At 60.8% G+C, this 115,343-nt stretch carries 98 protein-coding genes (1 of these 98 running past the window's edge); 57 read left to right on the top strand and 41 right to left on the bottom strand.

Annotated elements, in window-relative coordinates; all coding sequences use genetic code 11:
* From ACED88_RS04770 to ACED88_RS04750, 5 genes are all read left to right on the top strand, one after another.
* Positions 1-122, top strand: partial view of a DUF2304 domain-containing protein gene (locus tag ACED88_RS04770; RefSeq protein ID WP_449108890.1) — the end only. Its footprint begins 277 nt before the window's first position; 122 of the gene's 399 nt are visible here — the last part of the coding sequence; the start codon falls outside the window, past its left edge; its stop codon occupies positions 120-122.
* Between the two features lie 55 nt (positions 123-177).
* Positions 178-1,053 (top strand): glycosyltransferase family 2 protein, encoded by an 876-nt coding sequence (locus ACED88_RS04765; RefSeq protein WP_449108889.1) that lies wholly within the window; start codon positions 178-180, stop codon positions 1,051-1,053.
* Between the two features lie 2 nt (positions 1,054-1,055).
* Complete coding sequence (locus tag ACED88_RS04760) at positions 1,056-2,360, top strand: hypothetical protein (RefSeq protein WP_449108888.1); 1,305 nt, start codon at positions 1,056-1,058, stop codon at positions 2,358-2,360.
* 107 nt (positions 2,361-2,467) lie between these two features.
* Entirely contained in the window at positions 2,468-4,600 is a 2,133-nt protein-coding gene (locus ACED88_RS04755) for an acyltransferase family protein (RefSeq protein ID WP_449108887.1), read from the top strand.
* 132 nt (positions 4,601-4,732) lie between these two features.
* On the top strand, positions 4,733-6,055 hold the full coding sequence (locus ACED88_RS04750; protein ID WP_449108886.1) for an MFS transporter: 1,323 nt from the start codon (positions 4,733-4,735) through the stop codon (positions 6,053-6,055).
* Positions 6,056-6,138: 83 nt separating this feature from the next.
* On the opposite strand, the gene ACED88_RS04745 is transcribed toward ACED88_RS04750, so the two are convergent.
* Complete coding sequence (locus ACED88_RS04745) at positions 6,139-8,415, bottom strand: NAD-glutamate dehydrogenase domain-containing protein (protein ID WP_449108885.1); 2,277 nt, start codon at positions 8,413-8,415, stop codon at positions 6,139-6,141.
* A 254-nt stretch (positions 8,416-8,669) separates the two neighbouring features.
* Here ACED88_RS04745 and ACED88_RS04740 point away from each other — a divergent pair, with 254 nt between their 5' ends.
* The gene (locus ACED88_RS04740) at positions 8,670-13,571 is read left to right on the top strand and encodes an NAD-glutamate dehydrogenase (protein ID WP_449108884.1); all 4,902 of its coding nucleotides are present in this window, start codon (positions 8,670-8,672) and stop codon (positions 13,569-13,571) included.
* Between the two features lie 170 nt (positions 13,572-13,741).
* On the opposite strand, the gene ACED88_RS04735 is transcribed toward ACED88_RS04740, so the two are convergent.
* A complete protein-coding gene (locus ACED88_RS04735) occupies positions 13,742-14,212 on the bottom strand; it encodes a MarR family winged helix-turn-helix transcriptional regulator (RefSeq protein WP_237198268.1) in 471 nt (156 codons plus the stop codon).
* A 52-nt stretch (positions 14,213-14,264) separates the two neighbouring features.
* Here ACED88_RS04735 and ACED88_RS04730 point away from each other — a divergent pair, with 52 nt between their 5' ends.
* Complete coding sequence (locus ACED88_RS04730) at positions 14,265-15,323, top strand: hypothetical protein (RefSeq protein ID WP_449108883.1); 1,059 nt, start codon at positions 14,265-14,267, stop codon at positions 15,321-15,323.
* Positions 15,324-15,415: 92 nt separating this feature from the next.
* Here the strand turns inward: ACED88_RS04730 and ACED88_RS04725 are convergent, their stop codons facing one another.
* From ACED88_RS04725 to ACED88_RS04715, 3 genes are all read right to left on the bottom strand, one after another.
* The gene (locus ACED88_RS04725; protein WP_135013458.1) at positions 15,416-15,877 is read right to left on the bottom strand and encodes a GyrI-like domain-containing protein; all 462 of its coding nucleotides are present in this window, start codon (positions 15,875-15,877) and stop codon (positions 15,416-15,418) included.
* Between the two features lie 36 nt (positions 15,878-15,913).
* Positions 15,914-16,510: an arsenic metallochaperone ArsD family protein gene (locus ACED88_RS04720; RefSeq protein ID WP_449108882.1), complete on the bottom strand. Its 597-nt coding sequence runs from the start codon at positions 16,508-16,510 to the stop codon at positions 15,914-15,916.
* Between the two features lie 128 nt (positions 16,511-16,638).
* Entirely contained in the window at positions 16,639-18,315 is a 1,677-nt protein-coding gene (locus tag ACED88_RS04715) for a hypothetical protein (RefSeq protein ID WP_449108881.1), read from the bottom strand.
* Positions 18,316-18,622: 307 nt separating this feature from the next.
* On the opposite strand from ACED88_RS04715, the gene ACED88_RS04710 reads away from it, so the two are divergent.
* The 7 genes from ACED88_RS04710 (at position 18,623) to ACED88_RS04680 (ending at position 26,683) form a co-directional block, all read left to right on the top strand.
* Positions 18,623-19,075: a hypothetical protein gene (locus tag ACED88_RS04710; RefSeq protein WP_449108880.1), complete on the top strand. Its 453-nt coding sequence runs from the start codon at positions 18,623-18,625 to the stop codon at positions 19,073-19,075.
* 553 nt (positions 19,076-19,628) lie between these two features.
* Positions 19,629-20,135 (top strand): hypothetical protein, encoded by a 507-nt coding sequence (locus tag ACED88_RS04705; RefSeq protein WP_449108879.1) that lies wholly within the window; start codon positions 19,629-19,631, stop codon positions 20,133-20,135.
* 271 nt (positions 20,136-20,406) lie between these two features.
* Positions 20,407-21,894 (top strand): NAD-dependent succinate-semialdehyde dehydrogenase, encoded by a 1,488-nt coding sequence (locus ACED88_RS04700; RefSeq protein ID WP_449108878.1) that lies wholly within the window; start codon positions 20,407-20,409, stop codon positions 21,892-21,894.
* 121 nt (positions 21,895-22,015) lie between these two features.
* Positions 22,016-23,362, top strand: coding sequence for a 4-aminobutyrate--2-oxoglutarate transaminase (gene gabT / locus ACED88_RS04695; protein ID WP_449108877.1), 1,347 nt, complete (start codon positions 22,016-22,018; stop codon positions 23,360-23,362).
* 348 nt (positions 23,363-23,710) lie between these two features.
* The gene (locus tag ACED88_RS04690) at positions 23,711-25,087 is read left to right on the top strand and encodes an NAD-dependent succinate-semialdehyde dehydrogenase (RefSeq protein ID WP_449108876.1); all 1,377 of its coding nucleotides are present in this window, start codon (positions 23,711-23,713) and stop codon (positions 25,085-25,087) included.
* A gap of 203 nt (positions 25,088-25,290) precedes the next feature.
* Complete coding sequence (locus tag ACED88_RS04685) at positions 25,291-26,067, top strand: sulfite exporter TauE/SafE family protein (protein ID WP_237225425.1); 777 nt, start codon at positions 25,291-25,293, stop codon at positions 26,065-26,067.
* Between the two features lie 13 nt (positions 26,068-26,080).
* The gene (locus ACED88_RS04680) at positions 26,081-26,683 is read left to right on the top strand and encodes a rhodanese-like domain-containing protein (RefSeq protein ID WP_449108875.1); all 603 of its coding nucleotides are present in this window, start codon (positions 26,081-26,083) and stop codon (positions 26,681-26,683) included.
* 102 nt (positions 26,684-26,785) lie between these two features.
* Here the strand turns inward: ACED88_RS04680 and ACED88_RS04675 are convergent, their stop codons facing one another.
* A complete protein-coding gene (locus ACED88_RS04675) occupies positions 26,786-27,043 on the bottom strand; it encodes a metal-sensitive transcriptional regulator (RefSeq protein ID WP_449107224.1) in 258 nt (85 codons plus the stop codon).
* Positions 27,044-27,171: 128 nt separating this feature from the next.
* Between ACED88_RS04675 and ACED88_RS04670 the strand changes: the two genes are divergently transcribed.
* On the top strand, positions 27,172-28,560 hold the full coding sequence (locus tag ACED88_RS04670; protein WP_449108874.1) for an MBL fold metallo-hydrolase: 1,389 nt from the start codon (positions 27,172-27,174) through the stop codon (positions 28,558-28,560).
* 27 nt (positions 28,561-28,587) lie between these two features.
* Here the strand turns inward: ACED88_RS04670 and ACED88_RS04665 are convergent, their stop codons facing one another.
* Together ACED88_RS04665 and ACED88_RS04660 are read right to left on the bottom strand one after the other, a co-directional pair.
* On the bottom strand, positions 28,588-30,243 hold the full coding sequence (locus ACED88_RS04665) for an alpha-keto acid decarboxylase family protein (protein ID WP_449108873.1): 1,656 nt from the start codon (positions 30,241-30,243) through the stop codon (positions 28,588-28,590).
* A 154-nt stretch (positions 30,244-30,397) separates the two neighbouring features.
* Positions 30,398-30,649: a ribbon-helix-helix protein, CopG family gene (locus ACED88_RS04660; protein WP_237196077.1), complete on the bottom strand. Its 252-nt coding sequence runs from the start codon at positions 30,647-30,649 to the stop codon at positions 30,398-30,400.
* Positions 30,650-30,695: 46 nt separating this feature from the next.
* Between ACED88_RS04660 and ACED88_RS04655 the strand changes: the two genes are divergently transcribed.
* Together ACED88_RS04655 and ACED88_RS04650 are read left to right on the top strand one after the other, a co-directional pair.
* On the top strand, positions 30,696-31,685 hold the full coding sequence (locus ACED88_RS04655) for an alpha/beta hydrolase (protein WP_449108872.1): 990 nt from the start codon (positions 30,696-30,698) through the stop codon (positions 31,683-31,685).
* A 101-nt stretch (positions 31,686-31,786) separates the two neighbouring features.
* Entirely contained in the window at positions 31,787-32,548 is a 762-nt protein-coding gene (locus tag ACED88_RS04650; protein WP_449108871.1) for a VIT1/CCC1 transporter family protein, read from the top strand.
* On the opposite strand, the gene ACED88_RS04645 is transcribed toward ACED88_RS04650, so the two are convergent.
* Positions 32,489-33,484: a sucrase ferredoxin gene (locus ACED88_RS04645; protein ID WP_449108870.1), complete on the bottom strand. Its 996-nt coding sequence runs from the start codon at positions 33,482-33,484 to the stop codon at positions 32,489-32,491. The genes ACED88_RS04650 and ACED88_RS04645 overlap by 60 nt on opposite strands.
* A gap of 148 nt (positions 33,485-33,632) precedes the next feature.
* Here ACED88_RS04645 and ACED88_RS04640 point away from each other — a divergent pair, with 148 nt between their 5' ends.
* From ACED88_RS04640 to ACED88_RS04620, 5 genes are all read left to right on the top strand, one after another.
* Positions 33,633-34,040 (top strand): RNA-binding S4 domain-containing protein, encoded by a 408-nt coding sequence (locus ACED88_RS04640; protein WP_449107233.1) that lies wholly within the window; start codon positions 33,633-33,635, stop codon positions 34,038-34,040.
* A gap of 2 nt (positions 34,041-34,042) precedes the next feature.
* A complete protein-coding gene (locus tag ACED88_RS04635) occupies positions 34,043-34,564 on the top strand; it encodes an N-acetyltransferase family protein (protein ID WP_449108869.1) in 522 nt (173 codons plus the stop codon).
* A 90-nt stretch (positions 34,565-34,654) separates the two neighbouring features.
* Positions 34,655-35,167: a GNAT family N-acetyltransferase gene (locus tag ACED88_RS04630; RefSeq protein ID WP_449108868.1), complete on the top strand. Its 513-nt coding sequence runs from the start codon at positions 34,655-34,657 to the stop codon at positions 35,165-35,167.
* A gap of 186 nt (positions 35,168-35,353) precedes the next feature.
* Positions 35,354-36,193, top strand: coding sequence for a shikimate 5-dehydrogenase (locus tag ACED88_RS04625; protein ID WP_449107236.1), 840 nt, complete (start codon positions 35,354-35,356; stop codon positions 36,191-36,193).
* Between the two features lie 94 nt (positions 36,194-36,287).
* The gene (locus ACED88_RS04620; protein WP_449107237.1) at positions 36,288-37,748 is read left to right on the top strand and encodes an MATE family efflux transporter; all 1,461 of its coding nucleotides are present in this window, start codon (positions 36,288-36,290) and stop codon (positions 37,746-37,748) included.
* Here the strand turns inward: ACED88_RS04620 and ACED88_RS04615 are convergent.
* The 5 genes from ACED88_RS04615 to ACED88_RS04595 all read right to left on the bottom strand — a co-directional run bounded on the left by ACED88_RS04615 (position 37,745) and on the right by ACED88_RS04595 (position 45,659).
* A complete protein-coding gene (locus ACED88_RS04615) occupies positions 37,745-39,589 on the bottom strand; it encodes a hypothetical protein (protein ID WP_449107238.1) in 1,845 nt (614 codons plus the stop codon). The genes ACED88_RS04620 and ACED88_RS04615 overlap by 4 nt on opposite strands.
* 26 nt (positions 39,590-39,615) lie before the next feature.
* Entirely contained in the window at positions 39,616-41,448 is a 1,833-nt protein-coding gene (locus ACED88_RS04610) for an HSP90 family protein (RefSeq protein WP_449107239.1), read from the bottom strand.
* 2 nt (positions 41,449-41,450) lie between these two features.
* Positions 41,451-41,918 (bottom strand): type III secretion system chaperone family protein, encoded by a 468-nt coding sequence (locus ACED88_RS04605; RefSeq protein ID WP_237222039.1) that lies wholly within the window; start codon positions 41,916-41,918, stop codon positions 41,451-41,453.
* Positions 41,919-42,114: 196 nt separating this feature from the next.
* Complete coding sequence (locus ACED88_RS04600) at positions 42,115-44,997, bottom strand: YhgE/Pip family protein (RefSeq protein ID WP_449108867.1); 2,883 nt, start codon at positions 44,995-44,997, stop codon at positions 42,115-42,117.
* 53 nt (positions 44,998-45,050) lie between these two features.
* Positions 45,051-45,659, bottom strand: coding sequence for a TetR/AcrR family transcriptional regulator (locus tag ACED88_RS04595; protein ID WP_449108866.1), 609 nt, complete (start codon positions 45,657-45,659; stop codon positions 45,051-45,053).
* Positions 45,660-45,775: 116 nt separating this feature from the next.
* Between ACED88_RS04595 and ACED88_RS04590 the strand changes: the two genes are divergently transcribed.
* From ACED88_RS04590 to ACED88_RS04575, 4 genes are all read left to right on the top strand, one after another.
* A complete protein-coding gene (locus tag ACED88_RS04590) occupies positions 45,776-47,260 on the top strand; it encodes a phospholipase D-like domain-containing protein (RefSeq protein ID WP_449108865.1) in 1,485 nt (494 codons plus the stop codon).
* Positions 47,261-47,378: 118 nt separating this feature from the next.
* On the top strand, positions 47,379-47,840 hold the full coding sequence (locus ACED88_RS04585) for a helix-turn-helix domain-containing protein (RefSeq protein ID WP_431464239.1): 462 nt from the start codon (positions 47,379-47,381) through the stop codon (positions 47,838-47,840).
* Between the two features lie 54 nt (positions 47,841-47,894).
* Positions 47,895-48,488, top strand: coding sequence for a PIN domain-containing protein (locus ACED88_RS04580; RefSeq protein WP_449108864.1), 594 nt, complete (start codon positions 47,895-47,897; stop codon positions 48,486-48,488).
* A 196-nt stretch (positions 48,489-48,684) separates the two neighbouring features.
* Positions 48,685-49,692 (top strand): TPM domain-containing protein, encoded by a 1,008-nt coding sequence (locus ACED88_RS04575; RefSeq protein WP_449108863.1) that lies wholly within the window; start codon positions 48,685-48,687, stop codon positions 49,690-49,692.
* Here the strand turns inward: ACED88_RS04575 and pdxT are convergent.
* On the bottom strand, positions 49,689-50,321 hold the full coding sequence (pdxT, locus tag ACED88_RS04570) for a pyridoxal 5'-phosphate synthase glutaminase subunit PdxT (RefSeq protein WP_449108862.1): 633 nt from the start codon (positions 50,319-50,321) through the stop codon (positions 49,689-49,691). The two genes, ACED88_RS04575 and pdxT, sit on opposite strands and share 4 nt — an antisense overlap.
* Positions 50,321-51,238: a pyridoxal 5'-phosphate synthase lyase subunit PdxS gene (gene pdxS / locus ACED88_RS04565; RefSeq protein WP_185173864.1), complete on the bottom strand. Its 918-nt coding sequence runs from the start codon at positions 51,236-51,238 to the stop codon at positions 50,321-50,323. Before pdxS ends, pdxT begins: the two co-directional genes overlap by 1 nt.
* A 536-nt stretch (positions 51,239-51,774) precedes the next feature.
* On the opposite strand from pdxS, the gene ACED88_RS04560 reads away from it, so the two are divergent.
* The 7 genes from ACED88_RS04560 to ACED88_RS04530 all read left to right on the top strand — a co-directional run bounded on the left by ACED88_RS04560 (position 51,775) and on the right by ACED88_RS04530 (position 60,869).
* On the top strand, positions 51,775-53,226 hold the full coding sequence (locus tag ACED88_RS04560) for a glycoside hydrolase family 16 protein (protein ID WP_449107248.1): 1,452 nt from the start codon (positions 51,775-51,777) through the stop codon (positions 53,224-53,226).
* Between the two features lie 201 nt (positions 53,227-53,427).
* Complete coding sequence (gene pdxR / locus ACED88_RS04555; RefSeq protein ID WP_449107249.1) at positions 53,428-55,029, top strand: MocR-like pyridoxine biosynthesis transcription factor PdxR; 1,602 nt, start codon at positions 53,428-53,430, stop codon at positions 55,027-55,029.
* Between the two features lie 58 nt (positions 55,030-55,087).
* Positions 55,088-55,753, top strand: coding sequence for a DUF308 domain-containing protein (locus tag ACED88_RS04550; RefSeq protein ID WP_449107250.1), 666 nt, complete (start codon positions 55,088-55,090; stop codon positions 55,751-55,753).
* A gap of 62 nt (positions 55,754-55,815) precedes the next feature.
* Complete coding sequence (locus ACED88_RS04545; RefSeq protein WP_449108861.1) at positions 55,816-56,232, top strand: hypothetical protein; 417 nt, start codon at positions 55,816-55,818, stop codon at positions 56,230-56,232.
* A 186-nt stretch (positions 56,233-56,418) separates the two neighbouring features.
* Positions 56,419-58,110: an alpha-keto acid decarboxylase family protein gene (locus ACED88_RS04540; RefSeq protein ID WP_449107251.1), complete on the top strand. Its 1,692-nt coding sequence runs from the start codon at positions 56,419-56,421 to the stop codon at positions 58,108-58,110.
* A gap of 161 nt (positions 58,111-58,271) precedes the next feature.
* Positions 58,272-59,771: a CoA-acylating methylmalonate-semialdehyde dehydrogenase gene (locus ACED88_RS04535; RefSeq protein WP_237186715.1), complete on the top strand. Its 1,500-nt coding sequence runs from the start codon at positions 58,272-58,274 to the stop codon at positions 59,769-59,771.
* Between the two features lie 12 nt (positions 59,772-59,783).
* On the top strand, positions 59,784-60,869 hold the full coding sequence (locus ACED88_RS04530; RefSeq protein WP_449107252.1) for an enoyl-CoA hydratase/isomerase family protein: 1,086 nt from the start codon (positions 59,784-59,786) through the stop codon (positions 60,867-60,869).
* Between the two features lie 110 nt (positions 60,870-60,979).
* On the opposite strand, the gene ACED88_RS04525 is transcribed toward ACED88_RS04530, so the two are convergent.
* Positions 60,980-62,749 (bottom strand): AMP-binding protein, encoded by a 1,770-nt coding sequence (locus tag ACED88_RS04525; RefSeq protein ID WP_449108860.1) that lies wholly within the window; start codon positions 62,747-62,749, stop codon positions 60,980-60,982.
* Positions 62,750-63,037: 288 nt separating this feature from the next.
* On the opposite strand from ACED88_RS04525, the gene ACED88_RS04520 reads away from it, so the two are divergent.
* The 6 genes from ACED88_RS04520 to ACED88_RS04495 all read left to right on the top strand — a co-directional run bounded on the left by ACED88_RS04520 (position 63,038) and on the right by ACED88_RS04495 (position 68,811).
* Positions 63,038-64,243: an acyl-CoA dehydrogenase family protein gene (locus tag ACED88_RS04520; RefSeq protein WP_449107254.1), complete on the top strand. Its 1,206-nt coding sequence runs from the start codon at positions 63,038-63,040 to the stop codon at positions 64,241-64,243.
* Positions 64,244-64,274: 31 nt separating this feature from the next.
* A complete protein-coding gene (locus ACED88_RS04515) occupies positions 64,275-65,036 on the top strand; it encodes an SDR family oxidoreductase (protein ID WP_449107255.1) in 762 nt (253 codons plus the stop codon).
* 54 nt (positions 65,037-65,090) lie between these two features.
* Positions 65,091-66,020, top strand: coding sequence for a 3-hydroxyisobutyrate dehydrogenase (mmsB, locus tag ACED88_RS04510; protein ID WP_449108859.1), 930 nt, complete (start codon positions 65,091-65,093; stop codon positions 66,018-66,020).
* A gap of 26 nt (positions 66,021-66,046) precedes the next feature.
* Complete coding sequence (locus tag ACED88_RS04505; RefSeq protein ID WP_237196140.1) at positions 66,047-66,826, top strand: enoyl-CoA hydratase; 780 nt, start codon at positions 66,047-66,049, stop codon at positions 66,824-66,826.
* A gap of 80 nt (positions 66,827-66,906) precedes the next feature.
* Positions 66,907-67,599 carry an MOSC domain-containing protein gene (locus ACED88_RS04500; protein ID WP_449108858.1) on the top strand — a complete coding sequence of 231 codons (693 nt, stop codon included), beginning with the start codon at positions 66,907-66,909 and terminating at the stop codon, positions 67,597-67,599.
* 204 nt (positions 67,600-67,803) lie between these two features.
* Positions 67,804-68,811, top strand: coding sequence for an LLM class flavin-dependent oxidoreductase (locus tag ACED88_RS04495; protein ID WP_449108857.1), 1,008 nt, complete (start codon positions 67,804-67,806; stop codon positions 68,809-68,811).
* A gap of 97 nt (positions 68,812-68,908) precedes the next feature.
* On the opposite strand, the gene ACED88_RS04490 is transcribed toward ACED88_RS04495, so the two are convergent.
* The 4 genes from ACED88_RS04490 to ACED88_RS04475 all read right to left on the bottom strand — a co-directional run bounded on the left by ACED88_RS04490 (position 68,909) and on the right by ACED88_RS04475 (position 72,762).
* Positions 68,909-69,484 (bottom strand): YdhK family protein, encoded by a 576-nt coding sequence (locus tag ACED88_RS04490; RefSeq protein ID WP_449108856.1) that lies wholly within the window; start codon positions 69,482-69,484, stop codon positions 68,909-68,911.
* A 29-nt stretch (positions 69,485-69,513) separates the two neighbouring features.
* Complete coding sequence (locus tag ACED88_RS04485; protein ID WP_449108855.1) at positions 69,514-71,796, bottom strand: heavy metal translocating P-type ATPase; 2,283 nt, start codon at positions 71,794-71,796, stop codon at positions 69,514-69,516.
* A gap of 331 nt (positions 71,797-72,127) precedes the next feature.
* Positions 72,128-72,343, bottom strand: a complete 216-nt coding sequence (locus tag ACED88_RS04480) for a heavy-metal-associated domain-containing protein (RefSeq protein ID WP_237235933.1) — start codon at positions 72,341-72,343, stop codon at positions 72,128-72,130.
* Between the two features lie 83 nt (positions 72,344-72,426).
* A complete protein-coding gene (locus tag ACED88_RS04475) occupies positions 72,427-72,762 on the bottom strand; it encodes a metal-sensitive transcriptional regulator (RefSeq protein ID WP_449108854.1) in 336 nt (111 codons plus the stop codon).
* A gap of 157 nt (positions 72,763-72,919) precedes the next feature.
* On the opposite strand from ACED88_RS04475, the gene ACED88_RS04470 reads away from it, so the two are divergent.
* Complete coding sequence (locus ACED88_RS04470) at positions 72,920-75,025, top strand: glycoside hydrolase family 15 protein (protein ID WP_449108853.1); 2,106 nt, start codon at positions 72,920-72,922, stop codon at positions 75,023-75,025.
* 126 nt (positions 75,026-75,151) lie between these two features.
* Here ACED88_RS04470 and ACED88_RS04465 read toward each other — a convergent pair whose 3' ends face one another.
* Complete coding sequence (locus ACED88_RS04465; protein WP_449108852.1) at positions 75,152-75,865, bottom strand: LysE family translocator; 714 nt, start codon at positions 75,863-75,865, stop codon at positions 75,152-75,154.
* Between the two features lie 41 nt (positions 75,866-75,906).
* On the opposite strand from ACED88_RS04465, the gene ACED88_RS04460 reads away from it, so the two are divergent.
* The gene (locus tag ACED88_RS04460; protein WP_449108851.1) at positions 75,907-76,191 is read left to right on the top strand and encodes a hypothetical protein; all 285 of its coding nucleotides are present in this window, start codon (positions 75,907-75,909) and stop codon (positions 76,189-76,191) included.
* Positions 76,192-76,241: 50 nt separating this feature from the next.
* Here the strand turns inward: ACED88_RS04460 and ACED88_RS04455 are convergent, their stop codons facing one another.
* From ACED88_RS04455 to ACED88_RS04435, 5 genes are all read right to left on the bottom strand, one after another.
* Positions 76,242-77,213, bottom strand: coding sequence for a bile acid:sodium symporter family protein (locus ACED88_RS04455; RefSeq protein WP_449108850.1), 972 nt, complete (start codon positions 77,211-77,213; stop codon positions 76,242-76,244).
* 466 nt (positions 77,214-77,679) lie between these two features.
* Complete coding sequence (locus ACED88_RS04450; protein ID WP_449108849.1) at positions 77,680-79,113, bottom strand: M48 family metallopeptidase; 1,434 nt, start codon at positions 79,111-79,113, stop codon at positions 77,680-77,682.
* A 627-nt stretch (positions 79,114-79,740) separates the two neighbouring features.
* Positions 79,741-80,154 carry a hypothetical protein gene (locus tag ACED88_RS04445; protein WP_237196163.1) on the bottom strand — a complete coding sequence of 138 codons (414 nt, stop codon included), beginning with the start codon at positions 80,152-80,154 and terminating at the stop codon, positions 79,741-79,743.
* Positions 80,155-80,695: 541 nt separating this feature from the next.
* A complete protein-coding gene (lnu(C), locus tag ACED88_RS04440) occupies positions 80,696-81,190 on the bottom strand; it encodes a lincosamide nucleotidyltransferase Lnu(C) (RefSeq protein ID WP_002837187.1) in 495 nt (164 codons plus the stop codon).
* 23 nt (positions 81,191-81,213) lie between these two features.
* Positions 81,214-82,251, bottom strand: coding sequence for an IS1595-like element ISSag10 family transposase (locus ACED88_RS04435; protein WP_002837184.1), 1,038 nt, complete (start codon positions 82,249-82,251; stop codon positions 81,214-81,216).
* A gap of 612 nt (positions 82,252-82,863) precedes the next feature.
* Between ACED88_RS04435 and relB the strand changes: the two genes are divergently transcribed.
* Positions 82,864-83,109 carry a type II toxin-antitoxin system RelB family antitoxin gene (gene relB, locus ACED88_RS04430; protein WP_237198326.1) on the top strand — a complete coding sequence of 82 codons (246 nt, stop codon included), beginning with the start codon at positions 82,864-82,866 and terminating at the stop codon, positions 83,107-83,109.
* On the top strand, positions 83,106-83,375 hold the full coding sequence (locus ACED88_RS04425; protein ID WP_237198327.1) for a type II toxin-antitoxin system RelE family toxin: 270 nt from the start codon (positions 83,106-83,108) through the stop codon (positions 83,373-83,375). Before relB ends, ACED88_RS04425 begins: the two co-directional genes overlap by 4 nt.
* Positions 83,376-83,882: 507 nt before the next feature.
* Here ACED88_RS04425 and ACED88_RS04420 read toward each other — a convergent pair.
* The 3 genes from ACED88_RS04420 to pta form a co-directional block, all read right to left on the bottom strand.
* On the bottom strand, positions 83,883-84,143 hold the full coding sequence (locus tag ACED88_RS04420; protein ID WP_449107270.1) for a hypothetical protein: 261 nt from the start codon (positions 84,141-84,143) through the stop codon (positions 83,883-83,885).
* Between the two features lie 253 nt (positions 84,144-84,396).
* Positions 84,397-85,533, bottom strand: coding sequence for an acetate/propionate family kinase (locus tag ACED88_RS04415; RefSeq protein ID WP_449108848.1), 1,137 nt, complete (start codon positions 85,531-85,533; stop codon positions 84,397-84,399).
* Between the two features lie 263 nt (positions 85,534-85,796).
* Entirely contained in the window at positions 85,797-87,908 is a 2,112-nt protein-coding gene (gene pta / locus ACED88_RS04410; protein ID WP_449108847.1) for a phosphate acetyltransferase, read from the bottom strand.
* 222 nt (positions 87,909-88,130) lie between these two features.
* Between pta and ACED88_RS04405 the strand changes: the two genes are divergently transcribed.
* From ACED88_RS04405 to ypfJ, 7 genes are all read left to right on the top strand, one after another.
* Complete coding sequence (locus ACED88_RS04405) at positions 88,131-88,802, top strand: DsbA family protein (RefSeq protein ID WP_449108846.1); 672 nt, start codon at positions 88,131-88,133, stop codon at positions 88,800-88,802.
* A 123-nt stretch (positions 88,803-88,925) separates the two neighbouring features.
* Positions 88,926-89,741: a carbon-nitrogen hydrolase family protein gene (locus ACED88_RS04400; protein WP_449108845.1), complete on the top strand. Its 816-nt coding sequence runs from the start codon at positions 88,926-88,928 to the stop codon at positions 89,739-89,741.
* Positions 89,742-89,757: 16 nt separating this feature from the next.
* Positions 89,758-90,075: an acylphosphatase gene (locus tag ACED88_RS04395; RefSeq protein ID WP_237186760.1), complete on the top strand. Its 318-nt coding sequence runs from the start codon at positions 89,758-89,760 to the stop codon at positions 90,073-90,075.
* Positions 90,076-90,086: 11 nt separating this feature from the next.
* On the top strand, positions 90,087-91,031 hold the full coding sequence (locus ACED88_RS04390; RefSeq protein WP_449108844.1) for a cation diffusion facilitator family transporter: 945 nt from the start codon (positions 90,087-90,089) through the stop codon (positions 91,029-91,031).
* Between the two features lie 24 nt (positions 91,032-91,055).
* Positions 91,056-91,865, top strand: coding sequence for a spermidine synthase (locus tag ACED88_RS04385; RefSeq protein WP_449108843.1), 810 nt, complete (start codon positions 91,056-91,058; stop codon positions 91,863-91,865).
* A gap of 990 nt (positions 91,866-92,855) precedes the next feature.
* A complete protein-coding gene (locus ACED88_RS04380) occupies positions 92,856-93,653 on the top strand; it encodes a di- and tripeptidase (RefSeq protein ID WP_449107279.1) in 798 nt (265 codons plus the stop codon).
* 12 nt (positions 93,654-93,665) lie between these two features.
* Positions 93,666-94,601 carry a KPN_02809 family neutral zinc metallopeptidase gene (gene ypfJ / locus ACED88_RS04375; protein ID WP_449108842.1) on the top strand — a complete coding sequence of 312 codons (936 nt, stop codon included), beginning with the start codon at positions 93,666-93,668 and terminating at the stop codon, positions 94,599-94,601.
* Between the two features lie 131 nt (positions 94,602-94,732).
* On the opposite strand, the gene ACED88_RS04370 is transcribed toward ypfJ, so the two are convergent.
* Positions 94,733-95,803 carry a hypothetical protein gene (locus tag ACED88_RS04370; RefSeq protein WP_449108841.1) on the bottom strand — a complete coding sequence of 357 codons (1,071 nt, stop codon included), beginning with the start codon at positions 95,801-95,803 and terminating at the stop codon, positions 94,733-94,735.
* A gap of 93 nt (positions 95,804-95,896) precedes the next feature.
* A complete protein-coding gene (purB, locus tag ACED88_RS04365; protein ID WP_237222072.1) occupies positions 95,897-97,330 on the bottom strand; it encodes an adenylosuccinate lyase in 1,434 nt (477 codons plus the stop codon).
* A 266-nt stretch (positions 97,331-97,596) separates the two neighbouring features.
* Between purB and ACED88_RS04360 the strand changes: the two genes are divergently transcribed.
* Complete coding sequence (locus ACED88_RS04360; RefSeq protein ID WP_449108840.1) at positions 97,597-98,142, top strand: hypothetical protein; 546 nt, start codon at positions 97,597-97,599, stop codon at positions 98,140-98,142.
* 2 nt (positions 98,143-98,144) lie between these two features.
* The gene (locus tag ACED88_RS04355) at positions 98,145-100,031 is read left to right on the top strand and encodes a WXG100 family type VII secretion target (protein ID WP_449108839.1); all 1,887 of its coding nucleotides are present in this window, start codon (positions 98,145-98,147) and stop codon (positions 100,029-100,031) included.
* A 47-nt stretch (positions 100,032-100,078) separates the two neighbouring features.
* On the opposite strand, the gene ACED88_RS04350 is transcribed toward ACED88_RS04355, so the two are convergent.
* Positions 100,079-101,167 carry a glutathione S-transferase family protein gene (locus ACED88_RS04350; RefSeq protein ID WP_449108838.1) on the bottom strand — a complete coding sequence of 363 codons (1,089 nt, stop codon included), beginning with the start codon at positions 101,165-101,167 and terminating at the stop codon, positions 100,079-100,081.
* Positions 101,168-101,480: 313 nt separating this feature from the next.
* Positions 101,481-101,852, bottom strand: a complete 372-nt coding sequence (locus tag ACED88_RS04345; protein ID WP_449108837.1) for a hypothetical protein — start codon at positions 101,850-101,852, stop codon at positions 101,481-101,483.
* A gap of 84 nt (positions 101,853-101,936) precedes the next feature.
* Between ACED88_RS04345 and ACED88_RS04340 the strand changes: the two genes are divergently transcribed.
* Positions 101,937-102,854, top strand: coding sequence for a spermidine synthase (locus ACED88_RS04340; RefSeq protein WP_449108836.1), 918 nt, complete (start codon positions 101,937-101,939; stop codon positions 102,852-102,854).
* Positions 102,855-102,939: 85 nt separating this feature from the next.
* Here ACED88_RS04340 and ACED88_RS04335 read toward each other — a convergent pair whose 3' ends face one another.
* The 4 genes from ACED88_RS04335 to ACED88_RS04320 all read right to left on the bottom strand — a co-directional run bounded on the left by ACED88_RS04335 (position 102,940) and on the right by ACED88_RS04320 (position 107,894).
* On the bottom strand, positions 102,940-103,362 hold the full coding sequence (locus ACED88_RS04335) for a YchJ family protein (protein ID WP_449108835.1): 423 nt from the start codon (positions 103,360-103,362) through the stop codon (positions 102,940-102,942).
* Between the two features lie 223 nt (positions 103,363-103,585).
* Entirely contained in the window at positions 103,586-105,064 is a 1,479-nt protein-coding gene (locus tag ACED88_RS04330) for an NCS2 family permease (protein ID WP_449108834.1), read from the bottom strand.
* 206 nt (positions 105,065-105,270) lie between these two features.
* Positions 105,271-106,455: a polysaccharide pyruvyl transferase family protein gene (locus ACED88_RS04325; RefSeq protein ID WP_449108833.1), complete on the bottom strand. Its 1,185-nt coding sequence runs from the start codon at positions 106,453-106,455 to the stop codon at positions 105,271-105,273.
* 5 nt (positions 106,456-106,460) lie between these two features.
* Positions 106,461-107,894 carry an S-layer homology domain-containing protein gene (locus tag ACED88_RS04320; RefSeq protein ID WP_449108832.1) on the bottom strand — a complete coding sequence of 478 codons (1,434 nt, stop codon included), beginning with the start codon at positions 107,892-107,894 and terminating at the stop codon, positions 106,461-106,463.
* A gap of 188 nt (positions 107,895-108,082) precedes the next feature.
* On the opposite strand from ACED88_RS04320, the gene ACED88_RS04315 reads away from it, so the two are divergent.
* The 4 genes from ACED88_RS04315 to ACED88_RS04300 all read left to right on the top strand — a co-directional run bounded on the left by ACED88_RS04315 (position 108,083) and on the right by ACED88_RS04300 (position 111,995).
* On the top strand, positions 108,083-108,430 hold the full coding sequence (locus tag ACED88_RS04315; protein ID WP_449108831.1) for a DUF2218 domain-containing protein: 348 nt from the start codon (positions 108,083-108,085) through the stop codon (positions 108,428-108,430).
* A gap of 66 nt (positions 108,431-108,496) precedes the next feature.
* Positions 108,497-108,799, top strand: a complete 303-nt coding sequence (locus tag ACED88_RS04310; RefSeq protein WP_449108830.1) for a DUF6457 domain-containing protein — start codon at positions 108,497-108,499, stop codon at positions 108,797-108,799.
* Positions 108,786-109,667 (top strand): formate dehydrogenase accessory sulfurtransferase FdhD, encoded by an 882-nt coding sequence (gene fdhD, locus ACED88_RS04305; RefSeq protein ID WP_449108829.1) that lies wholly within the window; start codon positions 108,786-108,788, stop codon positions 109,665-109,667. The genes ACED88_RS04310 and fdhD overlap by 14 nt, the downstream gene beginning before the upstream one ends.
* A 30-nt stretch (positions 109,668-109,697) precedes the next feature.
* A complete protein-coding gene (locus tag ACED88_RS04300; RefSeq protein ID WP_449108828.1) occupies positions 109,698-111,995 on the top strand; it encodes an FdhF/YdeP family oxidoreductase in 2,298 nt (765 codons plus the stop codon).
* 107 nt (positions 111,996-112,102) lie between these two features.
* Here the strand turns inward: ACED88_RS04300 and ACED88_RS04295 are convergent, their stop codons facing one another.
* The 3 genes from ACED88_RS04295 to ACED88_RS04285 form a co-directional block, all read right to left on the bottom strand.
* Entirely contained in the window at positions 112,103-113,320 is a 1,218-nt protein-coding gene (locus ACED88_RS04295; protein WP_237205222.1) for an ATP-binding protein, read from the bottom strand.
* Positions 113,321-113,399: 79 nt separating this feature from the next.
* Positions 113,400-114,050, bottom strand: a complete 651-nt coding sequence (locus tag ACED88_RS04290) for a response regulator transcription factor (RefSeq protein ID WP_449108827.1) — start codon at positions 114,048-114,050, stop codon at positions 113,400-113,402.
* A gap of 12 nt (positions 114,051-114,062) precedes the next feature.
* Positions 114,063-115,217 carry a sensor histidine kinase gene (locus ACED88_RS04285; protein WP_449108826.1) on the bottom strand — a complete coding sequence of 385 codons (1,155 nt, stop codon included), beginning with the start codon at positions 115,215-115,217 and terminating at the stop codon, positions 114,063-114,065.
* Positions 115,218-115,343: the final 126 nt, after the last annotated feature.

The raw sequence follows: 115,343 nt of genomic DNA, 5'->3' as shown, positions 1-115,343 counted from the left end.
GTGAAGATGTGCGCGTACTAGCTGAAGAAGTCGCTATTATGCGCGCTATCCAAAATCAGCCTGATAATGAGCAGCACCAGCGTGCTGTGGAGCGCGCTAAGAATCTGCCTTCGGATAAGTAACCGACGCGAGGGTGCTATCGCAGAACAGATTTTCTGCTTGAAAGGACGTAACCGCATGACGGTTGACATTATGATCCCCTACTACGGCGACGTTCAGCAAATGAAAGATGCCGTATCGTCTGTGCTTCGACAGACTAGCCAGAATTGGCGGCTCGTAGTCGTTGATGACCGTTACCCTGACCCCACCATTCGCGAATGGCTAGAATCTATGGACGACCCCCGTATCGTCTATCTTCTTAATGAAGAAAACATGGGTTTGAACGCTAACTTCCGTCGCTGCGTTGAACTTGCTGCCAATGAGCTTACGGTCATTATGGGGTGCGACGACGTTCTTTTGCCCAACTACGTTGAGTGGGCGGAGCAAACAGCTCTAGCTCACCCCGAAGCTACTATTTTTCAGCCCGGCGTCGTGGTAATCGACGAACACGATGCCCTATCGAACACGTTGGTTGAGAAAACCAAGGCCTACTATCGGCCCAAGAGCTCAACCCTCATTTCAGGTGAAGATTTCGTCATGACCGTCCTTCGCGGTAACTGGCTATACTTCCCATCTCTAGCATGGCGTACCGATATGCTCAAGAAGCACAGCTTCCGTGAGGGGTACGACATTGTTCTAGACATGGGGTTGCTCCTCGATATCGCCTTTGATGGAGGAGCTCTTTACTATGATCAAACTCTTTCCTTTATGTACCGTCGTCACAGTGCTTCGTTTTCATCGGCGGGCGCTATCGACGGTATGCGGTTCGACGAAGAGCGACGCTTCTTCGCTGAGATGAAACAGCGTGCCAAGGAACGCGGGTGGTCCCGAGCGGCTCGTACTTCTGCTTTGCATCTTTCATCTCGTTTGCATGCTGCCACACTCTTACCGCGAGCTGGGGTAACTCAAAACTGGTCGGCTGCGTCTAAACTCCTTCACCATATGGTGCGTTAGACGTGTCTTCTGAAATTTCTCAGTCTGTTTCTGGCTCCGCCCCCAGCCGAGACAAGCCCCAAGCAACTATTAGCCGTAACGAGTCTTTAGCTTTGCTGATGGGTTCCCTGCTGGCAGCGGGATCATCTCTGCTGGTAACGGTCCTTGCTGCTCGCACACTTGCCCCCTCTCAGGCGAGCGAGTTCGTGGTTTTTTGGGGATTGCTTTTTGGTGTATACGGTGTTTTGACGGGTATTCAACAGGAAGTCACGAGAGCTGTAGGGTCTGCCCACCAGAACAAATCCCTACACGGTGTTCCTGTTCTACCTGTGGCCCTGCTGTTCGGAGCTGCCTGTGCTGTATTAGTAGTTGTGCTGGGTGTCTTGGAGGGGCCTGACCTCTTAGCGACCAATACGTGGAGTGCTTTTGGCATAGTAGCACTGGCGTCTATTCTGTACTCCGGTCAGAGCGCCATGATGGGGGCAGCTTCCGGCTCTCGGCGCTGGTACTTACTAGCGACTATTACAGGTGGGGACGCTTTGGCTCGTCTTCTCCTGTCTGGGTTAGTTGCACTGACCGTAGTTGATCTGGTGCCCTACTATGTAGCGGTTACCTTTCCCGTTATCGTGTGGGTTCTTCTTCTAGGGAGTAAAACTGGCAGAGCTGCCGCCGCCGAGAGAGCAGACATTCCTGCGCATATCCTCGTGCAAAAGCTGGGTTTTGCCGTAATTTCTTCTGCAGCTAACGCTGTTCTGGTCACGGGGTTTCCTGTGGTCTTACAGTTTGCTTCGTCGGAGGAAGAGCTGCGGAATGGGGCAGGGCTACTGGCAGCAGTAGTCTTTGCTATTACTGTAACCCGGTCCCCGATTATGATTCCTCTCCAGTCGTTTCAGGGGGTGGTGATTTCATCCTTCCTTAAACAGCAGCATCGACCGCTTCAAGCGCTGCGTAATCCCATCCTCATCCTCATGGGAGTAGGTATTCTTGGGGGCGTGCTGGCGTACCTGTTGGGGCCCTGGCTCTTTACTCTTATCTTTGGTAGCGCTTACGACGGTCTGCTTACAGGTATCTTCTTGGGAGCACTTACCTTTGCCTCAGCTTTTATGGCGCTGCTGATGATTACGGGAGCGGCAACTTTGGCTACTAACCATCACCGTGGTTACACGCTTGGGTGGGTTACAGCAGCAGCGGTTGCTATTTTGCTTGTTTTCGCGCCTGTGAGCCTGGAGGGAAGAACCCTTTTAGCTCTTTACCTTGGACCAGCAGCGGGAGCGCTGGTGCATTTTATCTCGCTCTACCTGGGGAGAAAACCAGCCGCTGTAGCTTAGACAGAGTGCGCTTCTAGACCTCGTCAGAGAAACCTCTGAGCACTATGGTAGACTGCCCAAGTTGCCCAGCCACCGGGTAACCACCACACCACAGAAAAGCAACATAGATGAATCGAACCAGCCACAGACACAAGCCCTTGGGTAGCTTCATTGAGCAACCCAAATTTAGGCCAGAAGTACAGGGACTCCGTTCCCTAGCGGTTCTTCTTGTGGTCATGTACCACGTCTGGTTTGGTAAAGTATCTGGCGGCGTTGACGTCTTCCTCTTTATTTCCGCCTTCCTGCTCTCCCTATCGTCCTTACGTAAGATTCAGGATGGCAAGCCCCTTAAGGTTGTCAGCTACTGGCTCCATGTCTTTCAGCGCCTACTGCCTGCCGCTGCAACTGTTATTGCGGCAACTTTGGTGGCCGCTTATTTCATCATCGCCCCCTCCCGCTGGGCATCCCTTTTAGCTGACGCCAAAGCAGCGCTCTTCTATTTCCTCAACTGGCGTCTGGCTTTCAACTCGGTGGACTACTACGCCCAAGACGCCACCCTCAAAACCCCCTTCCAGCATTTCTGGTCTCTCTCCATGCAGGGCCAAATCTTTATTCTCTGGCCCCTGCTGTTTGCTTTCGTGGCCTTTCTTGTGGGTTATCTGCGTCTGAAGGTTCTCCCCACCGCCCTATTTGTTTTTGGTACGGTCTTCGTTACCTCTCTTACCTTCTCCATTATCGAGACCTCTACCAACCAGTCCTTTGCCTACTTCGACACCCGCACCCGCCTCTGGGAGTTCGCAGCCGGCACCCTGCTCGCCATGCTCGTACTAGCCTGGCGAGTGCCGTCCTGGTTGAAGGTACCCATGGGTTGGGTGGGCGTTATCGGCCTTGTCACCTGCGGTTGGCTCCTGCCTGTTGAACGTGCCTTCCCCGGTTACCTGGCCCTCTGGCCCCTGCTATCGGGTGCTTTCGTCATCGCAGCGGGTCAAACTGGCTCCCGCCTGGGCGTAGACCGCCTTCTCTCAGCTAAACCTCTACAGAAGATGGGGGCAATTTCCTACTGCCTTTACCTGGTGCACTGGCCCATTCTCATCCTGTACACCACCTCTATTGGGGAGCCTAAAGCTGGCTGGCTTGACGGAACTCTGGTTATTCTCTCCTCTATCGCGGTAGCGTGGCTCCTGCACAACGTTGTTGAGAAGCCTCTGCGTGCCTGGGAGAAGAAGCCCAGCCGCCGCGCCCTGCGCCACGCAAAGCGTAGCGAGGCTCCGTGGAACCGTAAAAAGCAGGACGCCCGTGGTGCCTGGGTGCGCCCGGTAGCCATTATCGCGACCTGCCTGGCCCTTATCGGAGGGAGCGTATCTGCTGGTCAGGCTTGGGTACGTCAGCAGCAAGATCGAGCAGAAGAGCTTGCCCTTCTTGCCGGTACTGACGCCTACCCTGGAGCCCTAGCTGCCGGTAGTAATCAGCGGTACCGCGATATGCCTATCCCCCAGGGCGATAGTGTAAGTCAGTTCGATAACCTCAGTGAGCCCTGCACCGCCTATAACGCGACAGTTAACGTAAGTCTTGCGGAGTACTGCACTACCGACCACTGGGGTGGATCTGATGCCCCCCTCACCATCGTGGTGGGTGACTCGCACGCGGAGCAAGCTATCTCGATGTACCGACCCATCGCTGAGGCTAACGGGCAGAATATGATGGCCTTCCTTATGGGTGGCTGCAAGTTCCCCACTCAACCTGAAGGCTGGGAGGAGTGTGCTGCTTTCAACCGCGATGTTACTCAAGAGATTATTGACTTGCGCCCTGCTAACGTTCTAGTTATTTCCACCGCGGCTAGCGCTACTAGCGCTGATGAGGTTCCTATTAATGAGCTGGCCCCTGTAGTAGATCGTTTTACAGAAGCAGGAATCAACGTAATTGCGCTGCGGGATAACCCACGCTATGACTACAACATGTATGTGTGCGGCCAGGTTAATCTGCGCAATCTTTCTAACTGCTCTATGCAAGTTAGTGAGAAGCTAGCACCGGTTAATCCCTCACTCGGGTTGGCAGAGTTTAATCCTCGTGTTTATACCGTAGACCTAACCGAGCAAATCTGCCCCAACGGTACCTGCCGACCGGTCGAAGGAAATGTCTTTATTTACATCGACGACAACCATATTTCGAAGGCATACGGTTCGACCATGTCGGTAGAGATGGAAAGCCAGCTCCTTACCCAGGGCTGGGACCCCTCTGCTCCTAACCCGACGGACGAATAACCACCATACGAAATACGGGCGCCCCGGCTTTGACCGGCCGGGGCGCCCGCGCATACGCTCAGGGTACTACCGTACGCACATACGCCGGGCAGGGCTAGCCGAGCCGGGCGTCCGCACCCCTGCAGGAAAACTATGACCGCACCCGCAACCCCGCAAAAACGCCCGCGGAAGGCCGCGCTGGCCTCCTGGATCGGTTCTGCCCTTGAGTACTACGATTTCGCGGTTTTTGGCACAGCCGCAGCCCTGGTGCTTAACCGTATTTTCTTCCCCGAAGACTCCGACGCCGCTGGCATCCTCAAATCCATGATGGTGCTGGGCGTCGCCTACGTGGTTCGCCCCTTTGGCGCCATGCTGATGGGCCCGCTGGGCGACAGATTCGGACGCCGTTTTGTGCTGATGCTGACCCTCTTCATGATGGGCGGGGCCACCCTCGCCATTGGCTGCCTGCCCACCTACGACCAGGTGGGGCTGCTTGCCCCCGCCCTGCTGGTGCTCTGCCGGGTCTTCCAGGGGCTATCGGCGTCGGGTGAGCAGGCGTCCGCTATCTCAATGTCGCTGGAACACGCCCACAACCACCAGCGGGCCTTCACCACCTCCTGGACTCTCCACGGCACCCAGTTCGGCTCCCTGCTCGCAACAGCGGTCTTCCTGCCTTTTGCCGCCCTACCCGAAGAAGATCTGCTCAGCTGGGGCTGGCGCGTACCCTTCTGGCTCTCAGCTTTCGTACTGGTGGCTGCCTGGCTGATTCGCCGTCGCCTTGAAGAGGCCCCCTCCTTCGTTGAAACCCAGGCGCAGCAGGTAATTGACCCGGCCCGTCGTAAGGCACCTCTAGCTGTTGTTTTCACCCGCCACAAGCGGGCGGTCGCGGTAGTGGCCCTGTGCGCCATGGTCAATACCGTGAACATGGTCTTCACAACCTTCTCAATCTCTTTTGCCACCAAGGGGCACGGAATTGATTCGGGCATTATGCTCTGGGTGCCTATCGCCTCTAACGGCCTGAGCCTGCTCGCTATCCCGCTCTGGGCTACGGTCGCCGACCGGGTCGGCCGCAAACCCATCTTTGCTACCGGCGCCCTGGTTGCTGGCGGTCTGATGTTCCCCTACCTGCACGCCATCACAAGCGGCAACATTGTTCTCGTATTCGTGTTTGGTGTGCTCATGCACGGGGCTTTCTATTCCATGGCCAACGGTATCTGGCCCTCCTTCTACGCTGAAATGTTCCCCACTCGGGTGCGGGTGACCGGCCTGGCCCTGGGCACCCAGATTGGTTTTGCCCTGTCGGGTGGTATCGCTCCTGCAGCCGCAACGGCTCTTGCCGGGGACGATTTTGGCAACTGGGTAGGCCCCGCCGCCTTTACTCTGGGCATGGCTGCCCTGGCAGCTACGGCCGCTTTAACTGCTCGAGAGACCGGGAAGCTCTCCTTGGCCGAGGTCGATCGGGTGCAGGAGCGCTAGTTTTTCTGAGGGTAAGGACGTGCCCGCCCCGGCTTCTGTGAGCCGGGGCGGGCACGTCCTTGTTAAGGGAGTTTGAGGTAACCCTACTTGCTTGCGAGCTTGGCTTCGATGGCCTTGCGGAGGGCCTGTGCTCCTTCGACCCAGGCGTCGAAGTCGCCGTTACCCTCAATATCGGGCAGGGTGCCAGCTTCGAGACGGGCTGCGCGGAAGGCGCGGGCAATATCGTTCACTGAAGCCCCGTGCTTCTTCTTCATCTCGTACACGAAGGTGATACCCGCGTGGTTGATCATGCGGTTAGCTGCGCGGGTTGCGATGATTTCGCTACGCAGGGGGTGCTCGTCGAAATATGGGCCAAACTTCTCGGTAGCAGGAGCAGGGAAGTAGTCAGCCAGGACGTCGCTGAGGTCGAGGTCGGGCTCATCAGCGTAGCCGCTGTCAACGAGCGCTGCGGTGAGGTCGATCTTTGCGTAGGCGGTGAGTACCGAGAGTTCGGGGCTGGTGAGGGGGACGTGCGCTTCTGCCCGGTCTGCCAGGTCGGCATCTGAGGGGAGCAGTTCAACCTCGCGGTCAAGATGCACGGTCTCGGTGAGGTAGTCCATGAACTCGCCTGCGATGTCGTTGGTGTTGAAGGCTTCGGTGCGTTCTGCCTGCAGGAGCACGTTCTGCTCCAGGTTGGACCGCAGCACGCGACGGCCTACTTCTTCGACCTGTTCAGCGATGAAGTCGGCACGGTCGCCCTCGTTGAGCTGGCCGGCTTCAATGGCGCGACCCATGAGAATCTTGAGGTTGACTTCGCGGTCTGAGGTCTCAACGCCGGCAGAGTTGTCGATGGCATCGGTGTTGACCAGGATGCCGCCCGCTGCTGCCTCGATACGGGCTCGCTGGGTGAGACCCAGGTTGCCGCCTTCGGCGATGACGCGTACTCGCAGCTCGGGTGCGGTGATACGGAGCTTGTCGTTGGTGGAGTCACCAACCTGGCTGTTGCTTTCTTCGGTGGAGCGCACGTAGGTGCCGGTTCCGCCGGTGTAGAGCAGGTCTACGGGGGCCTTAAGCAGGGCGGTAATGAGCTGGTCGCCGCTCATAGTTTCGGCGGTGTCGTCAAGGCCGAGAGCCTCGCGCATCTGAGGGGTGACCTCGATGGCCTTGTCTTTGCGGGAGTAAACGCCGCCGCCCTCTGAAATCAATTCGGGCTTGTAGTCGGTCCAGTAGGCGCGGGGCAGGTTGAAGAGGCGCTGACGCTCAGCAAAAGAAGCAGCTGCATCGGGGTTGGGGTCGATGAAGATGTGGCGGGAGTCGAAGGCGCCAATCAGGCGGATGTGCTCTGAGAGCAGGGCGCCGTTGCCGAACACATCGCCGGCCATGCCGCCGATACCAACCATAGTGAAGTCTTCAGCCTGAGAATCGTGCCCCAGGGCAGCGAAGTGGCGCTTGACAGATTCCCAGGCGCCGCGGGCGGTAATACCCATTTCCTTGTGGTCGAAGCCGACTGAGCCGCCGGAGGCAAAAGCATCGCCCAGCCAGAAGCCGCGGTCTAGAGAGATGCTATTAGCGATGTCTGAGAAGGTGGCAGTGCCCTTATCGGCGGCAACGACCAGGTAGTGGTCGTCCTCATCGAGGGCTACCACCGCGTCGGGGCGCACGATGGTGTGCTGGCCGTTGTTAGTCACCAGGTTATCAGTGACATCGAGCAGGGAAGAGATGAAGAGCTTGTAGGCAGCCACACCCATCTCGTTGTACTTATCCTGCTCAGCATCGCGGTCGGGCAGGTTCTTGGGAACAAAGCCGCCCTTGGAGCCGGTGGGGATAATGACGGCATTCTTGGTGACCTGAGCCTTAACCAGACCGAGCACCTCGGTGCGGAAGTCCTCGGGGCGGTCGCTCCAGCGCAGACCACCGCGAGCAACCTTGCCAAAGCGCAGGTGCACGCCTTCGAGGGCTTCACCTTCGACAAAGATTTCAAAGAGCGGCTTGGGGAGGGGGGCAAAAGAAACGTCGCGGGTTGAAATTTTTAGGGCGATGGTTTCTTTGCCCTGGTAGGCGTTGGTGCGCACGGTTGCGAGGACGACCTCAAGCAGCTTGGTAAAGAAATCCTGGGTTTCGTCGTCCAGCTTTTCGATATCGGTGCGCACCTCTTCAGCCGCTGTGCGCTGGGAGGTGCGGCGGGCGTCCGCGTCCTTGTCGAGGGCGGGGTCGAAGCCGGTGCTGAAAATGTCGGCGATGCTGTCGGCAAGATCGGGATTGTTAGCAAGGGCCTGGGACATGAAGTCTGCGCTGAAGTCGGCTCCGAGCTGTAGGAGATAGCGGGAATAGGCGTGCAGAACCTTGGCTGAGAGAGCTGAAGTAGTAGTGGCTGACATCATCTGCCCTTCTGATTGGGAGGGGGCGCTGGCGCCCGGTGGAAATTCCAGCATAAGATGTGGGGAAGAAACCTGGCGATAGTGTTTTTGCAATGTGAGACTGTATGTCTCGCATGTGAAGAGCTAGCGGGTGCTTGCTCCTTCCAGGGTGTTACGGTTCACTCCCACCGTCTTCCCGACTACTATGTAAATGGAGCGCAGACCTGCGCACACAGATATCACAACGGAGTGACATCCGCCCAGCGAAAGGCAAACCCTTGCTCACGAACGATCGTTCAGCCCACTGGTCCGGCAGCGAAGACTGGATCAACGAATACTACCGTCACAGCTCAGCTGACGAGCTCGAAGGTCTGAGTGACCAGCAGCTTACCAACCTCGCCCAGGCCCATCGTGCCCTGGCAGAGCAGCGGGAAGCCGGTGAAGCCCTGATCTCGGTGAGCAATGACGACGCTGGCAGCACTCTCTACATCGTTGTAGACGACACCAGCTTCTTAGTCTCATCTATTACCGCCCAAATCGCCGCAAACTGGGGCGGTATCTCGGGTCTTATCCACCCCACCTTCGTTGTAGAGCGCGACCAGAGCGGCCGCCTGGTCAATATCACCGGCACCGGCTTTAAGCAGCCCGTAGCAAGCGGTGACACCGTCTCTATGCCCATTCTGCGCGACGCTGCTGGCGGCAATATCGGTGCCGGGGCCACCATCGAGTCGTGGATTGCCGTCCGCCTCACCTCCCGCGTTGAAGGCGAGAGCGTCGCCCGCCTCGAGCAGGAAATCCGCTCCATTCTGATCGACGTGCGCCGAGCTGCCCGTGACAACGACGCCATGGCAGCCCGCACCCTCGACATCGCAGAAAAACTGGGTGAACTGGCAGATGTAACCCTGGGCGGCGCTGCCCACTACACCGGTTCCATCAACTCCGATGCCGACCCCATGACCCGCATCGAATCGGTCCAGGAATTCCTGCGCTGGCTTACCCGCGGCAACTTCCTCTTCATGGGCATTAAGGAACGCGACCTTTCAGGCCGCTCCGGTGACCTGCTGCTGACCGACCGTGACGGCTCTGGCCTGGGTATTCTTGCCGATACCGGAGAAGGTGACCCCATCGTCCTCACCGGCCTGGGCCTCGAAAACGCTCGTGATCCCAAGCCCCTCTACATCACCAAGGCCAACTCCCGCTCCACCGTGCACCGCCACGAGTACCTGGACTACATCGGCGTGCGTGACTTTGACCGCTCTGGCAAGATTGTGGGCGAATACGTCATTCTGGGTCTCTTCTCCCGCCAGGCGTACTCTCTGCCCGCCGTTGAAACCCCCATCGTGCGTGAGCGCGTAGCTATTATGCGCCGCCACCTGGGCTACCAGCCGGGCTCCCACTCCGACAAGACCCTGGCCGGTATCATCGAGGACTACCCCCGTCTCGAACTTCTCCACGCCGACCTGCAGGAACTGACCGACACCTTCCGCGGCATCATGGGTCTGGAAGAGCGCCGTACCACTCGCCTCTTCCTGCGTCCGGATGCCTTCGGCCGCTTTGTATCCGCCACCGTCTTCCTGCCTCGCGACCGCTACAACACTCTTGTGCGTCAGCGCCTTGAGGCTGTCTTCCACGAGTTCATCGACATTGAAAGCCTAGACTTCGAGGTCTACCTTTCCACCTCGTCTCTGGCTCGTATTTTCTTCCGCCTGCGCCTGGCCACCCCCAATATCATTCCTGCCCTGGACTCCAAGGCGATCGAGCGCCGCTTGCAAGAAGCTACCCGCTCCTGGGGCGAGGCAACCGCCGCTGCCGTTGAGACAGCAGCCGCCGGCGAAGGCTTGAGTGCCGAGGACGGCCGTGCAGCCGCCTCAGCCTGGTCTGAGGCTGTGCCCATGACCTACCGCGCCGACTACGAGGTCGAAAACGCCGTTGAAGATATCAACATCTTCGAATCGCTCAGCGATGAGCAGCCGGCCGCTATCCGCATGGGGGAGCGCCAGGGTCGCACCCGCATTAAGACCTACCTGGCTAGCGCCCACACCCTCACCGAACTGCTACCCGTGATGCAGAACATGGGCCTGGTCGTTATCGACCAGAAGCCCTACGACATCACCCCGGCAGACGGCCGCAGCTTCTCCCTCTACGATTTCGGCGTTGAACTGCCCGAAGGCATCGAAGCGGAGAAGGTCGCTGCCCTCTACGAGGACGCCCTCAACGCCTACCTGCTGGGCAAGCGCGAGTCCGACAGCCTCGACCGCCTGATTCTGGCAGAAGGCCTGACCTGGGAACAGGTCCGTGTGCTGCGCGCCTACACCCACTACCTGGTGCAGCTGGGCCAGGTCTACACCGCCGAATTCATGTCTGACACCCTGCTGGCCTACCCGCAGGCAACCGGTCTGCTGGCACGCTACTTCGAGGTCAGCTTCGACCCCGACGCTCAGTTCGAAAGCGATGAGCAGCGCGAGGACGCCCGTGAGCAGGTCTGGCGCGAACTGAGCAGTGTGCTCGACGCCATCCCCACCCTCGACGTGGACCGTTTCATGCGCTCCCTGGCCGCCGTTATGAAGGCGACCCTGCGCACCAACGCATACCTGGACCGTCCGGCCCTGGCTCTCAAGGTGGCACCCGGCCAGATTGACTTTGCGCCCCTGCCCCGCCCCACCTTCGAAATCTTCGTCTACTCACCCCGCGTTGAGGGCGTGCACCTGCGCTTTGGCTCCGTTGCCCGCGGTGGCCTGCGCTGGTCTGACCGCCGCGAAGACTTCCGCACCGAGGTGCTCGGTCTGGTCAAGGCCCAGATGGTCAAGAACGCCGTCATTATCCCCACCGGCGCCAAGGGCGGCTTCTACCCCAAGCAGCTCCCCAACCCGGCCCTCGACCGAGACGCCTGGATCACCGAAGGTCGGGAGTCCTACAAGGTTTTCATCGCCTCCCTGCTCGACGTCACCGACAACCTGGCTATCGAAGCCGACGGTAGCGAAACCGTCGTGCACAACCCCCGCGTTATCGCCCGCGACGGCGACGACTACTACCTGGTTGTAGCTGCCGACAAGGGCACCGCATCCTTCTCAGACACCGCGAACGCCATCAGCGCAGACTACGGCTTCTGGCTGGGTGATGCCTTCGCCTCCGGCGGCTCCGTGGGCTACGACCACAAGGCTATGGGCATCACCGCCCGCGGCGCCTGGGAATCCGTCAAGCGCCACTTTGCTGAGCTAGGCATCGACTGCCAGACCGAAGAATTCACCGCCGTCGGCATCGGCGATATGAGCGGCGACGTCTTCGGTAACGGCCTCATGCGCTCCCGCGCCACCCGACTGGTTGCCGCCTTCGACCACCGCGACATCTTCCTCGACCCCAACCCCAACGCCGAGGTCGCCTTCGACGAGCGCGTACGCCTCTACAACCTGCCCCGCTCGTCCTGGCAGGACTACAACCCCGAGCTCATCTCAGCCGGTGGTGGCGTCTACTCGCGCGGCGCTAAGTCAATCCCGATCTCTGATCAGGTACGCGAAGTGCTAGGCCTAGACGAAGACGTCACCGAGATGGCCCCGCCCGAACTGCTCTCCGCCATCCTCAAGGCCCCCGTCGACCTGCTCTACAACGGTGGTATCGGTACCTACGTCAAGGGCTTCACCGAGACCCACGCTGCCGTAGGTGACAAGGCCAACGACGCCATCCGCGTCAACGGCCGCGACCTGCGCGCTCGCATCGTGGGTGAGGGCGGCAACCTGGGCTTCACCCAGCTGGGTCGTATTGAAGCTGCCCGAGCTGGCATCCTCATCAATACCGATGCCATCGATAACTCCGCCGGTGTTGAGACCTCAGACCGCGAGGTCAACATCAAGATTCTGGTTGATCGCCTGGTCACCGCTGGTGAGCTCTCTGCCGAAGAACGGGCAGGCTTTATCGAAGCCCAGCGCGAGGACGTCGGTGCTCAGGTGCTGCGCACCAACGTTGAGCAGAACGTGCTGCTGCAGGCAGAACGCCACGGTGTAATTCCCGGGGTCGAGGCCTACATCCGCCTGATTCACGACCTCGAAGAGAACGCCGGTCTCAACCGCGAGGTGGAATTCCTGCCGACCGATCAGGAAATCCGCGAACGCTACGAAGCCACCGGTGAAACCCTCAACGGGCCTGAGCTGGCTGTTCTTGCTGCCTACGTGAAGATTCACCTCACCGCAGAGCTTGAGAAGACCGACCTGGCAGACGACCCCTACCTGGCCCGTGTGCTTACCGAGTACTTCCCGCCCGCCCTGGTTGAACGCTTCGGTGAGCACCTAGAATCTCACCCCCTGCGCAAGCAGATTATCTGCACCCGTGTAGCCAATGAGATGGTCAATCTGGGTGGCATCACCCATGTCTTCCGCGCAGTGGAAGAAACCGGTATGAGGGTAGACGCCCTGGCACGAGCCTTCTACGTTTCACGTGAAACATTTGGCATTGGCAACTCAGCACGGTTGCATCGCGAGCTTCCTGCCTCTGTTCCCCTGGAAGGCTGGCAGGCTGTTATCAAGGACTGGCAGCGCGTGCTCGACCGCCTGGCTCGCTGGTTTGCGGCCGAACGTTCGGTGGTTGTGGGCACGCCCATCGCCGAGATGGTTGAGCGCTTCAAGCCCGTTGCAGAGCTCATTCCTTCACTCAAGGATTACTTCTCAGAAGATACTCGTGCCCGAGTTCGAGCCATGCGTGACCAGGCTGAAGAGTGGGGTCTGCCTGAGGAACTCATCGTCAACTGGATTCGTGAGTTCGAAGCCTTCGCCCTCATGGACGTGGTTCGCATTGCCGAAGCTCACGGCCTCTCCACCGAACAGGTTGCCCGTGTCTACTACTCGGTTTACGACCGCTTCCAGGTAGACCTGCTGCTGACCACTATCTCCAAGCTGCCGCGTAATGACCGCTGGGAGACCCTGGCTCGTTCCTCCCTGCGCGATGACCTCTACGAGATCGCAGCCTCCCTGGCGCTCAACGTCGTCCAGGAGGTCGGCGAAGGCGTTGCCGCTGGAACCGAGAGCGGCGACGCTGCCCTGGCTCGCTGGGTAGAGAACCACCCTGTCCGCATGGGCCGTGTGGACTCCATGCTGGCTGAGATTCAGGACGCCGCCCCCGGCGCCGACGGCCGCCCCCGCCTGGCCGTCCTGCAGGTAGCCCTGCGCACCCTGCGCGGCGCCGTGAGCTAGAAGGGCTAGCCCAGGGAATCTGATGCCCCCGCTTCTCTGTCTGAGATATTCCAGACTGATACTAGAGAAGCGGGGGCATGTCTTTGCCCCGCATCAGTGGGTTTTAGATAATTACCTCAGCCTCTCAGCTCCCTTTGTTAGAACTGAGGAAGTAGGGAATCGGCGCTTACCTATTGCGGGGGCTGGCTGGTGGGAGCTGGGTGGCCTGCTAGCTCACCGGTGTTGTATCGAGTCAGTAGTTCTAAGAATAGGTTCTGGTCAGCCGCTGACCAGCCTACCAAGCGTTTTCTGATGAGCTTTGTCCAGAGTTCATCAGAAGTGGCAAGGACCCGCTGCCCCTCATCGGTGAGGGTGATGCGGTGTGCCCTGCGATTAGTGGGGTCGGTTTCGCGTTGCAAATATCCTTTAGCTTCAAGTGCGGCTACCTGGCGGCTAATTGTTGATTTGTCGGAGTGAAGAGCCTCAGCTAAAGCAGCTGAGCTTGCCCCTGCATGCTCTCTTACAAAACCCATGAGCAGGGATTCAACATAGCTAAACCCTGGGTCATGCCTTACCCGGGAGTTTCGATAGTCCTTAATGAGTACGCGCAGCTGGTGTAAGAGTGGGTCAAGCGTCTCATCTGCGGCCATTGATTTTTCCATCGGGTCTCCTTAGTATCAATAGTTGTATAATACAACTATCTTTGGGAATCTTATGTCAGTCATCAAGTCATCTGCCGGGGCTGTGCCGGCAATGCCTGCTTCTGCAACCAAGCATAAACACGCCCACTCGCCCATCCCCGGGATGCCTGCCCTGGCAGGCCATGCTCTGCTGAGTACACTGATGGCCTTTCTTATGCTCTTACTCTACCTAGGTGGCTTCCACCGACCGGCACCTCAAGATCTTAACCTTGCTATTGTGACCGATAATCCCCAGATAGCAGCTGCCTATCAAGCCGGGCTGCAAGAAGCTCTGGGGGAGGGTGCCCATATTTACCCTCTGGCATCTGCCGAAGAGGCAAGGATTCAGCTACAGAACCGGGAGCTCCAGGGGGCTTACATCCCCGAAGAAGGAAGGGCTACAGTCCTTATTGCTTCGGGCGCATCGGGGACTACTGCAGAAATCGTCAACAAGATATTCCAGAGTGCAGCCCAGAAACAGGGAGTAGCCCTCACCGTTGAAGACCTGGTACCCCTTGAGGAAGCTGACCCCATTGGCCAGAACTCCTTTTTCTACCTAGTAGCCCTATCCGTTGGGTCCTATGCTACTTCTCTTGCTATTGCTGCCGTTGGCATGCACAGTTCTCTCAAAGGGCGCCTGTTGATGGCGTTCATCGCTGCCCTAGCAATCCCCACCCTTTTCGTGCTGGCATCAAATTGGGGCTTCGGTGTCTTTGAGGGGCATTTAGGAGCGGCATGGGGCCTTTCCCTGGTTTATTCCGCGGCAGTTCTTATGATTGGCATAGGGCTGCGTCCCATTGTGACCCACTACAGCACCTTGCTGATGGCCACCCTCTTTGTCGGAATGAACTTCACCAGCTCGGGCGGTGTTTTCTCACCTGAGGTGCAACCTGCCTTTTTTGGCTTCCTCCACGAATTCTGGATTGGTGCTGGGTTTGTTGAGACGATGCGCAACCTGACCTATTTTCCTCAGCTTCCAAACACCCACTCCCTCGCAGTTCTCTTCGGCTGGTTGCTTGTAGGGTTCATCTGTTTGATAGCAGGTAAGGCCTGGGAAAACCGTCAGCGGCAGAAACTACATTTTGCACACTAACCTGCCAGCAGGTCGCCCTTCCCTTACCACGTACACACATTGCCCCTCACCATGTGTGAGGGGCAGTTCTAGTCACTAAAAGAAAAGTACGTCTAGGCCGCTTTAACCGGCACCCAGACCTGCATCTGAAAATCATCAGCGGACGGGTCGCCCGGCCCATAGGCCTCAAAGACCGGGCCATTGGGCTTAAAACCTGATGCGGGCAGGAAGGTGCCCATCAGGTGGTCCACCCCGGCCATGGTGCTCATGGGCACCGGGCCCTCAACGGTCGTCACCGCGAACTCACCGCCGTCCACCTTAAGGGCATTGAGGCCCAGAGCCTGCGCGGTTTCCAGGTTCTCCACCAGAATCCCCGCCATGTAGTCGAACTCGCCGGCAGCGTTCATCCCCACAATCACACCCATCGAATGGACCTCAGGCATGGTCACCCCCCGCGCCTCGGCATGGGCGGTGAGCTTCTTCCAGAGCTCGCCAATGCCGGCGCCCTGCTTCACGGTCTCGCGGAAGCCCGCAATAAAGAACTCATCCTTGTGCTCTACACGCGCACCAATCATCGACTACTCCTTAGAAAAATGTGTGTCGGCTCTATTTTAGTCGCCACACCCGCAGCCACAGCCACACGAGGCCTGCTTCGCAGACTGCCCTGATTCGGCAGAGGCCCCCTGCAACGCCGGCGCAGAACTGTGGCCCCCCATCAGATTGACCCGGTTGCCGATGTCGGGCCCCCCGGCAGGCTTAGGGGTCACCCCTGCCAGTACCGCAGCAAAGCCAGCCGGCTCAGCGGCAGGAACCGTTGCGGGGGCGTCCGTACCACCGGTACCGCAAGCCGCCGCAGCGGCGTTGACCCTGGGCTGCTTCACCTCCCCAAAATGGGAAAAGCGGCGAAGCTGCTCAGCGGTAGGGTACATATACGACACCTTGACCAGGCCCTCCACCAGCAAGATGGGCAGAACCTCAGCCCCGGCCATAGCAAGCTGATCGGCTACCGGCTCACAGTCGGTAAAAGCAGAAGGGTAGGAATCGGTGGAGTAGACGGCAATATCTAGGCCCTCATCGAGCAGCTCCTGGGCCGCGGTGAGGAAGACGTCGCGCTGGGTGTCGCCGGGGTCGTCCGGATTTTCACCGGCAGCTGGGATGAAAACTTCAAGGGGGGTGCTACCCAGGGTGTCTTGAGAGGGGCGTGCCACTGCTGCTCCGTTCGTTGGTTGGTGTGCCCTACCAGCCTACGCCCGTAAACGCCTGCAGAAAAGGTCAGGCGGCACACCCCAGTCGGGGTGCACCTCCTGTTATTCCTTGTCAGTTCGATGTAGGTGGGCTAGTCGCCGATAAAGAACTTGCGCAGGGCTGAACGCAGGCTGCGGTCGTCCTGCTTCTGCTCAGTCTCATCCATAGGCTGCTGGGGCTCAGTCGACTCAGCTGCCAGTGATACCTTCTTAGCCCGGGCAGCAATGCTGGGTACAGCGTCGGTATCGGTGGTCTGGTACTCCTTGCGCTCTTCGGGGGTGCCGAAAGCGAGGGTTCCTATCGTGTTGGCGATGTTCTTCTGCTCAGGAGAAGCAGGCACACGGGCCACCCCGGGGTCGATATCGCGGATATCCGGGGTTTTCTCATCGTTAGTTACGGGGAGGTCAGTGGGGAACGCTGCCGCTGCGTAGGCACTTGCTGCCCGGCTCAGAGGGCTGGCGGTGCTTTCGTCCTGCTCCTGAGCGGACGGCGCCGGTAGAGCCTCGGCCTCGGGTGAGGTGCCCGGTTCAGGGGTGGCAGTTGGCTCAGAAGCAGACTCATCTGCATCTGGAGTGGTGAAGAGGCTAGAGGCGTTTTCTGAGGTCGTGGTCGACTTAATAACCACCGGCGCTGCGGGAGCAATCACCGGCTCGGAGCTATTGGTCGGGGTGGGTTCGTCTGCCAGAGCGGGGGCTTCATCGCTCTTGGCGGGCTCTTCGGCTGCGGCAGTCTCAGGCTCAGCCGCTGACTCGGGATCAATTTCGGCTAGAACCGCGCGGTAACGGGCTTCGGTGGGGGCGAGCGTCCACCCCAGGAAGCCGGGGAGGGCGACTGGCTCAACGGTGCCCACCCAGGCGATAGTCTGCGCGAGAGTGGACGCCCCCGGTGCCACCCTGGGGGCAACGGCAGCTGCCGGGGCGGGGGAGTTGCTGCCGGCGTCCTGACCTACCAGCTCGCCGGTCACAAAATCTGCCAACGAGAGCGCAACCTGAACCGGCACGGAAGCCTCACCGCGCCTGCGCGCGATGACTTGACCTGCGGTGCCCTGAGCGCCGCGCGCCAGGTCAATGGCGTAGAGGTGGGTAGGGGAGTTGGCAATTTCGATCCACAGGGTGTGGTTAAGGACGGCCTGGACGGTGCCGTCCGTCTTTTCGGGCGCCTTCCAGGGAGCTGAATCGAGGGTGGACGCCCCAAAGTCAGCCTGCGGGGTGGAGGCGATAACGTTCTGGCCTGCGACTTCGGCAACCACACCGTTGCGTACTAGTGCCCGGTAGAACTTGAGCTCAGGGGTGAAGGTAAAGCCGCGCTGCTTCTCTTCGGCGGCAATTTCGGCAGGTGAGTAGCCGGAGTTGTGCCCGCGGGCAAGCAGGGCAGAGCGCAACCGCAGCCCGTTATTTGAGACGGTGGACGCTGAATCAGGGGCAGGTGCCTCAGTGTGGTCAGTTTCATGTTCAGGCGCGGAAGAGAGCGGCATCTGCTTGACAATGGTTTGACCGCCCGGTGATGAGTTGACACGCACGTTATAGGAACCCTCGAAGTTCCCTGCGCGGGCCATTTCGTAGATAGCGACAGTGGCAGAGCGGGCGTAATCGGCTGGGGGAGGGGTGCCTAGAGAACCGGTGACGGCACAGGTAACGCTGTCTAGTTCGGTGTTGTGTACGGTAAAACGGACCTCCAGAGGCTGCTGATGAGCCTCTGAATGCCACTGGGTAAGGTGTGCGAGAGCTAAAAGGTGCGGGGGGAGCTCGGAGTGCGAATCAAAACTCATAGACTCTATTTTTGCATGCTTAAGCGGATGGGGAAGATAAGGCTTGCGAGGGCGGTGGGTTGGAGTTGGGGATGCGGGTGAATAGTAGAGCGGATGTATTAAATTTTCTTAGCTGCGCAGGGGTGCCTGAGTGTTTTTGTGGTACAAGTTTTGGCCGCCATTAATAGACAAGTTGGAGATGGGCTCTGGTCCCTAACTCTTTAGGTCTGAGGTGGTGTCAATTTTTATCGAAAATTTCCACCGATAAGACCTGCCCTGGGTGTTAGCATGAATAAGATTTTTATTACTTTTAGGGGAAATTAAAAACATGACTCACACACTGTCGCGCCGTAACGTGGTCAAGGGTAGCGCATGGGCTGCTCCTGTTGTTGTAGCCACTGCCGCCGTTCCTGCCTACGCAGCCTCTTTCACCTGCCCTGACGTTGCACCTACTTTTGCTCATGAAACAGCGGAAGGCACCCATCGGGTGACTGCAACCTACAGCTTCCCTGATGCTGGTTCCTACGCCCAGATCGTTCTTGTTTCCAACGCTGAGTTGGCAGATCCCACTGGCATTGCCGGGGCTACCCTTTCTACTGACCGTAAGACCCTCACTATTCCTGCTGGCTCTGGCCCTGTGGAATTCTCTGCAACCGCCCTTGTGCCTCAGGAGCAAACCAATAATGGGGGCTTCACTCTGCGTTTTACCTACACCATTAACAACTCGCAGTGTGGCTTCTCCTCCACCTTCACCGAGTGGGGTACCGTCGGTTCCAACTAGGTGGCATGTATCTTAATAGTCGGGTCGCGTAACCATTCTTTCTTGAAAAGAGGGTAGACGCGACCCAGACTTTTTAAGGCTTAGTCTCTCGAAGATACGACAAGCTACTGGGTATTGGTTCTGACTCTTGGGCGGGGTATCAGCGTTGCACTCAGCCCGGTGAGCAGGGCTGAGAGGTCAAAGGTGAAAGCCTCGTCCTGGGGGTGCTCCCCAGAGCCGTGTAGGCCTCTGTCATGACGGGGTGTGTCGTGTTGGTAGTGAGGCTGTGCTTAACTAAGTAAAAAACGGTATTCAAAGTGCTGAATTTTTACTTTTTAATTAAAAGAACATAGGAAAAATTTTAAATAATGGTGCTCACGCAAGGTTTTTCATGGAAAATACCAAGCTGAAGCTTGGCTTTTTGGAAGAAATGAAACACCTAGTTAGCACGTAGTTGCGGCTAGATTGAGTGCTGTAAATTACTATTTCTAATCACAGTAGGTTACTCCCTTTAAAGTTTTATGTTGAGTGTATGCTAACTCTTGTCCGAATGCTTTTAGATGAAAGTAAAAACATGACTCACACACTGTCGCGCCGTAACGTGGTCAAGGGTGGCGCATGGGCCGCTCCCGTTGTGGTGGCTACTGCCGCTGTTCCTGCCTACGCAGCCTCCTCCCTGGTGTGCCCGACTGACTACCTGCTTGATAATCCAGGGGTATATGAAGAAGTATCAATAGACACCGCAGATGGTTATCATATTGTGCTATTTTCTTACGCTTTTACCTCGACAAGTAGATACACCACTATTACTTTTGTTGCGAGCGATGAAGTGGTAACCTTCGATTCGTTTGATGCTCAGAATTACACCATTAATTCTGATAACCGTACTATCACTGTAGTCAACGATGGTGCTCTTGATGAGCTCGGTTTTGACGTGTATGTTAAGGTTCCCGCCACCAAGGTTAGAGAAGCAGAATCAACCGGTGGCTACACGGTTTCTGTGAATTTCACTATTGATGGTGAATGTGCAACTACCGATGGTTTCTCAGATTTTTCCAGAACAACAGGAATCCGTGAGTAAGCTCCTGAAGCCAGTCGCATGATTATTTAAATAAAAGGTAGGCAGCCCTGCGTGGGCTGCCTACCTTTATGTTTATCTCTATGCCGGGGAACCTGCGACGGATGTAAGTGACATTGACCTGCCCGAATAAGCTCCACCCCCGGGGCGGGCGTCCGCTCAGGACGTGTGAGACAGGCTACCTGCCGACCGGTAGGGGGCGTAAGATAAGCAGAAGAATGGGTCTAATGACGCACCCATCACATATATAGTTCACGAAAGGTGCACACCGGCTATGACCGTAGATGTGAAAGAACTTTTGGCAAAGGTGCCTACCGGCCTACTCATCGATGGCCAGTGGCGCGATGCCTCAAACGGCGAAACCTTCGACGTTGAAAACCCCGCCACCGGCGAAGTCATCGCCACTCTAGCTTCTGCTACTGAAGAAGACGCCTTAGCTGCCCTCGATGCCGCCTGCCGCGCAGAAAAAGAAGCGGGGGACCACGGCTGGGCCGCCATACCTCCGCGTGAACGCGCTGAGATTCTGCGCCGTGCCTTCGAGCTGGTCACCGAACGCGCCGAAGAATTTGCCACCCTCATGACCCTAGAAATGGGCAAGCCCTACGCCGAAGCCCTCGGCGAGGTCAAGTACGGGGCTGAGTTCCTACGCTGGTTCGCCGAAGAAACCCCCCGCCACTACGGCCGCTCCCTCGACATGCCCGAGGGCACCCTGCGCATGATCACCCGCCGCAAGCCCGTAGGCCCCTGCCTGCTCATTACCCCCTGGAACTTCCCCCTGGCCATGGGCACCCGCAAGGTTGCCCCCGCCATAGCAGCAGGCTGCACCATGGTACTCAAGCCCGCCCGCCTAACTCCGCTGACCAGCCAGTACTTCGCCCAGACCATGCTGGACGCTGGCCTGCCCGCGGGCGTCCTCAACGTCGTCTCGTCTAAGTCGGCAGCCGCTGTCTCCGAGCCCATCATGAGCGATTCCCGTCTGCGCAAGGTCTCCTTCACCGGCTCCACCCCCGTCGGCAAGGACCTGCTCAAGAAGGCCGCCGAGAACGTGCTGCGCACCTCCATGGAACTCGGCGGTAACGCCCCCTTCCTGGTCTTCGAGGACGCCGATCTCGATCAGGCCGTCGCCGGAGCCATGGCCGCCAAAATGCGTAACATCGGCGAAGCCTGTACCGCCGCCAACCGCTTCATCGTGCACGAATCCCTAGCCGAAGAATTCTCCCGGAAGTTCGCCGAAAAAATGGGCGAACTCAAGCTCGGCAACGGCCTGGACGAAGGCGTCACCTGCGGCCCCCTCGTCGAAAAGAAAGCCCAGGACTCCATGGTTGCCCTCGTCGAGGACGCCGTCGCCAAGGGCGCCCGCGTACTCACCGGCGGTGAAAAGGGCGAGGGCGCAGGCTACTTCTTCAAGCCCACCGTGCTCGTTGACGTGCCCCTCGACGCCCGCGTCGCCCGCGAAGAAATCTTCGGCCCCATCGCCCCCGTCTTCACCTTCAAGGACGAATACGAGGCCTACGAGCTAGCCAACGACACCGAATACGGCCTGGCCTCATACGTCTACACCGAATCCATCGACCGCCTCTACCGCGCCAGCGACCACCTAGAGTTCGGCATCATGGGCTTCAACGCCGGTGTAGTCTCCAATGCGGCCGCCCCCTTCGGTGGCGTCAAGCAGTCCGGCATGGGCCGCGAAGGAGCAGCCGAAGGCATCGACGAGTACTCCTCCATCCAGTACATCGGCATCCGCGACCCCTACGCCAACTAAGACCCAAACCCCGCGGACGCCCGCCCTGGCACCGTTGCCTCAGCACCGTCGCCCCAGCGCGGGCGTCCGCACCCCAACTTTTTGTAGTTACAAAAATCCATCACCAAAGGAACCCTCAACCATGGCCGACATTGCCTACCGCCTACCCCAGCAGATCAGCCTCAACGGCACCGTCCCCGGCCCCAAATCAGCCGAACTCGCAGCCCGCCGCGCCGCCAACGTCCCCGCCGGCGTAGCCTCCACCCTGCCCGTCTACGCAGCGGACGCCGACGGCGGCGTCATCGTCGACGTCGACGGCAACTCCTTCGCTGACCTCGGCTCCGGCATCGCCGTCACCTCCGTTGGCGCCTCCGCCCCCAAAGTCGTAGACGCCGTACGCGAAGCAGCCACCCACTTCACCCACACCTGCTTCATGGTCACCCCCTACGAAGGCTATGTAGCCGTCGCCGAAAAACTCAACCAGCTCACCCCCGGCGACTTTGACAAGCGCACCGTACTCTTCAACTCCGGCGCCGAAGCTGTAGAAAACGCCGTCAAAATCGCCCGCGCAGCCACCGGCCGCAACGCCGTCGTCGTCTTCGACCACGCCTACCACGGCCGCACCAACCTCACCATGGCCCTCACCGCCAAGGCCGCCCCCTACAAGAAGGGCTTCGGCCCCTTCGCCCCCGAGGTCTACCGCGCCCCCATGAGCTACCCCTACCGTGACGGTGATCTAGGTGGCAAGGAAGCAGCCGCCCGCGTCATCAACATGATCGAAAAGCAGATCGGCTCCGAATACGTCGCCGCAATCCTCATCGAACCCATCCAGGGCGAAGGCGGCTTCATCGTCCCCGCCGAAGGCTTCCTGCCCGAGCTGGTCACCTGGGCCCGCGAAAAGGGCATCGTCTTCATCGCGGACGAAGTCCAGGCAGGCTTCTGCCGCACCGGCAGCTGGTTCGCCTCCGACCACGAAGGCATCGAACCCGACCTCATCACCACCGCCAAGGGCATCGCCGGCGGTATGCCCCTCTCCGCCGTCACCGGCCGCGCCGAACTCTTCGACAAGGTCCAGCCCGGCGGCCTCGGCGGCACCTACGGCGGCAACCCCGTCGCCTGCGCCGCAGCCCTAGCCGCCATCGAAACCATGGAAGAGTGGGACCTCAACGCCCGCGCCGCCCGCATCGAAGACATCGCCCGCGAAAAGCTCGGTCCCCTCGTTGACGAACTCGACATCGTCGGTGAAATCCGCGGCCGCGGCGCCATGTTCGCGGTCGAATTCGTAGCAGACTCCGACTCCAAGGAACCCCACGCCACCGCCGCCAAAGACATCGCAGCAGCCTGCGCCGAACGCGGCGTCCTCATCCTCACCTGCGGCACCTACGGCAACGTCGTGCGCCTGCTACCCCCGCTGACCATCAGCGAAGAACTCCTTGGCCAGGCCCTGGACATCTTCGTGGAAGAAATCCGCAAGGTCGCGGGGAACTAATCACCTGTTTGCAGTTTCGTAAGGGCAGGGTAGGAGCGGGCAGGTGCCCCTGAGCCAGGAAACAGGCAGGAAATACCCTCCGCCAGGCTGACCCTCTCGTAGCTCGCCCTGGGGGCTCGCTACGATTCACGCCAGACCCAGCCAGCCTGGCTTTGAGGGTATTTCCCGCCCGAGAGCTGGCCCCGCATCCAGCTTGTTGAGTTGCATCTAGGTGCGGTACGGACGCCCCGTAAGCCGACTGGCTGGGGCTGGCATGAATCGCATGCGAGCTTGCGAGCCTGCGAGAAGGTTAGTCGGCGCAGGGGCGTCCGTACCGCACATACCCACAAACACAAAGGAACTAAACCCATGAGCTACCGACTTGAAGACCCCACCACCGGCGAGGTGCTCGAAACCTTCGACACCCTCACCGACGAGCAGGCCGTTGCGGCTGTAGAGCGTGCCCACGCCGCCTACCTTTCCTGGCGCAACACCAGCGTCGAAGAGCGCGCCGCTATCGTCAACCGCATCGCCGAGCTCTTCGAAGAGCGCAAGCAGGAACTGGCCGAAATCATCTCCCAGGAGATGGGTAAGCCTATCTCAGAGGGCATCGAAGAAGCCGAATTCTCCTCAGCCATCTTCGCCTACTACGCCGGGATCGCCGCCGACCACCTCAAAGACGAGCCGATTCCCTCAGAGACCGAAAACTCCGAGGCCTACATCCAGCGCAAGCCCCTGGGTGCCCTGCTGGGTATCATGCCCTGGAACTTCCCCTACTACCAGGTTGCCCGCTTCGCTGCCCCCAACCTCATGCTGGGCAACACCATCGTGCTCAAGCACGCCGAAATCTGCCCCAAGTCAGCGCTCGTCATTGCTGAGATCATGAAGGACGCCGGGCTGCCCGAAGGTGCCTACGAGGCAGTTTTTGCTAGCCACGAGCAGATCGAGACCATGATTGGTCACCGCCACATTCAGGGTGTCTCCCTGACCGGCTCCGAACGAGCTGGCGCTATCGTTGCCGGTATTGCCGGGCGCAACCTCAAGAAGGCCGTGCTCGAACTGGGCGGCTCCGACCCCTACATCGTGCTCGACACCGACAATGTCGCTGAAGCTGCCGCCACCGCCTGGGGCTTCCGCATGTACAACACCGGCCAGGCCTGCAACTCCAACAAGCGCATGATCGTCATGGCCGACATTTACGACGAGTTTGTCGCTGAACTCGTCAAGCTGGCCGAGGCCATGAAGCCGGGCAAGCCCGCCGAAGCGGACGAGACCACCTACATGGCCCTCTCCTCCCGCTCGGCTGCCGAAGGTCTCAAGAAGCAGCTGGACGAGGCCGTTGCCGCCGGTGCCACCCTGCGCGTCGGTGGGCAGCTACTGGATGAGAAGAGCGCCTACCTCTCCCCGGCCGTCCTTACCGACGTGCCCGTCGGCTCCGAGGTCTACTACCAGGAGCTCTTCGGCCCCGTCGCCACCGTCTACCGGGTAGAAAGCGACGAAGAAGCCATCGAGCTGGCTAACAACACCCAGTACGGCCTGGGTGGCGCCGTCTTCTCCCGGGACGAGGCTCGCGCCCGCCGCCTGGCCCAGCAGATTGACGCCGGCATGGTCAACGTCAACACCCCCGCCGGTGAAGGCGCCGAAATCCCCTTCGGCGGCGTCAAGAACTCCGGCTACGGCCGCGAACTTGGCCCCTACGGCATGGACGAATTCGTCAATAAGCGCCTCTACTTCGTGCAGAAGTAGGCCTGTTTGACCCGCAGGCTTAGGCGTAGGGTGTGCTGTCGCTAGTGCAGATTGCCCAGCCCCACGGTTTGTCATGAAACCCCGGACGATACATCCGGCTCGTGACGAACCGTGGGACTGGTGTTATGTGGGGGTGGGCAACCTTGTCTTTCACATACCCCTAGGGGTATTATCTCTAGGGTGAAGAAAGAGAAAGAAGAACCGTGCTGTTAGCTCTTGCAGGCGGCCTGGCCGTGGGTCTGCTCATGGGTGCCCTAGGTGGGGGCGGAGCTATTTTGGCGATTCCCCTGCTGGTCTATGGGTTTGGCTTTACACCCACCCAGGCGACCCTGGCCTCCCTGGTTGTTGTGGGAATCGGCGCTAGCACGGGTGTGGTGACTCAGGCCCGCTCTGTTGACTGGCGACGCGGCGCCCTTTTTGGTGCCCTTGGTTTAGCCGGTGCCTACGGCGGTCGAGTGCTGGCTCATGGCATCGATGGGCAGCTGCTCCTGCTGGCCTTCTCTGTTCTGCTGCTGGTGGTTGCCAGTCTGATGGTGCGTGCAGCGCGCAGGGGGTCTATTCGGGCACAAAGTGCGGACGCCGCCTCCCGCCCCTCTGCCTTTCGGCAGGGACTTGCGCTGGTGGGTGCGGCTACAGGGGTTGGCTTCTTGACCGGCTTCTTTGGAGTAGGGGGAGGTTTCGCTATTGTTCCCGCCCTGACCCTGCTTCTGGGGCTTAGTATGGCAACTGCCGTGGGAACGTCCTTACTTGTCATCCTAATCAACAGCCTGGTTGCTTTAGCTCTGGGTGCTGGGGCGCTACCGTCCTTGGATTGGTCGGCGCTTGCCCCCTTGCTGGCTACAACTGTGGTCGGTACCCTGGCCGGTACCTGGGGTGGTAGGCGGGTGCCCCAGCGTTCCCTGCAGCTAGCCTTCGCAATTTTTCTCTACGTCGTCGCAGCCTACATGGCAGCTACCACCCTCATTGAACTGATGGCATAAAGAAAGGAAAAACATGTCAGATACTATAAGCTCCCTCCCCTCAACTCTTGAGGTGCAGCAGCTGGCGCAGAACATTAAAGACTCCCACACGACCCTGCTGCTCGATGTGCGCACCCCAGCTGAATACGAGGGCGCCCACATTCCCGGCAGTGTAAATGTTCCCCTAGCCCTGATTGAACAGCACCCCGAAGAACTGAGCGCCTTCATCGACGATGAAGCTATTATCATCTGCCGTTCTGGTGCTCGCGCTACCCGCGCCCAGAAATTCCTGGCAGGTGCTGGTGTTACTCGCACCAGTGTGCTCACTGGCGGTATGGAGGCATGGAAGAAGGCTGATCAGCCCGTCAATGTGGGCCCAGCCCGCTGGGATCTCGAGCGCCAGGTGCGCCTGGTGGCAGGTTCTCTGGTGCTGGGTGGGGTAGTGGCTAGCACTATCTTCCCCAAGGCTAAGTATCTGGCTGGCGCTATCGGTGGTGGCCTAACCTTTTCAGCGGTCAGCAATACCTGTGCCATGGGTACAGCACTTTCCAAGCTGCCCTACAACAGGGGTGGTGACGTGACCCTGCGCGAAGCTAAGCGCCGCCTGGCTACTGCTGGCACCTCCCAGGCGAGCTAGGCTCCGGCTTTAAAATAAGGACGCCGCACCCCGGCTCCTACTCCGCACCTAGTGGTGCTGGGGTAGGGGTCGGGGTGCGGCTTTGTGGTGATCTGGGCGGGTTTAGGCCAGGGAGAGGAACATTTTCTCTAGCTGGTCGGGGGTCATTTCGGGCTCATCTGCGGTGAGGCACTGCTGGAGGCCGCTGGCAACCACGGCAAAACTGGCGCGATCAACCGCCTTGGAGGCGGCGGCCAACTGGGTGACGATTTTTTGGCAGTCATCACCTTCTTCGAGCATGCGGATAATACCGTTGAGCTGCCCCTGGGCTCGCTTGAGGCGGTTGATCACGGGTTTCATCTCTTCGGGGTTGAGTTGCACGACTCCTGCTTTCTGGTAAAAACTTTTTCTCTAGTATACCCCCGGGGGTTTGTTTTTGGGTGGGGCTCTGTTATCTTTTAAATACCCCCAGGGGTATTTTTAAACGAGTGATACCGAAAGGACCTACCGTGCTCTTTGAACGCATCTACGAAGAAGGCCTCGCCCAGGCCAGCTACTTCATCGGCTGCCAGCGCAAGGGTGAAGCCATTGTGGTGGACGCCCGTCGCGACATCCAGGTCTACCTCGACCTAGCTGCCAAAAACAACATGAAGATTGTGGCAGCTACCGAAACCCACATCCACGCCGACTACCTCTCAGGAACCCGCGAACTGGCGTCCGTAACCGGCGCCACCGTATACCTCTCCGGCGAAGGCGGGGACGACTGGCAGTATGATTTCGACGGCACCCGCCTCTACCACGGCGACACCATCCAGCTCGGAAAGATTACCGTCACCGCCCAGCACACCCCCGGCCACACCCCGGAGCATCTCTCATTCCTTATCACCGATGGTGCTGTGGCCGACGCCCCCGGCTACATGCTCACCGGCGACTTCGTCTTCGTGGGCGACCTGGGCCGCCCCGACCTACTCGACGAGGCAGCAGGCGGCATCGACACCCGCTTTAACGGGGCCCGCGACCTCTTTACCAGCCTCAAACATGTATTCATGCCCCTACCTGGCCACGTGCAGGTGCACCCCGCCCACGGCGCAGGATCCCCCTGCGGCAAGGCTCTCGGCGCGGTTCCCTCAAGCACCGTTGGCTACGAAAAAGCCTACGCCTGGTGGGCTCCCTACGTGCGCAACAACGACGAACAGGGCTTTATTGACGAGCTACTCAACGGCCAGCCCGACGCCCATGCCTACTTTGCCCGCATGAAGAAGGAAAACCGGGTCGGCCCTGCCCTCATCGGTTACCCTGCCCCCGAACCTGCTGAACTCACCGCTGCCCAGGTGGCAGAAAAACTTGAGGCTGACGAGGCTATCTTCATTGATACCCGCGACCAGCACGACGTGCACAGCGGCACTGTGGAAGGCTCGCTGAACGTTCCGGCAGGCCCCCAGGCCTCTAACTTCGCAGCCTGGGTGCTAGACCCCGAACGCGAAAGCCGCCCCCTGGTCGTCCTGGCCGATACTGAAGCCCAAGCGACTCACCTGCGCGATGCCCTCTACCGGGTAGGCATCGATACCGTGCGCTACTACACCACCGACATCGAACCCCTGGTGAACTTCACCCCGCCCCTGGTCACAGTGGACGAGCTGGACGCCACCGACCGCGACGCCCTGGTCGATGTGCGCGCTAAAAATGAGTACGCCGCAGGCACCATTCCCGGTGCCCAGCAGCTCTCAGGTGGTTCAGCCCTCTGGCGCCTTGATGAACTGCCCGCCCCCGGCTCGACCCTGCTGACCTTCTGCCAGTCCGGCGTGCGCAACTCGGTGGTTGCCAGCGGTCTGCGTCGAGCCGGTTACACCGTGCTCGAACTTGAAGGCAGCTACGCCGCCTGGGCGGCGCAGAACTAGCCGGGTGCGGGATGGACCAGGCTACCTTTAGGAGTTGGCGCGGGTGAGCGCGGCGGCGACGTCGGCCAGCAGGGCGGGCACGTCGTCCTTATCCATCATGACCTCCAGGAAAACCAGCTTGTCGCGTGTGGCCTGGGTCAGGGCGGTTGCTTCCAGCAGCTCAGCGGCGGTGGTCACGCGCAGCATGAGCACGTCGTCCTCGGTCGCCCCCAGCGCTGCCGGAATCAGCTGCCAGTTATAGCGGCGAATATCGTTGTAGGGCTGGGTGGGGCCGTGAATGGCACGCTCCACCGTGTAGCCGTCATTGTTGATCAGCACCACCACCGGGTTGGTCTTCTGCTCCAGCATGGTGCCGATTTCCTGGAAGGTTAGCTGGGCTGAGCCGTCGCCAATGAGCAGGACGCCGCGCGCACCCCGGTCTGCGATGGAAGCCCCCAGCATGGCAGGCAGGGTATAGCCGATTGAACCCCACAGGGGCTGGCCGATAAACATGGAATTCTCGGGGAAGCGGCGGGAGGCCATACCGAAGAAGGAAGTGCCCTGGTCGGCCACCACAATGTTGCCCGGGGACAGCTCACGGGAGAGCAGGGACCAGAGGACGTCCTGGGTCAGCGGGGCGTCCATGTCGATGTCTTCGTGGGTTTCTTCTTCCCAGGGCAGTAGCTCCTTGGGGGCTGCACCCACTTCAAGGGCGACCTCGCGCACCAGGTCAAGGGCGGTATCGAGGGTGAGCGGGGCGTAGGTCTTGCGGCCAATCTTGGCGGTCTGGGCCCCCAAAAAGACGGTGTTCTCGGGCAGGTTCTGGGAGAAACCGGCGGTGGTGGTGTCGGTGAAGGTTACGCCCGCGCAGATCAGGGCTTCTGCCTGCTCCACGGCGTCCTTGGTGCGGGCCGACGACACCACCCCGGCGTAAATACCAGCAAAAGCCGGCTTGGACTCGTCCACCAGGGTCTTGCCCCACATCAGGGTGGCGTAGGGCAGGCCGGTTGCCGCCAGCATCTCGGTCAGGTTAGCCTGCGCACCCATGCGGTGAACCAAAAGGTCAGCAAGCACCGTGGTCTGCTTGCCCGCCAGCACTTCAGCCAGGTCAGCGCGGAAGGCTTCAACAGCACCGGGGGACGAGAGGGCCTTGGGCACCTCCAGCGGGCCGCTCGGCGGGGCCACCTCAACCCGGGCAACGTCGGTTGCCAGCAGAATGTAGCCGGGGCGCTTCTGAATCATCATCTCGCGCAGCACGCGGTCAATTTCGGCGGTAGCGGTGGCGTGCTCAAGGTTAGCAACCGCGCAGGACACCTCAGAGGCCATACGAATAAAGTGGGTGAAATCGCCATCACCCAGGGTGTGGTGCATGGTCAGGTGGGCGGCCTGGGCGTCCTTCGACGGAGCACCCACGATATGCAGGACGGGCACGTGCTCGGCGTAGGAACCGGCCGTTGCGTTAATAGCGGAAAGCTCACCCACACCGTAGGTGGTCACCAGAGCGCCAATACCGCCTACGCGGGCGTAGCCGTCCGCAGCATACCCGGCATTGAGCTCATTGGCGTTGCCCACCCAGGTAAGTTCCTTATGGGCAATCACATGGTCAAGGAACTGAAGGTTGAAGTCGCCGGGCACACCGAAAATATCGGTGGCGCCCAGGGAAACAAGGCGGTCAAGCAGGTAGTCGCTGACGGTGTAGGTCATGGGTGGTGTCCTTATAAATCTAAGAAGAGGAGCAAGGGGTCTTTTGCATGAGATACCTGCGGGGTGTTGCGGGTATCACTTCTATAAGAATGTTAGCGGTGAATGGCTCTATGCCTCTACATTCCATGTTTGAGAGCGGAGTGGTGAACTGAAATCATGCATCAACCCAGGCCTGGACAGCGGCGCGGATAGCTTCTGAACGGTTAAGATGCTCAACCTCAGCTTTATGTAAGAGGGCTGCAAGGAGTTCCTCCTCCATGCGGACGGGAATGACCGATGCAGGAGCGCTCCCAAGGCTTGGGCGGCCACGTTTCTTAAATTTTTCTACTGCGTAGCCTGCTTCAGCCTCGTCAGCCCAGGCTTGAATCTGCTCTTCTGTGACCGGGGTGCCGTTGATAGTTTCCATAGAAATATCGTAATACGAAAATGCGCACGAGAGTATAGTGGGTTTTATGACACAGCCAGACATTCTCGGTGCCCCCTACACCGCCGAAACCATCGACCTAGGCCACGACGCAGAAGGCCCCATCGTTGCCACTCTCGTCCACCGACCCGCAGATACTGGCGGGGCGGACGCAGCTCCCCACCTCCCGGCGTCCGCGCAGGGGCAAGACTGGGCGGCACAGCCCGCCGTACTCTACCTGCACGGCTTTGTGGACTACTTCTTCCAGAAGGACCTCGGCGACTGGTGGGCAGCCCGCGGCCACGACTTCTACGCCCTTGACCTGCGCAAATATGGGCGCTCCCTGCTACCGGGGCAGACCCCCTTCTACACCGAAAACCTCGACGACTACTTCGAAGACCTCACCGCCGCCTGGCAGCTCATCACCGGCCGCGACGGGCACCAACAGGTTATTCTCATGGCCCACTCCACCGGCGGACTCATCGCCTCCCTCTGGGCCAGCCGAACCGCCCCGCCCGAGCTGGCTGCTGTCGTCCTCAACTCCCCCTGGCTCGACCACTTCAACAACCCGCTTGAGCGTGCCCTCATGACCGGGTCGGTGGCGGCGCTCGCGCGCTTCAAGCCGCGCGCCATCGTGCAGAAGGAGCAGGAGGACGCCTACGCCCGCTCCCTGCACGCTGAGCACGCGGGCACCTGGCAGTTCAACACCGACTGGAAGACCCTCAACTTCCCACCCGTCTACGCGGGCTGGCTGGCGGCTGTGCGCCGAGCCCACCGGCAGCTACAGCGCGGCCTCGACATCCAAGCTCCCGTTCTGCTGCTAACCTCGGCCCGCTCCGGCAAACTCACAAACCCCACTGATCGCCACGACTTCGACGCGGTGCTCAACGTGCAGGGCATCCGCCGCTGGGGTCTAGGGCTGGGCAAGGACGTCACCAGCCGTGTCATCGACGGCGGAACCCACGACCTCGTCCTCTCACCCGAACCCGCCCGTACCGCCACCTACCGGGCTATCGGCGAGTTCATCGACCGTCTCTAGGTAGCCCAGCCTAGCCTCACCCGGCGGTTAAGCGGGGGAGCAGGCAAGCTCACTCTAGACTTGCTGGAAGAAAGCTGGGGGGACTCTCTACACTTAGACCTATGACGAACCAACCGAACGAAGCAGCCCCCGTAGCTGCCGCCCCTCACTCCCACACCGGAGAAGCCCACAACATGGGCGGAGCCTACCAGGAAAAACTCAACCGCCTCCGCGCCTCCGTCCTCGGTGCTAACGACGGCATTGTCTCTGTCGCCGCCACCGTTGTTGGTGTTGCCGGTGCAAACACCAGCACTTCAGCCATTGGTGTTGCCGCCGCTGCTGCTGTTGTCGGTGGTGCTATCTCCATGGCCCTGGGCGAGTTCGTCTCGGTATCGTCCCAGGTGGATAGCCAGGAAGCGCTTATTTCCAAGGAAAAGGCTGAGCTGCACGACATGCCCGAGTACGAGCTCGATGAGTTGACCGAGATCCTTGAAGAGCGCGGCATCTCGCCCGAAACCGCCCGCAAGGCGGCTATCGAGATGACCGAGAAGAACGCCCTCAAGACCCACCTGCGTTTTGAACTGGGCATCGACGAAGAAGACATCCCTTCCCCCTGGTCTGCTGCCTTCGCGTCGGCCGGCTCCTTCCTGGTGGGTGCCCTGCTACCGACCCTGCTGATTCTGCTCTTCCCCGAGTCCATCCGTATTCCGGTGACCTTTGCGGGCGTGCTGATCGCCCTGGCTATTACCGGCACTCTGGGGGCTAAGTGGGGCGGTTCCCCGCACTACGGCAAGGCCGCCCTGCGCGTCGTCATCGGTGGCGCCCTAGCCCTGGCCGTCACCTTCGGTGTTGGCTCCCTGCTGGGGGCAACCGGCGTGGTCTAGGCCAACGAGGCTGACGACCTCCCAGCTGAAGGCGGGGCCGGCGTCCTTACCGCAGGACGCCGGTCGCGGTGCTAGCTCGGTGCGGCGGGCGGTCACGACCCAGAAACGGCCGTCGCGGTGAGCGATATGGGCGGCGTGTAGGTCGGGTTCGGTGACGGTCATTTCACCGGGGTTTAGGTCGTTGGGGTCTGCCTGCTCACCGGCGTCCGCCAGGAGGGTGCGGACGGCTACCTCGGCTACCTGCTCGATGGGGGAATGGGAGGAGCGCCCGCGCAGCCCGGCGAGTTCTACCCTGCCCTGCTGGGCACTCTGGGCTAAGGTCAGGGCCTGTTCGAAGGTCAGGCGCCCGTAGGTGTAGCCGGTGGGCAGGCTGATAGCGACCGGGGCGAAGCGGTGCCCGCCGGTGTGGGAGCACTCCCAGACGCTGCCGTCTGCGAGTTGTTCGGATACAAAGGACGCAATGGGTCGGCCGCGTACCGCGCAGCAGCGGTCGCGCTTGGAGTGGGTGCAGACAAGGGTCAGTGTTTCACGTGAAACAACCGCACCGGGTATATTTCCGGGGGTTTCGAGGGGGAGGGAGAGTAAATCCTCCGCGCCTGTTACTTCAAAAGAGTAGAGCCGGGCGGGTGAAAAATCCCTACCCCCGGTGACCGCAAGGAAGGCGCGGCGGCGGGCGCCGGCGTCCTTAACCTTCTGTCCCTCACGACCGGGCTGCCGAATCAGCAGCAGGCGGGCACCCACCTGCGCCATCTTTTCTTTAAGGGCGGCTGAGAGTTCTGCCCCAAAGACGGTTCCATCGAGAATATCGCGGCCCCAGCCACCGGGGTGCTCCAGCAGGACCCAGAGCGTCTCGCGGGCAGCGGTACCCGGCAGGTTCTCATCAACCGGCAGGGAGCAGGAATCGGCAGGAATAGCGGGCGCGGTAGGGCTAGTCATGGGCATAAGTGTACGCCAGCGCGGGCTTTACGGGGCATCGAGCGTGCGTCATATCGCCGAGAGTGCGCACGGTTGCTGCACGCTCAGCGATATGACGCACGCTCGCGCGGGGTCAGGGCTTCGCCTACTCATTGGGTAGCCTAGATACATGACTTCACCCGCAGACTCAGCCCCCGCAGAGCCGCAGCCACCTGTGCGCATCGACGCCTGGCTATGGTCAGTGCGCGTGTTCAAAACCCGCTCACTGGCGTCCACCGAGGTCAAAGCCGGGCACGTGCGCATCAACAGCGAGCACGCCAAGCCCTCCCAGAAAATCAAACCCGGCGACACCGTCACCGTGCGCTACCCCGGCTGGGAGCGCGTACTTATCGTACGAAAAACCATCTCCAAGCGCGTCGGTGCTCCCGTAGCCGTCACCTGCTACAACGATATCTCCGCCCCCAAACCCGCGTACCTCACCAGCGGTGCCCTACCCCGTCGCGACCGGGGTGCAGGCCGCCCCACCAAAAATGAACGCCGCGCCCTCAATAAACTCCGCGGCTACGAGAAAGAATAGCCATGCCCCACACCCTGCGCCCGGCCGTCCTTGCCGACGTGCCCGCCCTCTCAGCCTTTGCCAGTGCCCACTTTCCCGACGCCGCCCCGCCTGTGGTTCCCCGCGAGTTCGTTGCGGCCTTTGTGAGCGAAAACCTAGATGAGGCGTCCTTCACCCGCTACATTGAAACCGGCGCCTACAGCTTCACCCTGGCCGTCAACGAAGCGGGCGACATCATCGCCTACTTCGGCATCGACCACGAGGCACCCCAGCCCGCCGAAATTCCCGGCAACGCCGCCTATCTGAGCAAGTTCTACCTCTCCGCAGAAACCCGTGGAACCGGTCTGGCTAGGGAACTCATGGACGCCGCTATCGCCGCCGCCCGCGCAGGCGGTAAAGACGGCCTGCACCTTGGCACCCACCAGCTCAACCACCGCGCCCAGGCCTTCTACGAAAAGATGGGATTCACCCGGGTGGGTGAGCGCACCTTCCAGCTCACTGCCACCGAAGTCGCCCACGACTACATCTACCACCTGTCTATTTAAAACCTGAAGATTGTGCAGGTCGGTGCGGTATTATGACTCTACGCCTTGCCTTCCCCCACTCGCTCGCAGCGGCAGGGCTCGAGGAGAATAATGAATTTCGAGATCCGCCCACCTGTGCCCGCAGAGGCCAGAGCGTGGGAAGAGCTGCGCATGACGTCCTGGCGTCACGCCTACGCAGGCACATTTACCCCCGAAATGTTCGCCAAGCAGGAAGAGCAGCTGGACGCCCGCGCCACCGGATTCGCAGAGTGGCTAGATTCCACCGGTGGCACCGGTGAAGATATTCAGCAGCAACTGGGCCAGCACCGCCGCGCCCTGGTGGCGGTAGAAAAGGACGCCGCGGGCAAGTTACTGGGCCTGGCTTTCGCCTCACAGATGCCCTACGAGGTACAAAAACTTGAAATGCTCTACCTGCTGCCCGAGGCCTTCGGCACGGGAGTTGCCCAGGCCCTGCTGGGTGAGGTGCTCGACCCCGGCCCGGCTGAACTTGAGGTGCTCTCCACCAACGCCCGCGCGATTCGTTTCTATGAAAAAGAAGGCTTCACTATCGCCCGCTCTGACGAGTTTGCGGGCCGTAAAACCTACATCATGACCCGGCCCTAGCAGCCCCACTTTTGACCGTAACGCTAAATGCCATGTGCGCGGTAACGATTCGCGCACATGGCATTTATCGTTACACTCAGCCGAGGCGGAGCGGTGCGCGGACGCCGGTGGTAGGGTGAAAGAGTCAGGCCGGGTTGGCCCCGCTGTGAGGAGCCCGGCTCGAACCCTCACCAAGGAAAACACCCTATGACTAGCTCACCTGCCGCGCCTGGCCGTCCGCCCCTGAACCGCGACACCACCGTCTGCATTTCTCTCTCGGGCCGCCCCTCAAACCACGGCATCAAGTTCCACAACTACCTCTACGAAAAGTTTGGCCTGGACTTTCTCTATAAGGCCATGACCACCACCGACATTGAGGCCGCTATCGGTGGCGTGCGGGCCCTGGGAATTCGCGGGTGCTCGGTGTCCATGCCCTTCAAGCAGGCGGTGATTCCCCTGGTCAACGAGATGGACCACTCCGCTGAGGTCATCGGTGCGGTCAACACCATTGTGAATACTGACGGCTACCTCAAGGCCTACAACACCGACGTGATTGCGGTGGCCTCCCTGCTGGCCTCCCACCGGGTAGACCCCGCCCTGCCTTTCCTGCTGCGCGGCTCTGGCGGCATGGCGGCGGCTGTGGCTGGAGCCTTCTATGATGCGGGATTCCGCACCGGCACCATCATCGCCCGTAACGAAGAGGCGGGTCGGGCCCTGGCCGAGCGTTACGGCTACACCTGGGCCGCTGAGGTGGGCGAGCTGACCGCCCCCGTCATTGTGAACGTCACCCCCATCGGCATGGAGGGCGGCCCCGAGGTTGACACCCTGGCCTACCCCGCTCCCGCGATTGAGGCCGCCCAGGTGGTCTTTGACGTGGTCGCCATGCCCGTTGAAACCCCGCTGATTCGCGCTGGCCGGGCTGCTGGTAAGGAGGTCATTACCGGCGGTGAGGTCATTGCCCTGCAGGCTGCTGAACAGTTCAAGCTCTACACCGGGGTTGAGGTGAGCGACGCCGATGTGGCCGAGGCTGAGGCCCAGGCCAACTAGGTTCTTGAAGGTAGCCGAAACCTTCATCTGCGCGTTCTTTGCACACGCAGATGAAGGTTTCGCTTACCCATACGGACGCCGGTAGGGTGGTTTTATGCCCTCTACACCGTCTTCTTCACCCCGGCAGCCTTCGCTCAACCGCCAGATTCTTGCCCTGGCGGTGCCTGCTTTTGGTGCCCTCATTGCTGAGCCCCTGCTGGTGCTGGCCGATTCTGCCATCGTGGGCCATCTGGGCAGCGCTCCATTAGCTGGCCTGACGCTGGGCTCAACCGTGGTGCAGACCCTGGTGGGCTTCATGGTTTTTCTGGCCTACTCCACCACCCCGGCGGTGGCCCGGGCCGTGGGGGCAGGCGATACTCCCAGCGCTTTTGCTGCCGCCCGCAACGGCCTGTGGGTGGCTGCTGGCCTGGGTCTTTTCTTCGCGGTGCTGCTGGCGCTGACCGCCGGCCCCCTGCTGCGTGCACTGGGGGCGGGCGGGGACGTCCTGACCCACGCCACCGCCTACCTGCTACCCTCCCTGGCGGGCTTGCCCGGCATGCTCCTGGTGCTGGCGGCGACCGGTGCCCTGCGCGGTTTCCAGGACGCCACAACCCCCCTCTACGTTGCTACCACCGGCGCTGCCCTCAACGTGCCGCTGAGCTGGGCCCTGGTCTACCCGGCAGGCTGGGGCGTGGCTGGCTCGGCGGTGGCAACGGCGGTGGTGCAGTGGGGCATGGCCCTGGCACTGACCTATGCGGTAGTGGCGCGGACGCGGGCACCCGGCTCTACTGCCCGACCCTCCGGCTTATCAGTGCGGACGCGGGTGCCCGGCTGGCTGCCTGACCTCGCCGGTCTTAAGGCTGTTTTTAGGGTGGGGGCCTGGCTAATGGTGCGGGCCGCCTGCCTGCGGATTGCCCTGCTGGCTACGGTCTTTGTGGTGACCAGCCAGGGGGAGAAAAACCTGGCCGCCTACCAGCTGACGATGGCCTTCTTTAACCTGCTGGCCTTCGCCCTAGACGCCCTGGCCATTGCTGCCCAGGCCCTGCTGGGTAAGGAGATGGGTGCGCAGGATCTTTCAACCCGGCAGGGGCAGGGCGCGGTGGTTCAGCTCAAAAACCGCCTGGTGCGGTGGAGCCTGGCCTTTGGTCTGGTCACGGCCCTGGTCTGCCCAGTGGTCGGGTTTGGCCTGGCCTGGGTGTTTACCCCCGACCCCGAGGTGCAGCGCCTCTTTGCTCTGTCGTTGCTGGTGCTGGCGGTGGGGCAGCCCCTGGCCGCCTACGTTTTCATTCTGGACGGCGTGCTCATCGGCGCCCAGGACGTACGCTATCTGGGTCTAGCAGGGCTCTTTACCCTGGTGGCCTATCTGCCGGTGCTGGCTGGGCTGTATCTCTGGTTCGGTACCGGTGCGGACGCTCCCGCCCAGTTCGCTGGGGGCACCTCCTGGGGCTGGGGCGGTCTGTTCGATGGCCCCACCCTGGCCTACCTGCTGCTCTGGTGCTCCTACGCCCTGTGGTACATGGGCGCCCGCGCCCTCACCCTGGGTCTGCGCGCCCGCAGCGGGGTGTGGCTGCGCTAGCCCGCCATAAGCTCAGCCAGCAGGGCTTCGACGCGGTGCTCCTGGCCGGTAGCGCGCAGCAGCTCAATGCAGGCGTCCAGGGCAGCAGCACGGGACTTCTTCAGTCTCAAAGGCTCAAAAAACTCCGCCGCCAACTCGTAGCGGCCAATCGCCAACTCACTCTGCCCGGCGGTAGCCGCAGCTTCAGCGGCAACCATCAGCAGGCGGGCTGCCCGCTCCAGGCACTCGTTCTCGCGGTAGGTTTCTACCAGCTCATCCACGAGCTGCTGGCTCGCAGAGTCATCGGCCGCCAGTGAAAGACGGGCAGCGAGATCCTGAGCCTGCATCACAGTCAGAAGGTCGGGGTGGGCCGCCTGCCGAGCCAGCTCCTGTAGCTCATTGACCGGGGTGCGAAGGGCTTCAAGGTCATTCACCCGTTCGGCAACCGGTGCCCACACGCGCACTACCTCGGCCAGCAGGGCGGGGGCGGCACCGCCGTCCGCCAGCAGAGGCCAGGCCGTCTCAAAGAACCCGTGGGCCTCAAGCGCCTGCGCCCCAGTGACAGGCCCACCGGCCAGCACCAAGAAAGCAGCCTCGGCATAGGCCATACCCGCCTCAAGGGAAGCCCCCGCCGCCTCATGCTCGCGGGCCACCGCCAGGTAGGACTCCACCGGGGTAAAGGACAGGGGAGTAGCGTCGGTCGCGCTCGCACCACCGGTCTGGGCACCTTCGGCGGCGTCCGCTTCGGTCAAACTAGCCGAACCAGCCCCGTCCGCCCCCGTAGGCAGCACAATGGGTACCAGGGCGGGCAGCTCGGTGGCGGCCTCCAGGGACTCCGAGAACCGGGTGTTACCCGCCCGGCGGTCAAAGGCCTGGGCCAGCGGCCGGGACTCATCCAGCGCCCAGTCGTAAAGCTCCCGCAGGGTCGCCCGCGATGTCTGACCGGCAGGCCGCAGGCCGGTGGGCATATCCCCGTGGTCCTCTAAAGCCCAGGCCAGGCCAGCGACGATATAGCGCAGGAAGTTGCGGTTATCGCCGGGATCCCCTGCCAAGTCAAGGGCACGTTTACCGTGGTCAGCGAGCAGGTCAAAGGCCGCCTGAAGATTCTGGCCGCGGGCCAGCACCTCAAACTCAACCCCCAGATCGTCCGGGTCATACTGGTCGCGGTTAGCCGCAGCCCGCAGCAGGTGCCGGCCGGCAGCTTCGCCGTCCTCCACATGTAGGTAGGCAAGGGCCAGCTGCCGGTGGGAGGCCGCAGGTTCCCGGTTACACAAATCTTCGGTGGGGGCACCCATGCGGATAGCCGCCTCAAACTCCCCGTCGGTCACGTGGTCGCGCAGAATCCCGCCGTGCCTGCAGGAGCCGCAGTCCATCTCGTCCTCACCGTGTGCAAGCCAGCGGGCGCGCCAGGTCTCGGCGGCCTCGTCCTCGCCAATATGGGCAGCCCACATGTACTCGGCCCGGTCAGGGGCCATCTCGCCCATGCCCGCCAGGCGGTAGCGGCGGCGCATCTCATCGAGCAGCTCGCGCGCCTGCGCCTTAGAGATCTGCGGGTAGGCGGTCATGTCGCCAATAATCCACTTGAACTGCCAGAAGAGGGTGCGGGCGGTGAACTCGTCAAAGTGCTCGGGGTGGGCGTCGTAGAGGCGCAGCAGCTTAGAGAACACCGCAAAGGACGCCGGGGTCGGCTGCCCAAAAACATAGGCCTCCACCAGGTTGAGGTAGGCCTCGGGCAGCATGGATTCGGGGCCCTCCCGCTCAAGAGTGCGGGTGATGTACTCCATGGCGGCGGTGCGGGCGCTACCGTAGGGCAGGTCGCGGATCGCGGCAATTTTCTGGGCGGCTTCGTGGGTTGACCACACAGTTTTCTCCCTTATCAGTAGCTAGTTTAGGGCTGGCGCAGGGCAGCTTCGAGCAGCTGGGCCAGGCTGTCGCTGAGCAGGTTGGTTTCGGCCCCGCGTAGGCCCTCACCGGCGAGCATGAGGGCTGAGAGGTAGAGGGTTGTCAGGCCCGGTTCAAAGGACGCGTGCTCCGGCTGGTGCAGCAGACGGCGGGTATTTTCGTTGGCGTCGTTGAGCACCAGGGTGCGGGTTGGCTCGGTTGCCGCCTCGGTAAAGGAGCCGAGCAGCCCACCCCAGGCGCCACCGGCGTCCTCGGCCTCTTGGGCTAGGTCGCGGGCGCGTTCGGCGTCCGCATCGCGCAGCAGCACCGCGGGTACCTCGGCGGGGTCAAAGGTGCGCAGAAGGACGCCGCAGTCCTGGGCGGCGAGCACAGCCCGGGCACGCTCCAAGCCGCGCAGCACCTCGAACTCGCGTTCCATCTCAACGGCTGCCAGGGTCTGGGTGACGTCCTTGCTGGTCAGCTCGGTGACCTTCCAGCGGGGGCGGTCAGCCAGCTTAGCCAGCAGGTCAGCGTCGTAGACGTAGCCGCCGTTGACCACCCACAGCCCCTGGGCCCGCGCCACCGGAGCCACCCGGCGGTAGGCCTCGGTGGTGGGGGTGTAGAGCACCTGCCCGGTCTCTTCAATAACCTGGGCCAGCGTGGCGATACCCCCGGTGGTTTCAAAGGGCAGGGAGGACGCCACCACATCGAGCATGTCGTCGCTAGCCAGGGCCACTGCCCGCAGGGCCAAAGAATGGGTCTCGACAAAGCGGTCACGCAGGGCGCTGGGCTCAGAAAGGGTAGCGGTAATCCAGGTCTTGAGCTGCTCACCGATCGCCTCGCGGGTGAGCAGAAGAATCTCGTCCTCGCGCAGCTGCTCGCGGGAGGCCGTTGGGGTCAGGGACTCCGAGTTCACCACGGCCCGCACGAAGAAAGCCCAATCGGGCAGCAGGGTGTCTTCGCGGGTATTCACCAGCATGTTCTTCACGTAGACGCGGTGGCGGCCTGAGCCCGGTGACACCGCCTGAGGCAGCACATAGGCCACGCCGGTCGTACCGGTGGCGGGCACGTCGAGCTCAAGAGCCGCCAGGGGAGTGAAGCCCAGGGTCTTCTCGGCGTAGTTAGTCAGGGCCAGGGCTCGCTCGTGCTGGTTGGGCTGGTGCTCACCCTCCCCCTTCGCCCAGGGCAGGGCAGGCAGGGAAATACGGCGCCAGAGACGCTGGCCGGCAGCCGTCACCCGAACCGCCACCTCAACCGGCAGCATATCGGCGTAGTCGCTCGCCAGCGTCACCACCGTCTCCTCGGCAACCCAGTGGGCGGCGTCCGCCCGCGCCTTCAGGCGAATCGTCGTGCCGACCTCGGGAACCTGCCCGGTGGCGTCCTCACCGCCGGCTAGCTGAAGCACCTCAAAGGTGCCGTCCGCATGACCCAGCCAGCGCACCGGGGCAGCCCCCGGCAGCACGCTCTGCGAGGTGACCTCAACCGTATCGGCAATCAAAAAACAGGCCAGCAGGCCAATACCGAACTGGCCCAAAAACTCGGCGCGACCCTCGTTAAAGACCTCATCGCGCTTAGAGGTACGGCCAATCGTCGCCAGAAACTCCTCAGCCTGCTCAGCCGTCAGACCCACACCGGTGTCGGTAATGGTGATGCCGGTGCCGTCCTCCCAGGGCTCAAGGAGCACCCGGGCGGGGGCGTCGGCGTCCTGCTCCCGGCGGGCAGTAATAGCGTCAACCCCGTTCTGAATCGCCTCGCGCAGGTAAACCTGCGGGCCCGAATACAGGTTCTTCGACAGCAGCTCAACCAGGCCACCCAAATCAACTTTAAAGCGCTGTGACAAGGCTACTCCTCCCCGCCGAAGGTGGAGGCCACGGTCTCGAAGTACTCCAGCGAAGTCTGCAGGGCAGCGCGCAGGTGTTCATCCAGCTGGGCGTCCGTCACCCCGCCCGCGTAAACCATGCTCAGCTCAACCGGCAGCACCACAAACCCCTGCCCCTCCTCTTCAACCCGGTAGGGGAAGACCTTGGGGAAGAGGTTCTGCTGGTTCCAGGCGTTGGTGAACTCGTTGAGGGCGGGCAGCGCCTCGAAGGGGAAGGTGCCCCGGTAGCTGCCGCGCACGCTCAGCAGGTCGCGGCTGGCGTTACTGGAGAGGGTGTAGTAGAAGTAGCCCCGCTCAAAATGGAACACAGCGGCCCCGTCATCGCCCAGCTCGTAGTCCACCTCAAGGCGGTCAAGAGCCTGCAACATACGCTCATCGGTGAGCGGCTTGAGCAGCTGCGCGGCAGACTGGACGGACTCAAAGTACCCCATGGTTCCTCTTTCAGCGGTGGAAGATAGTGGTGCGGTTCCTTCTATCCTATAGGTTCGGGCGAAGGTGGGGTTGGGGTGGAGGGCTAGCCTGTTATTTATAGGTGGCCCCTTTAACCCTCTACGCCCCTTCGCTCCTGCCTCCGGGGTGATACACCGGGGTAGAAACGAAAGGGCGTAGGTTAGGGGCCTTGATTCTTTAGGCGCTCGCCAGGACGGTCCGGCGGGCCTGGCGTTCGGCCTCTGCCTTATCTTCGCGGCGGTGGCGAATCCAGATGCTCAGGGCAGTGCCCGCAACAGCCAGGGCAATCCAGCCCAGCAGCCAGACAATACCCGTTGCAATACCGATGGAGCCACCGGCGATCAGGGAGCGGAAAGCCTCCAGCGCGTGAGTCAGCGGCAGCCAGGGGTGGATAGCCTGTAGGAAGGCAGGGGCTGTCTCAATCGGGTAGGTACCACCCGCCGCGCCAATCTGAACCACGGTCAGAATCAGAGCGATGAAACGGCCGGGAGCATCCAGCAGGGCGATGAGGGCCTGGTTGATAGCCAGGAAGGTGATAGAGGTCAGAATGGCGAAGCCGGTCAGGCCCCAGAAGTTGGTCTCTTCAATGCCTACCCAGTAGTGGATGACTAAGGACATCACTGTACCTTGAACGATACCCATCAGAACTACCGGCACCAGAGCCCCACGCAGAGTGCGCAGACCTGAGTGGCCGCCGCGGGCGAACTTGCTGGAGATCGCCGGGTACATCATGAAGTAGGCGATAGCGCCGACCCACAGGCCCAGGGTCATGAAGTAGGGAGCCAGGCCGTGGCCGTAGGTGGACACCTCGTTCAGGCGGGTTTTCTCAATGGTGACGGGGTCGCTGGTGACCGCACTGAGTTCGCTGGCCTGGTTGGTGGTGTAGCTGGGAACCTGCCCTACGGCGTCCCCCAGGGAGGTCGCGAGCTCGCTGTTACCATCGTTCAGGTCGCTGAGGCCGTTGGAGAGGCTGGTGGCGCCGTCAACGGCGGATCCTGCGCCTTCGCCCAGGGTCTGGGTGCCGTCGGCGAGGGTGCCTGCGCCGGACGCCAGGGAGTTGGTACCGTCGGCCAGGGTTCCTGCACCGTCGGCGAGGGTGCCTGCGCCGGACGCCAGGGTGCTGGTGCCGTTAGCCAGGGTTCCTGCGCCCGATGCCAGGGAGCTGGTTCCATCAGCCAGGGTTCCTGCGCCCGATGCCAGGGAGCTGGTTCCATCAGCCAGGGTTCCCGCACCGGAAGCCAGGGTGCTGGTTCCATCAGCCAGGGTTCCCGCTCCCGATGCCAGGGTGCTGGTTCCATCAGCCAGCGTCCCCGCTCCCGATGCCAGGGAGCTGGTTCCATCAGCGAGGCTGTGCGCGCCGGAGGCCAGGGTACCTGTGCCGTCAGCCAGGGCAGAGGCACCGTCATTGGCCTGAGAAATTGCGGTGGCTAGCGAGCTCAAGCCGCTCGCCATAGAACCGGCCTTGTCATTGAGGGTTGCAGCCCCGCCGGCCAGGGTGTCGGCCCCGTCAGAGAGGGAGGTTGCGCCAGCGGCGAGCTGTCCGGCTCCGCTTTCAAGGGATGAAGCGCCGGCGGCAAGCTTAGTCAACCCGCCCGATTCGTTGCCGACGAGGGAGGATGCACCGGTAGCGAGGTCGCCTGATGCGCTATCCACGGCGCTCGCACCCTCCGAGAGGGTGGTGGCACCGGCGTTAATCTGTTGGAGCGCGGCAAGCCTTTGAGCGTCGCTGAGGGAGCCCCAGTTATCGATGAGCTGCTGGGAGCTGCTGGCTAGATCACTCGCGCCGGACGCGAGGGTACCGGTGGCGGTGTGGAGAGCTTGCGTTCCGTCGGCAAGGGTTTGTGCACCCTTGACCGCCGCGTCGGCGCCGTCAGAGACTGCGGTGCTTCCACTGACGAGCTGCCCGGCGGCGTCCTCAAGGTTCTGAGCGCCGGTGGCGAGGTTGCTCGCGCCGGACGCCAGGGAGCTCGTTCCGTCGGTGAGGGCTGGTAGCTGGGAGGGTAGGGCAGAGACGCCGTCATTGATTTGGTTCAGGCCATTAGCGAGGGTTGCGGCTCCGCTGGCGGCACTATCGGTACCGGATGCGAGGGATGAGGCTCCGTCGTTGACCTGGGTTGCACCGGATGCGAGGGACGAGGCTCCGTCGTTGACCTGGGTTGCACCGGATGCGAGGGACGAGGCTCCGTCGTTGACCTGGGTTGCACCGGATGCGAGGGATGAGGCTCCGTCGTTGACCTGGGTTGCGCCGGATGCGAGGGATGAGGCTCCGTCGTTGACCTGGGTTGCGCCGTCCGACAGGGACGCTGCGCCCGAGGCGAGGGAGGTTGCGCCGTCATTAACCTGGGTCGCACCGTCCGCCAAAGAGGCTGCGCCCGAGCTCAACTCGCTCGTACCGGACTTCAAGTCGGTCAGGCCCACCACGAGCTCGTCGGAGCCTTCCTTGGCGCTGGTGGAGCCGTCAGCGAGCTGGCTGGCGCCATCGGCTGCCTGCCCCAGGGAGTCGTGGATATCGGTGAAGCCCGCGTAGATGTTGTTGAGGTACTCGGTGGACACCTGGCTGGCCAGGGTGTCGGTGACCGCCGTGCCCAGAGAGCTGGCGATATTGCCCGAGATGATGTTGGAGCCGTCATTGGTGGTGATATTTAGCTTGGCGGTTTGGGCTGCCGCCGCGTCGTTTTCAGACACCGACGCTACATTCGCAGAGAAGTCAGACGGAATCGTCAAAATAGCCTGGATGTCACCGTTTTCGAGCTTGGTCTGCGCTTCGTCTGCGCTCATGGTCGACCAGTCAAAATTCTGTTTGCTGTCGTTGCTCAGAAGCTCGTCGGTGAGGTCTTGACCCAGGTTAAGGGTGCTGCCGGTGGCTGTGGTTGCCGGTGAATCTTCGTTCACAATGGCAGCCGGAACGGCATCAATCGTGCCCGTGGGGTCATAGTTAGCCCAGGTTAGAATACCTGCGTAGATCGAGGGGATGATAATGACGGCCAGCAGCACCAGGTACTTCATGGGGCTGAAGCGATGCGGGTGCAGCTTGGGGCGTTTAGCGCGTGTTGAGGGCACGGGATCTCACCTACTTTCGGGTTGTTGGGATCGTGAAAAGTCTGTCTCTCGGGTTAGGAAATCACGGCTTGCATCATGTGGGCAAGGTGTTCGCCGGTGGCTTCTGCGGTGTTTTCGCCGGTGAAGTCGGTGGCCAGCCAGCGGACGGCCAGCCAGGCGACCCCGGCGGCAACGAACTGGACGTAGTCGCTGGTCAGATATGGGTTCTTGGCGATGAAACGTTCGGCAACGGCCGGTCGGCTGAGAAAACGGTGGCTGAGGAAGTCGATGAGCTCGGCGACCAGGGAGGAGTTGCCCGAGATAGCCAGCACATTGCGGTAGAAATCCGCGTCGACCTGCAGCTGCTTGAGCAGGTTGGTGCTGACCTCGCTGGTAAAGACAGCGACGGATGCGGTGGGATTGGCGGGCAGTAACGCGTCGAAGGCGGCGCTGAGTTTGGTGAGGGCCGCGGCGTGAATGAGCTCGTGCACGTCGGCGAAGTGCTGGTAGAAGGTGGGGCGGCTGACCCCTGCGGTCTTGACCAGGGTTGTGACGCTGAGATTGCCGGGGTCGCTGGTAGCCAGGGCCTCGGTGGCGGCGTCGATGAGGGCTGCGCGAGAGCGGGCCGGACGCGGGTCGGCGGCGCGGGCGTCCTCTGCGGCGTGCGCCAGGGCGGGGTTCATAGCGGGTATCCTCTGCCAACAATTTTTCTTACAGATGTAAAGTTTACACTTGTAAAAAATATCGGCAAGCGGTGGGCGTGTGAGATAAGAAATAGCTGTCTAGGTAGATTAGAAACATGAGCACACTGCCCCGCCCCCTCGCCTTTGCCGCCCTGGCCTGCGGTGCTGCCGCAGCCGCGTCCGCCCTCTATCACCGCTACAAACCTCTGCCAGCCGGCCTGGGCGTTACCGGGCCCTGGCGAAGCGGACGGGTAGAGCTGTTAGCAGACCTCACCTATACGGCCGACGGTGAAAGCCGCTCTGACCAGCAGATTTTTACCGCTATTGAGGGGGTTATTGAGCGGGCTACAAGCTTCTTGGTGCTCGATATGTTCCTCTTCAACAGCGACTATGACCGCTCCAGCGGGCGCACCTACCCGGCCCTCTCCCAGCGCCTCACCGAGGCCCTTCTTGCCAAGCGGGCCGCCGCCCCCGATATGCCCATCGTGCTCATCACCGACCCCATCAACACCTTCTACGGCAGCTACTCCCTGCCTCATCTAGAGCGACTGCGGGCCGCCGGGGTGCAGGTGGTTGAAACCCGGCTAGAGGCCCTGCGCGACTCCAACCCCGCCTACTCCGGCTTCTACCGGGCGGCCCTGGCGCACCTGCCGGAGCTCCCTGCCGTGCTGCCCAATGCCCTGGCACTGGGCGGGCCGCGCGTCTCTGCCAATGCCTACGCCAGGCTCTTTAACTTCAAGGCCAACCACCGCAAGGTGGCCCTGTCTGAGGCCGAGGCTGTGGTGGCGTCCGCCAACCCGCACGATGCCTCTGCGCCCAACTCCAACCTGGGTCTGCGGGTCACTGGTGCTGTGGTGGGTGACCTGCTGGCTAGCGAGCTGGCGGTTCTAGACTTTTCTGCTCCCGACCTCGCCCGTTCCCTGAGGGGGCTAAGCTTTGCTGGTGGTGTTGGGTTCCCGGGGCAGGCGTCTGAGGTGCAGCTGGTGACCGAGGGCGGTATTCGCACCGCGGTGCTGGAGCTGCTGGCTGGTGCCGGCGCGGGGGACAGGGTCTGCCTGGGTATGTTCTATCTATCGGAACGCGCTGTCATTGCCGGGCTTAAGGCTGCCGCAGCTCGTGGCGCTTCGGTGCAGGTGGTGCTCGACCTCAACATTGACGCCTTCGGCCGCACAAAAACCGGCCTGCCCGCCCTGCCCGTTGCGCGAGAACTGGTACGCGCCGGGCTTCAGGTGCGCTGGTACGCCACAGGGGGCGAGCAGTTCCACCCCAAGTATCTGGCGGTTCACCGAGGGGCGGACGCTCCCGCCCCGGCAGATTCTGGCGGCTTTGAGCTCCTGAGCGGGTCGGGTAATTTTACCCGCCGAAATATTTGTAATTACAACCTAGAAACCAGTCTGCGGGTGCGGGCTGAGAGCGATTCAGCCCTGGCTCAGGAATTCGCCGTCTACTGGTCCCTCATCTGGAACAACGAACCCGTGGGTGGTGCTCCCGCCCTCTTTACCCTGCCCTATGAGACTAAGGCGGGTGGGGGCGTCCTAAAATCGACCCTGCAAACCCTGGCCTACCGCGCCCAGGAGGCGACGGGGCTGGGGACCTTCTAGGTGCAGACAGTGCAAAAGTTTGTAATAAGTGCAATAAATGAAAACACTTGCACTTATTTCACTTAATCGATAGTCTGAGGATGTATAAATCCAAGAACCTCTACCACCAAGGAAGACGATGACCGCGCAGACTCTCAAAAACACTGCGACTATCGAAACAAGCCAAGCTGTGGCTCAAGAGGCTCATAACCTTCTCACTCATCTTGAGAAGTCACCTGCGCTGTCTGTGTCGTTGACTGTATCTGGCGAGGCCAGTGAAGTGCTGGGGCCAGAGCTGGTCGCAGCGTTGAAGGCAACCCTGTCAATCATCAGTCAAGGAGGTCAAGCGCAGGTTGTCTCCGTACCCAAGGATCTGACTACGACTGTGGCGGCCCGCCGCATCGGGGTTTCTCGCCCAACTCTTATGAAGCTCATTCGTGAAGGTCAGATTCCTGCCCATCAGGTAGGTACCCACTGGCGTGTTCGTACGGCAGATGTTGATGCTTACAGGGCGCAGCTGCTTGCTGTGAAAACTGCTGAACAGAAAGCCGCCTTCGAAGAGCTGATGAAACTTGACGAAGAGCTCGGAATTTTAGACTAAACAAAATAGAAATATCGCTACTTGTGCTACCCCACGTCTTTAGGATGGGGTGGTATGAGTAGCGATATCTATCGGATAGTTCTCGACACCAACGTGCTGATGAGCAAGACGTTGAGAGACTGGATTTTCCTTACCTGTTTGGAGACAAATAATCTTTTTTATCAGGTATATCTTTCGCAGGGTATCTTAGATGAGTTCGGTTATCACTGGCGTAAACAGCATCCACACCATGATGATGCCGTGAGGCAGCGCTATATGAAGCAGATTATGGATAGCGCGACGGGCATTGTGGAGGGGTTTAAAGTAGAAACTCCTGCCGGATATCCTGACGAGCATGACGCCCATGTTCATTCGGCCGTGCTTGCATCTACAGCGGATGCTCTCATAACCGATGATTCTAAACTGATAGCTTTTGGTCAAAGTTGCCAAGGGGAGGAAGCCCTGCCCTATGACACCATGAGTGCGGATGACTTTCTCATGCAGATGGCTCACTTCATACCCCCAGAGATTCTCGACTCGGTGTACCTAAAGCAGGAAACCTATCTTGAGTATAGGAACCCTGATGCAACTGTACCTAGCTTGCTTCGACAAGCAGGGGCTTTGAATTTTGCTCGTCACCTTCAAACGGTTGTAATTCCGCGTTTATGATGTGGGACCTGGTCTAGATGAAAACCTTATGACCTACTCTTCGGTGGACTCATGCGGGCCTAGTTGCGAGACTATATGGAGTTTTCCCTTACCCTCTTTCATCCTGCCGGGGGAGCTCTTTTGTCAGCAGGCTTGCTATGCTGGCGGTGAGAGCAGGTAAAGACGCCTGCTACCCGACGCCAGAAAGGACGCAGCCGTGACACACCCACTTGATACCAGAAGCCCCCAGTCCGGAAGGCTCTCCCGCAGATTCCTTACCCTGCCTGCGCTAGCGGCGGCGAGCGTCCTCACTTTTGCACCCCTTGCCTTCGCACCGGCTCAGGCAGCAGACCTGCCTGCCGCCCCGGCCTCCGGCAATATTCGGGACGACGCCGACCTGCTCACCGATACCGAAGAGGACAGCCTCAACGACCTCATTGACCAGAAAAACCGCGGCACCGACCGTGCCCGCTTCGCTATCTATACCACCGACCAAAGCCCCGGCGACCTGCCCGACTACGCCACTGACCTGGGCAACGCCTGGGGCGTCGGCGACCAGGGTAAAGACAACGGGGCTGTGCTGGTCATCGATATGGAGGGCCGTGAAACCTTCATCGCGGTAGCAGACGGCGCCGGGGACTACATCAGCGATTCCGAGGCAGAAACCATCGCCAACGACGTCCTGGGCCCCTACCTCACCGACGGCGACTACGCCGCCGGTCTAGAGACCACCATCGACGAAATCTATACCGCCGCAGAAACCGAGAGTGCAGATAGCAACCTGATCCTGTGGGGCATCCTGGGAACCCTGGGTGCTGTTGCAGCAATTATCGTCGGGTGGGTTTTCCACGACTACCGCAAGGTCAAGCGGGCTGCCGAGGACGAGATGCGCCGGGCCAAGGAGGAGAACCCCGGCCTGAGCATTCCCGACGATATGCGCCGTGACTACATCAAATACCGCTACGCCAACCGCACCGCCCCGGCAGACCCCGACCAGCGCGAGGCCGAGCTTGCTGAGCAGGAAGCGGAGAACAAGGACACCTACACCCGCTACGCCCCCACCTTTAGTGCCTGGCTGCCCCTCTATGCGACCATGCCCCACCTCTACTCGGGCAGCAACCATGTGCCAGAAAATTCGGCAGGGTCAGGGGGTAGCTTCTCGGGCGGCTCATCCTTCGGCGGCGGCGGGGGCTTTAGCGGCGGCGGTGGAGGCGGACGCTTCTAGGACACCTCCGCCCGGCTGGCCAGGCCCAGCAGGGCCCGGTGCACGGTGGTGTCGCCGGTGAGTTCCGGGTGGAAGGAGATACCCAGCAGGTGGCCCTGCTGCACCCCGACCACCTGCCCGGCGTGACGGGCCAGTACGGTGACGTCCGCCCCCACCCGGGTGACAATGGGTGCTCGGATGAAGGCGGCCTTCACTGGTACCTGCCCGCCTGCATCGGTAAGCTGACCGGAGCCGTCCGCCCCGGTAGCGCCCCAGGCCAGCTCGGCCTCAGCCGAATCCACCTGGGAACCAAAAGCGTTACGGCGCACGGTCACATCGAGCAGACCCAGGGTTTGCTGGCCTGCCGCCGGGTCCTCAATTTCCCGAGCCAGAAGAATCAGCCCGGCGCAGGTGCCCAGGGTGGGCAGGCCACCCGCGATAGCATCAATGAGGGGCTGGCGCAGGCCAAAAATCCTGGTCAGCCGGTCAATGGTCGTCGATTCCCCGCCGGGAAGAACCATGGCATCCAGCCCCTCCAACTGCTCGGGGCGCTTGACCAAAACCACCTGCGCTCCCAGCCTCTCCAGCAGGGACGCGTGCTCGGCGACCCCGCCCTGCAGGGCAAGGACGCCAACAACAGGGGGAAACACTACCATCCACGCTCCGCCAGGCGGTGGGGGGCGGGCAGGTCTGCCACGTTGATACCGACCATGGCCTCGCCCAAACCGCGGGAAGCATCCGCAACAGCAGCCGGGTCGTTGTAGAAGGCGGTTGCCTTGACGATGGCCTTGGCACGGGCCTCGGGGTTGCCAGACTTGAAAATACCAGAGCCGACAAAGACGCCGTCCGCACCCAGCTGCATCATCATGGCCGCATCTGCCGGGGTTGCCACGCCACCAGCGGTGAAGAGCACGACGGGCAGCTTGCCGGTTTCGGCCACCTCGCGTACCAGCTCGTAGGGGGCAGCGAGCTCCTTGGCCTTGACGTAGAGCAGGTCGGGGGCGGTGGCGTGCAGGGCCTGCAGCTCGGCAATCTGGGTCTTGATGGTGCGGATGTGCTTGGTGGCTTCAGAGACGTCACCGGTGCCGGCCTCGCCTTTAGAGCGAATCATGGCAGCGCCCTCGGTGATACGGCGCAGGGCCTCACCCAGGTTGGTGGCACCGCAGACAAAGGGCACTTTAAAGGCGTGCTTGTCGATGTGATTGACGTAGTCAGCGGGGGAGAGGACCTCGGATTCGTCGATGTAGTCAACCTTGAGGTGTTCCAGAATTTGGGCTTCTACGAAGTGGCCTATGCGGGCCTTGGCCATGACGGGAATAGAGACAGCGTCGATGATTCCCTCGATCATGTCAGGGTCGCTCATGCGGGCAACACCACCCTGGGCGCGGATGTCGGCGGGGACGCGTTCGAGGGCCATGACGGCTACGGCGCCGGCGTCCTCTGCGATTTTTGCCTGTTCGGGGGTGACGACGTCCATGATGACGCCGCCCTTGAGCATGTCGGCTAGGCCGCGCTTGACGAGGGGGGAGCCGGTAACGGTGGTTTCTGCGGTGTTGTGTTCAGTCATGGTTTCAACTGTGCCCGCCGATGTGGTCTAAGAATAGGGCCAGTTTCTAGCAAAGTTTTTAGACCACAGGTAGCGAGGCGGACGCTCGTCAGCACGTTTTAGGGGGCAATTTGTCCCCAAAAGCTAAAATTTTGCCCCCTCCATACCGAAGGGTGAAGAGGTTTGGGGGACAAAACTGCAGCAAAATCTTTGAAAAAATGAGCTGATTTGCCCAAAAAACCCGACCTTGGGGACAGGTTCAAAATTTTTTCCGAAAAATTTTTTTGCCGGACAAGCGAACATCTACAAGGGGAAATAAAATTGCTTGACCGAGAAAGTGCTAATTTTGTCCCCATCTCGCCTTGTTTTGTCCCCCAAACGTCCTATAAAGTTTTCAACCGAAGCACAAAGGGCTAACCCAAAGCTCACAGGCTCCACCCAGGAGCCACACGAACCCACCCAGGGTTCACCCCGAGATTCCCCAAGAATCTCAACCACCCCAGCTCTCCCCAAGAGCTTCCCATCCCAAACAAGTACACACGAAAGAGACCCAAGCCATGCTTTCTGTATCCCGCCGCAACTTCCTGTCACTGACCGCCGCTACCGCCGTTGCAACCGCGCTGACCACCCAGGCTGCGCACGCAAACACCGGTATGGTACTCAACGGTGAAGGCCTGAAATCAGGCGTCCTGCGCTTTACCCCCCTGGCAGACGTCAACTACACCTCCCCCTTCGCTCAGACATTCACTGACGCTCGTGCCTTCACTACCGTAGGCACCAAGCACTCAGACGCCCTGGTGGAAGCAACCTACACCACCTCACGTCCCGCAGCTGGCACTGTTTACACCCGCGTTATTGCCCGCCGCACTTCGACCGGTCGTGACTACTACACCGCGATGCTCTCCATCGCTAACAGCGGCGCAATGACCCTGCACATCGAGCGTGTGATCAACCACCGCACCGTTGTACTCGGTCAGAAGGTTCTGGCAACCGCAGCCCCCACCGCCGCCTTCTCCTACGAGCTGGCTCTGTCGGTGCGTGCTACCCGCCTGGTTGCCCAGGTGATTGTCAATGGCCAGGCTGTTGAGAACCTGGTTTTCAACGACAACCAGGTCCCCTTCCACGCAACCCCTCAGGGTGCCGGCACCGGTATTAGTGCTTATGCAGGTCGCACCGTTCCCTCTACCCACCTGGTCAAGGTTGAGAAGTCCAAGGCAGATAACTGGGGCGAGCACCGCGGTGCCCTGACCTCCTCAGGCTGGGGCAAGCTCATCTTCGAGGACGACTTCAACAACGGCGCTATCGACGGCACCAAGTGGCGCGTGCGCGATAAGTCCTACGTAGGCTACGATTCCGGCGTCAACCTCAAGGAAGCTGTCACCATGGGTGACTCCTCCACCAAGATCTGGCTGAAGAAGCTGGCTACCCCCGTCACCTACAAGGACGGCAAGCTGCGCGAATGGGCCACCGGCTACATCGACACCATGGGCAAGTTCTCCGCCGAGAGCTTCCGCCTGGAATACCGCGCTAAGCAGCCCGCTTCAAACCCCACCCACATCGGCGCCTGGGGCGGCATCTGGATGCGCCCCAACAACACCGCTCTGCTCGGTGAAATCGACATCTCCGAGTCCTACGGCTACGCTTCCGGCAAGCAGAAGGTTGATATCTCCAACCGCTCTGAGGGTACCGTGCACTACGGCCAGCAGCAGGGTAACAAGGCTAAGAAGAACGCCCTGATTCCCGTACTGGGTCAGAACCTTGCCGACGAATACCACACCTGGGCAGTTGAGAAGACTCCTGCCGGTATTAAGTTCTTCTTTGACGGGGTTGAATATCTGTTCGTCTCGTCAGAGGATCCTCGCTACCAGGCCGCACTGCCTGCTGGTGAGAAGTTCAACATCCGTTTGTGCATGCAGGCAGGTAATGCCTACTGGGGCGGTCTCGCTGAGACCACCGCAGACTGCGCAATCGAGGTTGACTACGTACGCGTTTGGGAGTACGTAGGCTAGTCAGATTCCCTGGGAAGAATCTGATGCGAGAGGGGGTACCGGCGCCAGCAGCCCGGTGCCTCCTCTTCGTTTTGTTTGGGATAGGTGCCCGCCGCGTGTGCTTCGCGGCGGGCATTTTTCGTGGTGGACATGTTTCGTGGGGTGCGGACGCCGGTGGGCTAATATCGGGGGAGCGCGGCTTTGATGTCAGGGGAGGGTAACGTGGCGGAGTATTCACGGTTTGATCAGTTGCCGGTGAGCGTATCGCGGTCGGCGCCGGGTTCTTTGCCGTCGCAGGTGGCTGAGCAGATTCGCACCCTGGTGTTGGGTGGTTTTCTGGTGGCGGGTGACCCGCTGCCTTCTACCCGTGCACTGGCTGAGCGGCTGAATGTTTCACGTGGAACGGTTGTTTTTGCGTATGAACAGCTGGTGGGCGAAGGGTATTTAACCAGCGGACGCGGGGGCACCCGCGTAGCTGACTACCTCACCCTGGGTGCCGCGGGGGTTTCTCAGTCGGCGGTGCCGGTTTGGGGTGTGGGCTCCGCGCGATTGCTGCCTGGGGGCAGGGAGGGAGGGCAGGCGTCCGTCCCTCTGCAAGGTCCGCAGGGTATATCTCCCTATCGTGGCGACCCCTCGATGATTGATCTTCGCCCTGGTAGCCCCGATACTTCTCTGGTGGCAAGTGCTACCTGGCGGGCTGCCTGGCGGCAGGCGGCTGCCACTCCCGGTACGGCCTACCCGCCTGCTGGCTCCTATGAGTTACGGGTGCAGCTGGCTGAGCACCTGCGGCTGATGCGGTCGGTGCTGCGCACCCCGGACGACCTACTGGTAACTGCCGGTGCCCGCGACGGCTTCCGTCTGATTCTTACCGCCCTGCGGCGCCGGGTGCGCAACCGTCCGCTTCGAATCGCGGTCGAGAACCCCGGCTACCCCTCCCTGCACCGCATCCCCCTCGCCTTCGGGCACGAAATCCTACCGATTGAGGTTGATGAGCAGGGCCTCAACCCCGCCCACCTGCCTACGGGGCCTCGCCGGCCCGACCTCGTCCTGATAGCTCCTAGCCACCAGTACCCCCTGGGAGCTTCCATGCCGCTGGCGCGCCGTCTGGAACTGCTGGCCTGGGCGCGCACCCACGACGCCCTGCTGGTTGAAGACGACTACGATTCTGAGCTGCGCTATGTGGGCGACCCCCTACCGGCTCTAGCTTCTCTTGACCGCCCGCCTCTGCCGGGCGGGGCTGAGGCCCACCCGGCCCGTTGGGCCTCCGACCGGGTGGTGACACTGGGGTCTTTTGCGAAGATGCTGGCTCCCGGCCTAAACCTGGGCTATGTGGTGCTGCCCCGGCACTTGCAGGCTGACCTGCTAGAACTGCGTGCCGACTTGGGCAACCCGGTGTCGTCGGTCGTGCAGGACGCCATGGCGGCCTTCCTCGCTGCGGGCGGGGTGCGCCGCCATACGGCGCGCATGCGCCGGGTTTACCGCGGACGCCGGGAGCAGGTACTCACCGCCCTGCAGGGTTTGGATGCTGCTCGGGTGCTACCCATGGACGGCGGCCTGCACGCGGTGCTTCACCTGCCCGGCATTGATTCTGCCCGGGGGAGGGACCTTGAGAGTGAACTGGTTGAAGCCGTCCGCCTAGAAGGCGTGCTTGTGGCCCCGCTGGGGGATTACTGGTCAGCGCGGGCTGAGTCGGGCGAGGCCTTATACGGCTTGGTGCTTGGGTTTGGGGCCGTCAGTGACCGCAAGCTGGCTCTCGGTCTAGAGGGTTTGCGGCAGGTGTTGGAAGGTTACTCTGCTGGTCTAGGTGCCCATTCTGGCCGCTAGGACGTAACAGGCTGCCTGTGGCTCGGCGGCTTTCAGCTTGGCTGGTTAGACTGGTGGGGTGACTTTTGATTCTCAGCACTCCAATTCCCGGCACTCCGATTCCCAGCGCACCGATTCCGAGCCCTCTGGCTCCCACCTGGCTGCCGGCGGGCAACAGACCGACCCCAAGCGTCCTGTGGACCCCGTTCTGGCAGCCGCCCTCACCGGCCCCACCCTGGTGCACGCCCTGGTTTTCCTGGCCTTCGGCCTCACCACGGTCTTTTGGCAGCAACCGACCCTGGGCGTCATTACTGTCATGCTGGGTCTTTACATGCTGGGCTATGCGGGGGCGTCCTACCTGACGGCCCAAACCCTGCGCCGCGTAGGGGACGCCAGCTCGGCCCAGGCCTTTACCTCCATCGCCCTGGTGCAGGCGGCCGGTGGCGTGCTGGCTTTTGTGGCCCCCCGCGGGGAGTTCTGGCTAACCCTGGTTGCCGCCTGCGTGCTGGGCTTGACCGGTGTGCTCAAACTGCTCGCCGGCATGCGTACTAAGGAGAGTAACCCGGCGGCCCGTGATTGGCAGCTTGAGGGCGCTATTGTGACGCTTTCGGCGGCAGCCCTGCCTGTGGTCTCTGAGATTGGCGATAAGGCCATTATGGGAACCGCCGGTGGGGGCGCCCTAGTAGCCGGTATTTTCTTGGTGATCGGTGCGCTGTCTTTGCGCGCGGACACCCGTCACGGCTAGGGGCTGTCGGGCAAAAGTGGTGCTCACCCCGTAGACTGGTGGAGAGTTTGTTTTCAGGAGGAATGGTCTTGGCTCAGAAGAGTGAATCACCCAATCGTGGGTTTAAGGCGCAGGTGCGCGGTCCGCTGATTATTGCGGCGGTCTTGGCCCTGGTGGCTTTCTTGGGCATCGTGGTTTTTGCAACCGGCGGTACAAATAACACCCCGAATGTGGTGCTGGCTTTGACCGTTGCCGGTGCTGTTTTTGTGGTCACCCTGGTCATGTGTGCAACCCTGATTCTGGTGGAGCGCCCCAACGACCCCGAGCTGGGTGAGGGTACGGGTATCAACCGGTCGTCCGCCAAGCTGTACGCTGAGGCCCGGGCCCGCCGAGAGGCCGAGACCAAGCGCCGCGAGGCTGAAGAAAAGGAACGCCTGGCCAAGCGTATTGACGAGGCGAATGCAGCTCAGAAGAAGGGCGAATCTGACCCCTCGGCATAGGCGCCGGTAGAAGACGGGAGCTACCCTGCGGGTAGCTCCCTTCTTTATGCCTGCTGTGTGGGAAGGTGTAGATTTCACGTCATATAAGAAAAGCCTGCTGACTATGTGGCTGTGCCCCGGTAGCATAGGGCAAAAGCCCCGCGCCCACCGACGTGCGCGGGCATGAGCTATGTGAAAGGGCCTGCCATGACCTACACTGTCAGCACCTATCTGCTAGATCGCCTAGCTGAGTGCGGGGTGAGCCACCTACTGGGTGTGCCCGGCGACTTTAATTTACGCTTTCTTGACGATGTTATTGACCACCCAAAGGTTAGCTGGGTCGGCAACGCGAATGAACTCAACGCAGGATATGCGGCGGACGGCTACGCCCGCGTCAACGGGTTCGGTGCGGTGCTGACGACGTTTGGGGTGGGAGAATTATCAGCCCTCAATGCCCTGGCGGGGGCCTATGCCGAGTACGCGCCGGTGCTCCATGTGGTGGGCGCTCCCACCCGGCAGGTGCAGGAATCGGGGAAGGCTATTCACCATACCCTGGGTGATGGTGACTTTACCGCTTTCCGGCAGGTTGCAGAAAAAGTATCGAGCGCTGTGGTTGAGGTGCAGCCGGCAACGGCGGCTCACGATATCGATCGGGTGCTTGCTGAAATTGCCCTGCGGAAGCGGCCGGGGTACCTGTTGTTGGCTGACGATGTAGCGGTATTGCCCTGCATGCCGCCCAGTGAGCCCCTGAAACTGCCGAGCCCCGCCTCTGTTCCCGGTGAGAAAGAACGTTTTAGGCAGGACTTCACTGAGCTTCTGCAGCGGGTGGGTGAGCGGGCGAACCTGACCCTGCTTGCTGATGTTCTTGTTCAGAGAATGGGGCTTCAGACTGAAATACGCGAGTTGGTGGATGAAACCGCTCTGCCCTACTCTACGTTGAAGTGGGGCAAGGGCCTGTTCGATGAAACAGCTTCAGGGTGGCGCGGAATCTATACCGGTGAGGTGTCGGAGGCCGCGACCCGGCAGGCGGTGGAAGAGGCAGATGTGTTGATCTGTGCGGGGGTAGTGCTCACCGATACTATAACGGCCGGTTTCACCCATGCCTTCCCCGAGCACACTGTCTACCTAGAGCCCCAGCAGGTGGTTATGGGTGATACGGTATATGCCCCTTTGACCCTGGCTGACAGCCTATCGGTAGTTCTCGGTGCGCTCTGTGATGCAGGGTGGCAGGGGCCTGAAGGGGAAGGTAACAGTGAGAACGCAGTGGAGAGCGGCTTGATAGGGTCTTGCAGCTCAGACTTAGATGCGGCAGACCTTCGTGCCCCGCTGACGCAAAACACGCTGTGGCAGATAGTAGCCTCCAGGATTCCCCAGGGTGCCACCGTAGTGGTGGATCAGGGTACATCTTTTGCGGGCATAGCGCCCCATCCACTGCCCTCGGATGCGCGGTGTATAAGTCAGCCCCTATGGGGTTCTATTGGCTATAGTCTGCCAGCTCTACTGGGGGCTCAGCTGGCTGCCCCTGAGTCTCGCGGGGTGTTGCTCATTGGGGACGGGTCTGCTCAGCTAACGGTGCAAGAGCTGGGAACATTGTTGCGGCTGGGTCTTACCCCCATTATCGTCCTGGTGAACAATGAGGGTTACACGGTTGAGCGTGAAATTCACGGACCTACCCAACCCTACAATGATATACAGCTGTACAACTGGTCCCTGGTTCCTGCGGCTCTGGGGGCAAAGAAGGAGCAGGTGCTGACGCTCCAGGCGGCAACCGGTGCCGACCTGTGTGAGGCTCTAGAGCGCGCGGTAAAAACCACCGACCGCATGGTACTTCTCGAGGTTCTGGTGGATCGTCACGATGTGCCCGACCTGCTGGAGGAGCGAGTGGAAGCCCAAAAGTAAGGGGGGTATCTTAACTTTTCCCTACGGATTTTCTGTCTGTCATGCGCTAATGCTGCATATTCTGCGTAACAGCTCATCTGCCTCTAGGCACCCGTCTATTTTTTCTGTATCGTGTGAGCTGATGCACAGAAGTCTGTGCGCCCTCACGGAAGGAGGCTTCGATGACGAAGCAGTTAACCCACTACGTCGGCGGCGCCCATCGCCCCGGAACCTCAGGTCGTTTCGCCGATGTCTACAACCCCAGCACCGGCCAGGTGCAGGCCCAGGTGCCTCTGGCGTCCGCTGATGAGGTGCGCGATGTTATCGCCAACGCCGCAGAAGCCCAGGCCAAGTGGGCTGCTACCAACCCCCAGAAGCGCGCCCGTATTCTGCACCGCTTTGTGGACCTGGTCAACCAGAACGCCGACGAACTGGCCGAGATGCTTTCGCTCGAACACGGCAAGACCGTAGCTGACGCCCACGGCGATATCCAGCGCGGCCTTGATGTCGTCGAATTTGCCACCGCCGCCCCCCACCTGCTCAAGGGCGAATACTCCGACTCCGTAGGCACCGGCATCGACGTGTACTCCATGCGTCAGCCCCTGGGCGTGGTCGCTGGTATCACCCCCTTTAACTTCCCAGCCATGATTCCCCTCTGGAAGTGCGGCCCCGCAATCGCAGCCGGTAACGCCTTCGTCCTTAAGCCCTCAGAGCGTGACCCCTCCGTGCCCCTGCGCCTGGCTGAGCTCTGGACTGAAGCCGGCCTGCCCGACGGCATCTTCAACGTGGTCAACGGCGACAAGGAGGCCGTTGATACCCTGCTCGATGACCCCCGCATTAAGGCCGTCGGCTTCGTGGGCTCCACCCCCATCGCCCAGAGCATCTACGAGCACGCCGCTCGCACCGGCAAACGCGCCCAGTGCTTCGGCGGTGCCAAGAACCACCTAATCATCATGCCTGACGCAGACCTCGACCAGGCGGCCGACGCCCTGATCGGCGCAGCCTTCGGCTCTGCCGGTGAACGCTGCATGGCTATCTCGGTGGCCGTGCCCGTCGGCCAGGCCACCGCCGACGCCCTGGTTGAAAAGCTGGTCGAGCGCACCAAGACCCTCAAGGTCGGCCACGCCCTTGACCCCGAGGCAGACTTCGGCCCCGTCGTTGCCGCCAGCGCCCTCGAACGCATCGAAGGCTACATCGCCGCCGGCGAGAAGGAAGGCGCCGAGCTACTGGTGGACGGACGCGGCGTCAAGGTCGAAGGCCACGAGGGTGGCTACTACATCGGCGCTACCCTCTTCGATAAGGTCACCACCGATATGTCCATCTACCGCGAAGAAATTTTCGGCCCCGTCCTTTCCGTGGTGCGCGTCGATGACTTTGAAGAGGCCCTGGCCCTGCCCACCAACCACGAGTTCGGCAACGGCGTTGCCATCTACACCCGCGACGGCGATACCGCTCGCGAATTCGCCCGCCGCGTCGATGTGGGTATGGTAGGTGTGAACGTGCCGATCCCCGTGCCGATTGCCTACTACACCTTCGGCGGCTGGAAGGCCTCCGGCTTCGGCGACCTCAACCAGCACGGGCCCGACGCCTTCCGCTTCTACACCAAGACCAAGACGGTAACATCCCGCTGGCCCTCCGGCATTAAAGAGGGCGCCAGCTTCGTTATGCCCACCGGCAACTAAAGGAGGCCCACCGTGACCGATACGCCCGGCACCCAGCCGACTGAGAGCGTCCTGACCGAAAAACGCGGCAGCCTGGGGGTTATCACCCTGAACCGCCCACGCGCGGTCAATGCCCTCAACGCCGAGATGATGGAGCTGATGAACGCAGCCCTGGACGACTTCGAACAGGATGCCGACATCGCCGCCGTGCTCCTGCGCGGCGCCGGTGAACGGGGTCTTTGCGCAGGCGGTGACGTGGTAGCCCTCTACAAGGCCACCGGCGAAAACCCGGATCAGGGCGTGGACTTCTTCCGAGTGGAATACACCCTGGACCTGCGTATTTCCCGCTACCCCAAGCCCTTCATCTCCCTCATGGACGGCCTGGTGCTGGGCGGCGGCGTGGGCGTCTCAGCCCATAGCTCCCACCGCATCGTCACCGAACACACCCGCACCGGCATGCCCGAAACCGTCATCGGCTTCTGCCCCGACGTGGGCGGCCTCAACATCCTGGCCCGCGCCCCGCAGAACCTGGGCACCCTCATGGCCGTCACCGGCCTGCATGTGACCGGGGCGGACGCGCTCGCTGTCGGCATGGCTGATTATTTCGTGCCGTCTGAGAAGCTTGATGACCTGGTCGCTGCCCTTGAGAAGGTCGAGGGTGCGGACGCCGTCACCCGCGTCATTGAGGGCTTTGCGGCTGATGCGCCTCCCTCCCCGCTCGTGGAGAACGCCCGCTGGATTGAGGGTGCTTTTGCCGCCGATACCGTTGAGGAAATCCTTGAGAAGGTCCAGGTGGTGGCTGATTCGGGGGCGGACGGCGCCGAGTTCGCCGGTACGGTTCTGGCGGCCCTGCAGAAGAACGGCCCGACTGGCATGAAGGTGGCTCTGGAGGCTGTGCGCCGAGCCGGTAGCCAGAGCCTGGCAGAGACCCTGAATCAGGATTTCATCACCTCTTGTAATGCCCTGGCACATCACGATATGCGTGAGGGTATCCGGGCCCAGGTGGTCGATAAGGACCGTAACCCACAGTGGTCCCCTGCCAGCCTCGCGGAGGTCTCGCGCGAGAGCGTCCTGGCCTTCTTCACCCCCACGAAGGCGGGGGAACTGGGTCTAGCCTAAAGACGCAGTCACCCCACCACGAATGTGACTCATATTCCCGAAAGGGTGTTGTTTTAACGCCCGCTTGGGAATATGAGTCACATTCGTTGTAGAGAAAGATAGCTTGCCTACTAGCTCTTGAGGTCCGGGAAGTCCGTGTCGGCGAACTCGTGGCCGTAGCCCTCGGTGGTGGTGCGGGCGGCCAGAGCTGCGGCGCTCTTCTCGCCGTGGCGGCCGTGGAACTCGTTCTCACGGGCTCGCAGTTCCACGCGGCGAATCTTGCCCGAAATGGTCTTGGGTAGCTCGTAGAACTCGATGCGGCGCACCCGCTTGTAGGCGGCCAGGTGGTCGCGGGCGTACTTGAGAATATCCTTCGCGGTCTCAGCCGTCGGCTCGTGCCCAGCGGCCAGCACAATGTAGGCCTTGGGCACAGCCAGGCGGATCTCGTCGGGTGAGGGAACCACCGCAGCCTCAGCCACAGCCGGGTGCTCAATGACCACGGATTCCAGCTCAAAGGGGGAGAGCTTGTAGTCGGAGGCCTTGAAGACGTCGTCGGCGCGGCCCACATAGGTGAGCACCCCGTTCTCGTCCCGCTCGGCAATATCACCGGTGTGGTAGAAGCCCCCGCGCATGGTGTCCTCAGTCTTCTCGGGGTCCCCCTTGTACTGGGTCATCAGGCCCAGGGGGCGGGCATCGCCCAGGCGGATACAAATCTCACCTTCGGTCTCAGAAATCTCGTCAGTGGCCGGGTCAATCAGCACAATATCGTAGCCGGGCAGGGGCTTGCCCATGGCACCAATCTTGATGGGCTGGCCGGGGGTGTTGGCGATCTGCACGGTGGACTCGGTCTGCCCAAAGCCATCTCGAATATCTACGCCCCAGGCGGTTTTCACCTTGGAGATAACTTCGGGGTTCAGCGGCTCACCCGCGGCAACGACCTTGGTGGGCGGGGTCGCCAGCTGATTCAGGTCAGCCTGAATGAGCATGCGCCAGACGGTGGGCGGTGCGCAGAAGCTGGTGACCCCGAACTTCTCCATGTTCTGCATGAGGGCAGCAGCGTCGAAGCGGGAGTAGTTGTAGATAAAGACGGTTGCCTCAGCAATCCAGGGGGTAAAAATGTTGGACCAGGCGTGCTTGGCCCAGCCGGGTGAGGCCACATTCAGGTGCACGTCGCCGGGGCCCATGCCAATCCAGTACATGGTCGAAAGGTGGCCCACCGGGTAGGAGGTGTGGGTGTGCTCCACCATCTTGGCCCGTGAGGTGGTGCCCGAGGTGAAGTACCAGAGCAGGGGCTCGTCGCCCCGGGTGGGGGCGTCCGGGGTGAAATCGGTGGGAGCGGACGCCGCATCCAGGTAGTTCAGGTGGGGGTGCTTGGTCAGGGCCCCCTCGGTCTTACCGTCTGTTTCGATCACGGTGAAGTTGCCCTCAACCCGCTCGAATTTGGGCACGTTCTTGCTGTTGGTAATGACCCATTCGACCGTGCCACGGCTGATGCGTTCATCGAGGTCAACCGGCTCAAGCATCTCGGTGGAGGGCATGAGAATAACGCCCAGCTTGATGCCGGCGAGCATGAGTTCCCAGAGCTCTACCTGGTTGCCCAGCATGAGAATTACACGGTCACCGCGCTTCACGCCTACCGACCGTAGCCAGTTAGCCACCTGCGATGACCGCTGAGATATTTCTGCATAGCTCACGCTCACGCTGGAACCGTCCTGCTCCGCGATAATCAGGGCGGGGGCGTCCTTGCGTTCCTCGCTGGCAGCTACCTGGTCAAACCAGTCGAGGGCGAAGTTGAAATGCTCAAACCGGGGCCAGGTGAACTGTTCGCGCGCGGCGGCATAGTCCTCGCGCAGGGCGACAAGCTGATCGCGAATGGTGCGGAACTCTTCGGTAACGCTCATGAGTAACCTCTTTCGGCAATAAACCACACAAAAATAGTGGCATGGGTCACGATAGGGTGCTGTGAGTCACTATAGGGGAGGGGTGACACCCCTGCCAAGACCCTGTGGAAAAATCAACGAATGCAAACCTGTCTGCGCGTAACGAACCGATTAATTCCCCCAAAAGCTACCCGGCGGCCCCCAAGGTGGAGTACATTCAGAGCTAAATATGGCTTGACTCACACAAAAAGTGCGGGCGAACCCCGCCCGTGAGTTGCACACGACGACGTTGCACAGGAGAGCTACCCTATGAACACCCACATCCGCGGAATGGTCAAAAACCCACCCGAAAAGCCCCTGCCCTTCCCCGACATCGACCCCTTCGGCGTCCTTAACCTGCTGCCCGACCACGAAAAAGAGTGGTTCTTGCGCATCCGCACCTACCTGCAAGAAGAAGTACGCCCCCACATCGTTGACTACTGGAACACCGAAGAATTCCCCCTCCACCTGCTCGAAAGCATGGCTGAGGTGGGCCTGGCCCGCCTTGAAACCAGCGGCACCTCCTGGCTCTTCCGCGGCCTGGTCTACGCAGAAGTGACCCGGGTGGACGTCTCGCTCTCAGCCCTGGTCGGCATTCACAACGAGCTGGTGCTCGGCATGATCAACATTCTCGGCTCTGACGAGCAGAAAGCCGAGATGCTCTCGAAACTCGAAAGCTTTGAACTCACCGGCGCCTTTGCCCTGACCGAGCCCGACCACGGCTCCGATATCGCCGGCGGCCTCGAAACCAGTGCCACCTTTGACGGCGAAAACTGGGTCATCAACGGCGAAAAACGCTGGATCGGCATGGGCACCATCGCCGACTTCGCCCTGGTCTGGGCCCGTGATACCGCCGACCAGCAGATCAAGGCCTTCATCGTACCCACCGACGCCCCCGGCTATGAGGCTGAGAAGATTCGCAACAAGATCGGCCTTCGCGTCATGCAGAACGCCCACATCACCCTCACCGACGTGAAGGTGCCCGCTAGCGCCCACCTGCCCGGGGCCATCAACTTCGACGCCGCCAACGAGATGCTGCGCAACTCCCGCGCCTGGGTGGGCTGGCAGGGCTACGGTATTCAGCTGGGCATCTTCGATATCGCCCGCGACTACGCCCTCACCCGCCAGCAGTTCGGCAAGCCCCTGGCTAAGTTCCAGCTCATCCAAAAGAACATCGCAGAAATTATGAGCAACACCCAGGCAGCCCTGGGGCTCATGATGAACTGCGCCCGCATGCAAGAAAACGGAACCCTCGACATGGTTCACGCCGCCATGGCCAAGGCCACCACCACCAAGCTGGCCCGGCAGAGCGCCTGGCTGGGCCGGGAAATCCAGGGCGGCAACGGCATGACCACCGACTACGAGATGGCCAAGTTCTTTGGGGACGCCGAAATCCTCTACACCTACGAGGGCACCTACGAAATCAACTCCCTCATCGTGGGCCGGGCCCTGACCGGCTACTCAGCCTTCGTCTAAACCCCTCACCTCCCACCTGAAAGAGAGCACCATGGATTTCACCAACACCACCGCCCTGGTCACGGGCGCAGCCTCGGGTATCGGGGCAGCAACCGCCCGCGCCCTGGTTGCCCGCGGCGTGCACGTCTACGGCCTCGACCTTCCCGCCGGTATCGAAAAGGCCGGGGAGGTTGAGGGCGTCACCTTCCTGCCCGGCGACGTCACCGACTACGCTGCCGTTGAAGCTGCCTTCGAGCGGGTGGGGCAGGACGAGCGCCCCCTGCGCACCGTGGTCAACTGCGCCGGTATCGCCCCGGGGGCCCGCGTCCTCTCAAAAAGGGGGCCGCATGACCCTGCCCTCTTCGCTAAGACCGTCAGCATTAACCTCAACGGCACGTTCAATGTGCTCACAGCCGGGGCAGCCCTGATGGCCACCCAGGAGCCGGTGGAAGGCACAGCCGGGCGGGGCGTCATTATCAACACCGCCTCTATCGCCGCCTATGAGGGGCAGATTGGTCAGATAGCCTACGCGGCATCAAAGGGCGGGGTCGTAGCCCTGACCCTACCCGCGGCCCGAGATCTGGCCAGCTCAGGAATTCGCGTGAACACTATCGCCCCGGGCATCGTGGATACCCCGCTCATGGCTGGCATTACCGAAGAGTTCCGCGAAGAACTCGCTCAAAACGTACCCTTCCCGCAGCGCCTCGCGGCCCCCGCTGAATACGCCGACCTGGCTGTTTTTATCGCCGAGCACGACTACATCAACGGCGAAACAATCCGCATGGACGGCGCCCTGCGCATGGCCCCCCGCTAGGCCGCACCCCGAAACCGACGAGACAGAATAGCCCACCTTATAAGGGAGAAGAAGATGACCACCACACCCACTATCGCTTTTATCGGCCTGGGGCACATGGGCGGCTACATGGCAGCCAACCTGGTTTCTGCAGGCTACACCGTGCACGGCTTCGACCTGGTGCCCGCCGCGCTCGATGCCGCCCGTGACCGCGGAATCCAGGTCGCTGCCAGCGGTGAAGAGGCCGCAGCTCAGGCCGATATCGTCATCACTATGCTGCCTGCTGGCCAGCACGTTCTGGGAGCCTACGGCGGACGCGAGGGGCAGGGCGGTCTGCTGGCTGCAGCCAAGCCCGGCACCCTCTTCATGGACTGCTCCACCATCGAGGTAAAGCACGCCCGCCAGGCAGCCGACCTAGCTGTGCAGGCCGGCATGCGGGCCGTCGATGCCCCGGTCTCCGGCGGTATGGTGGGAGCCGAGCAGGGCACCCTCACCTTCATGGTGGGCGGCGCTGAGGCGGACGTAGAGCAGGTGCGCCCCCTGCTTGAGGTGATGGGCAAGAAGGTGGTGCACTGCGGTACCAATAGCACCGGCCAGGCCGCAAAAATCTGCAACAACATGCTGCTGGGCATCACCATGGTGGGCGCCTCCGAGGCCTTCGTGCTGGGCGAGCGCCTGGGGCTTGACGCCCAGGTGCTCTACGACGTCATTTCCACTTCGTCCGGCTACTGCTGGGCGGTCAACGTCAACTGCCCGGTGCCCGGCCCCGTGCCCGGGTCGCCCGCTAACCGCGACTATGAACCGGGCTTCGCTACCGCCCTCATGAGCAAGGACATGGGCCTGGCAGTTGCTGCCCTCGACACCGCAGGGGTCAACGGCGAACTCGGCAAGCACGCCGCAGATATCTATACTCACCTGGTAGAAGAAGGGCGTGGCACCAAGGACTTCTCAGACGTCATTAACGCCATCCGCGAGGCCGACGGCTCACCCGTCTCAGGTATCTAACCCGCCTACAGCAAGGAGAAACACCCGTGACTACCTACGAGAACATTCTGGTTGAAACCCGCGGCCGGGTGGGGCTGATTACCCTCAATCGCCCCAAGGCCCTCAACGCCCTCAACGATGCCACCATGCGCGAGGTTGTTGCCGCCGCAACCGACTTTGACCGCTCACCCGAGGTGGGGGCCATCGTCCTGACCGGTAGCGAAAAAGCGTTTGCCGCCGGTGCCGATATCAAGGAGATGTCATCCCAGACCTACGCCAGCATGTACGCGGCCGACTGGTTTGCCCACTGGGACAACCTCACCCGCCTGCGCACCCCCATCGTGGCTGCCGTGAACGGCTACGCCCTGGGTGGCGGGTGCGAACTGGCCATGATGGCCGATATGCTGGTTGCCGGGCCCTCCACCAAGTTCGGCCAGCCCGAAATCAACCTTGGGGTCATCCCCGGCATGGGTGGCTCCCAGCGCCTTACCCGCGCTGTGGGCAAGGCTAAGGCCATGGACCTCTGCCTGACCGGGCGCTTTATGGGGGCGGACGAAGCCGAGCGGGCAGGGCTGGTATCCCGCCTGGTGGAGCAGGACGCGGACGTCCTTCCCACCGCCCTTGAGATGGCAGAAACCATCGCTTCTAAGTCAAAGTTTGTGGCCCAGGTCTGCAAGGAGGCCGTCAATGCCGCCTTTGAGACCACCCTGGCCCAGGGTGTTGCTTTTGAGCGCCGCACCTTCCACGCTCTTTTTGCAACCGAGGACCAGAAAGAGGGCATGGCTGCCTTCGTTGAGAAGCGGGAGGCTGATTTTAAGCACCGCTAAAGCTTCATGCCCTCCGAAAAGTGCAAGTGCCCTGCCAAAAGTGACGGGCACTTGCACTTTTCAGAGGGTATCTTGAGGGTATGAATAAGACCCGCCTAAGCCCTACCGCTCCCGGCCTGTATACGGCGTCCGCGAGCGTCCGCTCCACCAACCTTGGTGCCGAGATGCCCAACCCTACAGGTAAGGGCACCACCGGCATCAATAAGCAGCCAGTAGATTCCCTGGAGGTTTTTGCCCCGGCACCCGGCTATGGCAACGGCTCCGGCGTGCGCGGGGATTTTGTGGGGGACGCCAAGCACCACGGCGGTGCTGACAAGGCGGTTTACGCCTTTGCCCGGGAAGAATTGGATTACTGGGCCGAGCGCTTAGGTGCTCCCTTGGCTGACGGGCAGTTCGGCGAGAACCTAACTACCGAGGGTATTACCTGGAGCCGGGTTCTCATCAACCAGCGCCTGGCAGTGGGCACGGCCATGCTTGAGGTGTCGGTGCCGCGCCAGCCCTGCCGCACCTTTGCCGACTGGCTAGGCCAAAAAGGCTGGGTAAAGACCTTTACTGAGCGTCAGGACGCCGGCGCCTACTTGCGCGTCATCCAGCCCGGTACCATCACAGCCGAGGATACTATTACTTTTCTGCCTGCCCCCGACCACGGGGTGACTATGGGGCAGGCCTTTGCGGCCGCTATGGGTGATCGTGCTGCCATGCAGGCCGTGGTAGAAGCAGGCTGCTACCCGCCTTTCTACCACGATCGGCTACTGGCTAAACTGGGGCGCTAACTGGCTCGTCTGCCTACTTCATGCGGTTTATTTTTTGACTTAGCCTTTGATGCAAAAAATGCCTTGCAACCCTTCGAAAAGTGCAACTGCCCTGCCAAAAGTGACGGGCACTTGCACTTTTCCGATGGCATCTCCCTATCATCCGCAATGCTTTCTTGGTAAAGTAATTCCTGTAAGGAAAATCAACCTGAAAGGCATACAATCGTGGCACCTAAAATAGGCTTCCTCTCCTTCGGCCACTACGGCGACTACCCCGGCTCTAAAACCCGCACGGGCGCCGATATGCTCCACCAGGCCATCGACCTGGCCGTCGGTGCTGAAGACATCGGGCTGGACGGTGCCTTCTACCGCGTCCACCACTTTGCCCAGCAGCAGATGTCCCCCTTCCCCCTACTGGCCGCCGCAGGGGCCCGCACCTCCACCATCGAGCTGGGCACCGGCGTCATCGACATGCGCTACGAAAACCCGCTCTATATGGCAGAACAGGCCGCCATGGTCGACCTGATTGCCGGTAACGAGCGCCTGCAGCTGGGTATTTCCCGCGGGTCACCCGAAACCGTCTACAAGGGCTTTGCCCACTTCGGCTACCTGCCCGCTGAGGGTGAGGACGAGTCTGACATGGCCCGCCGCCACACCGCCCTCTTCCGCGAGGCTATCGCCGGTAAGGGCATCGCCCAGAACGTTTCTGACCCCACCCAGCTTGACCCCATTACGCCCCAGTCGCCCGGCCTGCCCCGCCGCATCTGGTGGGGCGCTGGCACCCGCGATACCGCCCGCTGGACCGGCGAGCAGGGCATGAACCTGATGTCCTCCACCCTGCTGTTGGAAGACACCGGCGTGCCCTTCGATCAGCTGCAGGCTGAGCAGCTGCGTATCTTCAAGCAGGCTTGGGCGGACGCCGGGCACGAGGGCACCCCGCGCACGTCGGTATCGCGTTCGATTATTCCGATTATTGACGAGCAGAGTAACTACTACTTCGGCCTGCGGGCCCAGGCTGAAGGCCAGGACCAGGTCGGTATTCTGGACGGCGCCGTCTCCCGCTTCGGCAAGAGCTACATCGGTGAGCCCGACAAAATTGCTGAAGAGCTGGCTCAGGACGAGGCCGTGGCTGAGGCAGACACCCTGCTGGTGACGATCCCCAACATGCTGGGAGTAGACTTCAACCTGCGCCAGCTGCAGGCCATCGTCCGCGATATTAAGCCCGCCCTCTAGCCCCTTCCCACCCCTAACAAGGGGACCTCATTTCTTCAAAAGGACCGCATATTATGCGGTCCTTTTGAAGTTTTGCGGTCCCCTTGAGAATAAGGAGTTACTTGACCCCTTCAATCTCGGACTCTGTAACCCACTTATGGTTCTTCATGGTCATGCCACCGGCGGTGAAGTCCACCATATAAACGGTCTCATCGGTGGACGATTCAACCGTCCCCTCAGCTCCCTTCATGCCGGTCATGTGCTCAGCCTCGATGGTCACGGGGGTTCCGTCTGCAAGGCGCTCACTCCCGGCGTCCGCCAGTTCTTCCTGCACAACCCACTTGTGGTCGTTGACGGGGTTAGACCCGTCGGTGGGTGTGTAGTTCACCGAGTAGGTATAGGTCTGGTAGGCGCCCACGATGGTGGCGGTAGCTCCGTTCATACCACTCATGTGGTCAGCGGCAAGAACCACCTCGGTGCCAACCGGGTAGGTGGGGTCTGATGCTTCGGCGATACCGGCGGGCGCAGGCCCGCCGTCGGCCGGGTGGTTGGTGTGGTCAGCGTGGGCCGCCGCAGCCGACGAGACCAGGGCTTCAGCCTCGCTTTTAGCAGTTGGCTCGTTGGACCCGCAGGCAGTTAGAGCCAGCAGAGATGCGGCAGCGAGGGCGAGGACGCGGGTGGGCAGGTTTTTCATGGGTGCCTCCTGGGGCGTGGGTTGGGGTATTAGGAGAAGCGGAGCAGGCGGGTGGAGTTGAGCACCACGAAGACCGACGAGAAGGCCATGGCCGCTGCCGCAATCATGGGGTTGAGCAGGCCGGCGGCCGCCACCGGAATCGCTACCGTGTTGTAGGCAAAGGCCCAGAACAGGTTACTCTTGATCAGGTGCAGGGTGGCCCGCGAGAGCCGAATGGCCGTCGGCAGTGAACCTAGGTCACTGCGCACAATGGTCATATCGGCAGCCTCCATGGCCACGTCGGTGCCCGACCCCATGGCCACACCCACATCGGCCTTAGCCAGGGCAGCCGCGTCATTCACGCCGTCACCCACCATGGCGACCCCTACTCCGCCCTCCTGCAGGCGGGTGATGGTGGCCAGCTTGTCGGACGGGCTAACTCCCGCGTAGACGTCCGCCGGGGCAATACCCACCCGGGCAGCCACAGCGCGGGCGACGGGCTCGGCGTCCCCGGTCAGTAGCACCGGAGTGAGACCCAGCTCCTTGAGCTCTGCCAGGGCCTCGGACGCCCCCGGCTTGGGGGTGTCTTGCAGGGCCAGTAGACCGGCGGGCTGCCCGTCGAGGGCGAGGACGACGGTGGTCCGCCCCGCCTCCTGACCGGCCAGCAGGGCGCGGGTGTGGGCCTCGCTCAGCTCAATACCCTCAGCGGTTAAGAAGCTGGCCTGGCCCACCAGAACTGTGACCGGAAGGCTCTCACCTGCCGGGGTCTGCTCGAGCAGGGTTGCCCGCACACCCCCGCCGGGGGCCGATTCAAAGTCGGTGACCTCGGGCAGAGGAACCCCCGTCTCGGCAGCAGCCTGGGCTGCCTGGGTGATAGCCCGGGCAAGGGGGTGCTCAGAGCGGCTCTCAGCCGCCCCGGCCAGCGCCAGCAGGCGGGCAGCGTCCTGGTCTTCCCGGCCCGCGAAGGGGATTACCTCAGCCAGGGTAAAGGTGCCGGTGGTGACGGTGCCGGTCTTATCGAGCACCACGGTGCGCAGGTGCTTGGTGGATTCGAGTACCTGGGCCGAACGAATCAAAATACCCAGCTGGGACCCCCGCGAAGTACCCGCCAGCAGGGCCGTAGGGGTCGCCAGACCCAGTGCACAGGGGCAGGCAATGACCAGCACCGACACCGCCGCGGTAAAAGCAGCATTGACATCGCCGGTCACCAGCAGCCAGCCGACCAGGGTCGCCAGGGCCAGGGCAATCACCACTGGCACAAAAACCGCAGAAACCCGGTCAGCCAGGCGGGCAATAGGTGCCTTGGTAGACTGGGCCTCCGCCACGGTACGGCTCATCTGAGCCAGCACGGTGTCAGAGCCCACCCGGGTCGCCCGCACCGTCAGGGAACCCGATGTATTGACGGTTGCGCCGACCACAGCGTCCCCCACTTCCACCTCAACTGGCACAGATTCACCGGTTAGCAGAGAGGTATCCACCGCGGAGCGTCCTTCAACGACCTCGCCGTCCACCGCAATTTTCTCGCCGGGGCGCACCAAGAACAGGTCGCCGGGAAGCAGGTCTTTGACGGGAATCTGCACTTCCCGCCCGCCCTGCAGAACCGTGGCAGACTTAGCCCCCAGGTTCAGCAGAGCCCGCAGGGCCTGCGAAGAGCGCCGCGCGGTACGGTGCTCAATCTGCCGCCCAGCCAGCAAAAAGAGGGTAATCATGGCCGCCGCATCAAAGTAGAGCATGTGGTCCATGCCGTGGCTGCCAGGCGAGGACGCCCCGTGCCCGGCATGGGCGGTCATAGCCGGATCGAGAACCAGCTGCCAGAGCGAAAAAGCGTAAGAAGCAATAACACCCAGGGAAATCAGGGTGTCCATGGTGAAAGAACCGTGCCGAAGATTAATCCAGGCCGGGCGGTGAAAAGGCAGAGCCGCCCAGGTCGCCACCGGCAGGGTCAAGGCTGCAACCACCCAGCCCCAATGAGGGAACTGGAAAGCAGCAAACATAGATATCAAAAACACCGGCAGGGTAAAGACCGCCGCCACCCACAGGCGCGGGGTGAGCGACCCCTGCTCAGCCTCATCAACCTGCTCGACGGCGTCCTGCTTCAAACTCGCCGTGTACCCGGCCTTCTCAATCGTCTCAATCAGCTGCTGGTCAGTGACCGAAGCAGGCGCAACCACGCGGGCGGTTTCCAGCGGAAGATTGACCGAGGGGTCCACTCCAATTTTCTTGAGCTTGCGCTCCACCCGCCCCACACAGGACGCGCAGGTCATACCCCCCACATTCAGATTCACGATGCGGGTGTCACCGGTGAAAACCTCAGCGGTGGATTGGATTGGCATGACGCCTTCTTTCACTTGATGTGTCTGTTGTGTTTAGTGCCTGGGCGCATAGCGCAGGCTTTGGAGGGCGGCTTTGCCCAGGGGGGCGGGCGCCTCTCCCTATAGGTGCGGACGCGCGTCTCTGCCAACTAACCTTCTCGCGGGCTCGCAAGCTCGCGCGCGATTCATGCCAGACCCAGCCAGTTGGCTGCCGACGCGCGCCCGCACCCCCGGGCGACGGAGGGCGGCTAGCGACCAGCTGGCTCCGGGGCTGGCGTGAATTGCGACGAGCCCCCAGGCGAGGAGCAAGAGGGTCGCTGGGCAAAGCCGCCCTCCCGAGAACGCTAGAAGATTAGCCGACGGGGGTGAAGCCGGCTTCTTCGATGGCGGCTGAGACGGCGGCGGCGTCCAGGTCGCCGGTGTGGTTGATGGTGACGGTGGATTCGCCGTCCTTGACCACATCGACCTCTACACCGGTGACGTTCTCAATTTCTTCGATTTCTTCGCGCACGCTCATGGCGCAGTGGTTGCAGGTGAGGCCGGTTGCTTTGACGATGGTTGCTGACATGGGTTTTCTCCTTGTGGGTGTGGGGCGCGGACGCCCGTACTTGGGGTGGCGGGAGCCGGTGGGATCCCGCCGGGGTTGAGTTTTTAGCTTTTGACCAGGCGGGTTATGGCTGCCATTGCTTCGCTGATTTTGTCGTCGAGGGGGGCGGTGTTGCCGGTGGCTTCTGCCTGGGTGGCGGCGTCGACGACGCAGTGCCGCACGTGGTCTTCTAGGAGCTGGATGGAGACACTGTGCAGGGCCTTGTTGATGGCGGATACCTGGGTGAGGATGTCGATGCAGTAGACGTCCTCGTCGACCATGCGCTGGATGCCGCGTACCTGCCCCTCGATGCGGCGCAGGCGCTTGAGGTAGGCGTCCTTGTCGGCGGTGTAGCCGTGGTGGTGTTCTGCCTGGTGGGTTGCGCAGTGTTCTTCGCTCATGTCTTTAACATATACCCCCTAGGGGTATAGCCACAAGAGGGTAAAGCCCCGAATGTCATCGAAATTTTCATAGGTGCGGGCAAAGAACGCACTGATGAAACTTTTGATTACCTTCAGCGCCACCGGCCGATACTAAGCGCCCTGTTAGACTGGTGCTATGGCTTCTTTCATCGAGGATTACGCCCTGCTCTCAGACATGAACACCGGCGCGCTGGTTTCCCGCACCGGTTCCATTGACTGGTTCTGCGCCCCGCGCTTTGACTCCCGCGCGGTCTTTGCCGCCCTTCTGGGGGAGCGGGAGCACGGCCGCTGGCTGCTGGCCCCCCTCGAATCGGTCAACCCCGCCCCGGTGGAAGAGATCCGCACGGAGCGTTCCTACCGCGAGAACACTTTTATTCTGCAGACCGTCTGGTTTGTGGGGGACGCGTCGGTGCGCGTCACCGAGTTTATGCCGCTTTCGGGCGGCACCACGATTGTGCGCAACGTGGAGGGTTTGACCGGTGAGGTCACCATGTACCACGAGCTTGCCCTGCGCTTTGATTACGGCAAGACGATTCCCTGGGTTACCCGCTATGAAGGGGTGGACGCCGCTGGTGCCCCCGACCCGTCCGCCGACATGCTGGTGGGTATGGCTGGCCCTCATGCCCTGGTCTTCCGGGGTGACTCCCTGCCTGAGGGTGACCCCGAATCTAAGGCCGAAACCTTTACCGTTTCTGCTGGTCAGAGTTACACTTTCACCCTGTCTTACTTTGCGTCTAACCACAATCCGCCTGCCCCGGTGGACTATCCCACGGCCCTGACCTACACCCAGGAGCAGTGGCAGGAGTGGTCCAATCTCTACAGCCCCGCAGACTCCCTCCCAGAGGCTGAAGATGAGGACGCCGCCCCCGCCTACCTGCCCGAGGGCGGGCAGGTGCCCACCGGCGTCCGCGCATCTGAGCAGGCAGAGCAAGCGCCCGCTACTATTTCGGCGGTGCGCGAGGTTGAAGAGCTGGAAGAATCTAAGACCTCATCAATCCTGCTGGAAACCGGGTCTAACACCGCCGCCCCCGAAGTTGATGAAGCGACCTACCATGAGCTAGCCCAAACGGCTGCGAGCCAGGTGGTTGCCCCCACCGCCGAGGACCACCGTGAAGAAGCCAACGCCCGCTACCGGGAAGCCCGCCTGCGGTCCCTGCTGGTCCTGCGCGCCCTGATTTCCCGTGAAACCGGCGCCCTGGTCGCCTCCGTGACCACCTCCCTGCCCGAAGTCATCGGGGGTAAACGCAACTACGACTTCCGTTTCACCTGGCTACGCGATGTCGCCATGGCCATGGACGTAACCCTCACCCACGGCCACGAGCGTGAGACCGCCCAGCTGCGTAACTGGATCCTGCGAGCCCTAGCCAACAATCCCCGCCGCATTCACGCGGTCTACGGCCTGGCCGGCGAAAAGGACGACATCGAGCGCCGCCTCGCCCTGCCCGGCTACGAGGGGTCCCAGCCGGTGAGAAGCGGCAACGGCTCGGGCGACCAGTTCCAGGGGGACGCCCTGGGCCAGGTGCTCGTTACCTTCGCCAACCTGCGCGAAGCGGGCGTAGCAGAAGACCACCTCTCCTGGCCCATCCAGAAGGCCCTGCTCAACGCCGCCACCGAACGCATCGGCGACACCGACCGCTCCATGTGGGAGACCTTCGGCGAACCCGCCGTCTACACCCACTCCCAGGCCATGCTCTGGGCAGCCTTCGACGCCGGCGTTTCCGCCGTGCGCGACTTCGGGCTTGACGGTGACGCAGCCACCTGGGAACACTGCCGCGACGCCGTTGCCGATGAAATCCTGAGCCGCGGCTTCAACGCCGACCTGGGCTGCTTCGTCTCAACCTACGGCGGCACCGCCGTGGACGCCTCCCTGCTGCAACTACCCCAAATCGGGCTCGTAGACTGGGACGACCCCCGCATGCTGGCCACTGTCCAACGGATTGAGCAAACCATCGCCCACCCCTCGGGCATGATCTACCGATACGACAACTCCGACTCCCAGGACGGCTTTGAGGGGCAGGATAACCCCCACTTCATCTCCTCCCTCTGGTTGGCCGAGCAGTATATTCGCTCGGGTCGGGAAGAGGACGGCCGCGCCCTGCTCGATACCGTACTGGCCTGCGCCAATGACCTGGGGCTCATGAGTTCCGAGTACGACTTTGACCAGCAGCGCCTCACCGGCAACTTCCCCCAGGCCCTGGCCCATATCTCCCTGATCCGGGCGGTGGAGGCGCTGGGGCTGTAAAAGAGATGCCACGCAGGTGGGTATGCCGAGAGCCCGCTGGCTCGGGGCTGGCGTGAATCGCCCGTGAGCGCTAGCGAACCGGCGAGAGGGTCGCGGGCAGAGGCATACCTGCCTGCTGGAGCTACCTTAGAGCAGCTTATGCGCCGCCTCCACCAGAATCAGCACGCCAAAGACCAGGAGCACTGACCCCGCGATGCCGTCGATGACGAGGGTGGCGCGCGGGTGCAGTAGCCACTTCATGGCCAGTGAGGCCAGCGAAATGATGAGGGTAAACCAGAGCACGTTAATGCCGCCGTGGATGAGGGCTAGCAGGCTTCCCATGATGAAGGTTTGCACGCTGGCGACCATAAAGGGCGGTACGCTGGCGATGTAGAAGACCGCGATTTTGGGGTTGAGAATGTTGGCGATGAAGCCCGCGAGAAAATCCTTACCCACCCTGTGTTTGCCAGCGGGGGCGTCCGCTCCGCTAGCTCCGGGTAAGGACGCCGCGGGTGCAGGCAGCGAGGCCAGGGCGGCTTGGTCGGTTTTGAGGGCGGTTACCTGCCCCCAGTGCCTGAGGTTGAGCAGGAATTTGATACCCAGGTAGATCAGGTAGAGGCCACCTGCCACGGTGATGAGGTCAAAGACCAGGGGAGCTGCGGCCATGAGCACGGCTAGGCCGGTTGCGGCGGTGATGCCCCAAATGAGCAGGCCTGCGGTGATGCCAAAGACGCAGGCGTAGGCGCTTCGCCGCCCGCCCGCGACCAGGGAGCGCAACACCAGGGCGGCGTCTGTGGCCGGGATAATCGTGATGAGAAAAGCGATGCCGGCGAAACCCATGAGGGCCTGGGTAAGGGTCATGGGCACCACTGTAGACTAGGGAACAAACCCGGTTCAATTCCATGTATGCAGCCGGTCTCAGCTGGCAGTTGTACTCGGCCTACGGTGGCTATGCGGTAGCCCTGCTGCCCCATCTGGTGCTTGATGGCCTCTACTGGTCAGAGGCCCCGGCTCCTAGTGGGGCTGAGCCCTGGCGGCAGGGGGTCCGCACCGGAAACCTGTGGGTGAGTGAGCCGCTGGGCCGCCGCCGGGTTTTTGCGGTGCTTCGGGCGAGCTCGGAGCAGGACGCCGCCGCCCGCCTCCTCGTTGATATTTTGCGGGAGCTGAACCCGGCGTCATCAATGTGAAAATCGGCCGTCATTGCTAACCATGATGGCCATTTTCACCATGATTTTCACTATGAAGCTTGAACCTGCCTGCCCCAGCGGGCGGCCTTGGCTGCGCAAATCATGAGCTGAACCTGGTGGAAAATCATGAGCGGCAGAATGAGGGCGCCCACGGCTCCGCCCCCGAAAATTACCGCTGCCATGGGCAGGCCGGTTGCTAGGGACTTCTTCGAGCCGCAGAACTGCACTGCCACCCGGTCGCCGTAGCTGAAGCCCAGCTTCTTTGAGACGACCCCGCTGAGCCAGAGCAGGAACTCCACCAGGCCAATGGACAGAAGGACCAGGAGCAGAATCTGCCAGGGGCTAATGCGGGTCCAGATGCCCTGCACAATGCCGTCCGAAAAAGCCGCGTAGACCACCATTGCAATGGAGAGGCGGTCAACGTGCTTGGTGAGCTTGTTCTTGGCTATGTCGCCCACCCAGCGGCGCAGGAGCTGACCTAGCACGAAGGGCAGGAGCAGCTGGAGTGCGATATCACCAAAAACGGAGCCTGAGATGGTGAGCTGATCGCTCTGCATCAGCAGCATGACCAGCAGGGGAGTGGCTATCACGCCCACGATATTCGAGGCACTCGCGCTAACAATTGCCCCTGCCACATTGCCTTTGGCGATAGAGGTGAAAGCCACCGAGGACTGCACAGTGGAGGGCACCAGGGTCATAAAGAGCAGGCCCAGGTAGAGCTCCCGCCCGATAATGCCCTGCACGGGGTAGAGGGCTAGGCCAATGAGCGGGAAGATGAGGTAGGTAAAGCCCAGAATGGTGCTGTGGAGCCGCCAGTTTTTCAGGCCCTGCAGGGCTTCTTGGGGTGAGAGCCGGGCACCGTAGAGGAAGAAGAGCAGGCCGATAGCGATTTTGGTGGCTACTCTGAACCCCTCGGCGAAGTCCCCGTGCGCCGGGAAAATAATCGCCAGGGCAACGGCGAGCAGAATTAGGGTAATCAGCGGGTCAGGGCGCCAGGAGCGCAGTTTCTGGGGTAGGGCCATTTAGCCCATTCTACTCTTGGGTTTGGTTGCCAAATATGCGGCAGCCGATTTTTGTAAGGTTGTTGGCTAGTCTTCAGGGGAGCGATAAAAGGTGGCTATGAGACTTCCCAGGCAACCTGCAACCGCGCAACCGATGGCGAATATGAGTATACCGTCGTTAGTACGGCCTCCCGCAGCAAAGATAATGGCGCAGATGAAGTTGATGCTCATGAGTGTAGCAACTGACCAGAGAAGAGCCTGACGTTTGGTGGGAGTTTGCATTGTTGCTTCCTCCTCTAGTCTTTCTTTTGCTCGCTCGCGTACCACTTAGCACTGCCACGCGCGGCCAGAACCAGGGCAACAATACCTGCGATAGCGTAGAGAAAACCCACGGGGATCACCTTCTTCGTTGAGGGCTAATAAACCCCACCCTAACCCATGCCTGTGATGTGGGCAATAGGTTGGGGTGGGGTTTTCGTGTCGAGGGTTAGCCCTGGTCAGTGGGCGGGTTGCTCGGGGCGGACGCCGGGCGCTCGCCTTCCCGAGGCGTAGCACCCGGGCTACTACCGGTGTCCTGACCCTGCTGTTCAGGTGACTGGCCAGGTGCCTGCTGGGGGCCCTGCGGTGAGGGTGCACCGAAGCTGTTCCAGGGGGTGCGCTGGCGGTACTGCGGGGGTACCCAGCCGGTGTAGAGCATGTCGCCTACCGTGCGGTCGCGGTACTGGGCCGGGGGCCGGTAGGTGGTGTTGACTGAACCCCAGTGCTGGTTGTCGGCGCGTTCGGGGTAGGTGGCCAGGTGGTCGGTGGCCTGTAGGGGGTCGGCCCAGGCTTCGGCGGGCTCTGCTGCCGGAATCATGGAGAGCGGGTAGGGCGGGTTGTTCTTGGGGCGCCAGATGAGGCGGCCGGGTTCGGTGCGGTCGCGCAGGGCGTGGGCGCGCCAGGTCACCGGCGGGTGGGTGGTGGTGAGGTTGGCGAGCCAGGTGAAGAAGCCGCGCTCGTAGACGGCCCGGTTGGCCAGTTCGTGGAAGTTCACGTCGTTCATCAGGTACTTACCGGCGGCGAGTACGGTGGTGGTGGTTTCGGCGCCGTCGGGGGCGTAGCGGTAGCCGAAGTTGTCTGCGGTGTATTCCTGGGTGCGGGAGAGCAGGTTGCCGAGAATCGGAATCTGCATGAAGAAGCTGGTGAAAATCAGGCGGAAGTAGCTGACGTGACCGGCGGCGATATGCCCCACCTCGTGCCCGATGATGAAGCGCAGCGCTTCGGGGTTGCGGGCTGCGCCACCGATTTCGAAGAGGTCGGAGTAGATGGCGATGAAGCGGCGGTGCCCGTGGCCCGAGGCGAAGGCGTTGATTTGGCCGTTGCCGAGTACGACGTAGGCGTCGGGTACGCGGCGCAGGCCGGCGGCGTGGGCGGCTTCAACAACCATCTGGTAGGCCTCGGGGAACTGGGTGGGGGTAATGCGCACCCCGCTGAGGCGCAGCTGGCCGTACATGGCACCGCGGACGAAGAAGATGCCCAGGGGCAGGTAGATGGCGATGGCGATGAGTTGGCCGACCAGGTTGCTGATTTGGTAGTTGACGAAGTCGTCCCCTAGCACGCTGCTGAAGAGTGAGTAGATGAGGTAGATACCGCCGCCTACGTAGAGCATGATGGTGAGCGTGTAGGCCATGACGACCAGGGGCAGTTCTGCGGGGTGGCGCAGTGCATTGAGGAACTTGAAGGGTAGCAGGGATTGGAAGCCGAAGAGCTTGGGCGCGGGCAGGGGCGAGAGGGGTCGCTGGCGCGTGTCTTCGGGTAGCCAGCCGTCGCTGAGGTCGTTGGGTAGGGGCTGGGTGAGGCCCTGCTCGTTGATGTGCGTGGACGCTTGTGGGCCGGGTTGCTGCGGGTAGGGCGGGGTGGTGCCGGGGTTGTTCTCACTCATGCGGTTTCCTGCTGGTTAGGCGGTGTGTTTTGGTTCCACAGTAGCAAGAAAGTTGGTGAGCGCTGTGTTCTGGGCGAGCTGGTTGAGGGTCGTTACTTGGCTACGTGGGTGGGATGGATCCTGAGGGTGCAGGTTTCCGCCTGTTGCTGACGAGATCTGCCGGTGTTGAGCTGTGCTCTGTGAGGGGGGACTAAAAATTCATATAATGTTTTAAATAACCTCTTGTACGCGATTTGGATCGGCGGTAGAGAGCGAATCATGAGGATATCTCCTGATACCGAAGTCTCAGCCAGAGACGGCTGACCAAGCACTCCGGGAGCACCGAATGAGGGTCATCTCAATATCAAAAGTTGTGGCGTTGGCGTTTATTGTACCTACGACGTTTGGATATCAAGGTATCCGTGTAGATAAAAATGGAATAGTTGACACCTGAGGGTCGTAAATGTTTGAGATAACACGATTAGAAATTATCAACAGCGGAATTTTGTTTCTCCTTGCTTTTGCTATTGCATACAGATTTATCCGCTCGCAGCTCAACGAAAAGTAGTAGAACCTGTGCCACTAGAAAATATTCAGTGGCACATGTATCCTTTGCCAAATCAATTTTTGTATAGGTAACACTAGCCCTTAATTCTGAGGTTCTGATTGCTCCTGGCAGCGGGGTGGCTGAGGCTTTTCTAATGCTGTATCTGAGGAGACTTGATTTTTATTTCTATCGCTTATCTGTCGAACTACATCTGGTGCATCGTTAATATAGGCGTAGTTCTTTTCCTTTTCTTCTGGTGATTCTGTGAGGGATTTTTCTATCTCTGAAAAATCCCTAAAAGATGATGTGTGGCAGATGATGTCGTAGTAGCTATCGAACTGTTCTTTGCTGAGGTTTGATAGGGCCTTACTCTCATCAGCTACCGGTTCATATTGGCGCAGGGGTGGCGCAGTGGCTTGGGATTTTGTGTCTGGAGATTCTTCTTTGATAGTTCCCGTTCCGCAGCCACTTAGGGTTAAAGCCCCTAGAATTACCAGAGTTCCTATTTTCTTCATTTTAAAATCGTTCCATTTAGCATTATTTAATGATGTTTTATCCGAATCAGTTCTTCTTATTGGGCAAGGGAGTACCTTTCAATTTTCTCTATACTTGGATATACCCTGCTTGAATAGTGTGTCCTGTATGGCATCTCAAACTCCTGGTTTGTATTCTCGCGCCACACTGTCCAGACTTTTGCTGTAGGTAAGCTTGACTCTAGTGAATGATACATAACCCGTCCCTTGCCAAAGCCGGGGGAGACTGTTTTGGCAGAGCGAACGTTTACATCGAAGACCCCTTTTTGTCTAAAATGAAAAGTTTCACCAGAGGTATTTCTAATCTGGTAAGTATTTCTCAGTGATGATTGAGTTTTGTTCAGTATTCCGATTCTGGAGTTTTCATGTACGCTTTGTGCGCGATATTTATGGGTAATGCTCTGCTGTGTTTCTGTTGTTTCATCATTTTGATTTTTAACAAGGCTATGTCACAACAAACAGTTGATAAATAGCCATTTTTATAGGGGAGTATCAGAACTCCCCTACAAACTGTTATTTGCAGTTATCTATACTCATTTGGAATTTCGATATGAAATGTCTCACACAATAACTTCACATCATGTGCATCATTTTCATCAAACTCGTATCCCAGATGGAACATTACTTGACTATATGGTTCAATACAGGAAACCTCTATTTCCTCAATTCTTCCTTTACCCGAAAAAGTTTCTACCGGAAAACAATCCCCATCATAAAGAATTTCACCTTCGTCCGTATATTCAAAACAATGCAAATCAATAATTCTGTTTTTCAAATCTTCCCATACAGTATGGTTCAATGTTGTATATTCCATCTTAATCTCATAAAAGCCATTAGCTTTCATTATTTCTATAAAGTTCTGATAATCGTTCTTTTCTACAAAAATGTCAATATCATTATGGGCTCTTGACTGATATCCAAGAAGAGCATCTACACCCCAGCCACCATCAAGAAAGACTTTAATCTCCGCATCTATTGCAAATTGAAGAATCTGTTTTACATCTGTTATATTGACCATCTTATCATCTCCACAAATTCTAATTAGGCGACCAGAGGAACTGCTGGTCTGTTTGATAAATCTCTGCATTTAGCAGTTTTCAATGTTGCCAAAACAAAAGTTAAGAAGATGTTCCTTTTCTCCATGTCGCTTTCTTTGGCGTAATTTACAAGGTTATTCCACACAAGATAGTTGTTCAGATACTTGGTAGAAACACCGTTAAAGCCACGCATAAACCTCTTTAGCTGGCTATGGTAGCTATTGATATGTTGGATATTATAAATGCCTTTCTTGGCTTTGCCAGTCTTTAACTGCACAAGGTCAATACCATTGGCATTTGTAAATCTCACATAGGAGTTCATCTTGTCCGTAACAAGAGTGGAATTGGTCTTAATCCTACCATCATAAATATGATGTAAATCTCTTGTAGAAACTCTACCAGTATTCGTAATCTTGGAGATAGACAAGCCATTCCTATTAACCGCACAAGGAACACATACCTTTTCTTGGGACAAGCCTCTGATATGTGTAGAATGACCACGCTTATGAGCCTTGCGTGGCATAGCAAATGTCTTACTCTTGCTATGATTGCCCTTGTACGAGATGGCGAAAAAAGTTTCGTCAGCCTCAATAATGCCGTCAAGGGTAACATCGTCTGCCATATTCTGAAGTGCATCCAAAATCTTGTGTCTCCAAAGGAATGCGGTGTTTCTGTGAATCCCACAAGCAACAGCAGTCTTACGAATGGATAAGCCATTCATCATACAATCAATGTACTGCTCCCACACGGACAAGTCTTTTCTTGTACCAGACACAATGGAGTTCGTAGCAATCACGAAGGACTTGCCACAATCCTTACATACATATCGCTGTGTGCCATCTTTACGATGACCATTGCGAACCACATGGATACAGCCACAAAGAGGGCATACACGACCATTTGCAAAGCGTTCCTTTGCTACGAAATCTTCAATATTCAAAGACTTTACAAAGGCAGGACTTAAAAGCATTGTTTTAAGGCTTTCCTGCTCTGCGACAGTCAACTTACCGATAATATCTAATGCGTCTTTGATAGTAGGCATATCCAATTACCTCCTTCGGTGGTACTGTTTCTTACTATTATTATACGCTATTTCTCGTCAAAAATCAACCATTTGTTGTGACAGAGCCTTTAACAAAAACGGGGAGGGCTTTTAAAGCTTCCTTTTGTTGGTGAATAATCTCTTCACTGTACCCCATTTCCTCTAGTTCTTGTAGTGAAATGATATAAGCTGATTTGCTTAGAATTTCACTATAATAGCTGTTTGTGGTACTTATTTTTCAGAATGCTCTACTTGTGAGGAGATTGGAGTAGCGTGTGCGGTATGCGGCACTAGAAAAGTAACTGTAAAAAATAAAACAGAAATCTTACCGAAAAATTTAGCTTTCACTTGGTTCTCCTTGAGTGCTTGGTCAGCCGTCTTTGGCTGAGACTTGGGGATCAAGAGTGGAGTTCTTGTGCTTCTGACTTTAATACCTTGTTTAGGCCCCAGGCAAGAGCCTATCTAAAAATACTGAATAGATTGTTCGGCTGCTTCTTCGTAATGGTGTAACTCTAGCCTGTGGGTCTTGCTGTCTAGCTAGCAACGAAGTACAGGGTCTTCTTTTAGGGTGACCCCTTAAAATCTATGTATGACGTGTAATACGATTGAAGCATGACAGTAGAAACAACGGCTCGGAAAGGGCTCACCTTTCGCCCCTCTCACGATGTGCGCCAACGCCTTGAAGCGCTCTCGCACAAAACTAATCGCCCTGTTTCCTTCTACATCAACACCTTGTTAGAAGAACACCTGGCTGAATTAGAACATGCCTTTACCTTGAAGGCCGATGCTGAATCAGTGCGTGCAGGTAAACAGAAAACATATAGCCTGGATGAAGCTCGCGCGGAGCTCGGTCTGTGAGTAACACCTGGAGGCTAGAGCTAACTCCTCGAGCTCTCAAACAGCTGAAAAAGCTGGATAAGCCAGTTGCCCAACGTATTTTAGAAGAACTGGAAAAACTAGAGGGTTTTGAGCACCCGCAGAGCCACTGTAAGGCCCTGACCGGCAACTATTCGGGGCTGTGGCGCTATCGAGCAGGCTCCTACCGAGTGATTTTGGATATTGATCAGGGTACCTTGGTCCTTTTGGCCTTGGAAGTTGGGCACCGTTCTGCTGTTTATCGGTAAGCGCGTGATTGAAAGAGTAGAAAGTAAAGGGCTGCAACCCGGTGCATTGGGTTGCAGCCCTTTGCTGCGCTCTAGAGCTTATAAGGCTTAAGCATAACCAGGGCATCAGCTCTATATAAACCCTTGTTCAGCTGCGACTTCCAGGTATTGGAGGAAGCCCACATCAGTAATGTCACCGGGTCTCATGTAGGGGCCTTCTTCGGGGTCTTGTGGGCGTTTGGTTGGGAAGCCTATCCAGCCTCTAAGGTAGCGATCTAGGCTATTGCCCATGCCACGGGAGCCGTACATTTTATAATCAGTGGTACGCCCATTTTCTGCCATGAGGATGAGCGAGACTCTGTGTCCCAAACTGTGTTGAGTTGAGATAATGCGGTATTCAAGAGGAATATTTGAGTTGCATTGATCGAAGAGTAACTGCATTTTCCATTCTGCAATTTCAGCTCTTTCTTCTGCGGTTTCGGTATATCCTCCGTCGAATATTTTATCTGTTTCGTAAGTATCTAGGGGTCAGGATATTGTGTTGAGCGTGATGGGGTGAGTGATGGTGTATAGGGAATCTACTGTGTCTGCTCGTATTTCTTCGTCACGGTGGTAGCCGTCTGGTTCCATATAGGCAAGGGGGAGTTGGTAGGCACCGTATTTTTCTTCAAGGAGAATGTAGATCTCTTCTTTGGTGGGTTGTTGGGGGTTAGCTTTGAGCCAACGGCTGAGCAGGTTTGTTTTTTCTTCTGCTGTTAGCAAGGTCTGCCTCTTTTCTGCGGAGCTCATGCGAAGAACTTTTCGTGAAACCTTCTTTGTCTTCAACTTAGAGTTGGGTAAAAGCTCTGTAGCTAAAATTGTAAGGCACGTCACCTAAGGGAAAAATAGTAGTTGAAGCATTTTCAACGGGAAACTTACGTGAGACCTAGCCCGGTGGGTCTTGCTACCTGGCCAGAAACGAAAAGCGGGGTTTCCTTCGAAACACAGTAAAGAACCGTAGTTCGAAAGAAACCCCGCCCTATCAGCGGTGAGGCCCTAAAACTTAGGCAACCAGAGCCTCGGTAGCCTCAGCGATAGCCTTTTCCTCGTTGGTGGGAACGACCAGTACGGGGATAGCTGAGTCCTCGGTGGAGATGATGCGGGGCTCGTCGCTACGTACCTTGTTGGCTTCGGCGTCCAGCTTGATGCCCAGGGCGCCCAGGCGCTCAACAGCCAGCTTGCGGAACTGGTGGGAGTTCTCACCAATACCTGCGGTGAAGACCAGGGCCTTAGCGCCACCAACAGCCACATGGTAGGCGCCAATGTACTTAGCCAGGCGGTAGGAGGTCATGTCCAGGGCCAGCTTGGCGCGTTCGTCCCCAGCTTCCATAGCCTCAACCACGGCGCGCATGTCGTTGTTGCCAGCGATAGCGAGCAGACCTGATTCCTTGTTGAGGATGTGGTCCATCTTCTCGGGGGAGATGTTGCCGCGCTGCATGACGTTGGTGAGTACTGAGGGGTCGATGTCGCCGGAGCGGGTGCCCATGACCAGACCAGCCAGGGGGGTGTAGCCCATGGAGGTATCGAGGCACTTGCCGCCCTGGACGGCGGTGATGGAGGCGCCATTACCCAGGTGAGCGATGATGCCGTTGAATTCTGAGCGGTCAATGCCGAGGAATTCGGCGGCAACGCCGGTGACGTAGTCGTGGCTGGTGCCGTGGGCGCCGTAGCGGCGCACGCCGTACTTTTCGACGAGTTCTTCGGGGACGGCGTAGCGGTAGACGTGCTCGGGCATGGTGGAGTGGAAGGCATTGTCGAAGACCGCGACCATGGGGACGCCGGGGTAGGTTTCCTGCGCTGCACGGATGCCGAGGACGTGGGCGGGGTTGTGCAGGGGTGCGAGGGGTGAGAGCTCATCAATCTTGGTGATGACATCTTCGGTGATGACGACGGGTGCTGAGAAGACGTCGCCGCCCTGAACAACGCGGTGGCCGATGGCGTCGATGGTCTTGCCGTGCAGGGGTTCTTCCAGAGCCTTTGCCATGATGTCTAGGGCTACGGTGTGGTTGGGAACGTCGGCTGATCCGACGTTTTCGACCAGACCCTTGGCGATGACCTGGTTCTCTTCACCGGTAGCGGTGGTGTCACGCACCTGGTACTTCACAGATGAGGAACCGCAGTTAATAACGAGTACGAGCATGAAAGTGTTTTCCTTTAGTTGCTTACTTAAGTTCGATGTAATGAGGGGCACGCGGACGCCCGCGCCTAGGGCGCAGGCGGACTCCCCGAAAGGCGACTGGCTGGGTCTGGCATGAATCGAGCGAGCCCCCAGGGCGAGCTCGAGAAGGTTAGTCGCCGCAGGGGAGTCCGCTGTGCCCCCAAGGTTCGCGGCGGAGGGGACGTACCCTGCTCCGCCAACCCAACCCCGCGCGTCCGGCTGACCGTCCGCGCGTCCGCGTCCTATTACAGGGTCTGAGCCTGGATCGCGGTGATAGCTACGGTGTTGATGATGTCATCGACGGTAGCGCCGCGGGAGAGGTCGTTGACGGGCTTGCGGAGGCCCTGCAGGACGGGGCCGACGGCTACAGCGCCGGAGGTCTGCTGCACAGCCTTGTAGGTGTTGTTGCCGGTGTTCAGGTCGGGGAAGATGAACACGGTTGCCTGGCCTGCGACCTCTGAGCCGGGGAGCTTGGAGGAGGCGATGGACATGTTGGAGGCTGCGTCGAACTGGATGGGGCCTTCGAAGGCGAAGTCGGGGTTGGATTCGCGCAGTTTTTCGGTGGCTTCGATGACGATGTCGACGTCGGCGCCGGAGCCGGAGGTGCCGGTGGAGTAGGAGAGCATGGCGACCTTGGGGTCGACGCCGAATTGGCGGGCGGTCTCTGCTGAGGCCTTGGCGATGTCGGCGAGCTGCTCGGAGTTGGGGTTGGGGTTCACTGCGCAGTCGCCGAAGACGAGTACGCGGTCTTCCATGAGCATGAGGAAGACGGATGAGACGACCTTGACGCCTTCGCGGGTTTTGATGAATTCGAGGGAGGGGCGGATGGTGTTGGCGGTGGTGTTTACGGCGCCGGAGACCATGCCGTCGACGATGCCCTTGTGTACGAGCATGGTGCCGAAGTAGGAGGGGTCCATCATGCGGTTCTGGGCGCCTTCGAGGGTCATGCCCTTGTGGGCGCGCAGTTCGGCGTAGGTGGCGGCGAAGTCGTCGGTGTATTCGTTGTTGTCGAGGTCGATGATGGTGACGCCGCGCTTGCCGTCTTCTGCGATGGGCAGGTCGATGGATTCGCGCTGGCAGATTTCTGCGATTTTTTCGGGGTTGCCGATGAGGGTGAGGTCGCAGAAGTCGCGGCGGACGATGATGGATGCGGCGCGCAGGATGCGGGGGTCGTAGCCTTCGGGTAGGACGATGGAGCGGCGGTCGCTGCGGGCCTTTTCGATGAGGTTGTGCAGGAAGCGCAGGGGGGTCATGGTTGCGGGGCGTTCGAGTTCGAGGCGCTCGAAGAGTTCCTTTTCGTCGACGTTGCGGAACCATTCGCCGAGGGCGGTTGCGATTTTGCGGGGCTGGCCGAGGGCGAGCTGGCCGCGCACCATGGAGACGGCGCGGCCGGCTTTGAAGGTGTCGAGCTGGGTGGAGAAGACGGGGAAGGGTGCCTTTTCAACGAGCTGGCCAATGGCGGTGTCGCCCTTGAGTTCGCTGGCGAGGCCGCCGGTGAGGAGCATACCGGAGGGGGCGGGGAAGGTGGGGGCGAGGGCGGACGCGAGGGTTGCGACCATGATGTCGGAGCGGTCGCCGGGGACGATGACGAAGTCGCCGTCGGTGAACTGGGAGAGGAAGTTGGAGACGGTCATGGCCGCGATTTTGATGTCGTGGATGTCGCGGTCGAGGAAGTCCTGGCTCATGCCCTCGTGGTCTAGGCCGAGGTTGTAGACGACTTCGGCGACGGTGGGGAGTGAGATTTCGGGGAGTTCGGGTAGGACGTAGACGGGGCGGTTTGAGGGGCCGCGCTTGACGTTCTTGAGGATTTCTTCGCGCAGTTCGGGGCGGGCACGGTTGACCATGACGGCCAGGACGTCGACCTTGGCAGCATGGAGTTCGGTGCGGGCTACGTCGACGGCGTTGACGACGTCTGAGACGGTGGATTCCTGGGCACCGACGACGGCGATGACGGGGGTGCCGAGGTCTTTGGCGAACTGGGCGTTGAGGTCGAACTCGACGGTGGCTGCGTTGTGGGAGAGCAGGTCGGTGCCGTCGACGATGATAACGTCGCAGTGCTTGGCCATCTCGGAGTAGACGGAGACAGCGATGGACGACATCTCTTCGTGGTCGCCGGAGGCAAGCAGTTCGCGGCAGCGTTCGAGGGAGACGCCGCCGCGGGCCTGGTCGTCGCTGAGGTTGTATTTGGTGCGGAGCAGACGGATTAGCGGATCCTGGGCTTCGATTTCGCCGCTGAAGACGGGGCGGAAGAAGCCGACGCGGTCGGTTTCTTTGAGCAGGGAATCAAGCAGGCCGATGGCGATGAGGGACTTGCCGGAGCCCTGGTTCATCGCGGAAATGTACATGCCGTTGGTCATCTGGGTCTACATCCTTGTGGCTGTGTTTTGTGGGTTACGGTAGCTGTGGGGCTACCGTATGTTTACTTCTGAGTTTATTCCTTTGGGTGGGCTTTAGGGGCGGCGCGGCGTGTGTTTGTGTGGTATCTCATGAGGTACGGACGCTTGCTGACAGTGTGTGCCCGCGGTGCGCGCGGGTGGGTGGTTAGGCTGGGAGAAGCAGTATTTTTTGAGGAGAGTCTTATGTCTGTGAAGCTAACCCGTCGTGCCCTGGTGAGCCTTCTTCCGGTGGTAGGTCTGGTGGCCTGTGGTGGTTCTAGCGAGACTGCCGGTAGCGCTTCTGCCGCCGCAAGCGGGGAAGCTGCGGCGGGCGTCCGCACCGATGATGGTTACCAGCTCAATGCGGTGACCGACGGCGCCCCCACGGTGACCCTCTACACCGATTTGCAGTGCCCCTATTGCGCTAAGGCTGACCCCAAGTACCGTGAGGCCGCTGCCGAGTTAGAGGGCACCATGAACGTGACGGTGCGCCACTTCCCGCTGCCGATGCACGCCAACGCGGTTCCCGCTGCCCAGGCTGTGCAGGCTGCTGAGGCCCAGGGCGCTTATGTGGCGATGGCTGATCACCTCTACACCCATCAGGCTGACTGGAAGGAAAACACCGATACCGCCCAGTTCGCCACCCTCATGGGTGACTACGCCGAGGCGCTGGGCCTGGACCGTGCCCGCTTCGAGTCTGACCTGCCAAGCGAAGAGGCCCTTGCCCTCATTGAGCAGGAGTATCAGGACGGCGTCGCCGCAGGTGTGAAGGGCACCCCGAGCTTCGTGGTGGAGGGCACCAAACTTGAGAACGTCGACTCAGCCACCAGCACCGCCGACATGGTGGCGGCCTTCAAGCAGGCGGCCGGTCTTTAGCGAGCCGTGTAGGTAATCGAAACCTTCATATGCATGTTCTTTGAACGCGCAGATGAAGGTTTCGATTACCTTCAGTGGGCGGACGCCTGGTAACCGCCAGCTGCGCCCTCTAGAGTTGAAGGTATGAAGATAGCTCTCGCCCAGATGCTCAGTACCAAAGACGTTGCCCGCAACATCGAGACGATTCGTGAATACACGGCGCTCGCGGCGGAGCGCGGTGCCCGCCTGGTGGTCTTCCCCGAGGCGGCCATGCTCAGCTTCGGTGGGCGGCTGTATGACGATGCTGCCCAGCACGAGCTGACCTTCCGCACCGCCCTCGCTAACATTGCGCGCGAGAACTACGTGACCGTGGTGGCGGGCGGCTTTGCCCCGGTGCAGCTAGCTGACGAGTGGAACCTGCGGGTTTACAACAACCTTTACTGCTTTGACCAGAACGGGGTAGAGACCGTCTATACCAAGATGCACCTCTACGACGCCTTTGGGTTTAAAGAATCTGAGGGGGTCAAGGCCGGTGACCAGCTGGTGACCGTCACCGTAGATGGCACCAAAATCGGTCTGGCTACCTGCTACGACGTGCGTTTCCCTAAGCTCTTTGCCGACTACTCCCGCGCCGGGGCGAAGGCGACGGTAGTGGCGGCGTCCTGGGCCGGGGGAGAGGGCAAGGTGAGCCAGTGGCAGATTCTGACCAGCGCTCGCGCCCTGGATTCCAATATGTTTGTGCTGGCTGTTGACCAGGCTTCCCCCACGAGCGCTGACCCGCGGGCAGATATCACCCAGCCAACCGGCGTGGGCTACTCCCGGGTAGTTTCCCCCTTCGGTGCGACCCTGGCTGAGGCCGGTGAAGCTCCCGAGATTCTGGTGGTTGACCTTGACCTCACCGAGGTAGACCGGGCCCGCTCCGCCCTGCCCGTTTTGGCCAACGCCAAGCTGGACTACTAGAGAAAGAGCACCTGACATGGGTTTCTTTGATATCTTCACCGATAAAGCCCCGGCTGAACCTGCCGAGGCCCAGCTTATGGCCACCGCCTACGGGCACGTGCAGGGCGTGGGTTTCCGCTGGTGGGTAGCCGGTATCGCTAAGCCCCTGGGGCTGGTGGGCTACGCCAAAAATATGGACGACGGGTCGGTTGAGATCGTTGCCCAGGGCAGCGCGGACGCCTGTGAGCAGCTCCTTGCCGAACTGACCGGCGGCGATACCGCTGGTAGGGTTGATCATGTTGACTCTGACATCACCCAGCCGGTTGGCTCCTATAAGGGGTTCGGCATTTACTAGAAGGGCACACCATGGGCCACTCGCACGGCCACTCCCACAGCCATGCCCACGGGCATTCCCACGGCAGCGGGGCTAACGAGCGCCGCCTTATCATTGTGGTGGTTATTGCCTGGTCATTGGTTGCCTTCCAGTTGACCGGAGCCTGGCTGACCGGTTCCCTGGCCCTGCTCTTTGACACGGTCCACGTTTTCACCGATGCCCTGGGGGTCAGCGTTGCCCTGGCCGCCGCGCGTCTGGCCCGCCTGCCGGCGTCCTCGCGCCACACCTGGGGGTTCCGCCGGGTCGAGGTGCTCTCGGCCATGTTCCAGGCCGCCGTGCTGCTCGGGGTTGGGCTCTTTGTGCTTTACGAGGCGGTGCAGCGCCTGCTGGAACCTGCCCCCATACCCGGCCTTGAAGTGCTGATTTTCGGCGTCATTGGCCTGGTGGGCAACATCGTGATGATTGCGGTGCTGGTGGGCGGCGACCGCACCAACTTCAACATGCGGGCCGCCTTCCTGGAAGTGCTCAACGACGCCCTGGGGTCGGTGGCGGTTATTATCTCGGCCCTTATTATCTGGCGTACCGGCTTCTACCAGGCCGACGCCCTAGTGGCTGTGCTCATCGGTCTGCTGATTATCCCGCGCACCGTCAAGCTCTTCCGCGAAACCGCCTCGGTGCTGCTGGAATCAACCCCGCGCGGGCTCGACCTCGACGAGGTACGCCGCCACCTCGAAGGCCAGCCCCACGTGGTTGCCGTGCACGACCTGCACGCCACCCAGATTTCCTCCGACCTGCCGGTGCTCACCGCCCACATCGTGCTGGACGACGAGTGCTTCACCACCGGCCACTCGGTGGAGATTCTCAAGAACCTGCAAAGCTGTGTGGCCGAGCATTTTGAGGTCTCTATTAAGCACTCCACCTTCCAGATGGAGCCGCGTTCCCTGGCTGCCGATGAAGACCTGCGCCATCTGCACTAGGTGAGAGACGCTAGGCTAGAGAGCATGTCACGCACTATTCAGCTGTCCTTCTCTGGCTTGAGCGCCTCTGTTGCTCCCGACGGCTTCTCTGAGACCGGCCGTATTCTTGAAATCGGGGGAGCCGAGCAGTCTCACGTGGATCTAGCCCACCCCGACTTCATCTTCTACGAGTACCTGCGCCGCATCGGCAACCTGGTTGATCTTCAGGCTGAGCCCGGGGCGCCCATCACCGCCGCCCACCTGGGGGCAGGGGCTCTGACCCTGGTGCGCTATATTCAGGCCACCCGGCCCGGCTCAGCCCAGCTGGCTGTTGACATCGAACGGGAGCTGCCCGGCTTTGTGATGGAGCAGCTGCCCCTGCCCGCGGGTACCAACTGCCAGATTTTGATTGAGGACGCCGCCGCGGCCGCTCCCCGCCTGAAAGCGGAGCTGGGTGCCGCCGGTGGTCTTGACCTGGTCGTCCTCGATATTTTCTCGGGCTGGGAGGCCCCGCCCCACCTGACCACCACCGAGTTTTACACCGACCTGCGCCAGGCCCTGGCCCCGGCAACCGGTGATAGTGCGGGCGGCCTGCTGGCCGTCAACGTGGGCGACGATGCCGGGCTCAGCTTCTTCGTAGCCCAGGCCCGAACCCTATTAGAGGTCTTTGAGCACGTCTGGTGCCTGGCCGACACCACCATGCTGAGCGGACGCCACGCGGGCAACCTCATCCTGGTGGGCTCGCACGTGGCGCTCACCCAGGATGCCGCCACCCGCCTGGTCGGCGCCGGGCCGCACCCGGCGTCCGCCCTGGGCACTGACGAGCTGGTGGAGCTCCTGGGGAAGCTGGGCTAGGGCGCGTCTACCTGAGCAATCGTGCTGGTGATGGGAGCGGGTTCGCCCGCTGCCCGCTGAGGGCGCGAGGTGATGGTGATGCCCATGGAGGCTACCGTCAGCAGCAGAATTGCAGCCCAGCGTAGGGCCCCGGTATCTTGCGAAAGTAGTAGCCAGCCACCGATAGCCGCGATGCCGGGTTCCAGGCTGAGCAGAATAGAGAAGACATTGTTGGGCAGGCGGCGCAGGGCCGCCAGCCCCGTCGATGAGCCTGCCCACGCGGGAGCTCGCCAGAATATAGCAGGCCCAGAAAAAGCCTGCGACCAGTGCAAAGGCCAAGCCCAGGGTGGAGATATGCTCGGCCCCGAAAGCTTTTTCAACTCCGATGAGGGCCATGCCGATGGTGGCTAGCCCGATCCAGAGACCGTCAATGAGGCGGCGGGAGAGCACCGCCGCGAGCACGAGCGGGCCGATGAATTCTACAGACACCGCCAGCCCCAGCGGCAGCAGCTCGATGGCGTGATAGAAGGCCCCGTTCATGAAGGCAAAAGACGCCCCGAGTAGGGCGACGGCAATCCACTGGGGAAGATTCCAGGCCCAGAAACGGGGCCGGGTAAGAGCGCAGATGACCAGGGCAGCTACCCCTAGCCGCAGGGTGGTCACGCCCCAGGCACCCAGCTGGGGAAAGAGCTGCACCGCAAAAGCCGCGCCTATCTGTAGGGAGATACAGGAGCCGATCACGAGAAGTACGCCGGTGGTCTTATCGGAGCCGGTGAAACGAGAACGAACTGCCTGCACGGGTGCCTTCTTTCGCGAGGGATACTGCAAACAGTGTAGGTGGCTGCCTGTCGTAGGGGTGGCGCTGACCGCCAAATGTTACGGTGCCGCTCACACATGTGGCGGCCGGTGCCACAGTTACCACCTAGAGGTGCTGCGTAACCTGTCATGCCCAGGGCATACACGATAGCAAGTACACTGTGTTTAGGGTCGTTTGCCGGTAAACTAAAAGCTATGTTCAACTTCAACGCATCTAGCGCTTTTGACGCTAACGGTCAGCCCAAGCCCGCGGTTACCCGCACCGTAGATACCGTGCTGAAGGTTCAGCGCCCTCTGATTGTTTCCATGCTCAAGAAGATGCGTGAGAAGCACCCCCACGAGACTCCCGACCAGATCGCCAAGCGCCTCGAAAAGGCCTACCTGCGCGATGTGACGCTCGGTGGCGGTGCCGTGGGCGCAACCGCTTTTGTGCCCGGTCTGGGTACTGCGGCGTCCGTCGGCCTGTCTGCCCTGGCGGTGGGCGGCTACCTGGAACGTACCGCTATCTACGCGCAGGCTATGGCTGAGCTGCACGGCGTGCACGTTGATGATCCCGAAAAGTCCCGTCTCATGGTCATGGCGATCATGCTGGGTGAGGACGGCTCCGTGCTGATGAACTCGATTCTGGCCCACACCGGTAAGACCGGCGGTGTCTCCCGTAAGTGGGGCATGATGATGGGCTCCAAGGACTCCGGCAAGATCTTCAGCATTGAGCGCACCATTCGCAATATGTTCATTAAGCGTTTCTTGACCCGCCAGTCCGGCGCCCTGCTGGGCCGCGCCCTGCCCTTCGGTGTAGGTGCTGTGGTGGGTGGCGGTGCCAACCTGGCCCTGGGCAAGAACGTGGTCAAGTCGGTCGAGCAGACCTTCGGCGCCCTGCCCGCTGTTTTCCCCGATGCCCTGAACCTTGACCGCGCCCCCAGGTTTGAGGGTGGTCAGGACGCCGGCACCTCCGAGGGTGCGCAGGGTGAGACTGCGCAGCTTGAGAAGTAATAGAGAACTGTCATGGGTTTTAACGACAACCTGAATAATAACTACTCCCGGCGTGGCTCTTCTGGGGGTAACGGCCGCTCCGGCGGTGGCGGCGGCACGAACCCGCTCATGATGATGCTGATGAGCAGTGTGGCCCGTAAGTTCGGTCTTCCCGGCGTGCTGATTGTTGGCGCTATCTTCCTGTTTGCCTCAGGCGGCCTGGGTGGCCTGACCGGGGGTTCTAGCTCCATGTACGGCACCGAGGCCCAGCAGGACCAGGTCACCGGCGCCGGGAACTTTGACCACTGCCAGACCTATGAGGACGCCAACCGCTACGACGACTGCCGTATTCTGGCAACCGGCGTGAGCCTCGATATGGTGTGGGAAGAGAAGCTGCCGGCCGAGGCCGGCATCTCGTACACGGCACCCGACCTGGTGCTGGGCGAGGGGCAGCTGTCAACCGGTTGCGGTACCGCCAACATTTCGCAGACCGGCCCCTTCTACTGCCCGGCTGACCAGACGGTGTACATGTCGGTTCCCTTCTTTGACCAGCTCAAGGCCATGGGCGGTTCCAACGGCGATTTCGCGGTCATGTACGTGACCGCCCACGAGTTCGCCCACCACATTCAGCAGACCATGGGCACCCTGAAGTACTCCAACTACCAGGACCCGGGCGCTGACTCTGGCGCCGTGCAGGTTGAGGTGCAGGCCGACTGCTACGCCGGTGTCTGGGCTTCCCATGCTGACAAGGGTGAGAACGCCCTGCTCGACCCTCTGACCGAGAGTCAGATCCAGCAGGCGATCGATACGGCCCGCGCCATCGGTGACGATGCGATTCAGCGTTCTTCGGGCCAAGAGGTTAACCCCGACCTGTGGACCCACGGCTCGTCAGAACAGCGTGTCAGCTGGTTTACGAAGGGCTACACCGAGGGCACCATGGCAGCGTGCGCCCAGCCCTTCAACTCCTAAACGGAGCGCCTAACCGAGGCACGCGAACTGCCCCTAGGTGTCCGCACCCGTCTCTTGACAGTAGGGACCAGATTCCTACCGAAGTACCTAACGTCCACACGGTATTCGGTAGGAATCTGGTCCTTAATCTTTTAACCCTTAAAACGGGAGCGGGCGCGGACGAACGCGCGGGCAGCTAGACGGGCACCCTTGGCGGTTGCCCCGTCGGCTGCCGCCAGCTCCGCTTCGGTACTGGGCCGTACCTGAGTTTCGGTCACCACCGGTGCCGGGTCTTCAATGGCGGACGCCGTCACCGGCTCGGGTGCCTCAATCTGGGAGGGCTTGACCGGCTCGGGCTCTTCCAGAGCAGAAGGCGCTACCGGCTCAGGTGCTTCAATGGCGCTGACCTCTTCGGCGGAAAGCTCTAGCAGGTCAGCGTCATCATCGGCGGGTACTGAGCCCCCGTTGCCCTGCCCCGACCCGTCGACCGGGCTGCCGGCGTCCTGCCCGCTGTTCAAGACCGTGAGGGTGCTGGCAGGTAGCTGGTCGGGAGCTGCCCCCAGGTTCTGGTCTACCTGGGCGATAATCTGCTGGGCAAAATCCCGGCGCATCTTCTGACTAGCGAAAACAGCGCCTCCTGCCTTGACTAGCTGTTCGCCTGCCTTGACCAGCAGCAGGGTCTGGGGGTTGCGCAGGCCGATGGCGGCTACGGCTCCCAGAATGTTCATCTGCTGGGTGGTTCCACCACCGCGGGGGGCCTCCTGCATCTGGGTGAGAATATCGTTGACCTCGGCCCCCAAGATAGCGGTTGCGGCCTCGTCGCTGCTTTCAACCTGTAGGCCGTGTAGCAGGGCCATGCCGTGTAGGTAGGTTTTGACGGCCTGGGCACTTCCCACGTGGGCGGTGGTGTTAATGCCCTTGTTGGCGGCCCGGCTGTAGGTGGCCATGCCCTGCTGCACCGCGCCCAGGTGGGCGGCTGCCTGGGTGAGCCCGGCGACGCGGCGGTTGCGGGTGACGCTGCCGAGGACGTTGGGGGTCAGCTCTTGCGCCCCTGCCTGGGCTGACCCGACCAGGGTGAAGTCGCGCACGAAGATTCCGCCTAGGCGCTCTGCTAGGTCGGCGGGGGTGGCTTCGGGGTAGCGGGTGCGGAGCTTGCGCAGGCGGCGCACGGCTAGCGGGGTCTGCTCGGGCGAGCTGTCTGCGGGGCGGGAGTTCTCGGTCATACCTTCTATCTTAAAAGTGAAAACCTCTCGGGGGAGTAGAAAACCCCGCCAGGTATGACGGGGTTTTCTTATGTGACCTGCGCGAGTCAGCCTTTAGCGGGTGGCGTGCTCCAGCAGGGAGGGAGCCAGGCCGATGTAGGTAGCCGGGGTGAGCTCAGAGAGCCGGGCTTCGGCGTCCGCACTCAGACCGAGTTCAGCGACGAATTCCTTGAGGCGGGCGGCATCGACGCGGTGGCCGCGGGTCAGCTCCTTGAGGCGCTCGTAGGGGTCCTCCATGCCGGGGACGCCCGCGATTGCTTCGGCGCGCATAACCATCTGGATAGCCTCGGCCAGAACTTCCCAGTTCTCATCGAGGTCTTGGGCGATGACGTCGGTGGCGATGTCTAGGCGCTCCAGCCCCTTGACTACGTTAGAGATCGCCAGCACGGAGTGGCCGAAGGCCACACCGATGTTGCGCTGGGAGGATGAATCGGTCAGGTCGCGCTGCCAGCGGGACTGCACCAGGGTTGAGCCCAGGGTGTTCAGCAGGGCGTTGGAGATTTCGAGGTTGGCCTCGGCGTTCTCGAAGCGGATGGGGTTGACCTTGTGGGGCATGGTGGATGAACCGGTTGCGCCCGCAACGGGAATCTGGCGGAAGAAACGGATAGAGATGTAGCTCCACACATCGGTGCAGAGGTTGTGCAGCACCTGGTTGAAGTGGGCGATGGAGGAGTAGAGCTCAGCCTGCCAGTCGTGGTTTTCGATCTGGGTGGTTAGGGGGTTCCAGTCCAGGCCCAGGCCGGTGACGAACTCTTCTGAAATCTTCTGCCAGTCGGCGGTGGGCACAGAGACGACGTGGGCAGAGTAGGTGCCGGTTGCGCCGTTGATTTTGCCCAGGAATTCGGCGTTTTCAACGTGCTTGATCTGGCGGTTGAGGCGGTAGGCGAAAACAGCCAGTTCCTTGCCCAGGGTGGAGGGGGTGGCGGGCTGGCCGTGGGTGCGAGAAAGCATGGGCACGTCGCGGGCCTCTTCGGCCAGCTTCATAATCTGCTCAACCAGGCCGCGGGCGGCGGGCAGCCAGACGTTGGTGACGGCGTCCTTGATACCCAGGGCGTAGGAGAGGTTGTTGATGTCTTCACTGGTGCAACCGAAGTGGACCAGGGGCTTGAGATGGCCCAGGCCCAGGGGCTCGAGGCGGCGGGCGATGAAGTATTCGACAGCCTTGACGTCGTGGACGGTGACGGCTTCAATTTCTGCCAGTTCAGCGGCAGATTCTTCGGTGAAGTCGGTGACGATAGCGCGCAGGCCGGCACGCTGCTCGTCGGTGAGGGGTTCGAGGCCGGGCAGGACCTGGTGATCGCAGAGGTAGATGAACCATTCAACCTCAACGTGGATGCGGTCGCGGTTGAGGGCGGCTTCTGAGAGGTAGTCAACCAGGGGTTCGGTGGCAGCCTTGTAGCGTCCGTCGAGGGCGCCGAGGGCAAGACCCGCGCCGGTGAGGGAGTGACGGCCAGAGGGCAGAGTGGTGCAGTTTTCGCGATGAGACATGTCTCTAGTTTCTCACGGCTAGGTGGGGTGGCGCACGTTTTAGCGGGGGTGTGAGATGGGCTTTTACGGGTAAGCGGTGGCTGCCGTCAAGGGGTGTGAACTCGCTGCGTCATCTTGCGTCACGGCTGCACCAATTGTGGGGCGATGTGCGCGGACGGCCGGGGCGGGGCTTATCCACAGGCGGGCGGACGCTGGTGCTCCGCCGGGTGCTGCTTTTAGGGTGTGGGCTAAGGAATCGCCCGTAAAAGAAGTGAGGAGGAAAAGCGATGCCTTCGGTGTATGAGCTTGTTGCGGCTGCGGGCAGGGTCGGCCTGGGGAGTCAGGGAGCCGCGAGCGCGTCCGCGGGTGCCCTGGGTTTGGCTCAGCGGGTGCGGGAGTGGTCTGCTGCGCTGGCGCAGCAGGTGCTGGGGCAGGCGGACGCCGTCGGGCAGGCCTCTGGGCAGGCTTTAGCTGCGGGGCAGGTGCAGTGGGATTCTGTGGCTGGTCGTGCCTTTCAGGGGGCTTTGGAGGCAGAAGGGGGCGCGGCTAGGGCTCTGCAGGGGGAGTTGGAGGCCGGTGCCCAGGAGGTGCGGTTGGCCGGTGAGGCTGTTGCTGCTGAGCTTGAGCTGGTGGCTTCTGCTATCGGTGCTGCCGGGGCTGCTTTTGATGCCGCCTTAGCGGGTATGGCGGTGCTGGAGGATATCGACTTCGATGACTTTATTGTGCACGCCGAGCGGGCTAATCTACCTGCCCTGCACGGGGCTCTCACCTCGGCTATGGGCAACCCTCTGCTTGCCCGTGTGAGTGCTACTTTGGCAGGAGAGGGGTGGTAGGCGTGGTCGCAGCATACGTTTCTGGTGCCCCTGGGGCAGGCCCTTCGGGCGGCCGTATCTCGGTGGAGTTCTCTGAGCTAGAGCCCCTAGCTCACCAGCTTGCTGCCGTAGCTGGGCGGTACGAAGAAGCGAGCCGGGAACTGGGCGGTCTCACTGCGCGTGTGGCTCTTCTGGCCTCCCTTGACCTGACGGGGGCAGGCAGCCGCGCCCTGGCGTCCTTGGGTACCAGCGCCCTGACACTCACCACCCTGGTGACGGGTATGCGGGGCCTAGCCCGAGGCGTGCAGAGCGCCGCTGAGAACTACCGGCAGGCGGAGGACTTCGCCAATCGGGTTATTAACCAGACGAATCAGGCTCAGACCCTGGGCATGGCGGTGCTGCGTGGCACCCAGTCGGCCTTCGGCTACCGGGTTGACCTGCTTAAGCTGGTTGTTAAGCGGGGAGCGGTGCTGGCGGTGGTCTACGCGAAGGACGCCTTCTTGCTGGCTCGCACTACTCCCGATGGGCGTAAGATCATGCAGGATACGACTAAGGGACTTAATAAGCTGGCGCAGGTAACGGGTACGACCGGGCGCTTGCGGGCTACCCGCGACATGACGGATGCGATCAGCCCCAGCCTGCGCGTCGATAACCTAGACCCCGGTAAGAGCATCCCTCGCTCACTCCCCACGCACTATGGGCAGGAACTACCCCTGAGCGCCCGCGGAATTGCCGAGCACTTCCAGCGTATGGAAGGCATAGAGAGCCGGGGCGATGAGCTCTTTGAAGCCGCCCACTACCAGGGCGCCTGGGACCATGTCATGGTTCAAACCCTCTACAACCCAGAAACCGGTGAAACCCAGTACCTGGTCACTATTCCAGGCACAGACGGCGACAGCGAGCGCGAGGATTTCTTGCAACCCTGGCGCGGGGGTACGAACACCTGGGCTGGCACCGCCGGGAGTGCTACCTCGGGGTATGGCTCCGACCTGACCCCGAACCAGTACACGGCCCTGATGACCCAGGTAGAGCGAGCACTGGAAGAGGCAGGGGCGGCTGAGGGTAGTGGTGTGATTCTGGCCGGGTTCAGCCAGGGCGGGTTAGCTGCCGGTGCGCTCGCGGCCAATACGTCCTTCGGCTCCCGCTATCGGGTCAAGGGGCTCATCACCCAGGGCAGTCCGGTGGACGAGATTAAGATACCTGCCTCGGTGACCCACGTTGATACCCGGTATAAGGGCGATCCCGTCCCCTACCTTCAGGGCGACCGCCCCGACTACGCACCAGATACGTCTACCGTGATGCAGCACAGACCTGCAGACGCCTCGGTTCACGGGGCTGCGGACTACGTGAAGATTGCGGGTGCTAACCCCGGTACGGAGCGGGTGATACCCGAGCTGCAGGGTTTGATGGGCGGCTACAGCGTGGTAAAAACGACGATTACCGCCGGCACGACCCAGAAGCCCGATATCACCCGCACCGAACAGGAACAGATGGCTATAGCGGGAGTCGGTAATGCTGTGCACGCGGGGGCTCAGAAAATAGGGTTGGGCAACCGCTTGATCAATAGCGCCAGTATTAACCCCTCTGACCTCTACCAGGATGCCGACTCAGCCCTGCGCACCTTAGATACCGAGGTGATACAGAAGGGGGATCGCTGGCTCGATACCCAGCTGCGCAAGGTAGAAATTGGCGGTGTGCAGCTCTATAACCCCACCATCACCTTGCCAGCGGTGGGGGAGCAACAGCCTGCGCCTGTGCTCGATAGCAGTATCCGGGTGTATGAACCCACCGCCCAGCAGCAGGTACGCAACCTGACCAACCTAGCTGGGGTGGGTGACCTCATCAGCGACGAAGCAATCGATGAGGGGGTGAGAGTCTTTTTGCCCGCCAGCTCGACCCCGCCCGAGTGAGGCACCGGGGCGGAGCCAGGCTACGAGACGGACGAAGCGGCGGGCCCTTAAGCTGCCGGGTAGAGGGGGTTATGGCCGGACGCTACCCGCTCGGTCTCCCGTACCGGGGCAGGGGCGGTAGCACCGGCGTCCGTATTGAAGGGGGAGCCGCCCAGGGCCTCACGCCCGTGCGGGGTGAGCCAGCCGGCCAGGTCAGGGCCGGCGGGCACGATGCCGGTGGGGTTGATGTCCTCGTGAACAATAAAATAGTGTTCCTTGATTTGCTGGAAGTCCACGGTATCGCCAAACCCGGGGGTCTGGAAGAGGTCGCGGGCGTAGCCCCAGAGATTGGGCATGGAAGCCAGGGTCTGGCGGTTGCACTTGAAGTGGCTGTAGTAGACCGCGTCAAAGCGTACCAGGGTGGTAAAGAGGCGTACATCTGCTTCGGTGATGTGGTCCCCCATGAGGTAGCGGCGGGTGGCCAGGCGCTCTTCAACCCAGTCTAGGGCCGCCCAGAGGCGGTCGTAGGCTGCCTCGTAGGACTCCTGGGATCCGGCAAAACCGCAACGGTACACCCCGTTGTTGATTTCGGTGTAGATACGCTTCATCACCGCCCGCATTTCCTCTTCGAGTTCAGCAGGCCAGAGGTCAGGGGCTCCCTCGCGGTGGTAGGCCTTCCACTCTTTCGAGAAGTCCTCGGTAATCTGCGGGAAGTTATTGGTGATAACGCCACCTGATTCAATATCGACGATGGCGGGCACCGTAATGCCGCGGGGGTAGTCGGGGAAGCGGGCAAAGTAGGCCTGCTGCAGGCGCTCAATGCCCAGTACCGGGTCCTTGCCGTCTTCATCGAGGTCAAAGGTCCAGGAGCGGGCGTCGTGGGTGGGGCCGGGTAGGCCAACGGAGAGAGCATCTTCGAGACCTAACAGACGGCGGACGATCAGGGTGCGGTTAGCCCAGGGGCAGGCACGGGCGGCTATCAGGCGGTAGGCGCCGGGCTTGACCGGCCAGAGCTGGTGGTCGGGGTCAAGCTGGGCAGTAGCGGCGGGGTCTGCAACAATACGGTCTTCGATGTAGGTGGTGTCGCGGTTGTATTCTTCCCCGGCGTGCACGTAGGAGCCGCGGGTGGAGTGTTCTGTCTGTTCGGTGGTGCTCATGCTTCCACCCTCTCACACAATACTTTCAAAGTAAAGTATTTTGTGGGGGTGGAGAAAGGCTTGAACCCCTCTATTGCGAAGGCAGTGTCAGCCCGCGGTACATACGGGCTGTTCGAGCGGGAGCCCAGGCGCCACCGCAGTCGATGGGGAGCCCCTCGTCCTCAAAGCCCCGGCGGCCATAAAACTCCCGAGCCCGCTCATTGCCCACGATGTACCACAGGTAGGCGGGCTCATCAGGGTAGAGAACAGCGTCAAAAAGAGCCGCCCCTAAGCCCGTGCCGTGTGTCGAGGCAAGAGTATAAAGGTGGGTGAGCTACCGCGTCCCCTCATTAACCGAGGGCAGGCCAATCTCTAGCTCCCAGGCCAGGGGGCCGGGGCGGGACAGCGCAAAACCGACCGGGGCGTCCCAATCAATCTCACCTCCCACCGCGCAGCTCAGACCACCGGCGGGCGTCCATGCCGGATTCTCGTAGGCAAAAAAGGCGCGGGCACCGGGTGCTGCGATATTCTCAGCAAACTCTTCCAGCCAGCCATCCCGGTTAGCCGTCTGCCGGGCCCCAAAACCGGGGTCTACCAGCCCGTTATAGGTCTCCGCCAGGCACCGTAACTGCAGGTCAACATACTTCTCGGCGTCCTCAGTACCCACCGGCGCCACCACATACCTGCCATCAGCTACAAAACCCACACGCGTCCGTCCTTTCACCTACTGTCACTGCCCTCTCACTCTAGCAAGCCCCGCAGAGCCCGCCCCACCCACTAGGCTAGAGGGGTGGCAAAACGCAGACGAACCCCCAAAAAACAGGTAGAAACCCCCGAAGCCCTCGTTGAAGGCGCCTACCCCATCGACACCGGCATCGCCGAACTCATCGAAGATGACTACACCCCTGGCGGCTGGGTGCTCGAAATCAACGGCATGGAATCCTCCCACATCGTGCTGGGCCAGCCCCGCGAACTCGACTTCGAATACATGCGCTGGCTAGCGGCCGTTATCGAACCCTTCGTCGACGCCCACCTCGACCCGGCCAAGCTCCGTATCACCCACCTGGGCGGCGGGGCCTGCTCCATGGCCCGCTACCTGGCTGACGTATACCCGGCCTCCCACAACACCGTCGTCGAACTCGACGGCAAACTCGCTGCCTACGTACGCGAATGGTTCGACCTGCCCAAATCCCCCACCATCAAAATCAGGGTGGGTGAAGCCCGCGCTGTCACCGAAGGGTTCGCCCCGGCCTCACGCGACGTCATCATCCGCGACGTCTTCGCCGGCTACATCACCCCGGAGCCGCTCACCACCCTCGAATTCACCCAGCTGGCCGAGCGCTCGCTGGCCCCAAATGGGCTCTACATCATCAACTGCGGCGATGACCGCTCCCTGGGCGGTGCCCGGGCCGAAGCGGCCGCTATCGCCCAGGTCTTTGAACACACCTGCATTGTGGCCGACCCGGCCATGCTCAAGGGGCGGCGCAAGGGCAACGTCATTATCGCCGGCTCCCACGCGCCCCTGCCGGTAGCCGGTGACCTGGCCACCGCCGCCATCACCAAGCGCCTACTGGGTGGCGGGGTACCTGCCCAGTACAAGGACGACGCCTGGGTGCGCGACTTTGCCCGCTCGGCTACCCCGCGCCGCGACGCCCAGCCCGAAGCTGACCTGGCCCAGCTGGACGCCCAGCTTCGCGCTGGCCAATAAAATATCGCCCCATTCCTTTTCTCTTCACCCCGAGATAATCTCTAGGGTCGTGAGAAAAGGAATAGGGCGAAGTGTTTGCCGGGCGTTAGCTGACCTCACCGTCAACGTAAAGCCACACCCCGCCGTCCTTGGTGAAGCGGGAGACCTCGGTCTGCACTCCGCGCACCCGCTCGCCCTCGGGCGTCCCCGGCACTGACCGGTAGTAGGCGGCAAACTCCACCCCGCCGGTGCTGTCAAAGGGGCCACCTGCCGTGCTGAGAATATCGAGGCGGTACCAGCGCAGGCTGCCGTCAAGATCTAAGGACGCAGGCCGGGTGCTGGGGTGCCAGCTGGCCAGCAGGTAGTCGGGCAGACCCACCGCAAAGGCGCTGAAACGGGAGCGCATGAGAGCCTCGGGCGTGGGCGCTGTCAGGTTTCCGGTCTGGGTAAAACGGGTGTGGTAACGGCCGCAGCAGGCGCCGTAAGTTTCGCCGGTGCCGCAGGGGCAGCGGGTATCGGGTTCAAGCATGTCTCCATTAAAACAGGTGAGCGGTGAGCCTGCCTGCTCTGCACAAATCTGCCCCGCGCGAGCCTACCGTGCCTCGGGGCCTGCATGAACCTGCCGTGCCTCGGGGCCTGCCCGCATCCGTCCGCCCCTCTCCACAGAAATACCCCAGTTTTAGTGCGGCTACCCCAGGTAAAAACCGGGGTAACTGCACTAAAACTGGGGTACTTAGAAAAAGGGAGGTGGGTTAGGCGTGCATCCAGCCCTCAATCACGCCCATGCCGAAGAAGACCAGGAAGGCAGCCGAGACGATGTACATGATCGGGTGCACCTCCTTGCCACGGCCCTGCACTAGGCGGATGAAGGTGAAGGCGACGAAGCCGGCGCCGATACCGTCCGCAATGGAGTAGGTGAAGGGCATCATGATGATGGTGAGGAAGGCGGGAATGCCCAGTCCCCAGTCAGTCCAGTCGATGTGAACGGCCTGGCGCACCATCAGGAAGCCCACGACGACCAGGGCGGGGGCGACAGCCTCGAAGGGCACGATGGATACCAGCGGGGAGATGAAGACAGCCAGCAGGAAGAGGGCACCGGTGACGATGTTGGCGAAGCCGGTGCGGGCACCTTCACCGATGCCGGTGGCAGATTCCACGAAGATCTGGTGGGCTGAGGACGACGAACCACCACCGAGTACGGAACCGGCGGCGTCGATGAGCAGCACCTTGTCGATGTTCTCGATCTTGCCGTCCTCGTCGATGGTGCCGGCTTCGGAGGCCAGACCCACGGAGGTGCCCATGACGTCGAAGAAGACTGCCAGCAGAATCGCGAACATGAGCATGGTTGCGCCCAGGGTACCCAGGGAGGAGCCTGAGAAGGCACCGACCATGTCAACGGAGCCCAGCAGGGAGAGGTCGGGGCTGCCGACCCACTGGTTGGGGATGCCGGGGATCATGAGGGACCAGCCGGTGGCTGAGTCCATGGAGGAGCCGGAGGGCCAGAGCTTTTCAAGCACAATGGCCAGGATGGTCGAGGCGACCACGCCGATGAGAATCGCACCGCGGACGTTGCGGATAAAGAGGGCGATGGTGAGGAAGAGGCCGAAGAGGAAGACGAAGATGGGCCAGCCCTGCAGGTGGCCGCCCGCGCCGAAGGAGACGGGGACGGTGGTGCCGGCAGCATCAGGCATACGGCGGACGATACCGGCGTTGACCAGGCCAATCAGGGAGATGAAGAGGCCGATGCCCACGACGATGGCGGTCTTGAGCGATTCGGGGACGGCGTCGAAGACGGCGCGGCGGAAGCCGGTGAGCACCAGAATAGCCATGACGATACCGGCCCAGACGACCAGGCCCATAATCTGGGGCCAGGTCAGGTTGGGGGTGGTTGCGATGGTGGAGGCCAGCAGGGCGTTGACGCCCAGGCCCGCCGCCATGGCGAAGGGCTGCTTGGCCCAGAGGCCCATGATGATGGTCAGGACGCCCGCCACCAGCGCGGTTGCTGCTGCGACGCGCTCGACGCCGAGGGTGTTGCCTGCGCCGTCGGGGCCGAGGCCCAGGATGAGGGGGTTGAGCACCACGATGTAGGCCATGGCGAAGAAGGTTGCTAGACCGCCGCGGACTTCGGTGGAGAGGGTGGAGCCGCGTTCGGTGATTTTGAAGTAGCGGTCGATGGCGCTGGTGGGCGCTGAGGGTGCGGGTTTGTGAGCCGCGGTGTTCTCAGAAGACATTCGTGAAAATCCGTAGATACTCGTGTGGGTTTGTGTGGCCCAGAAATGAAAGTGCGCCGTCTTTGGTGCGGACGGCGCTGATGTACCTGTCTAGTGTACGCCCGTGTGCCGGTTTCTGGCGAGAGCGGCGGGTGTGACGCTGTGCAAGGGGAGGGCGCGAACGCCCCGCTTCTCCTGTTAGGGAGGGCGGGGCGTCCTTTTGTTTTTTAGAGCGGACGGCTGGGGTAGAGCTCCTGGGCTTCTTGCCGCTTGGCGCGGATGTGGTGGATGAAGCTTCGGGGCGCCGTGAGGTCGGTGAGGTTAAGGGGGCTCTGCGGGTCGCTGAGGGGGCTGACGAGCTTCCAGTTGCTGCCTAGGTTGAGCACTGACTGGTGTTTGACGTCGTAGTAGCCGGGCTGCCCGTTGAGGGCGATGCCGCGGGCCCCGTGGAGGGCACCGGTGAGGTGGTGGTGGAAGCGGCTGGTGATCCATACCTGGTGGGGGCTGTAGGTGAAGTTTTCACGCCAGAAGCGTGAGAAGGGAATGAACCCGTCGTCGGCTACGAGGTCGCGGAGGGCGTCGTAGCCTGCGTAGTCGTTGCCGGGGATGGCTTCGACATAGTAGGTGCGTTCCTTGGGGATGCCGAAGTGCTCGATTTGGGCGCGGGCGAAGGCGAGCATTGCTTCGTGGGCCCCGGGTTCGAGGGCGTCATTTTGTATGCAGAGGTAGAGCTCTTCGGGGCGTCCTGTTTGAAGGGCGGACGCGGGTGACTGGCCGGGTGGGAGCAGCAGGGCGTCGTCGAGGCCGGTTTCTAGGCCGAGTGCTTCTGCGCTGGGTAGGTCGCGTACGCTGACGTGATCGAAGTTTTTGAAGGTTTCGTCGTTGCGCGGGGTGAGGCCTTGACCTGTGGCAAAGAGGCGGGCTCCTGAGATGTCACGGGTAGCGCGCATGGCGTCTACGAGTAGCTGGTTTTCGGGCCAGAGGGAGTTGATGTAACCGCCACCGAGCAGGTGCAGGGTGCCTGCCTCCCGCAGGTCGATGATGCCCAGGTCGTAGTTGGGCGTGCTGAGCTCACGGATCTTATCGGCCGGGGTCCTGGGGTCGCCGTGGAGGTGCTCGTGAATTGCCCGGAAGAGGGTGTTGGTGACGTGCAGTTTGGGGTGGGCGTGTTTGAAGAGGGACGTCGCGTGGCCCGGTTCGCGCACATCGAGCCAGACCTCGGTGGTGGGGTGGGTTGCTGCCAGGTACTGGAGCCAGCGCAGGGTGATGAGTTCGTCGCCGTAGTTGGGGTAGCCGGCCATGGAGATGAGGTAGATGGGCTTACCGGGCGCGGGCGCTTCTTTGTGCTCTGCCGGTGCAGGCGCTGGGGCAGGTGGGGTGGGGGAGTCCTTGCGGAGGAACTTGTTGAGCATGCGGGCTAACTCCTGTGGGCGTTGCGGTAGGTGAATGCTGCGATTTCTGCACGCAGGACGGGCTGTTGCGGGCGGAAGGTGCCATCGGCCCAACCAGTGGTGATGCCGTTGGCGTGCATCCAGGCTATGTGCTTGTTGAAGGGGTGGGTGAGGGGTACATCTTTAAAAATAGCGGACAGGTTTGCAGCGGGTGAACCGTTAAATCGATAGAAGAAAGCTGCGATTTCTGCGCGCAGGACGGTTTGCTGGGGCCGGAAGGTGCCGTCGGCCCAGCCTGTGGTGATGCCAGTGGCCTGCATCCAGGTGATGTGGTGGTAGAAGGCGTGAGTAGTCGGAACATCGCGGAAGGGGCTCACTGCTGGGGGAGCGAAGGCAGGGGAGCCTGCAAGTCTGTAGAAGAAGGCTGCGATTTCACCGCGGAGCGCTGACCGGTAGGGGCGGTAGGTGCCATCCTCCCAGCCGGTGGAGATGCCGCTGGTGCGCATCCAGTTCATTTGAGTGAAGAAGGTTTCTGTGGGGAGCACATCGGCGAAGCCGGTGCCGTTGGCCCAGCGGATCCAGGCGGCCAGGTGGGGTGCCAGAGTATTATGCCCTGCGGATGAGAGGTGGACGGAGTCTGCCAGAAGGTGGGCAACACCTTTATCGGTAATCCAGTAGCGGGTAGGGACTACATTGATATTTTCTTGCCTGCCCATTGCGGCAAGATGCTCTGATAGCTGGTGACGGTTGGCCTGTTCGGAGATGCGGCGGCCAACTACCTCAGAGAGCATGATCAGGCTGGTGGGGTAGAGTTCGCGCAGCTTTCTGATAACTGCCCGCATGCCTTCGGCGGTGTCCTGGTAGCTCCGCCCGGTCCATAGGTCGTTGCCAGATCCTTGAATGTAGACGATGCCGGGGGATCCAAGGGGGAGGGCCCTAGCGTTATTGATAACGCTATCGACGTAGGAGGGGTGGTACTGGTTGGCTGCGTATACACCGATTCCACCCCAGCTATAAAAATAGGGGCGGTAGCCTGCCTGGGTGAAGCCTTGACCTACCCAGTAGCTGTGGTTGGTGTTGGGTTCTCCTACCTGGGAGTCTCCGATAATCAGGGCATCTGAGCTGGTCAGTCTTATGTTGGCATCGCGCAACATGTTGCCGGGGCCGGTGCGGATGAAGTTGTTGGGGTTTCCGGGGTAGAAATGGGAACCGGAGGCCGCGTCCCAGATGATGATGCCGTTGGTAAAGGGTTGGTAGGCGCTGATGGGGCTGAGGGCTTGCTCGGGGGCGACGGGCTGACCGAAGCGGGTGGGGTTGGTGATCCAGAGGGAGTAGATGCCGCCAGATACCGGGATATTGGCGGCGGCCGGAGTAGTTGAGAGCGCTGAAATGGCTAGGCTTGATGCTGCGAGGGTGATGGCCTGGGCGCGGTTTACCTTAAGTTCTGGGCGGGGGTACATAAGAGACCTCTAGATTGTGTGCGTGTGAGTGTGCGGCAGGGCACCTGCTGGGTGTAATTATAGGCCGAGGGCCGCATGGTCCTTTGTGGCGGCACTCTGGGGGAAGCAACATAGTGAAAAGAAAGGTATGCCTGCTTCGATGATCTGAGTATAATTTAGGCAAACCTAACTTATAAGAAAGGCTAACCGTGGAATCTACGCCCTACCCCACCATCGACACCCTGACCGCCCGCTCACGCGCCGTCGTCCTGACCGACCGACCCGCCCGCTATGCCAAGCAGCTTGCTAGCCACTTCGGGCATAAGATTCTGGTTGAAGAGATTGAGGGTGGCCACCGACTGACCTTCAACCGTGACGGCAATTTTGGTGGCTACGGCGATGTGCTGGTGCAGGAGGTTGACGGCGTTGAACGCCTTGTCCTGCTGGCCTACGCGGAGAGCCCCGAGAAGCGCGAGCGCCTTGAGGGCGTGCTGGGCCGTCACCTGGAACGCTTTGGCGAGAAGGACGGCCTTAGCGTCACTTTTCTGCCCCTCTAGGCTCTTGGCGCAGGCGGGTGTATGTTTGAAACTGAAATTTTTTCCCCGCTGCACTGTTGGAGCGTTATGACTGAAAAAAGCCCTCACGATCTCGAGCTTGCCCGCCAATTCTTGGCGCAGCTGGCGGATCGTCTGAATCTGGATCCCGCCCTCATCGGGCAGACCATGCCCCATCTTCTGGGTATGACCAAGCATGTGGCGCACGGGGTGGTGCGCCCGGCAGCGCCCCTGGCCGCTTTCTTGGTGGGGTATGCCGCTGCCGGCGGCGAGGGGGAGGACGGCATCCCCGCACCCGAGCGCGTCCTGGCGGCTTTGGAACAGGTGGAGGCCTTGATCGAGGAGTACCGGGAGAACCATGGGCAGGCTTAACCGTTCTGCCCCGGCCACCCGCTATGTGCTCAAAGACGACGGCACCTTTTCGGTAGACCGTCGGGCTGACGCCTTGACCGCCGAAGAACCCCTCGAAATCAGGCTCGATGGGCAGACCGTCACCACCACCATGCGCACTCCGGGTCACGACATCGAACTAGCTCACGGCTTCCTGCACGCTGAGGGGCTGATTAGGAGTGCTGCTGAGATTAGCACCGCCCGCTACTGCGCGGGAGCTACCGGGCCCGATGGCGCTAACACCTACAATGTGCTCGACCTGAGCCGCACAGCCCCCGAAAATCCCCAGCCCAGCTCGCCGGGTGGCGTCCTGCCCCTTTTCGAGAAGGCCGCACCCCTGCGCCTGACCGTGACCAATTCAGCCTGCGGGGTCTGTGGGTCAGCATCAATTGACTCGATTATGGGTAAGGCTACCCGCCCTATTCCACCTACCGCTCTCACCCCCGCCCAGGTGCTGGAACTGCCTGCCCGCCTGCGCGACCACCAGGTGATTTTCAAAAAAACCGGCGGTATTCACGCCGCCGCCGTCTTTGAACCAACCGGTGAGCTCATCGTGGCTCGCGAAGACATCGGCCGCCACAACGCCGTGGACAAGGTGGTGGGCCACCTGCTCATGAACGACGGGCTGGAGCCCCCAGCCCCCGGCCTACCGGGGCGGACGCTGGTGGTCAGCTCGCGGGCGTCCTTTGAGCTGGTACAGAAGGCAGTACTTGCCGGTTTCTCGGCGCTCGTAGCGGTTTCTGCCCCGTCCTCGCTGGCCGTGGAACTTGCCAAGGAATCGGGCCTCACCCTGGTAGCTTTTGCTCGAGAACGCCGTTTTAACCTTTATTCAGGCCTGTTGGCTGAGTAACCTGGCACACAGCGCGCTACACTGGGGTGTATGAGCACGGTAAGCAAGCACGAAGACGTCCCTGTTGTCAGCCGCGTGAGCGAAGAAGCCACGGCCTTTGATAATCCCAAGATTGGCCACCGCACCAAGGTTGCGGCGGGCCCCGGTGGTGTGCTGCACGCTATGGCCCACGCGATCCCGGCACGCGGTCTGCTCCCCCTGATTAACATGAACCAGCACGGCGGCGTCGATTGCCCCGGCTGCGCCTGGCCCGAACCCCACCAGAAGGATAAGAACGTGGTGGAGTTCTGCGAAAACGGTGCCAAGGCCATCGCTGAGGAGACCACCCCCGACCGGGCCGATGTTGATTTCTGGGCGCAGTACTCGGTGACCGAGCTGCGTGATAAAACTGATTTTTGGCTGGGCAAGCAGGGCCGCATCACCCAGCCCCTGCTCTACGACCGCTCTAGCGGGGACGACCATTACCGTCCTATCAGCTGGGACAAGGCCATCGGTATGATTGCCGACCAGCTCAAGAAAACCGACCCCACCAAGGCCGTTTTCTACACCTCGGGCCGTGCCTCCAACGAGGCCGCCTACGCCTTCCAGCTGCTTGCCCGCCGCCTGGGCTCCAACAACCTACCCGACTGCGGCAACCTCTGCCACGAGTCCACCGGCGTCGCCCTCAAAGAGGTCGCTGGCCTGGGCAAGGGCTCAATCACCATGAGCGACCTCGAAACCACCGACCTGCTCATCTCGGTGGGGCAGAACCCCGGCACCAACCACCCGCGCTCGCTGACCAGCTTCAAGAAAATGAAGGAAAACGGCGGCAAGATGGTGGTGCTCAACCCCATGCCCGAAACCGGCCTGATGGCCTTCCGCGAACCCCAGTCGCCGGTGGGCATGATTGTGCCCGAGAAGCTGGCGGACGAGTACCTGCAGGTGCGGCTGGACGGTGACCGCGCCTTCTTCCAGCAGCTCAACAAAGAGCTGATTCGGCGCGATGCCATTGACCACGTTTTCATTGAGAAATTTACGGACGGCTTTGAGCAGCTGCGCGAGCACCTGTTGGGCTTGGATGACGCCGAGCTGGAACGAGGCTCTGGCATCTCGGCTGCCCAGGTGGCGCGGGTTGCCGACCTGGTAGAGGCCTCCGAAAACGCGATTGTTTCCTGGACCCTGGGCGTCACCCAGCACCGTGAATCGGTGGGTACCCTGCGGGAGATGATGAACTTCCTCTTCCTCACCGGCAACATGGGCAAGCCCGGGGCTGGTTCAGCCCCCTTCCGCGGCCACTCGAACGTGCAGGGCAACCGCACCGTGGGTATCTGGGAGAAGATGCCCGAGCCCTTCCTTGCGGCTCTTGAAGATTACTTCGGCTTCCCCGTCCCCCGCGAGCACGGCCTTGACACCGTGGATGCTCTGCGCCAGATGCGCGATGGGAAGAACCAGTTCTTCATGTCCCTGGGCGGTAACCTGGTGCGCGTTGCCTCAGATACCACCGCCTGCGAGAAGGCCATGAGCAGCCAGGAGATGACCGTCCACCTTTCGACCAAGCCCAACGGGTCGCACGCCTTCCCCGGCGAGAAGGCCCTGATTCTGCCCGTCCTGGCTCGTACCGACCGCGATGTGCAGGCGTCCGGCCCGCAGAAGATTACCGTGGAGAACTCCTTCGGTATCGTCTCTGCTTCTATCGGCAAGCGCACCGCTAACGACGACCTCGACCTCAAGTCAGAGGTAGAGATTATTTGCTCGGTGGGTCGTGAAACCTTTGGTGATGACTTCTGGCAGCCCATGATCGACGACTACGGCGTGATTCGTGAGGCTATTGAGGGTACTATCCCCGGGTTTGAGCGCTACAACGAGCGGATTGAGAAGCCCGGTGGTTTCTACCTGCCGAACGGCCCGCGTGAGCGCGTCTTCAACACCGAAACCGGCAAGGCCCGGCTGACGGTCAATGAGACCAATGTGCTGGATGTCCCCGAGGGGCACCTGCTGCTGTCGACGGTGCGTTCGCATGACCAGTTCAATTCCACGATTTACGGGCTGGACGACCGCTACCGCGGCGTGCGCGGTGGCCGCCGCGTGGTCTTTATGCACCGGGACGACATCGCCGCCCTGGGGCTTGAGGACGGCTCCCTGGTGGATATTGTGTCGGTCTGGGAGGACGGCGAACGTCGGGCTCCTAATTTCCGCGTGGTGGAGTACGACCACGCTCGCGGCTGCTGCACCGTCTACCTGCCCGAGGGGAACGTGCTGGTTCCGCTGGATTCGGCGGCGAAGCGCTCGAACACTCCGGTGTATAAGTCGGTGCTGGTGCGCCTGGAATCGCTGGGGCGTAAGGCTTAACCGGCGGTAGCGGGCGGACGGCCGGGCCCCAGCCCGCCCAAGGTAATCGAAAGCTTCATCAGCGCGTTCTAAGAACATGCTGATGAAGCTTTCGATTACATTAGATACTAGAAGGATGAACCGGCTAAAAACTCAAATACATCTAGCCACTCAATATCACCTGTTGAAGGGGCGAATCTATCACCTGTGAGTAGGAGGCAACGCGCTCCGGGGGATAGTCGCTGAAAAGGGGCTAATTCTCGTGCTAGGGTTTGCTCAGATTCTGTTGTTAGGGCTACCTGAATATAGATTGTGCGCCCTTCTTTCTTGGCTAGAAAGTCTATTTCACCTTCGGGGACCTGCCCGGTGGTGACTTCAAAACCCCGGCGGAGAAGTTCTAGGTACACCATATTTTCGAGGTCTCGACCCCTGTTGTAATCCCGTGACCCTAGCAAAGAATTGCGTAGACCGGGGTCTACGAAGTACATTTTCCCGTTGGTCTTTAGCCACTGCTTCCCTTGGGTGTCGTACCGGCGGCAGCGGTAAAGTAAGTGCGCGTCGACCATTAACTGTAGGTATCGATCTACGAGCTCAGATGAAACATTCCTGCCGTGTGACTTGAGTTGTTTCACGATGGAGAGGGTTGAAAGTTCAGAGCCTGCGTTATCAAAAACGAAACGGGCTACTCGCAGAAAGGCTTCGGTATCGCGTATCTGCCCGCGTAACGCTATGTCCCTGGTAAAGATTGAGTCAAAGAGACCGGTGTTGAGCTGTCGTACTACTTCTTCGTTGGTTGTTACAGCTGCTGCTGGGAAGGTACCCCATTTGATCCATTGTTGGTAGGCCTGAACTGCTCCTGTGAAGTGTATCCCTGAGTGTTCTCGGAAACGAGTAAATTCGGTCAATGACAGGGGGAGCATGGATATCTCGATATAGCGCCCTGCTAAATAGGTGATGGACTCAGAAATGAACATTGACGCGTTGGATCCGGTAACACAGATTTCAAGATTCTCGCGGCTACGCAGTGAGTTTACGACGCGAGCCCAGTCATTTAGTTCCTGAACTTCGTCGATGTGTAGAAACCGTACTTCGTGGTTTTCTATCGTTTCGAGAACATGTGCGTGGAAGATCTGCGGATCTCGCAGGTTGTCGTTGCTCATGTCTTCAAAATTGATAGATAGTATCTGGTGAGGGGCAACCCCGTGGCTTATGAGGTGTTCTCGATACATTCGAAGTAGGGCTGATTTGCCGCAGCGTCGTACGCCGGTAATGACCCGTACAAGAGCGGGGTCCGTGATGCTGGTTAACAGGTCAAGGTAGCGGTCGCGAGCAAGAAGCTGAGTCATAATTTCGAATATACCTGAAATTAAGTGAAATCTGCCCTGTAATTTCAGGTATACCTGAAATTACAGGGCAGATGAAGTTTTAGTCCAGCACCGGGAAGTTGTGATGCCCAGCGTGTACCAGGAGCTGGGTGCGGGTGGTGACGCCCATCTTTTTGTAGACCTGTGAGAGCGTGTTTTTGACGCTTGAAAGTGAGTAGTTCAGCTCTTCCGCGATTTCTTGGTTCGTGTGCCCCAGGCAGACGAGTTTGGTGATGGCCTGCTCTGTTGCGTTGAGTTCGCTCCAGGGGTCGCCCTGGGGTGGTTGGGTGAGGTTCATGGAGATGACCAGGCTGGCGAGGGCCCGCCTGTCGATGATGGCCCGCCCTTCAACTGCGGCTGTGACTGCCTGTTTGATTTCTTTGGCGCGGGAGTTTTTGAGTAGGTAGCCGTGTACGCCTGCGGCGAGGGCTTGGCTGACGTAGCTGTAGCTATCGAAGGTGGTGACGGCAATGATTTTGGTGTCTGGGTGGGTTGCCAGGATGTGCCGGGTGGCTTCTATGCCGTCCATGATGGGCATGTTGAGGTCCATGAGGAAGACCTCGGGGCGTAGGGTGTTGGCGATGGTGACGGCCTCTTGCCCGTTGCGTCCTGTGGCGATGAGGTTGAGGTCGGGGTCGTTTTTGATGTAGAGGCCCAGGAGTTCGTTGAAGTCGGGGTCGTCTTCGATGAGGGCTACGGTGGGTTGGTGCATGGTGGGTGCTTTCTAGGCGGTGGCGAGGGGCAGGTGGATGGTGAGGTTCCAGGTTGTGTCTGTTACTCCGTAGTGCATGGTTCCGCCGAGGGCGCGGATGCGCTCACCTATGCCGACAAGCCCGTAGCCGGTGCCCCGGGTGCGCTTTTTGGGGGTGCTGGGAGCAGCGGGGTTGGAGGTGGTGACGGTGACGCCGGTGAGGTTGGGTTTGGCGGTGACGGTGATGGTGCAGCCTGGTTGGGCGTATTTTTTGGCGTTGTGGCAGATTTCTTGGATGAGTTTGTGGAAGGTGGGGCGTACTCCGTCGGGTAGGTCGGCTTCGGTGATGGTGATGTTTTCGTGCAGGGTGAAGCCGTGGGCGGTGAGATCTTTGCGGGCTTGGGCTAGGGTTTGGCTGAGGTCGATGGTGGGGGCGGACGTCTGGGGTAGGGCTGTGGGGTCGGTGTCGCCTCGGGTGGTGCGGATGAGCAGGCGCATGTCTGTGAGGGCTTTGTGGGTGTGTTCTTCGATGGTGTGCAGAGCGGCATCTTTGCCGCTGGGGTCGGTTGCATCGAGTCCTTGGCCGGTGGTGAGGCCGATGACGCTGATGTGCCGGGCTACGGTGTCGTGGAGTTCGCGGGCTAGGGCGCGGTTGGATTCAGCTACCTGTTCTTTGTAGTCGGCATATTCCTGGGCCAGGGTCTTTTTCTGCTCCCAGGAGATTCGTAGTGCTAGGGGGGTGCCTATGAAGAGGAAAAGGCTGATGCTGAGTGTTAACAGGTTAAAGGGCCGCAGCAGGGTGTAAGCTGTGATGATTTCTCCAGCTATGTGTGAGATGGCGAGGAGAAAAATACCTGGTAGGGGGCCGGTAAGAACGAACAAAAAGGTGCAGGCAAGAATGAAGAAGGCCAGCAGAGCGGACTCCTGGTCGTAGTAGGCCGAGCTGAGAAGCATGAGCGCGCACAGGGCATATACAGAGTACCGGTAGGCGGTGTAGTAGAGCGCCGCCCAGAGGGTGATGAGCGCGAAGAAGACGATATGCAGGGATAGGTAGCTGTCGGGATGGCTGACGGCTTGGAAGAAGCCTGTAGCGCCGATTGCTAGAGAAAGGATGAGTGTGGTGAGCCGGACTGCGCGGGAAGGACGTGCGGTCGGCAGGGACCGTAGGGTGTGTAGTAGCTGGGTCACTGGTGTGCTTGCTTGCAGAAGGGTGGTATGTGCTGGAGGATTTTGCAGAACTGATATGTACTGGCTTTAGTTCCGACAATTATAAGACCACTAAAGCACCATCAACCACCTCCTGCGGAGTCCGAT

This window comes from Rothia sp. 11273D007AR (genome assembly GCF_053547255.1).
Note: the sequence above shows the minus strand (reverse complement) of the source record. Positions and strands in the feature narration are given on the sequence as shown.

Excerpts from the sequence above, each read along its gene's own strand:
- ACED88_RS04765 (WP_449108889.1), top strand. The coding sequence starts at position 178 with ATGACGGTTGACATTATGATCCCCTACTACGGCGACGTTCAGCAAATG.
- ACED88_RS04755 (WP_449108887.1), top strand. The coding sequence starts at position 2,468 with ATGAATCGAACCAGCCACAGACACAAGCCCTTGGGTAGCTTCATTGAG.
- ACED88_RS04750 (WP_449108886.1), top strand. The coding sequence starts at position 4,733 with ATGACCGCACCCGCAACCCCGCAAAAACGCCCGCGGAAGGCCGCGCTG.
- ACED88_RS04745 (WP_449108885.1), bottom strand. The coding sequence starts at position 8,415 with ATGATGTCAGCCACTACTACTTCAGCTCTCTCAGCCAAGGTTCTGCAC.
- ACED88_RS04735 (WP_237198268.1), bottom strand. The coding sequence starts at position 14,212 with ATGGAAAAATCAATGGCCGCAGATGAGACGCTTGACCCACTCTTACAC.
- ACED88_RS04730 (WP_449108883.1), top strand. The coding sequence starts at position 14,265 with ATGTCAGTCATCAAGTCATCTGCCGGGGCTGTGCCGGCAATGCCTGCT.
- ACED88_RS04725 (WP_135013458.1), bottom strand. The coding sequence starts at position 15,877 with ATGATTGGTGCGCGTGTAGAGCACAAGGATGAGTTCTTTATTGCGGGC.
- ACED88_RS04715 (WP_449108881.1), bottom strand. The coding sequence starts at position 18,315 with ATGAGTTTTGATTCGCACTCCGAGCTCCCCCCGCACCTTTTAGCTCTC.
- ACED88_RS04710 (WP_449108880.1), top strand. The coding sequence starts at position 18,623 with ATGACTCACACACTGTCGCGCCGTAACGTGGTCAAGGGTAGCGCATGG.
- ACED88_RS04705 (WP_449108879.1), top strand. The coding sequence starts at position 19,629 with ATGACTCACACACTGTCGCGCCGTAACGTGGTCAAGGGTGGCGCATGG.
- ACED88_RS04700 (WP_449108878.1), top strand. The coding sequence starts at position 20,407 with ATGACCGTAGATGTGAAAGAACTTTTGGCAAAGGTGCCTACCGGCCTA.
- gabT (WP_449108877.1), top strand. The coding sequence starts at position 22,016 with ATGGCCGACATTGCCTACCGCCTACCCCAGCAGATCAGCCTCAACGGC.
- ACED88_RS04690 (WP_449108876.1), top strand. The coding sequence starts at position 23,711 with ATGAGCTACCGACTTGAAGACCCCACCACCGGCGAGGTGCTCGAAACC.
- ACED88_RS04680 (WP_449108875.1), top strand. The coding sequence starts at position 26,081 with ATGTCAGATACTATAAGCTCCCTCCCCTCAACTCTTGAGGTGCAGCAG.
- ACED88_RS04665 (WP_449108873.1), bottom strand. The coding sequence starts at position 30,243 with ATGACCTACACCGTCAGCGACTACCTGCTTGACCGCCTTGTTTCCCTG.
- ACED88_RS04660 (WP_237196077.1), bottom strand. The coding sequence starts at position 30,649 with ATGGAAACTATCAACGGCACCCCGGTCACAGAAGAGCAGATTCAAGCC.
- ACED88_RS04655 (WP_449108872.1), top strand. The coding sequence starts at position 30,696 with ATGACACAGCCAGACATTCTCGGTGCCCCCTACACCGCCGAAACCATC.
- ACED88_RS04650 (WP_449108871.1), top strand. The coding sequence starts at position 31,787 with ATGACGAACCAACCGAACGAAGCAGCCCCCGTAGCTGCCGCCCCTCAC.
- ACED88_RS04645 (WP_449108870.1), bottom strand. The coding sequence starts at position 33,484 with ATGACTAGCCCTACCGCGCCCGCTATTCCTGCCGATTCCTGCTCCCTG.
- ACED88_RS04640 (WP_449107233.1), top strand. The coding sequence starts at position 33,633 with ATGACTTCACCCGCAGACTCAGCCCCCGCAGAGCCGCAGCCACCTGTG.
- ACED88_RS04635 (WP_449108869.1), top strand. The coding sequence starts at position 34,043 with ATGCCCCACACCCTGCGCCCGGCCGTCCTTGCCGACGTGCCCGCCCTC.
- ACED88_RS04630 (WP_449108868.1), top strand. The coding sequence starts at position 34,655 with ATGAATTTCGAGATCCGCCCACCTGTGCCCGCAGAGGCCAGAGCGTGG.
- ACED88_RS04625 (WP_449107236.1), top strand. The coding sequence starts at position 35,354 with ATGACTAGCTCACCTGCCGCGCCTGGCCGTCCGCCCCTGAACCGCGAC.
- ACED88_RS04620 (WP_449107237.1), top strand. The coding sequence starts at position 36,288 with ATGCCCTCTACACCGTCTTCTTCACCCCGGCAGCCTTCGCTCAACCGC.
- ACED88_RS04605 (WP_237222039.1), bottom strand. The coding sequence starts at position 41,918 with ATGGGGTACTTTGAGTCCGTCCAGTCTGCCGCGCAGCTGCTCAAGCCG.
- ACED88_RS04595 (WP_449108866.1), bottom strand. The coding sequence starts at position 45,659 with ATGAACCCCGCCCTGGCGCACGCCGCAGAGGACGCCCGCGCCGCCGAC.
- ACED88_RS04590 (WP_449108865.1), top strand. The coding sequence starts at position 45,776 with ATGAGCACACTGCCCCGCCCCCTCGCCTTTGCCGCCCTGGCCTGCGGT.
- ACED88_RS04585 (WP_431464239.1), top strand. The coding sequence starts at position 47,379 with ATGACCGCGCAGACTCTCAAAAACACTGCGACTATCGAAACAAGCCAA.
- ACED88_RS04580 (WP_449108864.1), top strand. The coding sequence starts at position 47,895 with ATGAGTAGCGATATCTATCGGATAGTTCTCGACACCAACGTGCTGATG.
- pdxS (WP_185173864.1), bottom strand. The coding sequence starts at position 51,238 with ATGACTGAACACAACACCGCAGAAACCACCGTTACCGGCTCCCCCCTC.
- ACED88_RS04560 (WP_449107248.1), top strand. The coding sequence starts at position 51,775 with ATGCTTTCTGTATCCCGCCGCAACTTCCTGTCACTGACCGCCGCTACC.
- ACED88_RS04545 (WP_449108861.1), top strand. The coding sequence starts at position 55,816 with ATGGTCTTGGCTCAGAAGAGTGAATCACCCAATCGTGGGTTTAAGGCG.
- ACED88_RS04540 (WP_449107251.1), top strand. The coding sequence starts at position 56,419 with ATGACCTACACTGTCAGCACCTATCTGCTAGATCGCCTAGCTGAGTGC.
- ACED88_RS04535 (WP_237186715.1), top strand. The coding sequence starts at position 58,272 with ATGACGAAGCAGTTAACCCACTACGTCGGCGGCGCCCATCGCCCCGGA.
- ACED88_RS04525 (WP_449108860.1), bottom strand. The coding sequence starts at position 62,749 with ATGAGCGTTACCGAAGAGTTCCGCACCATTCGCGATCAGCTTGTCGCC.
- ACED88_RS04520 (WP_449107254.1), top strand. The coding sequence starts at position 63,038 with ATGAACACCCACATCCGCGGAATGGTCAAAAACCCACCCGAAAAGCCC.
- ACED88_RS04515 (WP_449107255.1), top strand. The coding sequence starts at position 64,275 with ATGGATTTCACCAACACCACCGCCCTGGTCACGGGCGCAGCCTCGGGT.
- mmsB (WP_449108859.1), top strand. The coding sequence starts at position 65,091 with ATGACCACCACACCCACTATCGCTTTTATCGGCCTGGGGCACATGGGC.
- ACED88_RS04500 (WP_449108858.1), top strand. The coding sequence starts at position 66,907 with ATGAATAAGACCCGCCTAAGCCCTACCGCTCCCGGCCTGTATACGGCG.
- ACED88_RS04490 (WP_449108856.1), bottom strand. The coding sequence starts at position 69,484 with ATGAAAAACCTGCCCACCCGCGTCCTCGCCCTCGCTGCCGCATCTCTG.
- ACED88_RS04485 (WP_449108855.1), bottom strand. The coding sequence starts at position 71,796 with ATGCCAATCCAATCCACCGCTGAGGTTTTCACCGGTGACACCCGCATC.
- ACED88_RS04480 (WP_237235933.1), bottom strand. The coding sequence starts at position 72,343 with ATGTCAGCAACCATCGTCAAAGCAACCGGCCTCACCTGCAACCACTGC.
- ACED88_RS04475 (WP_449108854.1), bottom strand. The coding sequence starts at position 72,762 with ATGAGCGAAGAACACTGCGCAACCCACCAGGCAGAACACCACCACGGC.
- ACED88_RS04470 (WP_449108853.1), top strand. The coding sequence starts at position 72,920 with ATGGCTTCTTTCATCGAGGATTACGCCCTGCTCTCAGACATGAACACC.
- ACED88_RS04465 (WP_449108852.1), bottom strand. The coding sequence starts at position 75,865 with ATGACCCTTACCCAGGCCCTCATGGGTTTCGCCGGCATCGCTTTTCTC.
- ACED88_RS04460 (WP_449108851.1), top strand. The coding sequence starts at position 75,907 with ATGTATGCAGCCGGTCTCAGCTGGCAGTTGTACTCGGCCTACGGTGGC.
- ACED88_RS04455 (WP_449108850.1), bottom strand. The coding sequence starts at position 77,213 with ATGGCCCTACCCCAGAAACTGCGCTCCTGGCGCCCTGACCCGCTGATT.
- ACED88_RS04450 (WP_449108849.1), bottom strand. The coding sequence starts at position 79,113 with ATGAGTGAGAACAACCCCGGCACCACCCCGCCCTACCCGCAGCAACCC.
- ACED88_RS04445 (WP_237196163.1), bottom strand. The coding sequence starts at position 80,154 with ATGAAGAAAATAGGAACTCTGGTAATTCTAGGGGCTTTAACCCTAAGT.
- ACED88_RS04435 (WP_002837184.1), bottom strand. The coding sequence starts at position 82,251 with ATGCCTACTATCAAAGACGCATTAGATATTATCGGTAAGTTGACTGTC.
- relB (WP_237198326.1), top strand. The coding sequence starts at position 82,864 with ATGACAGTAGAAACAACGGCTCGGAAAGGGCTCACCTTTCGCCCCTCT.
- ACED88_RS04420 (WP_449107270.1), bottom strand. The coding sequence starts at position 84,143 with ATGAGCTCCGCAGAAAAGAGGCAGACCTTGCTAACAGCAGAAGAAAAA.
- ACED88_RS04415 (WP_449108848.1), bottom strand. The coding sequence starts at position 85,533 with ATGCTCGTACTCGTTATTAACTGCGGTTCCTCATCTGTGAAGTACCAG.
- pta (WP_449108847.1), bottom strand. The coding sequence starts at position 87,908 with ATGACCAACGGCATGTACATTTCCGCGATGAACCAGGGCTCCGGCAAG.
- ACED88_RS04405 (WP_449108846.1), top strand. The coding sequence starts at position 88,131 with ATGTCTGTGAAGCTAACCCGTCGTGCCCTGGTGAGCCTTCTTCCGGTG.
- ACED88_RS04400 (WP_449108845.1), top strand. The coding sequence starts at position 88,926 with ATGAAGATAGCTCTCGCCCAGATGCTCAGTACCAAAGACGTTGCCCGC.
- ACED88_RS04395 (WP_237186760.1), top strand. The coding sequence starts at position 89,758 with ATGGGTTTCTTTGATATCTTCACCGATAAAGCCCCGGCTGAACCTGCC.
- ACED88_RS04390 (WP_449108844.1), top strand. The coding sequence starts at position 90,087 with ATGGGCCACTCGCACGGCCACTCCCACAGCCATGCCCACGGGCATTCC.
- ACED88_RS04385 (WP_449108843.1), top strand. The coding sequence starts at position 91,056 with ATGTCACGCACTATTCAGCTGTCCTTCTCTGGCTTGAGCGCCTCTGTT.
- ACED88_RS04380 (WP_449107279.1), top strand. The coding sequence starts at position 92,856 with ATGTTCAACTTCAACGCATCTAGCGCTTTTGACGCTAACGGTCAGCCC.
- ypfJ (WP_449108842.1), top strand. The coding sequence starts at position 93,666 with ATGGGTTTTAACGACAACCTGAATAATAACTACTCCCGGCGTGGCTCT.
- ACED88_RS04370 (WP_449108841.1), bottom strand. The coding sequence starts at position 95,803 with ATGACCGAGAACTCCCGCCCCGCAGACAGCTCGCCCGAGCAGACCCCG.
- purB (WP_237222072.1), bottom strand. The coding sequence starts at position 97,330 with ATGTCTCATCGCGAAAACTGCACCACTCTGCCCTCTGGCCGTCACTCC.
- ACED88_RS04360 (WP_449108840.1), top strand. The coding sequence starts at position 97,597 with ATGCCTTCGGTGTATGAGCTTGTTGCGGCTGCGGGCAGGGTCGGCCTG.
- ACED88_RS04350 (WP_449108838.1), bottom strand. The coding sequence starts at position 101,167 with ATGAGCACCACCGAACAGACAGAACACTCCACCCGCGGCTCCTACGTG.
- ACED88_RS04335 (WP_449108835.1), bottom strand. The coding sequence starts at position 103,362 with ATGCTTGAACCCGATACCCGCTGCCCCTGCGGCACCGGCGAAACTTAC.
- ACED88_RS04330 (WP_449108834.1), bottom strand. The coding sequence starts at position 105,064 with ATGTCTTCTGAGAACACCGCGGCTCACAAACCCGCACCCTCAGCGCCC.
- ACED88_RS04325 (WP_449108833.1), bottom strand. The coding sequence starts at position 106,455 with ATGCTCAACAAGTTCCTCCGCAAGGACTCCCCCACCCCACCTGCCCCA.
- ACED88_RS04320 (WP_449108832.1), bottom strand. The coding sequence starts at position 107,894 with ATGTACCCCCGCCCAGAACTTAAGGTAAACCGCGCCCAGGCCATCACC.
- ACED88_RS04310 (WP_449108830.1), top strand. The coding sequence starts at position 108,497 with ATGACTGAAAAAAGCCCTCACGATCTCGAGCTTGCCCGCCAATTCTTG.
- fdhD (WP_449108829.1), top strand. The coding sequence starts at position 108,786 with ATGGGCAGGCTTAACCGTTCTGCCCCGGCCACCCGCTATGTGCTCAAA.
- ACED88_RS04300 (WP_449108828.1), top strand. The coding sequence starts at position 109,698 with ATGAGCACGGTAAGCAAGCACGAAGACGTCCCTGTTGTCAGCCGCGTG.
- ACED88_RS04295 (WP_237205222.1), bottom strand. The coding sequence starts at position 113,320 with ATGACTCAGCTTCTTGCTCGCGACCGCTACCTTGACCTGTTAACCAGC.
- ACED88_RS04290 (WP_449108827.1), bottom strand. The coding sequence starts at position 114,050 with ATGCACCAACCCACCGTAGCCCTCATCGAAGACGACCCCGACTTCAAC.